The sequence below is a fragment of the Rhodococcus sp. F64268 genome (genome assembly GCF_023015605.1).
In the GTDB taxonomy this organism is placed as follows: domain Bacteria; phylum Actinomycetota; class Actinomycetes; order Mycobacteriales; family Mycobacteriaceae; genus Rhodococcus.
Genome location: NZ_JALKAI010000004.1, coordinates 340,853 through 455,861, shown reverse-complemented (window position 1 = coordinate 455,861; position 115,009 = coordinate 340,853). Strand labels below are relative to the sequence as shown.

General features: G+C 65.6%; 110 protein-coding genes (2 of these 110 cut by a window edge). 36 read left to right on the top strand and 74 right to left on the bottom strand.

The annotated features are described in order from the left end of the window. From MWU77_RS12465 to MWU77_RS12450, 4 genes are all read right to left on the bottom strand, one after another. A protein-coding gene (locus tag MWU77_RS12465; RefSeq protein ID WP_247273836.1) for a glutaminase crosses the window boundary here: on the bottom strand, positions 1–921 show its 5' portion. The gene continues 378 nt to the left of window position 1, outside the view; 921 of the gene's 1,299 nt are visible here — the first part of the coding sequence; the start codon lies at positions 919–921; its stop codon lies off the left edge, out of view. 67 nt (positions 922–988) lie between these two features. Continuing rightward, positions 989–4,243: an arabinosyltransferase domain-containing protein gene (locus tag MWU77_RS12460; RefSeq protein ID WP_374229859.1), complete on the bottom strand. Its 3,255-nt coding sequence runs from the start codon at positions 4,241–4,243 to the stop codon at positions 989–991. A gap of 52 nt (positions 4,244–4,295) precedes the next feature. Next, complete coding sequence (locus MWU77_RS12455) at positions 4,296–4,439, bottom strand: hypothetical protein (protein WP_206040140.1); 144 nt, start codon at positions 4,437–4,439, stop codon at positions 4,296–4,298. A gap of 69 nt (positions 4,440–4,508) precedes the next feature. Further along, positions 4,509–5,474, bottom strand: a complete 966-nt coding sequence (locus tag MWU77_RS12450; protein ID WP_169688965.1) for a pirin family protein — start codon at positions 5,472–5,474, stop codon at positions 4,509–4,511. Between the two features lie 250 nt (positions 5,475–5,724). On the opposite strand from MWU77_RS12450, the gene MWU77_RS12445 reads away from it, so the two are divergent. Further along, positions 5,725–7,287 (top strand): LVIVD repeat-containing protein, encoded by a 1,563-nt coding sequence (locus tag MWU77_RS12445; RefSeq protein ID WP_247273835.1) that lies wholly within the window; start codon positions 5,725–5,727, stop codon positions 7,285–7,287. Then, a complete protein-coding gene (locus MWU77_RS12440) occupies positions 7,287–7,898 on the top strand; it encodes a DUF305 domain-containing protein (protein ID WP_169688967.1) in 612 nt (203 codons plus the stop codon). The genes MWU77_RS12445 and MWU77_RS12440 overlap by 1 nt, the downstream gene beginning before the upstream one ends. Before the next feature lie 9 nt (positions 7,899–7,907). Here the strand turns inward: MWU77_RS12440 and MWU77_RS12435 are convergent, their stop codons facing one another. Together MWU77_RS12435 and MWU77_RS12430 are read right to left on the bottom strand one after the other, a co-directional pair. Continuing rightward, positions 7,908–8,906 (bottom strand): 2-dehydropantoate 2-reductase, encoded by a 999-nt coding sequence (locus MWU77_RS12435; RefSeq protein WP_247273834.1) that lies wholly within the window; start codon positions 8,904–8,906, stop codon positions 7,908–7,910. Between the two features lie 15 nt (positions 8,907–8,921). Then, positions 8,922–10,229, bottom strand: coding sequence for an alpha-hydroxy-acid oxidizing protein (locus tag MWU77_RS12430; protein WP_247273833.1), 1,308 nt, complete (start codon positions 10,227–10,229; stop codon positions 8,922–8,924). Between the two features lie 197 nt (positions 10,230–10,426). On the opposite strand from MWU77_RS12430, the gene MWU77_RS12425 reads away from it, so the two are divergent. Beyond that, positions 10,427–10,837: an SRPBCC family protein gene (locus MWU77_RS12425; RefSeq protein WP_247273832.1), complete on the top strand. Its 411-nt coding sequence runs from the start codon at positions 10,427–10,429 to the stop codon at positions 10,835–10,837. Positions 10,838–10,852: 15 nt separating this feature from the next. Here MWU77_RS12425 and MWU77_RS12420 read toward each other — a convergent pair whose 3' ends face one another. After that, entirely contained in the window at positions 10,853–12,064 is a 1,212-nt protein-coding gene (locus tag MWU77_RS12420; RefSeq protein ID WP_374229858.1) for a macrolide family glycosyltransferase, read from the bottom strand. Positions 12,065–12,145: 81 nt separating this feature from the next. Between MWU77_RS12420 and MWU77_RS12415 the strand changes: the two genes are divergently transcribed. Next, positions 12,146–13,087 (top strand): alpha/beta hydrolase, encoded by a 942-nt coding sequence (locus MWU77_RS12415; RefSeq protein WP_247273830.1) that lies wholly within the window; start codon positions 12,146–12,148, stop codon positions 13,085–13,087. A 33-nt stretch (positions 13,088–13,120) separates the two neighbouring features. Here the strand turns inward: MWU77_RS12415 and lipB are convergent, their stop codons facing one another. From lipB to MWU77_RS12400, 3 genes are all read right to left on the bottom strand, one after another. After that, positions 13,121–13,789: a lipoyl(octanoyl) transferase LipB gene (gene lipB / locus MWU77_RS12410; protein ID WP_169688972.1), complete on the bottom strand. Its 669-nt coding sequence runs from the start codon at positions 13,787–13,789 to the stop codon at positions 13,121–13,123. Positions 13,790–13,865: 76 nt separating this feature from the next. Then, positions 13,866–14,468, bottom strand: a complete 603-nt coding sequence (locus tag MWU77_RS12405) for a phosphoribosylanthranilate isomerase (RefSeq protein ID WP_169688973.1) — start codon at positions 14,466–14,468, stop codon at positions 13,866–13,868. A gap of 10 nt (positions 14,469–14,478) precedes the next feature. Next, positions 14,479–15,171 (bottom strand): TetR/AcrR family transcriptional regulator C-terminal domain-containing protein, encoded by a 693-nt coding sequence (locus tag MWU77_RS12400; protein WP_169688974.1) that lies wholly within the window; start codon positions 15,169–15,171, stop codon positions 14,479–14,481. Between the two features lie 250 nt (positions 15,172–15,421). Between MWU77_RS12400 and MWU77_RS12395 the strand changes: the two genes are divergently transcribed. Beyond that, complete coding sequence (locus MWU77_RS12395; RefSeq protein WP_247273829.1) at positions 15,422–16,690, top strand: cytochrome P450; 1,269 nt, start codon at positions 15,422–15,424, stop codon at positions 16,688–16,690. 82 nt (positions 16,691–16,772) lie between these two features. Continuing rightward, positions 16,773–16,967: a ferredoxin gene (locus MWU77_RS12390; protein WP_247273828.1), complete on the top strand. Its 195-nt coding sequence runs from the start codon at positions 16,773–16,775 to the stop codon at positions 16,965–16,967. A 15-nt stretch (positions 16,968–16,982) separates the two neighbouring features. Here MWU77_RS12390 and MWU77_RS12385 read toward each other — a convergent pair whose 3' ends face one another. The 8 genes from MWU77_RS12385 to MWU77_RS12350 form a co-directional block, all read right to left on the bottom strand. Then, a complete protein-coding gene (locus MWU77_RS12385) occupies positions 16,983–17,594 on the bottom strand; it encodes an AAA family ATPase (RefSeq protein ID WP_169688976.1) in 612 nt (203 codons plus the stop codon). A 147-nt stretch (positions 17,595–17,741) separates the two neighbouring features. Next, entirely contained in the window at positions 17,742–18,539 is a 798-nt protein-coding gene (locus tag MWU77_RS12380) for a TetR/AcrR family transcriptional regulator (RefSeq protein WP_247273827.1), read from the bottom strand. Positions 18,540–18,846: 307 nt separating this feature from the next. Next, positions 18,847–19,098 carry a hypothetical protein gene (locus tag MWU77_RS12375; RefSeq protein ID WP_247273826.1) on the bottom strand — a complete coding sequence of 84 codons (252 nt, stop codon included), beginning with the start codon at positions 19,096–19,098 and terminating at the stop codon, positions 18,847–18,849. Next, entirely contained in the window at positions 19,092–20,063 is a 972-nt protein-coding gene (locus MWU77_RS12370; RefSeq protein WP_247273825.1) for an LLM class flavin-dependent oxidoreductase, read from the bottom strand. Before MWU77_RS12370 ends, MWU77_RS12375 begins: the two co-directional genes overlap by 7 nt. Then, complete coding sequence (locus MWU77_RS12365; protein ID WP_247273824.1) at positions 20,060–20,599, bottom strand: hypothetical protein; 540 nt, start codon at positions 20,597–20,599, stop codon at positions 20,060–20,062. Before MWU77_RS12365 ends, MWU77_RS12370 begins: the two co-directional genes overlap by 4 nt. Continuing rightward, positions 20,596–20,793 (bottom strand): hypothetical protein, encoded by a 198-nt coding sequence (locus MWU77_RS12360; protein WP_247273823.1) that lies wholly within the window; start codon positions 20,791–20,793, stop codon positions 20,596–20,598. The genes MWU77_RS12365 and MWU77_RS12360 overlap by 4 nt, the downstream gene beginning before the upstream one ends. Before the next feature lie 34 nt (positions 20,794–20,827). Next, a complete protein-coding gene (locus MWU77_RS12355; protein ID WP_247273822.1) occupies positions 20,828–21,451 on the bottom strand; it encodes an HD domain-containing protein in 624 nt (207 codons plus the stop codon). Between the two features lie 48 nt (positions 21,452–21,499). Further along, a complete protein-coding gene (locus MWU77_RS12350) occupies positions 21,500–22,873 on the bottom strand; it encodes an MFS transporter (RefSeq protein ID WP_247273821.1) in 1,374 nt (457 codons plus the stop codon). A 428-nt stretch (positions 22,874–23,301) separates the two neighbouring features. On the opposite strand from MWU77_RS12350, the gene MWU77_RS12345 reads away from it, so the two are divergent. Beyond that, complete coding sequence (locus MWU77_RS12345; protein WP_247274115.1) at positions 23,302–24,045, top strand: class II aldolase/adducin family protein; 744 nt, start codon at positions 23,302–23,304, stop codon at positions 24,043–24,045. 86 nt (positions 24,046–24,131) lie between these two features. Further along, a complete protein-coding gene (locus MWU77_RS12340; RefSeq protein WP_247273820.1) occupies positions 24,132–25,382 on the top strand; it encodes an amidohydrolase family protein in 1,251 nt (416 codons plus the stop codon). A gap of 35 nt (positions 25,383–25,417) precedes the next feature. Here the strand turns inward: MWU77_RS12340 and MWU77_RS12335 are convergent, their stop codons facing one another. The 5 genes from MWU77_RS12335 to MWU77_RS12315 all read right to left on the bottom strand — a co-directional run bounded on the left by MWU77_RS12335 (position 25,418) and on the right by MWU77_RS12315 (position 30,891). Further along, a complete protein-coding gene (locus MWU77_RS12335) occupies positions 25,418–26,236 on the bottom strand; it encodes a FadR/GntR family transcriptional regulator (RefSeq protein ID WP_247273819.1) in 819 nt (272 codons plus the stop codon). A 278-nt stretch (positions 26,237–26,514) separates the two neighbouring features. Next, complete coding sequence (locus tag MWU77_RS12330) at positions 26,515–27,963, bottom strand: MFS transporter (RefSeq protein ID WP_247273818.1); 1,449 nt, start codon at positions 27,961–27,963, stop codon at positions 26,515–26,517. Continuing rightward, positions 27,960–28,841 (bottom strand): VOC family protein, encoded by an 882-nt coding sequence (locus MWU77_RS12325; RefSeq protein ID WP_247273817.1) that lies wholly within the window; start codon positions 28,839–28,841, stop codon positions 27,960–27,962. The genes MWU77_RS12330 and MWU77_RS12325 overlap by 4 nt, the downstream gene beginning before the upstream one ends. A 15-nt stretch (positions 28,842–28,856) precedes the next feature. Beyond that, positions 28,857–30,020, bottom strand: coding sequence for an acyl-CoA dehydrogenase family protein (locus tag MWU77_RS12320; RefSeq protein ID WP_247273816.1), 1,164 nt, complete (start codon positions 30,018–30,020; stop codon positions 28,857–28,859). A gap of 34 nt (positions 30,021–30,054) precedes the next feature. Then, the gene (locus tag MWU77_RS12315; protein ID WP_247273815.1) at positions 30,055–30,891 is read right to left on the bottom strand and encodes an alpha/beta fold hydrolase; all 837 of its coding nucleotides are present in this window, start codon (positions 30,889–30,891) and stop codon (positions 30,055–30,057) included. Positions 30,892–31,153: 262 nt separating this feature from the next. Between MWU77_RS12315 and MWU77_RS12310 the strand changes: the two genes are divergently transcribed. Both MWU77_RS12310 and MWU77_RS12305 read left to right on the top strand, forming a co-directional pair. Then, the gene (locus tag MWU77_RS12310; RefSeq protein ID WP_247273814.1) at positions 31,154–32,848 is read left to right on the top strand and encodes a class I adenylate-forming enzyme family protein; all 1,695 of its coding nucleotides are present in this window, start codon (positions 31,154–31,156) and stop codon (positions 32,846–32,848) included. Positions 32,849–32,960: 112 nt separating this feature from the next. After that, positions 32,961–33,548 carry an HD domain-containing protein gene (locus MWU77_RS12305; protein ID WP_247273813.1) on the top strand — a complete coding sequence of 196 codons (588 nt, stop codon included), beginning with the start codon at positions 32,961–32,963 and terminating at the stop codon, positions 33,546–33,548. A 190-nt stretch (positions 33,549–33,738) separates the two neighbouring features. Here the strand turns inward: MWU77_RS12305 and dnaB are convergent, their stop codons facing one another. The 5 genes from dnaB to rpsF form a co-directional block, all read right to left on the bottom strand. After that, complete coding sequence (gene dnaB / locus MWU77_RS12300; protein WP_281499316.1) at positions 33,739–36,921, bottom strand: replicative DNA helicase; 3,183 nt, start codon at positions 36,919–36,921, stop codon at positions 33,739–33,741. 521 nt (positions 36,922–37,442) lie between these two features. Beyond that, positions 37,443–37,898, bottom strand: coding sequence for a 50S ribosomal protein L9 (gene rplI, locus MWU77_RS12295; RefSeq protein WP_169688995.1), 456 nt, complete (start codon positions 37,896–37,898; stop codon positions 37,443–37,445). 15 nt (positions 37,899–37,913) lie between these two features. Beyond that, positions 37,914–38,156 (bottom strand): 30S ribosomal protein S18, encoded by a 243-nt coding sequence (rpsR, locus tag MWU77_RS12290; RefSeq protein ID WP_054806388.1) that lies wholly within the window; start codon positions 38,154–38,156, stop codon positions 37,914–37,916. Positions 38,157–38,196: 40 nt separating this feature from the next. Then, positions 38,197–38,715 (bottom strand): single-stranded DNA-binding protein, encoded by a 519-nt coding sequence (locus tag MWU77_RS12285; RefSeq protein WP_169688996.1) that lies wholly within the window; start codon positions 38,713–38,715, stop codon positions 38,197–38,199. A 64-nt stretch (positions 38,716–38,779) separates the two neighbouring features. Next, positions 38,780–39,067 (bottom strand): 30S ribosomal protein S6, encoded by a 288-nt coding sequence (rpsF, locus tag MWU77_RS12280; RefSeq protein ID WP_169688997.1) that lies wholly within the window; start codon positions 39,065–39,067, stop codon positions 38,780–38,782. Between the two features lie 129 nt (positions 39,068–39,196). Here rpsF and MWU77_RS12275 point away from each other — a divergent pair, with 129 nt between their 5' ends. From MWU77_RS12275 to MWU77_RS12265, 3 genes are read left to right on the top strand one after another with little or no spacing between them, the layout of a single operon-like run. Further along, a complete protein-coding gene (locus MWU77_RS12275) occupies positions 39,197–40,555 on the top strand; it encodes a glycosyltransferase 87 family protein (protein WP_247273812.1) in 1,359 nt (452 codons plus the stop codon). 52 nt (positions 40,556–40,607) lie between these two features. Continuing rightward, positions 40,608–40,940: a CD225/dispanin family protein gene (locus tag MWU77_RS12270; protein WP_169688999.1), complete on the top strand. Its 333-nt coding sequence runs from the start codon at positions 40,608–40,610 to the stop codon at positions 40,938–40,940. Positions 40,941–40,973: 33 nt separating this feature from the next. Continuing rightward, on the top strand, positions 40,974–41,387 hold the full coding sequence (locus tag MWU77_RS12265) for a DUF2752 domain-containing protein (RefSeq protein ID WP_247273811.1): 414 nt from the start codon (positions 40,974–40,976) through the stop codon (positions 41,385–41,387). A gap of 27 nt (positions 41,388–41,414) precedes the next feature. Here the strand turns inward: MWU77_RS12265 and MWU77_RS12260 are convergent, their stop codons facing one another. The 4 genes from MWU77_RS12260 to MWU77_RS12245 form a co-directional block, all read right to left on the bottom strand. Then, positions 41,415–41,879 carry an RNA polymerase subunit sigma-24 gene (locus tag MWU77_RS12260; RefSeq protein WP_169689001.1) on the bottom strand — a complete coding sequence of 155 codons (465 nt, stop codon included), beginning with the start codon at positions 41,877–41,879 and terminating at the stop codon, positions 41,415–41,417. 21 nt (positions 41,880–41,900) lie between these two features. Beyond that, positions 41,901–43,520, bottom strand: a complete 1,620-nt coding sequence (locus MWU77_RS12255; RefSeq protein ID WP_169689002.1) for a glycosyltransferase 87 family protein — start codon at positions 43,518–43,520, stop codon at positions 41,901–41,903. Positions 43,521–43,529: 9 nt separating this feature from the next. Further along, on the bottom strand, positions 43,530–45,782 hold the full coding sequence (locus tag MWU77_RS12250) for a transglycosylase domain-containing protein (RefSeq protein WP_247273810.1): 2,253 nt from the start codon (positions 45,780–45,782) through the stop codon (positions 43,530–43,532). Between the two features lie 798 nt (positions 45,783–46,580). Next, positions 46,581–47,003: a DUF5318 domain-containing protein gene (locus MWU77_RS12245; RefSeq protein ID WP_308198794.1), complete on the bottom strand. Its 423-nt coding sequence runs from the start codon at positions 47,001–47,003 to the stop codon at positions 46,581–46,583. A 96-nt stretch (positions 47,004–47,099) separates the two neighbouring features. On the opposite strand from MWU77_RS12245, the gene MWU77_RS12240 reads away from it, so the two are divergent. The 3 genes from MWU77_RS12240 to MWU77_RS12230 all read left to right on the top strand — a co-directional run bounded on the left by MWU77_RS12240 (position 47,100) and on the right by MWU77_RS12230 (position 49,157). Next, positions 47,100–47,333 carry a DUF1707 domain-containing protein gene (locus tag MWU77_RS12240; RefSeq protein WP_247273809.1) on the top strand — a complete coding sequence of 78 codons (234 nt, stop codon included), beginning with the start codon at positions 47,100–47,102 and terminating at the stop codon, positions 47,331–47,333. A gap of 170 nt (positions 47,334–47,503) precedes the next feature. Beyond that, the gene (locus MWU77_RS12235; protein ID WP_169689005.1) at positions 47,504–48,064 is read left to right on the top strand and encodes a PadR family transcriptional regulator; all 561 of its coding nucleotides are present in this window, start codon (positions 47,504–47,506) and stop codon (positions 48,062–48,064) included. Then, positions 48,057–49,157: an inositol-3-phosphate synthase gene (locus MWU77_RS12230; protein ID WP_169689006.1), complete on the top strand. Its 1,101-nt coding sequence runs from the start codon at positions 48,057–48,059 to the stop codon at positions 49,155–49,157. Before MWU77_RS12235 ends, MWU77_RS12230 begins: the two co-directional genes overlap by 8 nt. A 74-nt stretch (positions 49,158–49,231) precedes the next feature. Here MWU77_RS12230 and MWU77_RS12225 read toward each other — a convergent pair whose 3' ends face one another. From MWU77_RS12225 to MWU77_RS12215, 3 genes are read right to left on the bottom strand one after another with little or no spacing between them, the layout of a single operon-like run. Then, entirely contained in the window at positions 49,232–49,990 is a 759-nt protein-coding gene (locus MWU77_RS12225; RefSeq protein WP_247273808.1) for an SDR family oxidoreductase, read from the bottom strand. Beyond that, on the bottom strand, positions 49,987–51,060 hold the full coding sequence (locus MWU77_RS12220; RefSeq protein WP_169689008.1) for a phosphotransferase family protein: 1,074 nt from the start codon (positions 51,058–51,060) through the stop codon (positions 49,987–49,989). Before MWU77_RS12220 ends, MWU77_RS12225 begins: the two co-directional genes overlap by 4 nt. Positions 51,061–51,075: 15 nt before the next feature. After that, on the bottom strand, positions 51,076–52,302 hold the full coding sequence (locus MWU77_RS12215; RefSeq protein WP_247273807.1) for an acyl-CoA dehydrogenase family protein: 1,227 nt from the start codon (positions 52,300–52,302) through the stop codon (positions 51,076–51,078). A 45-nt stretch (positions 52,303–52,347) separates the two neighbouring features. Here MWU77_RS12215 and MWU77_RS12210 point away from each other — a divergent pair, with 45 nt between their 5' ends. Beyond that, positions 52,348–52,962, top strand: coding sequence for a TetR/AcrR family transcriptional regulator (locus MWU77_RS12210; protein WP_247273806.1), 615 nt, complete (start codon positions 52,348–52,350; stop codon positions 52,960–52,962). Here MWU77_RS12210 and MWU77_RS12205 read toward each other — a convergent pair. From MWU77_RS12205 to MWU77_RS12165, 9 genes are all read right to left on the bottom strand, one after another. Further along, positions 52,937–55,138: a transglycosylase domain-containing protein gene (locus MWU77_RS12205; RefSeq protein ID WP_281499315.1), complete on the bottom strand. Its 2,202-nt coding sequence runs from the start codon at positions 55,136–55,138 to the stop codon at positions 52,937–52,939. The two genes, MWU77_RS12210 and MWU77_RS12205, sit on opposite strands and share 26 nt — an antisense overlap. A 108-nt stretch (positions 55,139–55,246) precedes the next feature. Next, the gene (locus MWU77_RS12200; RefSeq protein WP_169688941.1) at positions 55,247–55,444 is read right to left on the bottom strand and encodes a hypothetical protein; all 198 of its coding nucleotides are present in this window, start codon (positions 55,442–55,444) and stop codon (positions 55,247–55,249) included. Next, entirely contained in the window at positions 55,441–56,262 is an 822-nt protein-coding gene (locus MWU77_RS12195; RefSeq protein WP_169689331.1) for a carbohydrate ABC transporter permease, read from the bottom strand. Before MWU77_RS12195 ends, MWU77_RS12200 begins: the two co-directional genes overlap by 4 nt. A 77-nt stretch (positions 56,263–56,339) precedes the next feature. Beyond that, a complete protein-coding gene (locus MWU77_RS12190) occupies positions 56,340–57,419 on the bottom strand; it encodes a carbohydrate ABC transporter permease (protein ID WP_169689012.1) in 1,080 nt (359 codons plus the stop codon). Between the two features lie 17 nt (positions 57,420–57,436). Beyond that, the gene (locus MWU77_RS12185) at positions 57,437–58,720 is read right to left on the bottom strand and encodes an ABC transporter substrate-binding protein (protein WP_169689013.1); all 1,284 of its coding nucleotides are present in this window, start codon (positions 58,718–58,720) and stop codon (positions 57,437–57,439) included. Between the two features lie 167 nt (positions 58,721–58,887). Then, positions 58,888–59,961 (bottom strand): ABC transporter ATP-binding protein, encoded by a 1,074-nt coding sequence (locus MWU77_RS12180; protein WP_169689014.1) that lies wholly within the window; start codon positions 59,959–59,961, stop codon positions 58,888–58,890. Positions 59,962–60,005: 44 nt separating this feature from the next. Beyond that, positions 60,006–61,454, bottom strand: coding sequence for a sodium:alanine symporter family protein (locus MWU77_RS12175; protein WP_247273804.1), 1,449 nt, complete (start codon positions 61,452–61,454; stop codon positions 60,006–60,008). Between the two features lie 61 nt (positions 61,455–61,515). Further along, complete coding sequence (locus tag MWU77_RS12170; RefSeq protein WP_169689016.1) at positions 61,516–63,549, bottom strand: NADPH-dependent 2,4-dienoyl-CoA reductase; 2,034 nt, start codon at positions 63,547–63,549, stop codon at positions 61,516–61,518. Continuing rightward, a complete protein-coding gene (locus MWU77_RS12165; RefSeq protein WP_247273803.1) occupies positions 63,546–64,100 on the bottom strand; it encodes a PadR family transcriptional regulator in 555 nt (184 codons plus the stop codon). The genes MWU77_RS12170 and MWU77_RS12165 overlap by 4 nt, the downstream gene beginning before the upstream one ends. Before the next feature lie 89 nt (positions 64,101–64,189). Between MWU77_RS12165 and MWU77_RS12160 the strand changes: the two genes are divergently transcribed. Together MWU77_RS12160 and MWU77_RS12155 are read left to right on the top strand one after the other, a co-directional pair. Beyond that, entirely contained in the window at positions 64,190–64,996 is an 807-nt protein-coding gene (locus tag MWU77_RS12160) for a DUF2786 domain-containing protein (RefSeq protein ID WP_169689018.1), read from the top strand. Beyond that, positions 64,993–65,508, top strand: a complete 516-nt coding sequence (locus MWU77_RS12155) for a TIGR04338 family metallohydrolase (protein ID WP_169689019.1) — start codon at positions 64,993–64,995, stop codon at positions 65,506–65,508. Before MWU77_RS12160 ends, MWU77_RS12155 begins: the two co-directional genes overlap by 4 nt. 7 nt (positions 65,509–65,515) lie before the next feature. On the opposite strand, the gene MWU77_RS12150 is transcribed toward MWU77_RS12155, so the two are convergent. Both MWU77_RS12150 and MWU77_RS12145 read right to left on the bottom strand, forming a co-directional pair. Further along, entirely contained in the window at positions 65,516–66,652 is a 1,137-nt protein-coding gene (locus tag MWU77_RS12150; RefSeq protein ID WP_169689020.1) for an acyl-CoA dehydrogenase family protein, read from the bottom strand. 10 nt (positions 66,653–66,662) lie between these two features. Further along, a complete protein-coding gene (locus MWU77_RS12145; protein ID WP_247273802.1) occupies positions 66,663–67,832 on the bottom strand; it encodes an acyl-CoA dehydrogenase family protein in 1,170 nt (389 codons plus the stop codon). A gap of 122 nt (positions 67,833–67,954) precedes the next feature. On the opposite strand from MWU77_RS12145, the gene MWU77_RS12140 reads away from it, so the two are divergent. Continuing rightward, positions 67,955–68,587, top strand: coding sequence for a TetR/AcrR family transcriptional regulator (locus tag MWU77_RS12140; protein ID WP_169689022.1), 633 nt, complete (start codon positions 67,955–67,957; stop codon positions 68,585–68,587). 6 nt (positions 68,588–68,593) lie between these two features. Here the strand turns inward: MWU77_RS12140 and MWU77_RS12135 are convergent, their stop codons facing one another. Then, positions 68,594–69,070 carry a nitroreductase family deazaflavin-dependent oxidoreductase gene (locus MWU77_RS12135; protein ID WP_169689023.1) on the bottom strand — a complete coding sequence of 159 codons (477 nt, stop codon included), beginning with the start codon at positions 69,068–69,070 and terminating at the stop codon, positions 68,594–68,596. Between the two features lie 93 nt (positions 69,071–69,163). Here MWU77_RS12135 and MWU77_RS12130 point away from each other — a divergent pair, with 93 nt between their 5' ends. From MWU77_RS12130 to MWU77_RS12115, 4 genes are all read left to right on the top strand, one after another. Then, positions 69,164–70,420, top strand: coding sequence for a glycosyltransferase 87 family protein (locus tag MWU77_RS12130; protein ID WP_169689024.1), 1,257 nt, complete (start codon positions 69,164–69,166; stop codon positions 70,418–70,420). Next, the gene (locus tag MWU77_RS12125; RefSeq protein ID WP_169689025.1) at positions 70,417–71,211 is read left to right on the top strand and encodes an LLM class F420-dependent oxidoreductase; all 795 of its coding nucleotides are present in this window, start codon (positions 70,417–70,419) and stop codon (positions 71,209–71,211) included. The genes MWU77_RS12130 and MWU77_RS12125 overlap by 4 nt, the downstream gene beginning before the upstream one ends. 106 nt (positions 71,212–71,317) lie before the next feature. Then, on the top strand, positions 71,318–72,505 hold the full coding sequence (locus MWU77_RS12120) for an alpha/beta fold hydrolase (protein WP_247273801.1): 1,188 nt from the start codon (positions 71,318–71,320) through the stop codon (positions 72,503–72,505). A gap of 102 nt (positions 72,506–72,607) precedes the next feature. Further along, positions 72,608–74,689, top strand: coding sequence for a PhoX family phosphatase (locus tag MWU77_RS12115; protein WP_247273800.1), 2,082 nt, complete (start codon positions 72,608–72,610; stop codon positions 74,687–74,689). Positions 74,690–74,774: 85 nt separating this feature from the next. Here the strand turns inward: MWU77_RS12115 and MWU77_RS12110 are convergent, their stop codons facing one another. Then, positions 74,775–76,112 carry an amylo-alpha-1,6-glucosidase gene (locus MWU77_RS12110; RefSeq protein ID WP_247273799.1) on the bottom strand — a complete coding sequence of 446 codons (1,338 nt, stop codon included), beginning with the start codon at positions 76,110–76,112 and terminating at the stop codon, positions 74,775–74,777. A 62-nt stretch (positions 76,113–76,174) separates the two neighbouring features. On the opposite strand from MWU77_RS12110, the gene MWU77_RS12105 reads away from it, so the two are divergent. Together MWU77_RS12105 and MWU77_RS12100 are read left to right on the top strand one after the other, a co-directional pair. After that, positions 76,175–77,059, top strand: coding sequence for a spermidine synthase (locus MWU77_RS12105; RefSeq protein WP_247273798.1), 885 nt, complete (start codon positions 76,175–76,177; stop codon positions 77,057–77,059). Positions 77,060–77,073: 14 nt separating this feature from the next. Further along, positions 77,074–78,099, top strand: a complete 1,026-nt coding sequence (locus tag MWU77_RS12100; RefSeq protein WP_247273797.1) for a pirin family protein — start codon at positions 77,074–77,076, stop codon at positions 78,097–78,099. Positions 78,100–78,117: 18 nt separating this feature from the next. On the opposite strand, the gene MWU77_RS12095 is transcribed toward MWU77_RS12100, so the two are convergent. Genes MWU77_RS12095 through MWU77_RS12060 form a run of 8 tightly spaced genes read right to left on the bottom strand, consistent with a single transcriptional unit; the run spans position 78,118 to position 87,111 of the window. After that, entirely contained in the window at positions 78,118–79,671 is a 1,554-nt protein-coding gene (locus MWU77_RS12095) for an NAD(P)/FAD-dependent oxidoreductase (RefSeq protein WP_247273796.1), read from the bottom strand. After that, on the bottom strand, positions 79,668–80,528 hold the full coding sequence (locus tag MWU77_RS12090) for an alpha/beta fold hydrolase (protein WP_247273795.1): 861 nt from the start codon (positions 80,526–80,528) through the stop codon (positions 79,668–79,670). Before MWU77_RS12090 ends, MWU77_RS12095 begins: the two co-directional genes overlap by 4 nt. Before the next feature lie 9 nt (positions 80,529–80,537). Beyond that, positions 80,538–81,293, bottom strand: coding sequence for an aspartate/glutamate racemase family protein (locus tag MWU77_RS12085; protein ID WP_169689032.1), 756 nt, complete (start codon positions 81,291–81,293; stop codon positions 80,538–80,540). Beyond that, positions 81,290–82,624 (bottom strand): M20 family metallopeptidase, encoded by a 1,335-nt coding sequence (locus MWU77_RS12080; protein ID WP_169689033.1) that lies wholly within the window; start codon positions 82,622–82,624, stop codon positions 81,290–81,292. Before MWU77_RS12080 ends, MWU77_RS12085 begins: the two co-directional genes overlap by 4 nt. Further along, positions 82,614–83,945, bottom strand: coding sequence for an amidase (locus tag MWU77_RS12075; RefSeq protein ID WP_169689333.1), 1,332 nt, complete (start codon positions 83,943–83,945; stop codon positions 82,614–82,616). The genes MWU77_RS12080 and MWU77_RS12075 overlap by 11 nt, the downstream gene beginning before the upstream one ends. A 5-nt stretch (positions 83,946–83,950) precedes the next feature. Continuing rightward, complete coding sequence (locus MWU77_RS12070) at positions 83,951–84,829, bottom strand: VOC family protein (protein WP_169689034.1); 879 nt, start codon at positions 84,827–84,829, stop codon at positions 83,951–83,953. Positions 84,830–84,857: 28 nt separating this feature from the next. After that, positions 84,858–85,913: a 2Fe-2S iron-sulfur cluster binding domain-containing protein gene (locus tag MWU77_RS12065; RefSeq protein ID WP_247273794.1), complete on the bottom strand. Its 1,056-nt coding sequence runs from the start codon at positions 85,911–85,913 to the stop codon at positions 84,858–84,860. 4 nt (positions 85,914–85,917) lie between these two features. Further along, positions 85,918–87,111 carry a Rieske 2Fe-2S domain-containing protein gene (locus MWU77_RS12060; protein ID WP_169689035.1) on the bottom strand — a complete coding sequence of 398 codons (1,194 nt, stop codon included), beginning with the start codon at positions 87,109–87,111 and terminating at the stop codon, positions 85,918–85,920. Positions 87,112–87,383: 272 nt separating this feature from the next. On the opposite strand from MWU77_RS12060, the gene MWU77_RS12055 reads away from it, so the two are divergent. From MWU77_RS12055 to MWU77_RS12045, 3 genes are all read left to right on the top strand, one after another. Next, a complete protein-coding gene (locus MWU77_RS12055; protein ID WP_169689036.1) occupies positions 87,384–88,028 on the top strand; it encodes a winged helix DNA-binding protein in 645 nt (214 codons plus the stop codon). A gap of 193 nt (positions 88,029–88,221) precedes the next feature. Next, positions 88,222–89,655, top strand: a complete 1,434-nt coding sequence (locus MWU77_RS12050) for an acyl-CoA synthetase (RefSeq protein ID WP_169689037.1) — start codon at positions 88,222–88,224, stop codon at positions 89,653–89,655. Next, the gene (locus MWU77_RS12045) at positions 89,652–90,458 is read left to right on the top strand and encodes an enoyl-CoA hydratase/isomerase family protein (RefSeq protein ID WP_247273793.1); all 807 of its coding nucleotides are present in this window, start codon (positions 89,652–89,654) and stop codon (positions 90,456–90,458) included. The genes MWU77_RS12050 and MWU77_RS12045 overlap by 4 nt, the downstream gene beginning before the upstream one ends. Positions 90,459–90,464: 6 nt before the next feature. On the opposite strand, the gene MWU77_RS12040 is transcribed toward MWU77_RS12045, so the two are convergent. Both MWU77_RS12040 and MWU77_RS12035 read right to left on the bottom strand, forming a co-directional pair. Continuing rightward, positions 90,465–91,898 (bottom strand): NAD(P)/FAD-dependent oxidoreductase, encoded by a 1,434-nt coding sequence (locus MWU77_RS12040; RefSeq protein WP_247273792.1) that lies wholly within the window; start codon positions 91,896–91,898, stop codon positions 90,465–90,467. A 7-nt stretch (positions 91,899–91,905) separates the two neighbouring features. After that, entirely contained in the window at positions 91,906–92,916 is a 1,011-nt protein-coding gene (locus MWU77_RS12035; RefSeq protein WP_247273791.1) for a PHP domain-containing protein, read from the bottom strand. 51 nt (positions 92,917–92,967) lie between these two features. On the opposite strand from MWU77_RS12035, the gene MWU77_RS12030 reads away from it, so the two are divergent. Together MWU77_RS12030 and MWU77_RS12025 are read left to right on the top strand one after the other, a co-directional pair. After that, positions 92,968–93,618, top strand: a complete 651-nt coding sequence (locus tag MWU77_RS12030) for a vancomycin high temperature exclusion protein (RefSeq protein WP_247273790.1) — start codon at positions 92,968–92,970, stop codon at positions 93,616–93,618. A 24-nt stretch (positions 93,619–93,642) separates the two neighbouring features. Next, a complete protein-coding gene (locus MWU77_RS12025; RefSeq protein ID WP_247273789.1) occupies positions 93,643–94,329 on the top strand; it encodes an SDR family oxidoreductase in 687 nt (228 codons plus the stop codon). Between the two features lie 24 nt (positions 94,330–94,353). On the opposite strand, the gene MWU77_RS24715 is transcribed toward MWU77_RS12025, so the two are convergent. The 3 genes from MWU77_RS24715 to MWU77_RS12010 are packed head-to-tail and all read right to left on the bottom strand — an operon-like array spanning position 94,354 to position 96,805. After that, positions 94,354–95,406: a DUF6777 domain-containing protein gene (locus MWU77_RS24715; RefSeq protein WP_308198793.1), complete on the bottom strand. Its 1,053-nt coding sequence runs from the start codon at positions 95,404–95,406 to the stop codon at positions 94,354–94,356. Between the two features lie 38 nt (positions 95,407–95,444). Continuing rightward, on the bottom strand, positions 95,445–96,422 hold the full coding sequence (locus MWU77_RS12015) for an alpha/beta fold hydrolase (protein WP_247273788.1): 978 nt from the start codon (positions 96,420–96,422) through the stop codon (positions 95,445–95,447). Continuing rightward, complete coding sequence (locus tag MWU77_RS12010; RefSeq protein WP_247273787.1) at positions 96,422–96,805, bottom strand: nuclear transport factor 2 family protein; 384 nt, start codon at positions 96,803–96,805, stop codon at positions 96,422–96,424. Before MWU77_RS12010 ends, MWU77_RS12015 begins: the two co-directional genes overlap by 1 nt. Positions 96,806–96,928: 123 nt before the next feature. Here MWU77_RS12010 and MWU77_RS12005 point away from each other — a divergent pair, with 123 nt between their 5' ends. Then, positions 96,929–97,735, top strand: a complete 807-nt coding sequence (locus tag MWU77_RS12005) for an alpha/beta hydrolase (RefSeq protein ID WP_247273786.1) — start codon at positions 96,929–96,931, stop codon at positions 97,733–97,735. Positions 97,736–97,739: 4 nt separating this feature from the next. On the opposite strand, the gene MWU77_RS12000 is transcribed toward MWU77_RS12005, so the two are convergent. From MWU77_RS12000 to leuS, 5 genes are all read right to left on the bottom strand, one after another. Beyond that, on the bottom strand, positions 97,740–98,156 hold the full coding sequence (locus MWU77_RS12000) for a VOC family protein (RefSeq protein WP_247273785.1): 417 nt from the start codon (positions 98,154–98,156) through the stop codon (positions 97,740–97,742). Between the two features lie 97 nt (positions 98,157–98,253). Then, positions 98,254–98,976, bottom strand: coding sequence for a hypothetical protein (locus MWU77_RS11995; RefSeq protein ID WP_247273784.1), 723 nt, complete (start codon positions 98,974–98,976; stop codon positions 98,254–98,256). Between the two features lie 436 nt (positions 98,977–99,412). Further along, on the bottom strand, positions 99,413–99,793 hold the full coding sequence (locus MWU77_RS11990; RefSeq protein WP_169689049.1) for a metalloregulator ArsR/SmtB family transcription factor: 381 nt from the start codon (positions 99,791–99,793) through the stop codon (positions 99,413–99,415). A gap of 6 nt (positions 99,794–99,799) precedes the next feature. Further along, positions 99,800–101,044 carry an MFS transporter gene (locus tag MWU77_RS11985; protein WP_247273783.1) on the bottom strand — a complete coding sequence of 415 codons (1,245 nt, stop codon included), beginning with the start codon at positions 101,042–101,044 and terminating at the stop codon, positions 99,800–99,802. Between the two features lie 422 nt (positions 101,045–101,466). Further along, positions 101,467–104,322, bottom strand: coding sequence for a leucine--tRNA ligase (gene leuS, locus MWU77_RS11980; RefSeq protein WP_247273782.1), 2,856 nt, complete (start codon positions 104,320–104,322; stop codon positions 101,467–101,469). Positions 104,323–104,425: 103 nt separating this feature from the next. Between leuS and MWU77_RS11975 the strand changes: the two genes are divergently transcribed. Together MWU77_RS11975 and MWU77_RS11970 are read left to right on the top strand one after the other, a co-directional pair. Further along, positions 104,426–104,827, top strand: coding sequence for an SdpI family protein (locus tag MWU77_RS11975; RefSeq protein ID WP_247273781.1), 402 nt, complete (start codon positions 104,426–104,428; stop codon positions 104,825–104,827). A 34-nt stretch (positions 104,828–104,861) separates the two neighbouring features. Beyond that, on the top strand, positions 104,862–105,827 hold the full coding sequence (locus MWU77_RS11970; protein WP_169689053.1) for a DUF1648 domain-containing protein: 966 nt from the start codon (positions 104,862–104,864) through the stop codon (positions 105,825–105,827). Positions 105,828–105,831: 4 nt separating this feature from the next. On the opposite strand, the gene MWU77_RS11965 is transcribed toward MWU77_RS11970, so the two are convergent. After that, complete coding sequence (locus MWU77_RS11965; RefSeq protein WP_247273780.1) at positions 105,832–106,440, bottom strand: YqgE/AlgH family protein; 609 nt, start codon at positions 106,438–106,440, stop codon at positions 105,832–105,834. 12 nt (positions 106,441–106,452) lie between these two features. After that, entirely contained in the window at positions 106,453–107,160 is a 708-nt protein-coding gene (locus MWU77_RS11960; RefSeq protein WP_169689055.1) for a TetR/AcrR family transcriptional regulator, read from the bottom strand. A 147-nt stretch (positions 107,161–107,307) separates the two neighbouring features. Here MWU77_RS11960 and MWU77_RS11955 point away from each other — a divergent pair, with 147 nt between their 5' ends. Further along, positions 107,308–108,255: an NAD-dependent epimerase/dehydratase family protein gene (locus MWU77_RS11955; protein WP_247273779.1), complete on the top strand. Its 948-nt coding sequence runs from the start codon at positions 107,308–107,310 to the stop codon at positions 108,253–108,255. A gap of 31 nt (positions 108,256–108,286) precedes the next feature. Then, on the top strand, positions 108,287–109,579 hold the full coding sequence (locus MWU77_RS11950) for an MFS transporter (RefSeq protein ID WP_247273778.1): 1,293 nt from the start codon (positions 108,287–108,289) through the stop codon (positions 109,577–109,579). Here the strand turns inward: MWU77_RS11950 and MWU77_RS11945 are convergent, their stop codons facing one another. From MWU77_RS11945 to glsA, 6 genes are all read right to left on the bottom strand, one after another. After that, positions 109,580–110,635 carry a sulfate/molybdate ABC transporter ATP-binding protein gene (locus tag MWU77_RS11945; protein WP_247273777.1) on the bottom strand — a complete coding sequence of 352 codons (1,056 nt, stop codon included), beginning with the start codon at positions 110,633–110,635 and terminating at the stop codon, positions 109,580–109,582. Beyond that, positions 110,632–111,393 carry an ABC transporter permease gene (locus MWU77_RS11940; protein ID WP_169689335.1) on the bottom strand — a complete coding sequence of 254 codons (762 nt, stop codon included), beginning with the start codon at positions 111,391–111,393 and terminating at the stop codon, positions 110,632–110,634. The genes MWU77_RS11945 and MWU77_RS11940 overlap by 4 nt, the downstream gene beginning before the upstream one ends. A 35-nt stretch (positions 111,394–111,428) precedes the next feature. Beyond that, entirely contained in the window at positions 111,429–112,196 is a 768-nt protein-coding gene (gene modA, locus MWU77_RS11935; RefSeq protein WP_247273776.1) for a molybdate ABC transporter substrate-binding protein, read from the bottom strand. Further along, positions 112,196–112,597, bottom strand: coding sequence for a molybdopterin-binding protein (locus MWU77_RS11930; protein ID WP_247273775.1), 402 nt, complete (start codon positions 112,595–112,597; stop codon positions 112,196–112,198). Before MWU77_RS11930 ends, modA begins: the two co-directional genes overlap by 1 nt. A 76-nt stretch (positions 112,598–112,673) precedes the next feature. After that, on the bottom strand, positions 112,674–114,296 hold the full coding sequence (locus MWU77_RS11925; RefSeq protein WP_206040152.1) for an MFS transporter: 1,623 nt from the start codon (positions 114,294–114,296) through the stop codon (positions 112,674–112,676). Next, positions 114,296–115,009, bottom strand: the 3' portion of a protein-coding gene (gene glsA / locus MWU77_RS11920; RefSeq protein ID WP_169689061.1) for a glutaminase A. 297 nt of this gene lie beyond the right edge of the window; 714 of the gene's 1,011 nt are visible here — the last part of the coding sequence; the start codon falls outside the window, past its right edge; it ends in the stop codon at positions 114,296–114,298. Before glsA ends, MWU77_RS11925 begins: the two co-directional genes overlap by 1 nt.

Below are 115,009 nucleotides of genomic sequence, written 5' to 3'. Positions count from 1 at the left end.
TGCGTCCATGAGATGCAGATTCATGTCTCGTGAAAGACGTTCGCAGACTTCGACTCCGCGAGCACTGGTACCGTGCGAATCGAGGCGCGGCGAGAAAACCGAAATCCCCAACTGTCCCGGGAGGATTCCGATGATCCCGCCGGATACACCGCTCTTGGCGGGGATCCCGATGTTCGTCAGCCAGTCCCCTGCCGCGTCGTACATTCCGCACGTTGCCATCACCGACAACACTTGACGCACCACAGGTCTGGAGAATATCTGCTCGCCCGTGCGCGGCTGAACTCCACCACTGGCAAGAGTTGCAGCCATCATCCCGAGATCGGCGGTCGTCACACGCACCGCGCACTGTCGTACATACCCTTCGACCACAGCGCGCGGATCACCGGTGAAGACGTCGTAACTGCGAAGAAGATTGGCCAGAGCGAGATTTCGGTAACCGTTGTCCAGCTCGGACCTGGCAACCTTCTCATCGATGTCGAGCTCGCGCCCTGCCAACGACGAGAGCAACTTCCGGATCCGCTCGACACCGGACTCGGCCGGCAGGGTGGACGCCACGAGGGCATGCGTCGCGAGCGCACCTGCATTGATCATCGGGTTGAGCGGACGACCGGTGTTCCGCTCGAGCGAGATCTCGCTGAACGCCTCACCGGACGGCTCCACACCGACATGGTCGAGGACGGCCTCGAACCCGAGGGTCTCGAGTGCGAGGCCGTACACGAACGGCTTGGAGATCGACTGGATCGTGAACGCGTCCTGGTGGTCGCCAACGGAGTACGCGTCGCCCTCCGCCGTCACCAAGGAGAGCGCGAACCGATTCGGGTCGACCGTCGCCAGCTCCGGGATGTATTCGGCGAGCTCACCGGAATCGGGTGCACATGCATCGAGTACCTGAGTCAGGTAGTCCGGGATCGGGGACCGCATGGCCCCATTCTGGCCTACCCGGCCGCTCGGGGCGAGCGAAGCGACGGGAGACTCCCCGCCCGCCGACTCAATACGAGGTCTCGATCGGTCCGGGCGTCCACCACCCGGTCCGGGTCCTCTCCTCCGTGTCGATGTGCGCCGGCTCGGCCGACGCGTCGAGCGGACGGTACTGCTCGACCGAACCCCAGTCGCGGTCCCAGTCGTTGTCGAGGTACGAGGAGATCGTGCGGCCACCGAGCAACATCTCGGTCCAGCCGAGCGGGCCGCCACCGTAGTGGTCCTGCCACAGGTTCGTCGAGATGGCGCCGACGCGGTCCGGGAGGACGCGGAACTCGGGGATCTCGGCGACACCGTTGCTGTGCAACATCTGATGCTGGCACGGGAAGTTCAGACCGACCGCCCAGTCCAGCAGGACCGGGGACTCGGTGCCGAGAACGGCCTGCGCCGTCTGTGTCTGCGGCACACGGGGTGGTGTGAACGCGAGCCACTGTTCCGGCGCCAGATCGTGGTCGTGCGCGACGATGCGCACCGTGTCGGTTTCCGCGGGAAGGGTGTCGAGCGGCACCCGCAGGTTCCTCCACGACGGCGCCGGTCCGATGTCGATCGGGAGGGTGGATCCGAGTGTGCGCACGGTGTCGCCCTCAGCGACACCGTATTCGAGTTCGATGCGCTGCCCGTAGGTTTCGGTGCCGTCGGCGTCGACCGAGAAAATGCGTCCGGCCGCCGATATCGACACGATGTCGCCGCGCGAGCCCGCCGCATCCGGTTCGGGCAGGCGGTACCAGTCGGTGGTGACGTTCCCGGTGTTGCCGCCGTAACTACCCAGGACCGGGGTCGTGGCGGGATCGAGTCCGAACGGCAGCGCGACGATGCTGCCGTTTGCACCGGCCTGACCGGTACCGCCCTGGGTACCTGCCGTGCCACCTGCCGTCTGGTCGTTGTCGGAGTCGACGGTGTTCGCGGTACCCGCGTCGGCGGATTCGTCGTCGGCGGTCAGGTCGTCGGCGACACCATTGGGGCTGAAACCATCGCCGCCGCCTGCCACCAGTGCGTTCGCGATGTCGCCACTGACCGGCGTCAGCACTCCCGCGTTGGGATCCATCTCGAGCAGGACGTCGTTCGCGAGGCCGCACGCCGAACCGGTGAGCGCATCGATGTTGGACCTGGCCACCGAGTAGCCCGGGTACTGCGACACCGCGCCCTTCGCGAGGGAGAGCACCTCGAACAGCACCATTGCGGCGGCCGCGACCGTGAGCGGCGGAATCGACCAGAGTCGTGAGGGTGTATCGGTGCGTCTGGAGGCGACGGGGTGGATGTGCCACCACGCCGCGAGCAGCAGTGCGAGCACTGTCAGGCCGAAGAACACGGTGGAGAACCCGAACCCTGCGATGGACGGCGGTTTGTCCCACCACGGCACGCCGTAGCTCGACACGTACCACCAGCCGTTGGGGCCGATGAACGACATCGTGAGCGTGAACAGCACCGCAGCGGCGAAGAGGGCACGATTGCGGCGCGACCGCAGCACCATCGGTCCCACGGCGACCGCCGCGACGATCGCCACCGAGGCGGCCAGGCCGGCATAGATCCCGAAGTGGTGCGTCCACTTCGTGGGGGCGAACATCATCAGCACCATCGCGCCGAGGGTGATGCCCACGATTCGCCGGGACGGCCCCTGCGCCGCGCCGGGTACCTTGCCACCGCGGCGCATCAGCGCCAGAATGACCGTGACCAGGCACAACACCATGGTGAATACCGCGAAACGCCGCGCGAGCGAGCCGTCGACGGTGATCTGCAGCAGATACTGATAGCGAAGGTATTCCTGGAACCAGGGCACACTCGGGCCGACGACATGCGCGGACTGCATCTCCAGCACCGCGGCGAGCGTCTGATCGGCGAACACGGCAGCGAGGATCACGACCCCCGCTGCGACGATCGGTGCGAGCACGACGAAGAAGCCGAACTCTCGACCCCGCGCCAGGATGATGCGGGCGATCGGCCGCGCGCCGGCGATCAGTGCCGCGAAACAGATGATGCCGGAGGGGCCCGCAGTGACCGTGACGGCGCCGATCAGGACAGCCACCGCGGCGGGGAACAGTCGCCGGGTGGCGATGGCGCGCTCGACCGAGCACCAGGTCAGCAGGACACCGGTCGCGACGATCGGCTCGGGACGCAGGCCGTTGTTGAACGGCAGCCAGAACGCCAGGAAGACGAAGGCGCCGGTCCACAGCGGTATCGAGTTCCGGCGGACCGCGGCGCCGATCCGCGGCGCGACCTCGCGACTGATCACCCACCACGCGAGCAGACCTGCGACGAGGCCGGGCAGTCGCATCCAGACGCTCGACGTGGACACGTGGGTCATGAGCGCGAGCACGTCGTAGAAGGGTGTGCCGAACGGCGACTCCGGTACGCCGAACCACCTGAAGTAGTTGGCCATGTAACCGGCTTCGCCTGCCGCCCGGGCCATACCCAGTTGGTAGCCGTCGTCTGCAGTGTTCGCGCCGATGATGTGCCAGAGCAGCAAAGTACCGACCACAACGCCGTCGACCGGGCGGAACGACCACCACGATGCGGGCAGGATGCGACGGGAACGTCGGCCGTCGGTGGTGTCGAGGCGGTGCAACGACCACAGCGACAGCGCCGTGGCGAGCACCGCGACGATCATCGCGATGAGCTTGAGGTAGGTCGGGGACGACGTGAAGCGGGTGTCGAGGGTCGCGTCGACCGAGAGTCCGGCGGGAAGCTCGCCCGTCAGGCCGGTGAACACTCCGACCATCTGCGGGCGGAGGTCACGATCGAACACCTGTTCCGTGTCGGAGCCGCCCGCGCCGGTCACCGAAGCAACCGTGCGGGTGGGGGTCGAGTTCACCGTGACCGCACAGCCGGTGCCCAGCTCGTCGACGGGCACCGAGAGCAGCATGGTGTTGCGTGCGATCACCTCGAGGGTGGCCGGGCGCGCGTCGGAACCGGTCGTGACCCGTGCAACGAGCCCGTACCGCTCGGCGTTGGGCGCACCCTGCGGGGAGGTCGAGACGATGGTCGCGCCTTCGGCGCCCCCCGCGACCGCGCAGGGGATGGTGATATCCAGTTCGACAGGCGCGTACGACACCAACGGCGCGGTGACACTCGCGCTGCCGTCCTGCGGCCAGCTCAGCGTCCCCTGCGTCTGAGTCACGGGAAGGAACGGAATCGCCAACGCGGCGACGATGCCCACCAGCGCACCCACCAGGGCGATGAGCCGGGCTCGCGTCACCTCGGATCGGGTCGCCGACGGCTCGACTGCCGGTGGTCGGACGGGGTCCTCGGTCGTACTGGCCTCACTCACGCCACGCGATGCTATCCGAGATGGGGGCCTGCCCCTATTTCACCGTGCCGTTTCACCGCGCCGAAGTCGTTTCGGTACGGGTCTCGGACGGCCGCACTTCGTCCGCAAGAAAGATCATCTGAGCCATCATCTTGTAACCCGACGTCTCCTCACGGAGCACTTCGATGGATTCGTCGGGATGCACCGAGTCGATCACAGCGTGCTCACCGATCGCACCGACGAAGCGTTCCGAGACGACGTCCTCACTCCGCTGCCTCAGTGGCGTTCAGTCCACTGTTTCACGGGCAGCGGGGATCGAACCGAGACGACCTGCCTGGAAGTCCTCGAAGGCCTGGATCACTTCCGCCCTCGTGTTCATGACGAACGGTCCGGCCATCGCGACCGGCTCACGGATCGGCTTGCCGCCCAGAATGAATACTTCGACCGACGCTGTACGCGAGTCCTGGGTATCGGCTGCGGCAATCGTGATCGTCTCACCACGCCCGAACACTGCCAGCTGACCTTCGCGCACAGGACGCCGCTCACTCCCGACCAGACCACTCCCGGCCAGAACGTAGGCGAGCGAATTGAATTCGGGATTCCACGGCAGCGTCACGCGTGCACCGGGCGCGATGGTGGCATGCAGCAACGTGATCGGAGTGTAGGTGGATCCGGGACCCTGGTGGCCGTCGAGTTCGCCCGCGATGACGCGGATCAGTGCGCCACCGTCCGGGGAAGAGAGCAGCGCTACCTTGCTACCGGCGATGTCCTGATAGCGAGGAGCCACCAGCTTGTCGCTCTTCGGCAGGTTCACCCACAGCTGCACGCCATGAAAGAGTCCGCCCGTCACGACGAGTTGCTCCGGCGGGGCTTCGATGTGCAGGACACCACCGCCGGCTGTCATCCACTGGGTGTCGCCGCCACTGATGACACCACCGCCCCCGTTCGAGTCCTGATGCTCCATCGTCCCGTCGATCATGTAGGTGACGGTCTCGAAGCCACGGTGCGGATGCCAGGGTGTGCCCTTGGGCTCTCCGGGTGCATAGTCGACCTCGCCCATCTGATCCATGTGGATGAACGGGTCGAGGTGCTCGAGGCCGACACCCGCGAATGCGCGGCGGACCGGGAAACCTTCGCCTTCGTAACCGGTGGGTGCGGTGGTCACCGACAGGACCGGTCGCGCGACGGCACCCTGTGCGGGTTCCGTGACGCGCGGTAGCGCAAGGACGTTGTCGACGCTCACGGCAGGCATTAGCTCTCCTCGGAGTCATATAGTTGATTTATCAACTATCTCAACACGGGTAGCCGAGAAGTATTCCCCACCCCAGGACCGTTACACCGGCGTGCCCCTGACCTTCCAGCTCGATTCCGTGCTCGGTGCCGGCACCGAAGACCAACCGGTCACCCCATAGGACATTTCGACCCACGCCGGTACATTCGGGCGGCGTGCCCGTGCCACTCCGCCCGGATGCCGGGGGACAGACGATTCGAAAAGAGAACACATGCGGACGAGAACACGCAGGCGATCGGCGTCTGCCGTCGCCTTAACGGTACTCGCCACCTGCCTCGGCGGTGTGGCCGCGGCCGGCCCTACGGTCGCACCGACGATGCCGGTACTCGAGAAGTACGACGTCCACGACGTCGCCGCCGGTCGTGCCGAGTGCGGATCGGGGTCACATCCGGAAACCGGTCTGCAAGGCGATGTTCCGGCGGACGACCGAGCAAGCGGCCGCAGCACCGAGGGGTACCGGTGCAACATGTCACAGATCGGCGGGTTCGATGGCGGTGGCTCCGGAATTGTCTCGGCGAGCTATGGCCACTGCGCCTACATGGGATCGGTGTTCCCGTCCGCATTGATCGGAGATTCGGCGGGGGTGCGCGTCGTCGATGTGTCCCACCCGGCCGCACCGACTCTCAGCGCGAATCTCACCGAGCCCGCGATGCTCGCCGGCACATGGGAGAGCCTCAAGGTCCACGAAGGACGGAAACTGCTGGTGGGAACCGGTGTTCCCGCGAACTTCGGAGCCGGGCTCCTGTCGGTATACGACATCACCGACTGCGCTCACCCTCGACTGCTCAACCCGGGGCCGGGAAGCAGCCTCCACATGCCACTGCCGATCACGGCCCACGAGGGCGGGTTCTCTCCGGACGGGATGACCTACTGGTCGACCGGAAACGAGGGTGTGGTCAGCGCCGTCGACCTCTCCGATCCCACGAACCCTCGAGTGGTGTGGCAGGGCTGGCCCGGGATCTCCGCGCACGGATTCGGATTCAGCCCCGACGGCAACCGGATGTACCTGGCGAACAACTTCGGCGGCCTCACGATCCTCGACACCAGTGCAGTACAGCGACGTGATCCCGAACCGACGGTGCCGCAGATATCGCAGATGTCGTGGACGGATGGCTGGGCCACCCAGCACAGCATTCCTGTCACCTACGACGGCCGGCCCTACCTCTTCACCATCGATGAAGGCGGTTCCGGCGGAGTCAAACTCATCGACATAGATGACGAGACATCCCCGGAGGTCGTGAACTCGATCAAACTCGAGATCAATCTGCCGGACAACATCGACAGCCAGGTCGCGTCCGCGATGGGCGGTTCGATCTTCTCGTACGAGGCGCATTACTGCAGCGCCGACCGCCCCGCGAATCCTACGGCTCTCGCGTGCGGGTGGTTCGGTTCGGGTATTCGTGTGTTCGATGTCAGCGATCCATTCGACGTGCGCGAGATCGCCTACTACAACCCGCCGGCGTTCACCGGCCGCGCCGACGAACGTCCCAACTCGTCGCACGCCCTGCTATCGATCATTGGGGTTCCCGTCCTCGGCCTGCCCGCGGTCGCGCAGTCCGCCGCGGCCGGGCAGTTCGATCCGGCCGAGGCACTGAGCGACCGGACCGGAATGGTCCTCGGCGGCGACCTGTCGTCCGACTGGTGCGTCTCGCCGCCCGCGTGGCGCGGCAACGAACTGTGGGTCACATGTGCCGACAACGGGTTCCTGACGCTGCAACTCGACCCGGCCGTCTACACGCCGCCCGCCGATCAGCAGACCACGATCGGATCCTGATGCGCAGGACGGTCCAGATCGCCGGATTCGGATCGCTGGCGTTGCTCCTGCTGGTCGTGGGGGCGGCGCTGCGTCCGTTGATCGTGCCCGAGGTGTCGCGGGTCAAACCGGTGCTCGATGCCGTGGAGATCGGGTTCGTACAGGACATGGCCGAACACCATCAGCAGGCCCTGGCCATGACGATGCGTCTGTCGCCGGATGTCGACCCGGCTGTCGCTGCACTCGCCCGGCAGATCGGCGACTCCCAGCGTACCGAGATCGGGATCCTCACCGGCTGGCTGCAGCTCGCCGACGCACCACCGACGAATCCCGAACCCATGTCGTGGCACGAAACGCCCGGACACACCCACGGCGGCGCCGTTCCCGACGAGTCGATGCCGGGAATGGCGACCACCGCCGAGCTCGACGCACTTTCGGCCGCGACCGGACGTGACGCCGAGGTGCTGTTCCTGCAGCTTATGCACCTCCACCACCTCGGCGGCATCGAGATGGCGCAGACCGCCGACGCCCTGCTCGCGAGCGGTCCCGTCGACCGTATGGCGCGCAGCATGGTGCAGGAACAGAGCCAAGAGGCCGGGCTCATCTCGATACTTCTCGCGGAACGGTCGTGATCCACGCGATCAGCAACCAGTGAGCACTGCCAGCAGTTCGGGACCCGACCAATTCCGGCGGCCACCGCGCTCCGCGTCGCGGATCAGTTCGACGAGCCGGTCGTTGACCGGTGTCGCGACGCCGTACTCACGGCCGAGCCGCACGACTTCGCCATTGATCCAGTCGACCTCGGTGACACGACCGGCCTCCAGGTCCTCCCACATCGACGATCGGGCGAGCGGATCGATCGCGAGCATCGACGACGCAACGTTGCGGAACACGATGTCCGGCACCGTCAGTAGACGCGGGATCCATGCCGGCGGCAGCGGCGTGAGGCGCGCCGCGATGCGTCCCGCAACCTTCCCTACGGCGAGGGCTTCGCGCTGCGCCGCAGCGAGACAACGACGGTAGGAACGCTGCGACAGTTCGGTCTTCAGGGGCAGACCCGACAGTGCGTTGATCGGGTTGTTCAGATTCAGGAGCAGCTTCGCCCACAGCACCGCGTCCATGTCGGATCTGACGGTCAGCGGTAGTCCGGCCACATCGAAAAGGCTCAGGTAGGGGGCGAGCAGGCCGCTGTCCTCGACCTCGATGCCACCCTCGGATCCCTGGTGGAACCACCCGTTGCCCTGTGCCACGACGTTGAACGGCACCATCCCCGCGAGCACCGGCCGGTCGATCTGCTCCCGCAACACCGACGCATTGGACAGCCCGTTCTGCAGGCCGACCACTACGGCGGCGTCGTTCAGCAGGGGAGCAATCGTTTCGGATACCTCCTCGGTTGCAGACGATTTCACCGTGACCAACACGAGTGTCGCGTCTGCGACGACGTCCGGCTCGGTCCGGTACTCCACTCGGTCGACGTGCATGTCGGCACCGTCGAGATCGGTCAGGCGCAGGCCGTGTTCACGCACCTCGTCGGCGAGCCGCTTCCGCCCCACGAACACGACCTCCGCACCGGCCGCTGCCAACCGTCCCCCGATATAACAGCCGATACTTCCCGCGCCGTACACCACAATGGTGGGCATCTACCGAAACTCCTGTCAGAAAGATGGATTGGGCCGTACGAAACGCTCGTCGAGATCCGCGATCGAACGCGCACCGGTCAGAGCCATCGTGAGATCGAACTCGGCGACCACGTTGCGGATCACCTCCTCGACACCGCGTTGCCCCGCGATCGCAAGCCCGTACATGTAGGGGCGGCCGAGCAGCACCGCGTCGGCACCGAGTGCGAGCGCGACGAATACATCCGCGCCGGTGCGTATTCCACTGTCCAAAAGCAGTGTCGGCTCACGGCCGATCGCCGCCCGGATCTCGAGGAGCGCATCGAGCGACGCGATCGAGCCGTCGATCTGACGTCCGCCGTGGTTCGACACGACGACCGCGTCAACCCCCAGGTCGACGGCCCGGCGCGCATCGTCCGGATGCAGAATCCCCTTGAGCACGATCGGCAGTCTCGTCCGGTCGCGGAGTGTCGCCAGGTGCTCCCAGCTCAGTCCCGGATTCGAGTAGATGTCGAGGAAGGTCTCGGCCGCAGCGCGCGGCACAGGGGAGCGCAGGTTGTCGAGGAACTTGCCCGGATAGTTGCGTGTCATCGATATCAGAGTGCGGATTGCACCGAGCGTGACGTCGGGTCGCTCGGTGACCATGTCCCGGGCCGCGACGATCCGCTGCCGCACGATGTCGCGGAAACACGGATCCGACGTGTACTGCGCGATGCCCTCGCCACGCGCGAACGGCAACGACCCCAGGTTCAGGTCCTGCGGACGCCACCCCAGCATCGTCGTGTCCAATGTGACGACGACCGCCTCGGCGCCGCTCGCCTCGGCCCGATGCAGCAGACTGTCGACGAGTTCTTCGTCGGAACTCCAGTAGAGCTGGAACCAGCGGGACGCGGAACCCATCGCAGCGGCACAGTCCTCCATCGGGTTGCAGCCCTGGTTGGAGAAGATGTACGGCACACCCGTCGCCGCCGCGGCCCGCGCGATCGCCAGATCACTGTCGGGGGCTATCAGCGCACCCGCACCCACCGGAGCCAACAGCAACGGCGACGACAACGATGTGTTCACGACGGTGGTGCTCAGATCTCGTTCGGTGACGCCGTGCGCCATGCGCGGAACGATCGCCCACCTGTCGAACGCGCGACGGTTGTTACGCATCGTGCGGCCCTCACCTGCACCACCCGCGACATACGCCCAGGCGCGCGTCGAGCTGGCGCGCTGTGCCGCGCGCTCGAGATCGCCGAATGCCGTGGGCACCGCAGGCCTACGGCCGAGCGCGCCGTCGCGGTAGACGGTGCCCTGACGGTCACGGCCGGGCCCGGCGGCTGCGGCAGCAGCGGTTTCGGTCACGAGTTCCCCTCTCTCGAGCACGGTGGTGCACCGAATCCTTCCCCACAACGGGGGATCAGGGAACCGGGATCCTCCGAATGTGGTGGCATGCACGTGGGAACGCCGGAGTAATTCTCCTGCTCTGCAACTGATCGTTCCGGACGGCTGCCTCGACCTGGGGGAAGACAACCGCCGTTCAGAGCAATAGCGTTTCGCTCATGAGCAACGATCCGAACACCCTCCGCAGCCGCCACGTCAGTCAGGTCATCGCATGTCCGCCCGCACAGGTATACGAGTTCGCTGCGAATCCCGACAACCTGCCCCGGTGGGCATCGGGCTTGGCGCAGAGTCACGTCGAGCGCGACGGCGGCACCCTCGTGGTGGACTCTCCCATGGGTCGTGTCACAGTGCGGTTCACACCGCACAACGACCTGGGTGTACTCGACCACGACGTCACATTGCCGTCGGGTACGACGGTGAACAACCCGGTGCGCGTACTCGCGCACCCGAACGGCTCCGAGATTCTCTTCACCGTTCGCCAGATCGACCTGTCGGACGAAGAGTTCGATAGGGACACCGCGACGGTCGCGAAGGATCTCGAACGCCTCCGCGACCTCCTGGAGCGGTAGGCGCACCGCGCCTGTTCAGGACAACATGTCTTCGATGAGGTCGGCGGCACGCGAGGTACCTCCTTCTGCCAGCGCGTCGGCACGCAGCTGCGCCGAACGTGTGCGCACCTCCGGATCATCGACCAGATCGACCAACGCGGCCCGCAGGTTCTCCGGCGTAGCTTCCTCCGTGTCGATGCGGCGGGCAACACCAAGCTCGACGAGCTTGTCGGCGTTCATGAATTGCTCGGCGGCCTGCGGCACCGCGATCATCGGCACACCCGCCAGCAGTCCTTCGCCGCAGCCGCCCATGCCGGCGTGGGTGACGAAGGCGTCCGCCTGCTCGAGAATGGCCCGCTGCGGAACCCAGGAGTGCACCTCGACGTTGGGTGGTATGTCGCCGAGTTCCCGCGCATCGGTGTACTTGCCGATCTGGAGTACGACGTGCCAGCCGGGCAGATTGCCGTAGGCCGCCAGACACTGCTGGTAGAACTCCGGCTGCCGGGTGTATGCCGAGCCGAGCGAGATCAGCAGCACGTTCGTCGCGTCGACCGGACGAGTCCAGGCGTCGGGCTCTGCGCGCAGGTCGAAGCAGGGGCCCACGAAGGTCACGGTGTCGGTGTCGACCCGGTCGGCGTGCGGCTGCATCGCCCGCGTGATCAACGCCAGAGCACGGGTGGGACGGTTGGGGAAGACATCCACGTCGGTAGTGGTTGCCCCGCACTCCGCGAGCCATCGTGAGAACTTCGACCGGTATGCGTCGGCGCCCGGCAGTTCCCACAGCTGGGCCGCGACCTCCTGGTCGTATCCCTCCCAGGAGACGAATGTCGGCGACAGCTGCACGAGGGGTCTATCCTGCGATTCGGCGAGGGCACGCGCAGCGTAGGCGCCGATGTCGTACAGGTACAGGTCCGCCTGATCATCGTCGTAGGCAGCATGCAATTGGGGGAGTGCCCGGATCGCATCGTCGAGGAACAGGGTCATCGCCGCGATGGGGTCGTCGGGCCAATCATTTTCGGCCACCGGCAATTCGGAGGACACGGGAACGAATTCTGCGCCGGCGCCCTCGATCAGCCCGGACACTGCCGAGTCGTTGGCGTATGTCACTCGGTGACCACGGGCAACCAATTCGCGGATGATCTCGAGACTCGGCAGGACGTGGCTGACGGCGGGGACACCGACCATTGCAATGTGAGCGCAACGAAGGGGCATGGACGCGAGGGTAACCCGCGCTCCGGGCTCACGCATCCGAATAAAATCACCGAGTTCGGGCCGGTCGATCGCCGCATACACTCGTCACACCCCATCACCGAGATGCAAGGAGACTGCATGCGGTTCGACCTGGAAGCCCTGTCTGCAGTCGTGCCCGTGGATCAGCTCGACGAAGCCCGGAACTTCTACGCCTCGAGACCTTCCGGGCATGGCCCCACCAGTTTCGACGAGTTGACGGAGATACGGGCGAGGACCCCTGCTCCGGCGCCGGCCGAACCACCGGCGCTCGAGGAGACGGTCGATCGCGACGACCTTCGCGTCCCGGTACGGATCACGCTTCCTGTCAGCGGTCGGATCCGCGGTGTCTATCTGAACATCCACGGCGGTGGCTTCTACATGGGTTCCGCGGCCAGAGATGATGTGTCCAACCGCGAACTCGCCGATGATCTCGAGATTGTCGTCGTCGGTGTCGGATATCGACTGTCACCCGAATACCCGTGGCCCGCCGCCCCCGACGACTGCGAAGCGGTCGCGGCATGGCTGGTCGAGAATGCAGCGTCCCACTTCGGGTCGTCACGGTTGATCATCGGGGGACGTTCGGCGGGCGCATCGCTCGCCCTCACCACCCTGATCCGGCTTCGAGACAAGGGAGTTGCCGATGGGTTTGCGGGTGCCGCCTTGCAGTTCGGTACCTACGACATGAGCGCGCAGACCCCCGCCGGGCGCCTGATCGCCGACGAGTACTTCCTCCGCGCCTACGTCGGTCACGTCGCCGACCGCACCGCCCCGGACATCTCCCCGATCTATGCAGACCTGCACGGCCTACCGCCGACCCTGATGGTGGTCGGGCGTGAGGACGTGCTCTTGGAAGACAACCTCGCGATGGCCGGCCGACTGTCCGCAGCAGGCAACGACATCGAGCTCCGGATCTATCCCGAGGCGCCACACGGGTTCACGTGCCATCCGCTCGCACTTGCCCGGACGGCGCGACGCGGTATCGATGCGTGGATGCTCGAACGGCTCGGAATCAGCGATGCGGAACAGCAGGTCCCCTCGTAATCCCTTGGAGCAGCGTGCGGTAACTCGCAGGTGTCAGGATGCGGCCTGGAACGCCGCCGCCAACGCGGCACGCGCCTTCTCGAGCCCCGGGGAGGCGAGCCCGATCTCGGCCAATTCGGTTTCGACGTTGGTCATCTCGACATCCGGAAGTCCGCATGCGACAGCTTGGTGCCACGGCTGCATGTCGCCTTCGACGTTGAGCGCGAACCCATGGGTGGTGATGCCGCGGCCGGACCGCATCCCGATGGACACGATCTTCCGGCCGGTCTTCTTCGTCCACACCCCGGTGAGCAGGTCGGCGCCCCGCGGGGTGTCGCGCCGCTCGGCAGGAACTCCCAACGCGTCGAGCGCGTCGACGAGGCGGTGCTCGACCTCGCGGACATAGTCCACGACGCCCTCACCCGCACGAAGCTCGACGATGAGGTATCCCACGATCTGGCCCGGACCGTGATAGGTCAACTGGCCGCCGCGACGTGTCTCCTTGACCGGAATGCTGCCGTCCAACGGGAGGTGTTCGGGCTTCGTCCGGGCTCCGACCGTGAAGATCGACGGGTGGCTGAGCAACCAGAGTGTGTCGGGTCGCTGCGACCCGCGGCGCTCCTCGTACATTTCCTGCATTCGCGCCATCGCCACGTCGTAGTCGACCGGGTCCTCGTCGACCACGAGATGAAGTGGACGATCGACCAACAGTTTCTCGCTCATGTTCCGCTCTCACTCGATCCGTGGGCCACCTCGACGGCCACACCCGGCCACTTTAGCGACCGCGCCGACGGTCCCGTTATTTCCCGGCACCTCGTACCGCATCGGCGAATGCTCTCATCATCTCCGGATCCTTGACACCCCGGCTCGACTCGATACCGCTGGACACATCCACACCCCAGGCACCTGAGGTCGCCAGTGCCCGCGCCACGTTGCCGGCGTTCAGGCCGCCCGCGAGCACCCACCGGCCCGACGGCAGAGCGCTGCGGTCCTGCCAGTCCCAGGTCTTCCCGGCTCCGGCGATCGCGCCGTCGACCAGCAACAGGTCGGCGCCGAAGTCGTCGGAGAGCGACTCCGCGCCACCCGAGTTGACCGCGCGAATCACCGTCAGCCCCGCGTCGTGCAGGACGCGCACGTCGTCGGCCGAACGGAGATCGTGCACCTGCACATGCTCGAGGTCTGCGGTCTTCGCCGTCGCGATGATCTCGTCGAGGGGGATCCGCACGTACACTCCGACCGCGAGTGTGCCCGCGGGCAACCGCGTCCGCAACCGACCGGCCTGCTCCGCCGACACTTTGCGAGGACTGTCGGCGAACACGAAACCGACTGCATCCACACCGAGTTCTACGGCAAGATCGACCGTCGACTCGTCCTGCAGCCCGCACATCTTGATGAACGTCATCCCACACCTTTCATCTCGCGCGCTCCTCGAGGCGCCTGTCCAACCCGTCGACGATGAGGTCCAGTTCGAACTCGAACTGTTCGACGGCGCGGGACTGCGCTTCACGGCTCAACGCGAACCTGTGAAGCAGCGGCAGGTCGCCGGTAGATCCGGCTTCCACCGTTCGTACGACATTGTCGACCTGCGGATCTGCGGCACCCGACGCCGCGGCGATGTCCTCTCGTGCCGACGCATGCGCGATCACGGCGAGGAGAGTGATCACACGTCCCGCCTCCTCGGCGTCGAATCCTGCGTGCACCAGGCGTTCCATGATTCGCTCCACAGTCGCGAGTGCGCCGAGATCCGTCATTCCATCGAATCTGACGTAGACGATGAGAACGCCTGCGGCCGTCAGCGCCTCCTTCATTGCTCGCGCACAGGATCGCAGCACCTGGCGCCAGTCCTGGCTTTCCGGTGTGTCGACGCTGCGGATCGCGGATTCGAAGACATCGAGCGCGACCAACTCGAGGAGGCCCTGCCGGTCGCTGACGTAGTAGTTGAGAGCCTTCCGGTCGACCCCCAGTTCGTCTGCCACGGCCTGCATCGTGAGCGTGTCGGGAGCAAGCGATCGTGCCGCGGAGACGATCCGCTCGCGGCTGATCTTGCTCGGACGGCCACGGCGCCGTCGCGTGCCCGCACTGCGGACGATCTCCTCGCTGCTCACCCGGCAAGCCTACGATCTCCGGCCACTCCGCAGGATCCCTCTCCTACCGTCACGCTGTTTCAGCTCCCTGACCTGTATGCCCGTTGTTGCGATGAACGCGGATAGTTATTCTTCCCATGCGGGAATTAATACCGTATTCTCTCAATCGGATATCCGGTTCCGCACGGCACAGCCCCGCCGTTCACCGCAGGCCGTGCTGAAGATCCCGTGTGCGACGACGCCGTTGCGCACCCCTGAAGAGGAGGCAGACTTGACCGGTTTCGACGAGATCGATTTCTTCACCGATGTATCCCTCGTGGAAGATCCCTACCCGTATTTCGAGCATCTGCGTTCGAAGTGCCCCGTGACCCACATGCCGCACCACGGGGTGGTGGCCGTGACCGGCTACGACGAAGCCCTCGAGGTGTACCGCAACCACGAGGTGTACTCCTCGGCCAACGCCTTCCTCGGGCCGTTCCCGCCACTGCCGTTCACCCCCGAGGGCGACGACATCACCGATCAACTCGCCGCACACCGCGACCAATTGCCGCTGAACGAGCACATGGTCACGATGGATCCGCCCGACCACACGGCCCAGCGCGCCCTCCTCAAACGACTCCTGACGCCGAAGCGGCTCAAGGAGAACGAAGAGTTCATGTGGCGACTCGCCGACAAGCAGATCGACACGTTCTTCGGCAGTGGCCGGATGGAGCTGCTCGACGACTACGCGAAACCTTTCGCGTTGATCGTGGTCGCCGACCTGCTCGGCGTTCCGGAGGAAGACCACGACCAGTTCCGCGACAAGCTGCTCTCCCAGACCGCCCGCACGCTCAACCAGGACGGAGAAGTCGAGGTCAATCCGCTCGAGTGGCTCGACGCCCAGTTCAGCGGCTACATCGAGGACCGCCGCAAGAATCCTCGCGCCGACGTCCTGACCGACCTCGCGACCGCCACCTACCCCGACGGCACCCTGCCCGAGGTCATCGATGTGGTGCGCTTGGCGACCTTCCTGTTCGCCGCCGGTCAGGAAACCACTGCCCGACTGCTCAGTTCGTCCATCCAGGTCCTCGCCGAGCGGCCCGACATCCAGAAGCAACTGCGCGACGACCGCGAACTCATCCCCGCGTTCATCGAGGAAACCCTCCGCGTGGAAAGCCCGGTGAAGACCGACTTCCGGCTGGTGCTCAAGAACACCACACTGCGCGGCATCGACCTTCCCGCAGGCACTCCGGTGGCCATCCTGCCAGGAGCGATCAACCGCGATCCGGATCGTTTCGAATGTCCCGCCGAGTTCCGCGTCGACCGCGAAAACCTGCGCGAGCACATCGCTTTCGGCCGCGGCGTGCACTCCTGCCCGGGCGGACCGTTGGCGCGCGTCGAAGCGAAGGTCAGCATCGAGCGGTTCCTCGACCGCATGGGCGACATCAAGCTCGACGAGACGGAACACGGCCCCGAATCGGACCGCAAGTTCACCTGGGAACCCACCTACCTCCTGCGTGGGTTGAACAACCTGCACCTGCAGTACGACCCGATCGGCTGATCACCGAAACTCGAGGAATGTCCGGCGCAGCAGCCCTCGGGGGGTCTGCGCCGGGCTCGACACCATCCACCTTGGAGAGCAGATGAAGGTCACACTGGACACGGATCTCTGTGAGGCACACGGCCTGTGCGAAGCGAGTGCCCCGGAGTTGTTTCAGCTCGGCGACGAGGACATCGTGACAATCCTCGACGACAATCCCGCACCGGAACATCACGACGCGGCGCGCAGGGCAGCGGGAAGTTGTCCACGGATCGCCATCCAGATCGCGGAAGACTGATACCAAGCCCCTTGCTCACACCCTGATGTGACGGACACCGACTGCCGCTCGCCGCAACTGATAGCGGACGGGCGGCAGTCGGTCGTGGATGAGATCCAGACCCGCGCGCGTCGCGATGTCTTCGACAACCTCGTCGATCGCGCGGCCATCGGTGTCGACGTGTTCAGTGAATCGTTCCGTGGCAAGCGCAGTGACACAGCGCGGGATCTGCTGCATGGCCCAGGTCTCGTCCCGTCCGACTACACGACCAAGCCAGTAACCGGTGCGGGTCTGCAGTCGGCTGCGGAGGGTCTCGGGTGATGCGACAAGGGAAAAATGCCGGACGTCGACCCTCTCGGTAGCCAGGCCTGCCATGATCTCGTCGAAATAGTCCGGTTCGACCAACGTCATGGGCACGATGACTGGGCCATCGTGGGCAGCGACCGCGTCGGCGAGCGTTGCGATGACAGCCGATCGCCATTGGGGGCGGTCCTGAAAATCGCCTCGCGCAGACGCGGGCAGCATTTTGTGGACCGCGAATCCGATGAGTTCGGGATCAGCGACGTGCGAACTCGGGGCGCGTCGATTCAGCTCGAACGCCGTCTGCGTCTTTCCCGCACCGAACGCCCCGTTGATCCAGATGAGCATTTCGCCGAGCATAGTGGTGCGCTGGCCGCGTCGTTGCTCCTGGAGTCACGTGTGGACTTTCCTCCGGTACCACGGGTTTCCGTTGCCGCACGACCAACGGAAACCCGCACAAGCGGAGGAGGTCTCGAGATCCCCGGTACCACGGCGTCAGCCTTCGGCTGCCGTACCGCCGTTCGCGATGTGCGACTTGGACAAGGACTCCATCAGACTGCGCATGGCACGCATGTCGGAGCGTAGTTCGTCCATCTCGGTGCGCAGGTCATCCAACTCGCCAGCGGACGAATCCGGTTCAGGCACCGCGACGGGTGCCGGTTCACGCGCCGGTTGAGTTCGGGTCGGTGCCGGCGTCGGATCGGCCGACCCTGTGCGTGCCGGGGCGAACCCGTCGAGGAAAACCGACGTGACGGTGGCAGTGATCGACTCGATATCGGCGGCGAGGGTGTCCCGATGCCATCGAACGGACTGGAACACGCACTCCCGCATCATTCGTTGGAACTCGAATGTGCTTATGCCGGAGTTGAATTCACCGCTCCGTACACCCTCGTCGACGACCTCGAGCCACGCCCGGTGCGACGACTCGACAGCACCGGCGATCTCCGCGTACTCCGGTAGCGCACCGAGATTCTCGAACTCGTTCTGATAGATCTCGGTGGCGTACGGATGCTTGTCCGCGACTTCGAGCGAGACCCGGACCATCAGCCCGACGCGATGGCGGGCTGTCCCGACTCCGGCCAGGACGTTCGCGTAACTGCCCACCAGATCGGCCAGGAAGTTCCTCAGGATCTCGGAGACGATCGCGTCCTTGGAATTGAAGTAGTGGTAAAGCGTCCCGGAGTTCAGACCCACAGCGTCGGCGATCTCGCGGATCGTGGTGGCCGACAAACCTCGTTCGGAGAAGAGCCGAGCCGATTCGGCCAGGATCATCTGACGCCGGCTGGCTGTCACTGTTCACCTCTCGTGTCCGGATTGACGATCTGGATCTGTACTGCACCCGAGGCTAACAGCAGGTCAGGGCCATTTACGTGAACGATGTCGAGGAAGTCATTGCTGTCTGTCGGGCCGGACAAGCATACGACCTCGGGTGAGGTCGGGCGATTCCCCTGTTCGGACGTATCGGCAGTGCGTCCGAACCGATCAGGCAGCGCGGGCTCACGTAGCCCTTGGCCGGCATGAAGGTGCCCATCGCCAGGCGGCGGCTGATCCGGATATCGGGTCGCCGTCCCTGGTGGAACGTCCGGACCGCGAGTTCCTGTCACTGGGCGAAACTCTCGTCGACCGGGTTCCGGAACCAGTAGCTGTTGGCGTAGTGCAGTCCGTCGAGTGCCGCGCAGGTCCGGGTGGATTCGGCGCAGACCGGGCTATGCACCCACCGTTCGCCGTGGACGACACCGCCCAGGGCGAGGTTCTCGGGCCGATGGTCGAGCTGGTACCAGGCGTTGCACTCCGCATGTGACGCCGGATCCGTCACATGGGTGAACGAGAGGAACACCTTGCGGGCTAGCACGGCGCCGCCTCGGCGAGTGCCGGCGCGACGCGGGTGAACAGGAGTTCCATGTGGCGATCGACCAGCGTGTCGGACATCCCGGGGAGTCCTGCCCACAGATAGGCGTGCTCGACGGGCATGTGCCGGGTTCGGGCCCGGATTTCACCGGCGGCGGCCTCGGCTGTGGCGACCGTCAGTCCGGGCACCGAACGGTTCCGATCGAACTCGGCAGTCAACTCGATCTCCAGGTCGGCGACGGTCCGCGTATCACCACGCCGGCCCAGGTAGGTGGCCTGTCGGTGCGCCAGATTCGGGATAAGCTGTCGTGCAGTCGATTCCGGGTCGTCTGCCACGATGATATCGATCACGCCGCCGCGTCGGGCCGCGCCCGCGGGGTGACCGCCTTCCTCGAGACCGGCGAGGTACGGTGCCGACAGCGCGGGATCGAGAGACAACAGTCCGGCCCCGAGTCGTCCGGCGCGGGCGGCACCGCGGGGCCCTTGATATCCGAGCCACATCGGGACCGGATCCTGAACCGGTCCCGGTGTGACACCACCCTGCGACAGCAGGTTCCGCACCGCCGTGAACACCGAGTCGGTGACGTCGTACCGGGCGCGAAAATCCGATCCGAATGCGTCGAACTCCTCCCGGGACCACCCGGCTCCGAGTCCGAGTTCGAGTCGGCCGCCCGAGACCAGGTCCACGAGGGCCGCTTCTTCCGCGATATGGACGGGATGCCGGTGGGGGGCGAGCAGCACGGCTGTACCGATCCTGACGCGTTCGGTCCGCGCGGCGATCGCGGCCGCGAGGGTCAGCGGTTGTGGCAGGTAGCCGTCCTCGAAGAAGTGATGTTCGGTCAGCCACACCGAGTTCGCGCCGAGTTCCTCGGCCCGGGTGACCCGATCGAGCATCACACCGTAATGCTCGGCGCCGGGACGCTCCCAGCGGGCCGGGTTGCGCATGTCGAGGAAGAGTCCGAGTTTCACGAAGGAAGCCGTGTCCTGTCGGTCGGTGCGGCCGGGTGAGTGGCGCGGACCGGAATGGCAGGCCCGGTAATGCGGAGGAGCAGCGCCGCCGGAGGTGCGACCCGCGCTACGCGGGTGTCGGTGCTGTCGTCCTCGTCGTGTGCATCCAGATCGGCACAGTCACGCGCGTCCTCGATGTCGGCTCCTCGGCCGATCTCGGTTTCGAAGGTGATGTTCCACTGGGTGAGCTGCTCTGCGGTCCAACCGAACTGGCTGCGCTCGTAGAGCAGCTGATCGGCGGTCCTCGCGACCGTCGCGACCCGGGTCGCGCGTTCCGACTCGACCTGCCCGAGGATGTCCGCGGGGGTCAGCGGACGTGTCTTCGTGCGATAGTGCGCCCAGGTGGCCTCGAGTGCGTCGGATTCGGAGCAGTCCCTGAGCAGTTCGGCCCAGTAGTACTCGCCGAATCCCTCCGCGGCCGTGTATTGTTCGACACCCGAACGGATCCGGAGGATCTCCCGGCACGTGAAGATGTCGACGGTCTTGACCCTGGTCATGATGCGACCGCATCCGACGACGCAACCGCAACGGATTCGATCGCCGGTATGCGGAGTCGAGCGCTGCCCTCGAGCGTGGCCGCCGCACCCGTCGGGCGCGCCCGGAGAGCACGCTGCGCACGACTCCCGTAACGCGCGGTGGAGACGGGCTGCTCGGGGGTCTGCAGCGCCGTTGCTTCATCGATCACACACATGAACAGGTTCCTCCTGTGCGGGGTGGGTATCGGATTACGCCGACTGCGGGTCCGCGGAGGTCTCCCTCGACCACACCAGGTCCTGGTCGCCCCACGAGCGCGGCGGGCGTGAGAAGACCTCTTCGAGCATCGGCATGAAGAACTCGAGGGGTTCGGTGTCGTAGCCGGGGTCGAAGGACTCCTGGTCCCAGGCTGCGCAGAAGTGTGCGCAGGTATCGAAAAACGGGGAGTCTCGATACCGGTCACGGCTGTCGGTGGGAATGCCGAGTTTCTCGCCGTAGTGGTAAGTCTGGAAGACGCCGTGGTGCTTGACGACCCACACCGCCTCTTCGTCGAGCACCGGCCGCAGGATCGCGGCGGCGACCTCGCTGTGATTGTCCGGGCAGAGATCGTCGCCGATGTCGTGCAGCAGTGCCGCGATGACCAGGTCGACGCGGGCGCCCTCCCGGTGCGCGCGGGTCGCGGACTGCAGCGAGTGCTCGTAGCGATCGACGCGATAGCCGAAGGTGTAGCCCTTCATCGACTCGAGCAGGCGCACGATCGTTTCGAGCCAGTGGTCGCGACGGTGGATCGCGGCCTCGTCTCGGATCAGTTCCATCTCGGCTGCGGTCGCTTCGTCCATGCGGGTGAAGTCGACGGTACGGGTGTTGTCGGCCATGTCAGCTTCTCTCGGTCTCGGTTGTTCCGGGTGCAGGGGCTTCGGTTGTCACGCCACGCCGGCGCGGACCTCTCGCGGAGTGTCCGTCTCCGAGGTCAGGGCGATACCCTTGGTCTCCTGCGTGAAGTAGGCGGCGGCGGCGACCGCGAGGGCGAGCACGATGACGTACCAGGTGAACAGGTCGGGCGTGCCGCGGGAGGTCAGCCACGAATTGAGGTACGGCGCGGTGCCTCCGAAGATAGCGGCCGCGAGCGATACGGCGATGCCCGTACCCGCAGCACGGGACTTCGTGGAGAACAGTTCGGCGAACCAGGCGACCTGGGTGCTCGCCGCGAGTGCCTGGACGACGAGCGCCAGGCACATCGTCACGGCCAGGGTGCGTGCCGAGCCGTCGAGCATCCCGGACAGGGGGAAGGCGAGCAGGGCCACCAGCAGTCCCCACGCGATGTTGTTGGGGCGACGTCCGAATCGGTCCGCGAGACGTGCCGCGAGCGGCAGCGCGGCGATGAAGACGATGTTGGCGACCACGCCGGCCCACATCGCAAGCTTGTCGTTCACGTGGTGGAAGCTGATCGCGTATGCGGGAGCATTCACGGACCAGGTGTACGAGAACACCGAGGTGCCGCCGACGAGGAGGACGACGCGCAGGATCGACGTGCGCTGTGCCCAGATGTCGCGGAGCGCCGATCGGGCCGAGGACGGTGTCTGGTCCTCGGAACGATTGGCGTGGTCGACGAAGGCGCCGGATTCTTCGAGGCCGCGGCGCAGGTAGAGCGCGAAGAATCCGAGCACGCCGCCGATCAGGAACGGAATGCGCCAGCCCCAGTCGGCCATCGCCTCTGAGTCGATGACGGAGCGCATCACCGCGCCGAGGAGCGTGGCGAGTACCGTTCCGCCGACGGTGGACATGATGACTGTGGAACCCCACAGTGCGCGGTTGTCGGGTCGCGCCACCTCAGCGATGTAGGTGTACGAGCCGCCCTGTTCACCGCCGTGCGCTACACCTTGGATGCATCGGACGACGAGCAACCACAACGACGCGAACACCCCGATGCGGTCGTACGTGGGAGCGATCGCGATGAGGACGCTCGATGCCGCCACCAGCGACATCGTCAGCACCATGACGAACTTTCGCCCACGGCGATCGGCGAGGAGTCCGAAGAGCAGGCCGCCGATCGGGCGCATCACGAACCCGACGGCGAACACCGCCATGGTCGAGAGCAGGTTCGACACCTCGTTGGTGGAGTGGAAGAACTGGTTGGAGAAGTAGACCGCGAAGATCGCGAAAACGGTCCAGTCGAACCACTCCAGCGTGTTGCCCATGTTGACGGCCAGGATCATCCGCGCTCGGCCGCGGACCTCGGATCGGGTCGAATGCTTCGGACTTTCCGCGGGACCGTTCTGTGTCGGTGCGTCGGTCATGCCGGTTCTCCTTGTCGGGAGGGATGCGGGAGAGCAGAGGGAACGGCGGGGCAGGCTCGGCGTTCGTGGGCGGGCCGAGGGGGAACTCGGTGCTGCCGTTGAGCTGCATCGGTCGTCTCCTCCTGTGTGTGGTCGGAGTCGGGGGACCGACGGGTCGCACGAGAACGCTGAGGATGCGCAAAGTATGTCGCGGGTCACAAATCTAGGTCGCTCTGCCCACTCTGTCAATCAAGCGTATGGCTGACCCTGGATTGCCGCGGCACTCCACAGAGGAAGGGGCGGCCCGGTTCGACTAGGGGGCTTACATCGGTATCTTTTGTAAGATAGAGTTTCGCCTCGTTCGACAATGTGACCCCAATCTCATCCCGCTCGGAGGCGCTGTGACCGTGTACGACGAATCGACGGCGATCGGAAGCGGCCCCGATCCGATGGACGGGTGGCGTCCGCGCGCCACGCCCCCGATCGGGGTCGACCTCACCGGTGAGCAGAAACTCGCGTGCGCGTTCCGGATCCTGGCGCACGCCGGATTCAGCGAGAACATGGCCGGCCACATCACCTGGGCCGACCGCGACGACGACAGCCTCCTGATCAACCCGTGGGGGCTGTGGTGGGACGAGGTCTCGGCGTCCGACGTGTGCCGAGTGGACTCGAACGGTGCTGTGATAGAAGGTAAATGGGACGTCACACCCGCCTATCACATCCACACCGAACTGCACCGGCGTCGTCCGGACGCCCGGGTGGTCGTTCACAACCACCCGTACTACGTGACCCTGTTGGCAGCCGTCGGCGTGCTGCCGATGATCGCGCACCAGACCGGGAGTCTGTACGACGACGACCTGTCCCTCGTAGAGGAGTACGGAGGTGAAGTCGACGACGCCGAACTCGGCAGGGATCTCGCCGACCGGATCGGCGACCGCAACAACGTGATCCTCGCCAGCCACGGCATCATCACCACCGCCGACACGATCGAGCTCGCGGTCTACCGTGCGGCGTCGATCGACAGGTTCTGCCGACTCGCGTACGACATCCTGCTGCTCGGAAAAGACCCCTTGCCGATCGAGAAGAGCGTCCGGGCTGCGATGCAGAAGGCGCTCGTCGAGCGCGCGGCCGGGGTCTACTGGGCCGGCGCGGTCCGCAAGCTGCTCAGGACCGATCCCGGCGTTCTCGACTGAGTCCGTTCACCCCCCAACCCTTCCCGGCTTACGCATGTAGCGCCGCCGGTATTCACCGACCCACCGATACTCGAGGAGTGTGCGAGATGGCCGATCTCGACGAACTGATCCACAACACCGACTTCACCCGGAACGTCAAGGGAAAGGTCACCTTCCTGCCCGAGCCGGAAAAGGCGCACCGGCCCTTCCCCTTCATCTCGGTCGACGATCACATCGTCGAGCCGAAGGACACCTTCGAAGGCCGTCTGCCGGCGAAACTCGCCGACCGGGCGCCCAGGGTCATCCACCGCGACGGCGCGGACATCTGGGTGTACGACGGCAAGGAGATCCCGAACGTCGGCTTCAATGCGGTCGTCGGGCGTCCCGTGGACGAGTGGGGTTTCGACCCGCAGCGCTTCGAGGACATGCGCCGCGGTTCGTGGGACATCCACCACCGGGTCAAGGACATGAACCTGTCAGGTGTGTATGCGTCCCTGAATTTCCCGTCCTTCCTCCCCGGGTTCGCAGGTCAGCGTCTACAGCTGAGCACGAACGATCAAGAGCTGGCGCTCGCCGCGACCCGCGCCTACAACGACTGGCACCTGGAGGAGTGGGCGGGCCCGTACCCGGACCGCATCATCCCCTGCCAGATCCCGTACTTCCTCGACCCTGAGATCGGTGCGCAGGAGATCTACCGCAACGCCGAGCGTGGATTCAAGGCGGTGACCTTCTCCGAGGGGCCCCACGCCCTGGGTCTGCCGTCCGTGCATTCGGGCCACTGGGATCCGATCATGCGGGCCTGTGAGGAAACCGAGACCGTCATCAACCTGCACATCGGTTCGTCCAGCACGTCGCCGAGCACGTCGGAGGACGCCCCGCCGGACGTGTCCGGAACGCTGTTCTTCGGCTACGCCATGTTCGCGACCGTCGACTGGCTGTTCTCGAAGATCCCGGTGCGCTTCCCGAACATCAAGATCGTGATGTCGGAAGGCGGAATCGGCTGGGTTCCCGCGCTTCTCGACCGGCTCGACCACATGACCACCTACTCGTCGATGTACGGCACGTGGGACGGTATCGACATCACCCCTGCGGACGTGCTCAAACGGAACTTCTGGTTCTGTGCTGTGGAGGACCCGTCGACGATGGTCCTGCGTGACCGGATCGGGATCGACCACATCCTGCTCGAAGAGGACTACCCGCACAGTGACAGCCTGTGGCCACGGACGATGGAGGTCGTCAACGAGTCCATGAAGGGACTGTCGGCCGACGAGCTACGGAAGATCACCTGGGAGAATGCCTCCATGCTGTACCGGCATCCCGTGCCGCAGAGTGTGATCGACGATCCGAACAGTTTCTGACCGAGGGCTGAGCGGACCCGGCCCGCCCGGCCCGCTCAGCCGAAGAACAGGCGGTCCCGCGCGACCGCGGGATCGAGGGGGACGGCGGCTCTCGCCGGGTCGTGGGGGTAGGTCTGCACATCCCGGAGATGCCGGGCGGCAATCACCCGCGCCGATGCGGCGTCGCCGTCCTCGATGCACTGCAGGATCTGTCCGTGCACGGCCAGCGCCTGGGCCCGTTCGGCCGGCGGAATCCGCTCCGGGTCCGCCCGCTCGCTCGCCCAGTCCGTGACATGGCTCGACCACAGCGCCTCGAGTGCTCCCGCCAGCACGATCAGCGATCTGTTTCCGCACAGTTCCACGACCGATTCGTGGAATCGGCGCGAAAGCGTGGTCGCCGCAACAAGATCGTCGATCTTGGACAGTGATTCTTCGTGCAGGGCACGCAGGGCCGGGACTACTTCGGTCGCGCGGTCTTCGCGCTCCGCGCACAGGGCGGCGCACATCGGTTCGACCTCGTGCAGGGCACGGCCGACGTCGTCGATGTCCGTACCCGACATCGCGAGCACCATCGAGAGACTGTAGGCGACGTTCCCCGGGGTGGGCCGGTGCACGACGGCGCCACCCCGATTGCCGCGGCGGACACGGACGAGGCCCTCGGCCTCGAGGATGCGGAGCGCCTCGCGCAGGGACTGGACGTTCACCGGGTATTGCTCGCGGAGTTCGGCCTCCTTCGGCAGGATCTCACCCTCGCCGAGGTCGCCGCGAAGGATGCGCTCGCGGATCTGGTCGGCCACCATCTCGGCCAGTCGCCGCCAGCGCAGGCTGCCCGGATCCGGGGCGTGCGACTTCCGGTCCTGTCCCTGTGCGGGCACTGCCGTCACATCCTTCCGTCCACGGACATCATGATGTGCAAAGTTACCAAACTTACCGAAATTGGCCCCGGACCGTCCGTGCAGGATCGACTCCTGCGGCCATCGTCCGGCACGCATCTCGGCGTCGGCCCACCCGATCGAGCGGCACAGATTCGCGGTGGCCGCGACCGCCCACTCCGCGACCGACGCAGCATGGCCACCGGGCGTATTGGCAACCGGTACACCGACTTCGGACCAGGAACGGACGCGGTATCACCGACGGCGGAGTGATGCCGTGGTCATGCCACGACGGGCTCACCGGCTCTGGCGGGCAGCCGGGTCGCCGCCAGGCCCCCGATCACCGCGCACACGGCGACCAGCGCGTACGCCCACTGGAATCCCATGCCCTCGTACACCGGCCGTCCGGCGACGATCGTCTGGATGTTCGCGTTGAGGACCACGAACACCACGGTCGTGCCCACGCCGGCCATCAGGGTGCGACTGACCTCCGTCATGCTGGCGCTGACCACCTGATTGTCGGGTGGCACCGCCGCGATGACGAGATTCGGGATGGCGGCCCCGCCGAGCCCCACACCGAGGTGGACCAGGCCAGTCGCGGCGAGCACGATCAGTTCGTCGCCGCGGCCGATTCCCATCGTCAGCGCGCCCACCGCGACGGTGACGGCGGCCGCGATCATGTGTGTCCTCGCTCCCAGCCGACGCACAGTGAGTCCGACGATCAGGCCACCGGCCACGATGCCGATCCCGTTGACGACGCCGAAGACCGCGTACTCGCTGGCGGTCATCCCGAACCCGTAGTCGCCGCCCGCCTCCCGCGGAGTCATCGCCATGAGCGCGAGGATCGAGCTGGTCGTGGTTCCGACACCGTAGACCAGGCCGGACGCGAGCACCGTGTACAGCAGTGCCGGACGCCGCAATTGGTGCAGATCGACCAGTGGTTCACGAACCTTGCCCGCCTGTACGATCCAGGCCGCGAACAGTGCGCACCCCACCGCCAGCAGGCCGAGGGTTCCCGTGCTGGTCCAACCCCATTGCGGCGCCGAGCTCACCGCGACCAGGACGGCCGCGACCGAGCTGCCCAGCAGGAACGCGCCGACCAGATCGGGACGTGAATCCGCGGACCGCACCGGGGATTCCGGGACCACGAGCAGTGCGGCCACGGCCAGCACGGCGGTGAGCACGGTGACGAACCAGAAGGCGCCCGCGACACCGTGATTGTCGATGAGCCAGCCCGCGAGGAACGGTTGCAGCACGACGACGATGCCGGTACCGGTCACCGTGACACTGACCGCGAACGGCACGATCTTCTCCGGGAAGATGTCGCGGATGAGCGAATAGCAGAGGAACGCGACCGAGAAGATCGCGCCCTGCAGCGCCCTGCCGAGCAGGAACACCGGGAAGCTCGATGCGATCGCGGAGAGCACGGAGCCGAGGGTGGTGACGGCGAGCACGACCATCAGCAGGCGTTTCTTGCCGTACATGTCCGCAAGCTTGCCCACCAACGGCATTGCGATGCTCGCGGTGAGGAACGCGATCGTCATGGTCCAGCCGGCCTGAGTGGTCGCGTACTCGGCCGCGATGGTCGGCAGGGCGGTGCCCGCGAGGACAGCGGAGACCGGGATGATCTCGCTGACGAGGATCAGGATGATCAGGATTGCGATCAGCCGGGGGGTCCACTGGTGGGTGCCCGCGGTATCGGCCGCGGCACGGTCGACCGTGCCCGTCACTGGGGAAGTCCTTTCGCTCCGGCCGGAGGCGGTGTGTATCGGTGACCCCACACCGCACCCTCGGTGATCCGGTAGGTCGGCATCGAGTCCTCGATCCGCTCCCCACCCCACCCGATCTCGGTGGCGTGCCCCTCGGGGGAGTAGGTGTAGAACGAGAGCATGCGGTCGTTGGTGTGCTTGCCAAGCGACTGCATCATCGGGACATCGAGATCGTGGGCGCGATCGAGGGCCTTGCCGACGTCGTCGATCTCGGTGGTCTCCACCATGAAGTGGAGCAGTGCGGGACCCGAGGCAGGACTGAGCCCGAGCGTGTGCTGGCGGGCGTTGCAGCCGAGGAAGTAGCTCGTTCCACCGGGCAGTTCGAGTGAGTTGCGTTCCGTGAATCCCAGTACACCCACATAGAATTCGTAGGCGGCTTCGGTGTCAACGCAGTTGAGCAGGATATGCCCCATCCCCTGATCGCCCGTGACGAAGCCGGACAGATGCGGAAGTTCGACACGCCGGTGGCTCAGGACCGGTCCGTAGAACAGTTCCACCCGGTTCCCGGACGGGTCGTTGAACGCGGCGAACCCCGTCACCTGGCGCAGGGCGCACTCCTCGGCGGTGCCGGCGTGGGTCGGGATGCCCGCGGCCTCCACGCGGGACACGAGATCCTTCAGATCGGAACGGTTGAGGACCTCGAAGCCGGCGGCTTCCAGCCTTGGGGTGGGCGATTCGGTGACGACCAGGCGGGGCGGATAGTCGTCCATGCGGTAGTGCAGTGCATCCGGCGAGGGGCCCTCGACCGGCATCATGCCGATGAAGTCGCGGACGAAGGGATCCCATCGGTCCGCCGACTCGACCGCGAGGCGTAGATATCCCAGTGAGAGAACAGGCATTGCGTACTCCTCAGGTCAGTAGAGGTTGCCGGGCTCGCCGGTGAGCAGGTACCGGCCGTATTCGAAGTTGATGATGTCGGGCAGGTTGATGGCATGATGCTGGCCGGCGTGGACGTCCCGCCACACCGATTGCAGGGCACTCGACAACGCGATCGACCTCGGCCCGCCCACCTGATAGGCCTTGTCCGCGGCGGAAACCGCCAGTCCCACGGCGGCGATGTGGTCGCGTTTGGTTCGCTGGCGCATCGCCATCGAAACCGGCACGCCGCGGTCGGCGGCTCCGACGGCGTCCGCGAGGTCCGACTGCAGGATCCGGTACGCGGTGTCGACCTCGAAATCGGCCTCGGCCAGCCGTGCCAGGGTGGCCGCGTGCGGCATCTTCGACGCATCGATCGCCAAGCGGGATTTGTGGATCGAGATCGCTTCGTCGATCACCCGGCGGGCCATGCCGATCAACGGCACCGAGACGGCGTTGACGAACAGGGTGTACCAGGGCAGCCGGAACAGGCCGGCGGTGTTCACCTCGTTGCCGGGATAGCGCTCCGCGTACAGGTCGAGGACGTCGTGCACGCGATGTTCGGGCACGAACGCGCCATCGACGACGATGTCGTTGCTGCCGGTGCCCGCAAGCCCGGACATGAACCACACGTCGTCGATCGTGTAATCGGCGCGGGGGAGCAGAAGGTGGACCTGCCGGCCCGTTCGCTGTCCGTGCTCGTCGGTGACCATCGCACCCACGAAGACCCAGTCGCAGTGGTCGCTGCCCGACGAGAATCCCCACCGGCCGGTCAGTTCGTAGCCGCCGGGTACGATCTTGGCCGTGCCGGCGGGACTGTAGGACGAGCTGATCCACGCGTCCGGGTTTTCTCCCCACACGTCCTTCTGAGCCCGGTCGGGGTACAGGCCGAGGTGCCAGGAATGGACGCCGACGACACCGGTGACCCAGCCCGCCGAACTCGACCGCCGCGCGATCTCGTACATCGCGGTGTTGAAGACACCCGGATCCGCTTCGTAGCCGCCGTACCGCTTGGGCTGGATCAGTCGCATGACACCCGCGTCACGCAGGATCTTCGCGGTGTCCGCCGAAAGTCGGCGCTCTTCGTTGCAGTCGGACTCCAGTGCCTCGAGCCGGTCGCTCGCGGCGAGGACGACATCCAGTGCTTCGTGCCGGAATTCCATGTGGGAAAACTCCTTCGGTGTCGATCGGGTCAATTCAGCGGGTGAGGAAGTCGGTGGTGAGCGACTCGAAATCGTGTTTGCGCTCGACCTGCGCCCAGTGTCCGCATTCGCCGAGAATGTGCAGGTCGGCGCGGGGCATGCGGCGCAGCGCGAACAGGGCGCCGTCCGGTGGCAGCATGCGATCGTCGCGACCCCAGGTGACCAGGGTCCGATGGGGGATCTCGTCGGTGCGCGCCCACAGCGGAGCTTTGCCCGGCAGTGCGAGCGACGCCATCACCGCACGCATGCGTTCGACGGCCCGCGGTGCGGTGGCGTTGTTCCAGCGCTCGTCGAGCAGCTGCGGCGTGATCGTCACCGGGTCGTAGACCATGGAATCGACCCATGCTTCGAGGGCCTCGCGGGTCGGGTCGACGAGAAAACCGTTCAGGCGCCGGGCACCCTCGCTCATCATCGGCCCGAGCAGCGGCGCGTACAGACCCCCTGGGCCCATCAGCACCATGCGCTCGACCCGGCCGGGTGCGATCGCCGCCGTCTCGAGGGCGACCCATCCGCCCATCGAATTTCCGAGCAGGTGGGCCTTGTCGATACCGAGGTCGTCGAGCAGCGTGACGATGGACTCAGCGGCAACCTCCGGGTACGGGCGGTCGTACGTGAAATCCGGGCTGGCACCGAAACCGGGCATGTCGACGACGATGGTGCGGAAGTTGCGCGCGAAGACCGGCAGATTCTTCGAGAAGTTGGACCAGCCGGAGACACCCGGACCCGACCCGTGCAGCAGGACGAGGGGGTGACCCTCACCTGCTTCGTGGTAGTGGAGCTTGTCGGTGGCCGACGGCCCGCGGGTCGTGGCGTCGTAGTCGAGGGTCTCCATGCGATCCGATCTCTCTCGTGGCGAATGTGTTTCGTCCGCCGAATCCGGGACCGCGCAGTGCACGGACCGGGCTCGGTGAACCTCGGGCGTGTGAGGTGAGTCACGAATGACGCTTACGGTAGCGGCTGCGGCCGTGTCGATCAAGCAGTCGATTGGGACTCCCAATCAAGCGGTTGGCTATCTCGCCGGGTTGGCGCTACCGTGGCGTCGGGCCATCGTGTGATGGCGGACACGATCAGTGAGTTCGGCCAGGGAGGCAGTGATGGACAACGCGGCGGTTGCGCGTTACAGACAAGCCGGCTGGTGGGGAACGCGGTCACTCGGCCAGCTCGTCGCTGACCACGCGACGAGGATTCCCACGGCCACGGCCTTCGTCGCGGGTGCAGACCGGATGAGCTGGCGCAGCTACTCCTCGTACGCCGACGAGATCGCGGCCGTGCTGGTGGCTGCCGGAGTAGAACCCGGCGACCGCGTCGGGGTGCTCCTGCCGGACACCGCCGATGTGCACGCGGCGCTGGTGGGAACCGAACGCGCCGGTCTCGTCGCGATGGGCATCGGCGCACGCGCCGGCGACGCCGAGATCACGCACCTGCTGGGCCGCTCCGGGGCGGTCGCGCTGATCACCCGGGCAGAGGACCGCGGACGCGACGCCGAGCAACTGGGGCGGCTCGTCGTGGCCGCCGAATTGCCGGTACGCCTGCATCTCGTCGTCGGTGCCGGCCGGGTGCAGTCGCTCCGCCGGCTCGACGCCGGGCGCTGGCGTGAGATCCCGGTCGAATGTGCCCCGCCCGAACTGGTGCGTCCGCGCGCCCTCGGACCGGACGACGTCTCGATGCTGAACTCCACGTCCGGGACCACCGGACTGCCGAAGTGCGTGGTGCAGTTCCAGAACCGATGGATGCACTTCTCCCAGCTGGCGGTCGAGGCCGGGGAACTCGGTGACGACGAGGTGTTCCTCGCCGCGGTCCCCGCACCCTTCGGCTTCGGGTTGTGGACAAGCCACTTCGCGCCGGCCATGCTCGGGGCGCCGGCAGTGTTGCTGCCGAGGTTCGACGCCGACGAGATGGCACGGAAGATCGCGGAGGAACGCGCGACCGTACTGTGCTGTGTCAGTACGCAATTCCGAATGCTTCTCGCGTCCGATGTCGCCGACCGGGTCGACCTGTCGTCCTTGAAGGTCATGTTCACCGGAGGGGAGGCGGTGCCCTATCCCGACGCGGCACGGTTCGAGGACCGGACCGGCGCCACCGTCCTGCAATTCTTCGGATCGAACGAGAGCGGTGCGTTCAGCTACACGACGACGAGGGACCCACGGGAGAAGCGGCTGACGACCGCGGGCCGGATGGTGCCGTCGATGACGGTTCGGCTGTACGACGACGAGGGACGGGACATCACCGCGAGCGGCGGGCCGGGCCAGCCGGGCGGCACGGGGCCGCTCCTGAGTATGGGGTACTACGACGACCCGGCGGCCAACGACGAGCTCTACGCTCCGGACGGCGCGCTGCTCATGGGCGATCTGGTCACCATCGACGACAGCGGCTATCTCACCGTCGTGGGACGCAAGGCCGAGATCATCATCCGAGGCGGGAAGAACATCTCGGCGGCCCACGTGGAGCGTGAGGTGGAGGCCCACCCGGATGTCGAGATGGCGGTGGCCGTGGGGCTTCCGGACGAGGTCTTCGGCGAGCGGGTCTGCGTCGTGGTCAGCGGCAGTTCTGCCGGCGGGCTGACGTTGCCCGACCTGACCGCGTTTCTGGCCGGGCACGGCATGACCAAGGAATACCTGCCCGAGTTTCTGCTCGTGGTCGACGCATTGCCCCGGTCGTCGGGAGGGAAGCTGGCGAAGGGGCAGGTTCGGGACCTGGCTCTGGCCGCGCTCGCCGCCGGTGAACTCGATGCTTCGGCGGGTCCGGCAGTGTGTCCGCGACCGAGTTCGTTCCCGGTAGGGCAGCCGTGAAGATTCGGCCCGGTGAGAGAGACGACCGATTGCCGTGTCGCGGTCACGCCGGTAGGAAGGCAACACACCCCGCGGGTCCCGATTCCGTATCCGTGAAGGACAGGAGATCCATGTGACCGAGATCGATCAACCGAACCGCATGGTCGGCTTCACCAGAATGGACGAATCGACGAAGGAGGACATCGCACTCATTTTCACCGAGTCGAAGAAGTTCCTGAACGACCGCCTCGTCGACACGATGATCGACCTGCTCGACTCGCTCAAGGGGCCGACGCTCGGTTACCAGGTCGACCGCTACGAGCACTCGCTGCAGACTGCGTCGAGGGCATATCGAGAAGGTGCCCGAACTGATCTCGTCGTCGCGGCTCTGCTGCACGATGTGGGCGACGCGATGGCACCAGCCAACCACGCGGAACTGGCGGCGTCGATCGTCCGTCCGTACCTCGACGCGGAATCGACCTGGGTCGTGCAGCACCACGGGATCTTCCAGGGCTACCACTACTGGGACCGGCTCGGCCTCGACACCAATGCGCGTGAAAAGTTCCGAGGTTCACCGTATTTCGATACATGCGCCCACTTCTGTGCGGAATGGGACCAGGTTTCCTTCGACCCGGCGTACCCGACCCTGCCGGTCGACCACTTCGTGCCGATGCTGCGTGAGGTGTTCACCCGACCGTCATCGGGATTCGGGACCGACTGATCCGCCACTGGCGGCCGGTCCGCTCGCGGCAACCTGTTCTCGGCGAGTTCGGTGCCACGAGCATCGCCTGGCGATGCCGGACCTCACCGTGCACTGTTTGACCTGATCGGAGCGTTTTTTCGCCGTGTCCAGGCTTGTTGAGCAAGCTGTGCGACCTTCGTGATCTGCGCTGCAACTCGACAACAAAACGTCAGCCGCGCGCCATGTCCACGAAACGCGACAGATGGAGCTGGTGCGCCACTGTGATCGTGGCCGTCGGGCCGTTACGGTGCTTACCTACGATCAAGTCTGCCTCGCCGCCACGCGGGTCGTCGCGTTCGAAGGCGTCGGGACGGTGCAGCAGGATCACCATGTCGGCGTCCTGCTCGAGGCTGTTGTGCACCGAGACGCCGTCGGCGACGAAATTGTGTGTGCCCGGGACGGTTCCGTCGAATACGTCCTGTTCACCGAGACTGACGATGGAGACGATCTCGTCCCAGTACACGTTGTTCGTGGCGACCATGTCGATATCGGCTTCGCCCAGTACACCGGCCACCTCGGCCAGGCTGGAACGTGGGGCCCCAGCACCGACGAGCTCGCTCGGCGTGAACCGCTCGACAGCGAGGAGCCGGCCCAGTGACTCTTCGAGTTCGGGGGTGACGCCGTCGACGCTGCGACGTGTGAGCGTGGGCCCGAGTTGTGTCAGCACCCACTGCGCTGCCGTGCCGTGGGCGCCGACGTCGTGCAGGAACACCGCCTGTCCGTCCGGGTCGGTCACGCGCAGGTCGTAGCCCGACGCGGTTTCCGTGATCTGCGAGAACACACCGATCCGCAGCAACAGGACGGCCAGATCATCGATGAATCGCCGGTCGGCGGTCGAGTACCGGATCATCGCCTGCTGCGCGTCGACGTCCCAGGCGAGCAGGCCGCTGTCTTCCCACACGTGGCAGAGCAGCGCCGCAACCTGGTCCTTGGGCAACGCAAACGCACGCGCAGGCACGGCAGCATCGGCGACGGCCTGGAGGGCGAGTTCGACGATCTCGTCTTCGGAGGAGGTCACCATGTCGATCGGTGCAGGCAGTGCACGCGGCACCGCGACACGTCCGCCGACCATCAACTCACCGAGGGGCATCCAGCCGTCGACGGTCAGGAACGGATGGTTCGCCGTCGCTTCCACCTGGCGGCCGGACGCGAGCCGCAGCCGGAACACTTCCTTGCGCCCGCTGGGAAAGACCTTCGTCATCGGCCGCGCGACCATGCGCATCCGCTCGTCGAGCGACCACACGAGCGGCTGCTCACCCGTCGCGAGAAGTTCCCCGAGAGTGATCTCCGCGCCGTTATCCGCGCGCAGGATCCGGGTGGACGCAGGCAGGCAACCCGACTCACGGAGGTCGGAGACCTGCGGCTTCTTGTCGGTTCGCTGTTCGGGACCACGGTTGAGCTGACAGACTGCGATGACGGGAACTTCGAGTTCCTTCGCGAGAAGCTTGAGGCTTCGCGAGAACTCCGAGACTTCCTGCTGGCGCGACTCGACCTTCTTGCCGGACGTCATGAGCTGCAGGTAGTCGATGACGATGAGACGGATGTCGTGCTTCTGCTTGAGACGCCGCGCTTTCGCACGAATCTCCATCATCGTCAGGTTCGGTGAATCGTCGATGAACAGCGGTGCCTCGCTGATCTCGCTCATGCGACGCGCGAGCCGGGTCCAGTCGTCATCGGTCATGCGACCGGACCGCATGTCGCCGAGTTTGATCTTCGCTTCCGCGGAAAGCAGGCGCATGACGATCTCGGTGCGCCCCATCTCCAGGGAGAAGATGACGGAGCCCATGCCGTGCTTGATCGAGCACGACCGCATGAAATCCATGCTGAGCGTCGAGTTGTGGGTAGGCACCATCGCGCGACCCGCAAGGTACATGTGCTCGCCGTCGACCTCGACGCAGCGCACCGGCACCGGCTCCACCGGCCGCACCGCGACGATGCGACGCTCGACCGGCACCGGGCGGCGGCATTCCTTGTGCAGAAGGGCCTTGCTGGGTAGGACGAAGACGTCGTCGCCGGTCTCGAACGCCACCGCGTCGCCATCGACGGTGCAGGCGTGCCCCAGACCGGAGAGCAGTTCGGCGACGTCCTCGACCAGGCGTGCGCAGTCCGACGCGAATCGGATGGTGCCGTCGCCGTCGACGGTGCCGCCTGCGTCGAGGAGTCCGGCCAGCAGATCGCGGCGCTGTTCCTGTGAGGCACGCAGATACGCAGTGGGGATGTGCGCACCGAGCGCCATCAGGGCCTCGGTGCACCCTCCCTCACCTTCGACGCGCATGTGGACGTGCGGATCGGCCGACGGACCACCGAGCCAGGCGCCGAGCGTGAACGGTGGAACAGGCAGGTCTGCTGCAGGCGTCCGGAGTGGAGCGGCGTTGGTGACGGCGTGGTCGGCATCGACGGTGGCAGCAAGCTCGGCGGTGGTGCGAACGGCGCCGTCGGAGGTACGCCACTGGTGCTGAGCGTCGGCGACGAGCACGGTGCCGTCGGAGAACACGACGTCGAAGCACGGCCGGCCATGCATGATCTCGGTGGCCGCGACGACGCGCGTCGGCTCGCCGTGGGCGTCGAACAGGACGTCGCCGACGGAGACCTCGCCCATGGTGGTCCACCCGTTCGGGGTGGGCAGGACAGTGTCGAGCGCGAGGGCTTTACCGACACCCGGGCGGGCGGCGATGATGATCATCTGCCCGGCGTGCAGGCCGTTGGTGAGTTCGTCGAGCTCGGCGAACCCGGTGGGGACTCCGACCGAGATGCCGCCACGGCTGGCGATGGAATCGATCTCGTCCATCGTGGGCTGCAGCAGTTCTTCGAGTGGAACGAAATCCTCGCTGGTGCGGCGTTCGGAGACGTCGAAGATCTCGGCCTGGGCGCGGTCGACGACCTCGGCGACATCCTGCCCTTCGGAGCCGGCGTATCCGTACTGGACGATGCGTGTGCCCGCTTCGACGAGGCGACGCAGGATGGCCTTCTCGGAGACGATCTCGGCGTAATAACCGGCGTTCGCGGCAGTGGGGACCGTCTGGGTGAGCGTCACGAGGTAGGCGGGCCCACCGATGCGTTTGAGTTCGCCCTTGCGATCGAGTTCGGCCGATACCGTGACGGGGTCCGCCGGCTCGCCCCGGCTGTAGAGATCGAGGATCGAGTCGTAGACGAACTGGTGCGCGGGCTTGTAGAAGTCGCCCGGGTGAAGCACCTCGAGGACATCGGCGATGGCGTCCTTGCTCAGCAGCATGCCGCCGAGCACGGACTGCTCCGCCACGTAGTCGTGGGGAGGCTGACGCCCGAAATCGGTCTCGGGTTCATCGGGCGGTCCGGAATATTCGGAGTGGCCTCGATCGTCCACCACTGCCAACGCGCTTCCACCCTTCCGATTCCCGAACCAAGCACGGTCATGCCCGGCCTACGGGCTTTCCGCAGACGGATCCGGGCCCTTGCGACCCGAACTCACAATCCACGTTCTACCCGTGCCCACCGACATATTTCCGACCCATACCGAACCCATGGGGGAGAGTCGTGCGCACGACGTTAGGGACCGAAAAGCCGCTCACCAAATCGGGTTGTGCACACATCTGTGGATGAACTGTGGAATCCCGTGGACTACGTTGTGCACCCTCTGTGGACAACCTGGGGAGAACACATCTCACATCACGCATTTGTCCAGTTCAGAGCGCAAAAATTGTTCCTCACACCTGTGGAGAAAAAGAATTTCGGCGTGTCGTGGCCATATCGACAGCCGGGCGTGTCCGAAAGTTTCGTTCGAGAAAGATATGTTGTGGATCACATGAGAGCTGAATCCCACAGGGATTATCCACAGGTTGTACACAGACAGCGAGGAGCCCCGCGCGATGTGCGCGGGGCTCCTCGAAAACCGGATCAGGCAGCGACGACGTTCAGCGTGAACTTCGCGGTGACATCCGGATGCAGCTTCACAACGACCTCGTGCTTGCCGGTCGCCTTGATGTGCGCCTTGGGCAGCACAACAATGCGCTTGTCGACAACCGGGCCACCGGCAGCCTTGAGCGCGCCGGCAACGTCGGCAGCGGTGACCGAGCCGAACAACTTGCCCGAGTCTGCAGCGGTCTTGACTGCCAGCGAGACGCTGTCGAGGCCCTCGATGGCGGCCTTGAGCTCCTGTGCGTGCTCGAGGCCGCGCACTGCACGGGCCTCCTGTGCACGGCGGATGCCCGCGACCTGCTTCTCGGCGCCACGGGTGGCAACAATTGCCAGTCCGCGGGGCAGCAGGTAGTTGCGACCGTAACCGTCCTTGACCTCAACGGTGTCGCCAGGCGCACCGAGGTTGTCCACGTCGGCGGTGAGGATGAGCTTCATCGTGTTCCCCTTTCCTTAGCGAGTCGTCGAGACGTAAGGAAGCAGAGCAACCTCACGGGAGTTCTTCACAGCAACAGCGATATCGCGCTGGTGCTGCACGCAGTTGCCGGTGACGCGGCGAGCGCGGATCTTGCCGCGATCGCTGACGTACTTACGCAGCAGCGTGGTGTCCTTGTAGTTGATCTGCACATTCTTTTCCTTGCAGAAGGCGCAGACCTTCTTCTTCAAAACCTTCTCGCGCGCGGGCGACTTAGGCATGGTCTTTCTCCGTACTTAGATGTTCCGATCGAAGGTCGGATCAGAACGGGGGCTCGTCGTCCCCGCCGCCGCCGAAGGAACCACCCGCGGGAGCGTTGCTCCACGGGTCGTCGCCACCGGTATTGGCGTTGGAACTGGGGCGCCCACCGCCCGATCCACCGGAGGAACCACCGAAGCCGCCTCCGCCACCGCCGCGACCGGCCTTGGTGACCTTGGCCGTGGCGTAACGGAGCGAGGGGCCGATCTCGTCGACCTCGAGCTCCACGACAGTGCGCTTCTCGCCTTCACGCGTTTCGTAGCTGCGCTGCTTGAGCCGGCCCTGCACGATCACGCGGGATCCTCGAGTCAAGCTCTCGGCCACGTTCTCGGCTGCCTCGCGCCAGATGTTGCAGCGCAGGAACAGAGCCTCGCCGTCCTTCCATTCATTGGACTGACGGTCGAACATGCGGGGCGTGGACGCGACGGTGAAGTTCGCGACCGCGGCACCCGACGGGGTGAAACGCAGTTCTGGATCGGCGGTCAGATTGCCGACCACGGTGATGACGGTGTCGCCTGCCATGTGGTTCCTCCTGCAGTGTGTGGAGTCCTGATGCGCCAGAGCCTACGGCCAAGCGCCGACAGGCTCACTTTCCGAGGCGCAGAACCTTGGTGCGAAGCACCGACTCGTTCAGGCCGAGCTGACGATCCAGCTCTGCAACCGCAGCAGGCGTCGCGCTGATGTCGACGACCGCGTAGATGCCTTCGGCATTCTTCTCGATCTCGTACGCGAGACGACGCTTACCCCACACGTCGACCTTGTCGACCTTGCCGCCTTCTTGGCGGATCACGTTGAGGAACGTCTCCAGCGAGGGAGCGACAGTGCGCTCATCCAGGCTGGGGTCCAGGATGATCATCAATTCGTAATGACGCATAAGACCTCATCACCTCCCATGGACTGTGAACGGTCACGGACGATCCGTGACAGGAGGGTCGTTGCGTCAGCAACCCAAGAAGGGTACATGACCGCCGCTCGACCAGCGAAACTGACTTAGGGTGAGAACATGCGCACGAGCCGATCCCTTCCCGCGCTCGTCGCCGTCGTCACCTGTGCGCTGACGCTGCTGCTCGGCTACCTCAACAAGGCCCGTTGCGCAGGACCGCCCTTCGATCTGTTCGGTCGCTCGATGCAATTCGACGAACTCAAGGACGCCACCGTCTGCTATTCCGATATCCAGCAATTGTGGCTCGGGCGGGGAATCAACCTCCACCAGTTCCCCTTCGTGGACGGCGGCATCACCACTGCCGGGAACCTCACCGGCGGCACCGTCGAATACCCGGTGCTGGGCGGCGTTCTCATGTGGGTCGGGGCATTGTTCGCGGAGACCGACGCCGATTTCCTGCTGCACTCCGCGCTGCTCCTGACGCCGTTCGGGTTGCTCACCGCGTGGATCCTCGGGCGGATCGCCGGATGGCATGCCCTCTGGTGGTCGGCCACACCACCGCTCGTGATGTATGCGTTCTTGAACTGGGACCTGCCTGTGGTCGCGGTGACCGTCCTCGCCATCGCAGTCGTCGGCACCCGGCGCTGGTCGCTTCGTACCCGCGGGATGATCGCCGCGGCACTTCTCGCCGTCGGGTTCTGCCTCAAGCTCTATCCGGGGCTCTTCGTCCTGCCGCTGATCGCCTATGTCTTCGTCGGCGGCACAGCCGAGCGCGACGACAACGCGCCGATCGGACGCCGCGACTTCCGCGGTGCACTGGCCGTGGCCGGAACGGCCATCGCGACCGTCGTCGCGGTGAACCTGCCGTTCGCGATCCTCGGTTTCGACGGGTGGCGTGCGTCGTTCACGTTCCAGCAGAACCGAGAGGCGGACGCGACCAGCAACTCGATCTGGTACTGGGGTCTGCGTCCACTGATGGGCAACTACCAAGGGCACGAGGTCACCTCCGAGTACAACGACGTGGTCGCCCTCGTTTCACCGGTGCTCATGCTCGCGGTGTTCGCGACCGCGCTGTGGCTCGGATGGCGCCGCTGTCTCCGCGAAGGCGTCTACCCGTGGCTCCCTGTTGCCGCCGCGATCCTGTGCGGGTTCCTCCTTCTGCACAAGGTGCATTCCCCGCAGTACACACTGTGGCTGTTGCCCCTGTTCCTGTTGCTGCGCATCCCGTGGCAGCTCATCGCGACGTATCTGCTGGTCGACCTGTCGATGGGGATCGGGATCTTCCTCTGGTTCGACTCGACCGCGGGGAACAGCGACCAGGCGCTTCCTCTCATGCTCGTCCACATCGGGGTCTGGGGCCGGGCACTACTGTTGGTCGTGTTGTTCTTCGTCTTCCTCAACTCTTCCGAACGACGTTCGACTAAGAGGCGCACGCACGGCCACCACGATCGGTCACTCGAGAGCCCGGCAAACGCGTGATGACGGGCGACGAACCCACCGCACACACGCAACCAGAGGAGCGCGCCGGCGAATGAATGCGTATCGACAGTTCCCACCACCCGGCCCGCAGCCCGGTGCCTACGGTTCACCGTTCCATCCGTATGGTCGGCCGCCGGAGAACAACATGGTCTGGGGCATCGTCGCGACCGTGGTGTTCTGCATGCCGCTCGGGATCGTCTCGCTGGTCAAGGCGGCGCGGGTCAACAATCTGTGGGCACAGGGACGTTTCGACGAAGCGCACCGGGCCGCGCGCTCGGCGAAGACCTGGGCGATCTGGTCAGCGGTGATCTGGGTTGTCGGGCTGATCGCGCTCGTCGTGGCTTATTTCGCGTTCTGGGCCGCTGTCGTGGCCACGACTCACTGAGCGCTGTCGTGGCCACGACTCACTGAGGACCTCATGGAACGCACCCTCGCACGCCTGAAAGCGCCCGCCGCGGTCGCGGCAGGTGCGGTGTGCGCGTGCGCGTTCGTGGCGTGGGCCGACCCGACCACCCCGGGCGGAATCATCCCGCCGTGCCCCACCTACGCGATCTTCGGGATCCTCTGCCCCGGGTGCGGTGCGTCGAGAATGTTGTATTCACTTGTGCACCTTGATATTCCGTCAGCAGTTCGGTTCAATGCATTGGGCGTCGCCGTGACGGTCGGGCTGCTCGCAATGTTCTTGCTGTGGACCGTGAATCGCGCTCGCGGCACATCGATGCCCCGATGGGGCGGGTACCGGTGGGCCCCGCACATCGCGCTCGCGGTGATCGCCGTGTGGTTCGTGGTGCGCAACCTCCCGATCGAGCCGTTCACGGCACTTCGAATCTGAGGCAGCTCGCCGCCGACCCCGAGGATCTCAGGCCGCGCGGAGCGACCTCAACGCTATGTGCTGCTCGGCGCGCACCCGCCGCGGACTGATGCCCAATGCGATTGCAGTCAGTTCCAGGTCCAGACCGACGATGGTGCGCAGAATGAGGATCTCCCGTTGCATCCGGGTACCGGCATGGTCTCCCGAACGAGCAAACCGGGCGTCGGCGGCGTCCACGGCGGTCGCATAGGCAAGGCGGACGAACGGTTGCTGGGCGCCCACCACCGACGACACCGCGGCGAGGATCTCGTGGCACACCTCGAGAGCCAGACGATCGGCTTCGGTGAAGGAAACGCCGGTGTCGCGAGCACGCGCCCGGCAGTACGCGGAGACCTGAGGATACAACTGCCGAAGGAGCGCAGGCATCGCAGCCGCGTCACCTGCGGCCACCGACCAGGCGAGTTCGCACATCGTGAAATGTCCGAGTACTCCGCCACCACGCACAGTGCTCATGTCCCCTCCCTTCGCACAAGCCTAGGACGACGTGCGGGCCTTCGCTGTCCTCCGATCGAACGAAACCGAATCGAAAGAAACCGGTCGGGACACCTTCGACGGCGCGCGGCCGTGTGCCGGTTTCAACCATCCCGGTAGCCACCGTGGGTACGCATCGGGCGCCTGGTCCAGAACACCACCGACGGGGTCGTCGATGAATCCGTACCGGACGGGATCGTCGACCGGATGCCGGATCTGCCACAACACCACCGCGCACAGCGCCAGGACGGCGAGGTCCCGGATCGCCACCGTCGCGGTGAACCACTGCTCCGGTACGCCCTTGTTGTCAGGACCGAGGTAATAGAACATGCGCGGAACCCACACGAGGGCATCGACCGTCATCCACGCGAGGAGAGCCCTGCGGTGCGGTATCGCGAGTACCGCGAGCGGGACCAGCCACAGTGAGTACTGCGGACTCCAGACCTTGTTGGTGAACAGGAATGCCGCCACGAGCAGGAAACACAGCTGGGCCAGTCGCGGGCGCCGAGGTGCGGTCAGCGCAAGCCATCCGATCCCGACGCATGCGATCGCGAACAGCAGCAGCGACACGTAGTTCAGCGTCGAGGGGGACCAGTTCGGCCATCCGACGAACGACCGCACCACGTTGTAGATCGAATCAGGGTCGGCGCCGCGATCGGAATTCAAGCGGAAGAATTCGTACCATCCCCGCGGATACAACAGCAGGATCGGCAGATTGACCGCCAGCCACGCACCTGCCGCGGCACCGAAGGTTCGGAAGAACGCGGGCATCTTCCCGGTACGCAGACACAACACCAGCAGTGGGCCGAGCAGCAGCAGCGGGTACAGCTTCGTCGCGGCACCGATCCCCAGCAGCACCCCCGCAAGCACGGGGCGGCGGCGAGCCCACGCGAGCAGACCGCCCGCCGCGAATGCCGCAGCCAAGGCATCGAAGTTCGTGAACGCATGCACCATCACGAGCGGCGACGCAGCGACGAGCGCGGCATCCCACACTCGCCGTCCGGCCGACCTGGCGGTGGCCCACAACGTCGCGAGCCACGCGAACGCGAGCCCCAAGGCAACGACATTGAAATAGATCGCGACCTGGAGTCCACCGGGCAACCACGACACCGAATCCCATGCCTTCGCGACACGCATCGACACGTACTGGTAGAGGCCCGAAACTACGGGGTACTCCATATACCGGGTCTGCGTCTGCCCGTCCGCCCCCGGCTCCTCCCACGACGTCGCGTACGGAAATGCGCCCTCGTTGAGCCGCTCCGCACCGTAGAGCGGAACGATGTCGGAATAACACATCGCCACGTACTGCCGGTTGTCGCTCCAGTCCAACCCGAGTCCACCGTCGGGGCCGACCGGCGCCTGCTGGATGCACGCGGCCTTGCCGAACCATCCCAACGCCAAGAACACCACCGCGAGCAACAGCATCGCCCGCAGCGGCGTGAAGAAGCGGGTGCGGCCCAGCAGTGCGTGCCTGCCGACAGGTCCCCCGACAAGTGCGGAAAGGCGCGACACCATCGGGTCGGTTCGACCCGGGGTGTCGCGCCAGTCCACGGAACGACGATCGTCGGCGAGGGGCTCAGGAGAGACGTGTCCCCTGTGCGCGGCCTCCCCGTCGACGGTCACGCCGAGAGGCTACCCGGCAGGCTGGAGCTCATCGTAATCTCGACCGTTCGCCGCGTCCGGAAACTGGTTGAACTGGGGGACCCGATTGGTGGTGGTGGGTGCCGACGGCACGGTGGGGTCGCTGCCGTCCGAGCCGTCACTTCCGGTTTCCTCCTCTTCGGAGGTCGAAGTGTCGTTCGACGGCCCACGCGGCGGAGTCGTGGTGACCGGCGCCTGCGCCACGCCCGGAATCGGAATCGTCACACCCGGGAAGATCTCCACGTTCTGCGTCGTGATCTCGGGAACCTCCGGCAACGTCGGAATCGTTCGGGACGTCGACGGCTTGTCACTGGTCGGTGGGGCCGTCGTCTTCGCGGACCAGCTCGGCACACCGGACTCACCGGCGATCTTGCCCGGCTTGGGGAAGGACTCGACATCGGTGCCCTCCAGGGCTCCGTCCATCGTGTCCTTCCAGATGTCCGACGGCAGGCCGGACCCGTAGATCATGCCGCCCCAGCTGTTCTCGAGTGGCAGTCCCTGCTCGGTACCGACCCACACCGCGGTGGCCAGCGACGGGGTGTAGCCGACCATCCACGCGTCCTTGTTCGACCCGGTGTCGCCGAGCTGGGCGGTTCCGGTCTTCGCAGCCGACGGACGACCGCCCGCGAGGGCATGCCCGTTGGAGTAGGCAGCGATCGGCGTCATGGCCGCGGTGGTGTTGTCGGCCACGGCCTCGTCGACCACCTGTTCACCGCTCGGCGCGCCACGGTCGAGGAGCACCTCCCCGTCGGAGGTGACGACCTTCTGCACGAAGTGCGGGTCGTAGTGCATACCCGACGCCGCGAGCGTCGCATAGGCCGACGCCATGTCGAGGACTCGCGACTGGTACTGACCGAGGACGATGCCGTAGTTCGGTCCCACGCCACCCGGTTCGGTGAGGGTCTCGCCGATACCGGGGAGTTCCTTCGCGACACCGAGCTTGTGAGCCATATCGGCGATGGCCTGCGGGCCGTCCTCCATGTCGAGCATCATCCGATAGAAACTCGTGTTCAGCGAACGCTTGAGCGCCTCGGCGATCGTGCATTCACCGCACTGTTCACCTTCGACATTGCCGATCTTGATGCCGTTGATGGTGAGCGGACCGCTGTCGTACGTCGTCGACAACGGATTGCCCTGATCGAGGTTCGCAGCCAGACCGAACACCTTGAACGACGAGCCTGTCTGCAGCCCTGCCTGCGCGAAGTCGTAACCGACGCCGCTGTCGCCGCCGTAGTACGCCCGCACCGCGCCGCTGTGTGGGTCGACGGACACCACCGCGGTACGCAGGTTCTCGTCCTCTCCCTCGAGGTTCGACTGCGCAGCGTCGACCGCGGCGGCCTGCGCGGTGGTGTCGATCGTCGTGGTGATCTCGAGACCGGCGGTGTTGAGCAGGTTCTCGTCGATCCCTTCGGCGGAGAGTTCTGCCAGAACCTGGTTCTTGATCAGCCCTTCCGGGCCCATCGACTGGTCGCCGAAGTCGAGCTCGGCGAGCGGAACGTACGCCGGGTACTGCTTCGTCGCACGGTCTTGCGCGTTGAGCGTGCCCGCGGACACCATGCCGTCGAGCACATAGTTCCAGCGGGCCTCGGCGCCCTCGGGGTTCTGTTCCGGGTCCAGCAGCGACGGCAGCTGGATCGACGACGCGAGGACCGCGCCTTCCTCGACTGTCAGATCGCTGACGGGTTTACCGAAGTACGCGGTCGCGGCCGCCGAGATGCCGTACGCACCACGGCCGAAGTAGATGGTGTTCAGGTAGGCGGACAGGATCTCGTCCTTCGACCACTGGTTGGCCATCTTCACCGACAGGACCAGCTCCTTGGCCTTACGCGTGAGGCTCCGCTCGTCGCCGACCAGCGCCTTCTTGACGTACTGCTGCGTGATCGTCGAACCACCGCCCGCGCTCTCACGCCCGAGAATGTTGTCGCGGGCGGCACGCGCGAAGCCTGAGATCGAGAACCCGGAGTTGCTGTAGAAATCACGGTCCTCGGCCGCGAGCACGGCGTTGCGGACATGCTCGGGGATCTCCTGGAGATCCACCTCGTTGCGGTTGCCTTCAGGCGGAATGACCTTGGTGATGACGCTCGAGCCGTCGGCGTTGTAGATCGTCGACACCTGGTTGGTGACGAGTTCACCGGGCTTCGGCACGTCCTGCGCAATGTAGGCGAGCATGAACGTGAGGATGGGAACGAGGATGCCCGCAGCAACCACCACGTAACCGATGCGCCGGATCGTGCGCCACGGCATACGCCGCTTCCGGCCATCGCCTCCGGCTCCATCGCCGGGGCCACCCGTGGGAGGTGTCCCCGCGGGCGGGCCACCAGCGGAACCGGGAGCGGAGGCAGCTGCCCGCGGCGGGGGCTGCCTGACTGCCGCTTGCTCCTGACTGTTCGGCGCACCGGACTGCATCCGGCGGGTGGGATCGGCAGCGGGGGCACCCCGTCCGGCGGGGCTTCCCGGTGCACGATCGGTAGGCCCGCCGGGGAACTGCTGCGGTGGGCGCTGCTGCTGAGGGACAGGACCCGTGCCCGGGCGCATCGGCTGCCCCGGCCCCTGGGGTGGAAGTCTCCGCCCCTGCTGGGGCGGCGGCCCACCGCGGCCGGGCAGCGGACCCTGCGGTCCTTGCTGCTGGGGGCCGGCCGGACGAGGGCCCGGCTGCTGCGGCGGAAGCCCGCCACGCCCGGGTGGTTGCTGCTGCGGACGCCCATGAGGGGGGAGCGGCGGCCGTGGACCTGGACCCGGAGGTTGCCCCGACCCCTGCTGACGCGGTGGAGGCGGCAGCGGACGCCCCGGAGCGGAGGCACCATCCGGTGTCGGCCGCTGCGGCGGAATACCGCCGGGACCGTTCGGCTGGGGCGGAACCGCCCGGTTGTCCTCGGGTTCGTTGTCGGTGGAACTCACGTACGTTTCTCCAAATGTCGGCGCGACGCGTTACGCCCGATCCTCGAATCCGTCCTCGGACAGGGGGTCGACGACTCGGTCGTTCGGTCTTGTGCAGCTGTGTACACCGTCGGGCACGTCGATGTCACGTCGTCCGGCGACCGTTCACTCGCTCGCGGTGCGTCGATTTGCACCCGTCGATCGACGACGGGGCCGCTTCGGCGCGGGTTGCGCACCGAGAACGTACGACTGCACCAGGTGGTTCCAACTGCAGGTTCGGCAAACTTCGACCACGTGGACGGAGAATTCCTCCTGGCTGGAGGCCAGGCGGGTCAACTCTTCGGGAGTGCGCGCGGAACCGGAAACCGCTCCGAGCTTGTCGCCGAAGACCCACGAGACGATGGTCAACTGCTCCCTGCGGCAGATAGGGCACACGATCTCGCTGCCCGTGCCGTGGAACTTTGCGGCTCGCAGCAGGTAAGGGCTTGCATCGCAGACCTCGGCCACGCCGCGTCTCCCCGAGTAGACCTCGGCGAGCAGCGACCGCCGCTGCAACGCGTAGTCCACCACCTGCCGCTGAGTTTGCACGGGCTCCAGAGTACGTGCGGCCCAAGTGCAAGTGGGCGCGGAGTGTGCTCGGTCCTGTACGCGGCAGACCCATTCCGGACGAACTACGCTTCTGCCGTGATTCGCCGACGATCGCCGCAGACCCGAGTTCGCGACAGCGACCGTCTTCGCGCACGCACCCGTCTCGACGCTGCCTACGACGAAGGGCAGTTGACGGCAGAACAACGGCGCGACCTCGTCGCACGCACCGAAACAGCGACAACACTGCCGGAACTCGCCGACCTCGTTCGCGACCTGGAACCGCCGGTCGAATCCGAGGGTGACGGGGCCGAAAGCCCGCCGGGCGACTGATCGCCCCGATGATCGCCGGTGTGGCGGTCGTCGCTGTCGCTGTCGTTCTGTGGGGTGCACTTCTCTGAGGGGCGAGTTGGGGACAGGCGTATGGTTCTATATATCGGTGCGATATAGTTTTGCATCGCATCAGTCGGTCAGGTTCGAACGGACGTAGGAGGTGGCCCCCTTTGCTCGAACTGGCAATCCTCGGGCTGCTTCTCGAATCGCCCATGCACGGTTACGAGCTCCGCAAGCGATTGACCGGGCTTCTGGGCGCCTTCCGCGCCTTCTCGTACGGGTCGCTGTATCCGACATTGCGCCGGATGCAGGCCGATGGCCTCATCGCCGAGCAGGATGCCGGAGTCCCCGGGCCGGTGAAGCGGCGCGCTCGTCGCGTCTACCAGCTGACCCCGGTAGGCCGGGAACGGTTCACCGAGCTGGTGGCCGACACGGGTCCACAGAACTACACCGATGACGGATTCGGCGTTCACCTCGCTTTCTTCAGCCGGACTCCCGCGGAAGCGCGGATGCGGATTCTGGAAGGCAGGCGACGCCAGGTCGAGGAGCGCCGGGAAGGCCTCCGCGACGCCATCGGGCGGGCGAGCGGCACATTGGATCGCTACACCCGTCAACTACACCAACTCGGCCTCGAGTCCAGCGAACGTGAAGTCCGCTGGCTCAACGAACTCATCGCCGCCGAGCAGTCGTCAGCAGCAAGCAGAAAAGAAGGAGAACCCGACCATGGGTGAGAACAGCACCTCGGTGCGCGTGGCCATTGTGGGCGTGGGGAACTGTGCCTCGTCTCTGGTTCAGGGCGTCGAGTACTACAAGGACGCCGACGCCACCTCGACCGTCCCCGGTCTGATGCACGTCGCGTTCGGCAAGTACCACGTGCGCGACGTCAAGTTCGTCGCCGCGTTCGACGTCGATGCCAAGAAGGTCGGGTTCGATCTCTCCGAGGCGATCAACGCCAGCGAGAACAACACCATCAAGATCACGGACGTGCCGCCGACGGGCGTCTCCGTCCAGCGCGGCCACACCCTCGACGGCATCGGCAAGTACTACTCCGAGACCATCGAACTCTCCGACGCCGAGCCCGTCGACGTCGTCCAGGCACTCAAGGACGCCGAGGTCGACGTTCTCGTGTCGTACCTGCCCGTCGGGTCCGACGAGGCCGACAAGTTCTACGCCCAGTGCTGCATCGACGCCGGCGTGGCGTTCGTCAACGCGCTCCCGGTGTTCATCGCCTCCGACCCGGTGTGGGCCAAGAAGTTCACCGACGCCGGTGTCCCGATCGTCGGCGACGACATCAAGTCGCAGGTCGGCGCTACCATCACCCACCGCGTGATGGCGAAGCTGTTCGAGGATCGCGGTGTCGTGCTCGACCGCACCTACCAGCTCAACGTCGGCGGCAACATGGACTTCAAGAACATGCTCGAGCGTGAGCGTCTCGAGTCCAAGAAGGTTTCAAAGACCCAGGCCGTCACGTCGAACCTCAACGGCCCGCTGGCAGGCAAGGTCCACGACCGCGACGTCCACATCGGCCCGTCCGACTACGTTCAGTGGCTCGACGACCGCAAGTGGGCATACGTCCGCCTCGAGGGCCGTGCCTTCGGCGACGCCCCCCTGAACCTCGAGTACAAGCTCGAGGTGTGGGACTCGCCGAACTCCGCAGGCATCATCATCGACGCGATCCGCGCCGCGAAGATCGCCAAGGACCGCGGCCTCGGTGGCCCGATCCTCCCGGCATCTGCCTACCTGATGAAGTCCCCGCCGGTCCAGATGGCCGACGACAAGGCTCGTACCGAGCTCGAGGCCTTCATCATCGGCGCCGAGGACTGATCCCCCTTCATGACCGAATGTCACCTTCGTACACTTCAACTGTATGAAGGTGACATTCGGCCATTTCGGGGCGGTTATGACATTCGCCGTACCACCGACAACGGCAACACCTTCGTTGCGTAGGCCAGCGGGATCCACGGCCACCCCGGCACGTATGCCTTGGCCGGCTCCTTCTCGATCGCCGCAGCCAGTGCACGACAACCGGTTTCGGTGTCGACGATGAACGGGACCTTCTTCACCTTCTCATTGATCTCCGAGCGGATGTAGCCGGGAAAGATGGTGCTGACGTCGATCCCGGTGCCCGCCAGGTCCGATCGCATCCCCTCTCCGAGGGCCGCGACCCCCGCTTTCGACGCGCCGTAGGTCGTCATGTTGCGCGGCATTCCGCGCAGTGCGCTCATCGACGAGATCAGGACGACGTGCCCCGCATTGCGCGGGCGCATGAGCTCGAGCGCTGCCTCGCTCTGGGCGAGCGCCCCGAGGAAATTGGTCTGAGCAGTCTGCGCGTTCGCACGGAAGTAGCCCGTGCCCAACGGCTGCCCTTTGCCGAGACCGGCATTGACGATCACCCGGTCGAGGCCACCGAGTTCCTCGTCGAGCTCCCGGAAGACGGTGAAGACGTCGTCGTGCCGGTTGACGTCCAGCGCCCGCACCGCGACGGTGATATGCGGATGCTCGGCGAGCAGTTCCGACCGCAGTGCGTCGAGGCGATCCACCCTGCGGGCGGCGAGCGCGAGATTGCGTCCCCGCGCGGCGAATTCGCGGGCCATTCCCGCACCGAGTCCGGAACTCGCTCCGGTGATGAGGATGTTACGTCGCTGTGGCCGACTCATCGGCCCTCCTTCTCGAGTTGGTCGATGAGTTCGTTGCACCGGGAGTCGAGGTAGCCGACGACAACCCAGAAGTCCTTGAACGCGGGGTTGGTGGTGTGCCCGTGGTGGTAGCGGTAGTAGATCTGCTGGGCGATCACGGCGAGCCGGAACAGGCCGAAGACCTCGTAGAATCGCCAGTTGTCCACCGGCAGTCCGGATTTCCTGGAGTAGTACTCGACTATCTCACGGCGGGTGAGCATACCGGGCAGATCCGACGGCTGCCGCTTGGTGGCGAGCAGCATCGGGTCGTCGTCGGCCTGCACCCAGTACGCGAGCGACGAGCCCAGATCCATGAGCGGGTCGCCGATCGTCGCAAGTTCCCAGTCGAGCACAGCGACCGGCCGCAGCGGATCGTCCGCGTCGAGCACCACATTGTCGAGCCGGAAATCTCCGTGCACGACAGTCGACGCGACGTCGGCGGGTTGGGTCTCGTCGAGCCAGCGGGTGACGCGTGCGAAATCGGGGACGTTGTCGGTCCGAGCCTTCTCGTAGCGCGCGGTCCAGCCCGCGACCTGCCGCGCGACGTACCCGGTGCCGCGGCTGAATTCGTTCAGCCCGGAGGTCCCGGGGTCGACACCGTGAAGTTCGACGAGCAGGTCGACGATCCGCAGGCACAAGGCACGGGTCTGTTCCGGCGTCAGGTCCAGGGTGGTCTGCGGGTCGGCCCGCAGGATCGTGCCGGGCACGCGTTCCATCACGTAGAAATCGCTGCCGAGCACCCCATGGTCGGTGCACATGCCGACCATGGCAGGCACGTGCGGGTAGACCGGTGCGAGCAGCGACTGGATGCGGTACTCGCGCGCCATGTCGTGTCCGGACGACGGCTTCGCCCCGGCCGGCGGACGACGCAGCACGAGATCTCGATCCGGATAGCGCAGCAGGTAGGTCAGATTGGACGCGCCACCCGAGAATTGACGCACCTCCGGAAGTCCCGGAATGCCTGCGTGTTCGTCGAGCCATGCCGCAACGGCCCGGACGTCGAATGCGTCCTCGTCGCGGACCGCTCGCGCGTTGTCAGGAAGTTCACTCACTCCTGTATCCCCATCTCAGTTGTATTTGCCGAGTTCGAATCGTGCCACGAGGCCTTGATGCACCTCGTCGGGTCCGTCCGCAAGGCGCAGTGCCCTCGCTGCCGTCCAGGCACCGGCGAGCGGGAAGTCGTCGGACAGCCCTGCGCCACCGTGGATCTGGATCGCGAAATCGATGATCTGTTGCGCGACCCGCGGCGCGGCGACCTTGATCTCGGAAACCGCGGATCGGGCACCCGCCAGACCCTGGGTGTCGAGCAGCCATGCGGCGTGCAGGACGAGCAGCCGGAGCTGGTTGATGGCGATGCGGGCGTCGGCGATGCGTTCGCGGTTGCCGCCGAGGTTGACGACCGGTCTGCCGAAGGCCGTCCGGTCGAGTCCGCGGCGGCACGCGAGTTCGAGCGTGTGCTCGGCCAGCCCGACCAGACGCATGCAGTGATGGATGCGCCCCGGGCCGAGACGGCCCTGGGCGATCTCGAAACCGCGTCCGGGACCGGCGATCACCGCATCGGTGGGCAGCCGGACGTCGGTGAACGACACCTCGCCGTGCCCACCGGGTTCGTCGAAGTATCCCATCGTCGGAAGCATGCGCTCGATCGTCACCCCCGGTGTGTCGATCGGGACGAGAACCATCGAATGTTGCTGGTACTTGTGCGCGTTCGGGTCGGTCAGGCCCATGAAGATGAGCACCCTGCAGTCGGGGTGCCCGATACCTGTGCTCCACCACTTTCGTCCGTTCAAGACCACCTCGTCGCCGTCGATGACGGCGGTCGCGGCCATGTTGGTGGCATCCGACGAGGCGACGTCGGGTTCGGTCATGCAGAACGCCGACCGGATCTCACCGTCGAGCAGGGGACGCAGCCAGCGCTCCTTCTGTTCGGCGCTGCCGTAGTGGTAGAGCACCTCCATGTTCCCGGTGTCGGGCGCATCGCAATTGAACACGGCCGACGCGAAGATCGACCGGCCCATCTCCTCGGCGAGCGGGGCGTACTCGACGTTGGACAGGCCCGCACCCAGGTCCGGATCGGGGAGGAAGAGATTCCACAGTCCTGCCTCGCGGGCCTTGCGCTGCAGTTCGCGGAATTCCGGTGCGACGGACCAGCTTCCGGTGGCGTCGCGACGCTGGGCGAGCCCCTCGCTCCGCCCGGCACGGACCTGCCGTTCGACGGGTTCGACCTCGGTGGCGATGAAGGTGCGCAGACGCTCGAGATAGTCGAGGCTCCGCGCGGACTGTCCGAAATCCATGAAGGCTCCGTCCTCAATTGAGCAATGCTCAGTTAGGCTAGCGGGGTGAGCACTCCCCGACAAGTCCCGGATGTCAGACGCCGGCTGCCACCCGAAGAGCGCCGACGCCAGCTCGTCGCGGTGGGCCTTCAAGAGTTGTCGAACCGCCCGATCCACGCGCTGTCGATCGACCGCGTCGCCGAGATCGCCGGTATCTCACGCGGCCTGCTCTTCCGGTACTTCCCCACGAAGCAGGACTTCTACGTGGCGGTCGTGGGCGCCGCGTCCCGCCGTATGCTGCGCGCGGCCACGCCGGACCCGGACGACCCCGACCCGCTTCGGGCGTGCCTGAACGCATTCGTCTCGTTCGTCGACCGGCACAGCGACAACTACCAGGCCTTCTTCCACGGCGGATTCGGTGCCGACCCGCAGATCCGTGAGATCCACGACGAGGTCAGGAACACGATGGTCGGGCGAATTCTGACCGCAACGAGCGCAGCGCCGAATCCGCTCACCACCATGAGACTGCGGGGCTGGTGGTCGATGGTCGAATCACTTGCGGTCGACCGCACCGCCGCCCCGGACACCTCGGTCGACGATGTTGTCGACTACAGCATCACCGTGCTGCGGGCCGTCGTTCTCGACGACCCCGGCGTCACATCCCCGGGATCTGGATCGTGACGCCTGGGAAGACCTCGATCTGCGGCGGTAACTGAACCTCCGGCGGGATCTCGACCGGCGGCGCCGGGATCGTGATCGGCGGCAGGTCGCTCAGATCGGGGAGTTCGAACCCGGGTACCGGACGCCCGGTGGTCGTCGGGGTGCTGATACCCGCGTCGGCGGGCACTCCCGCCTGTCCACCGATCGGGTCGGGCCACGGGAAGCTCTCCACATCGGTGCCCTCGAGCGCGGTGTCCATCGTGTCCTTCCAGATGTCGGAAGGCAGACTGGAGCCGTAGATGGAGCCACCCCACAGATTGGTGATCGGCCCCGCGTCGGCGGTGCCGATCCACACGGCGGTCGACAGCGACGGGGTGTACCCGACCATCCACGCGTCCTTGTTCATGCCTGTGTCACCGAGCTGGGTGGTGCCGGTCTTCGCAGCCGACGGTCGCCCGCCGGCAAGCGCGTGGCCACGCGAGTACGCCGCGACGGGCAGCAGCGCTTGGCTGACGTTGTCGGCCACGGCCGGGTCGATGCGATCCTCCGCGGGGGACGCAGGCCGGTCGAGGAGCACCTCACCGTCGGACGTGGTGACCTTCTGCACGAAATACGGCTGATGGAAGGTGCCCGACGCCGCGAGCGTGGCATACGCCGACGCCATGTCGATCACGCGGGACTGATATTGGCCGAGCACGATGCCCCCTTCCGGGATGCCGTTCGCCTCGGTGAGCGAAGTACCCTCCACCCCGGGGATCTCCATCGGGATACCGGCGTCGTGCGCCGCGTCGGCGATCTTCTGCGGACCGTTCTCCATGGACATCATCAGCCGATAGAAGCTGGTGTTCAGCGATCGTTTCGTCGCCTCCGCGATCGTGCACTTACCGCACGACTCGCCTTCGACGTTGTTGATCTCGATGCTGCCGACGGTCAGCGGGGTGCTGTCGTAGCGCGCGCCGAGGCCGATGCCCTCACGCAGAGCCGCGACCAGACCGAACACCTTGAACGACGAACCGGTCTGGAGCGGCGCCTGCGCATAGTCGTAACCCGCGCCTTCCTCGCCGCCGTAGTACGCCCGCACCGCGCCCGAGCGCGGGTCGACGGACACCACGGCAGTGCGCAGGTCCTCGGGTTCGCCCTCGAGGTTGCCCCGCGCCGCGTCGACCGCCGCCTGCTGGGCCACCGGATCGATCGTGGTGACGATGCGCAGCCCCTCGGTGTTGAGCACCTGTTCGCTGATCCCCGCTGCAGAAAGCTCACGCAGCACCTGGGTGCGGATCAGTCCTTCGGGGCCGGGCGCCTCGTTGGCGCGCGCCAGCTGATCGGACGGGACGGTCTCCGGGAAGGCGGCTTCGGCGCGGTCACCGGGATCGAGCACGCCCATATCGACCATGCCGTCGAGGACGTAGTTCCAGCGCGCCTCGATCGCGGGACGATTGAACTCGGGATCGAGCGACGACGGTGTCTGGATCACGCCCGCGAGGACCGCGCCCTCGGAAACCGTCAGGTCGCCGACCGCCTTCCCGAAGTACGCCTGCGACGCCGCGGCGATGCCGTAGGCGCCGCGGCCGAAGTAGATGGTGTTCAGGTACGCCTCGAGGATCTCGTCCTTCGACCATTCGCGGGCCATCTTCGACGAGATGACCAGCTCCTTCATCTTGCGCGTGAGGGTGCGGTCGGCGCCGACCAGCACGTTCTTGACGTACTGCTGGGTGATCGTGGAGCCGCCGCCGGCGGTGTCCTTGCCCATGACGTTGTCGCGGGCCGCGCGAGCGAATCCGGAGATCGAGAAACCGGGGTTGCTGTAGAAGTCGCGGTCCTCGGCCGAGAGCACGGCGTTGCGCACGTGCGCGGGGACCTCGTCGATGCCGACTTCGACGCGATTGCCCTCCGGTGGCACCACTCGGCTGATCTCGGTGGTGTCATCGGCAGCATAGATGCGAGCGATCTGGTTGGTCGTCATGTCGGAGGGGCGGGGTACCTCTGCCGAGACGTACGCGCCAGCGAACACTCCGATCGGCACGAGAACCAGCAGCGCAACCACCACGAGTACGACATACCGGACAATTCGCCACCGCCGTGACTTCGAACCAGCGGAAGCGCGTCCGCTGCTGGACGTCGACGGATTCGGGGGACTCACACGTACCACTTTCTCCAGAATGGGCCTCGGCAGATTCTTCCATCCTGCCGACAGCATGGTGCGAAGTCACGCGCATAAGTGACGTACGCAGCACTGTGCCGAATGTGTGCGCAGCACGACGCCGAATGTGTGCGCAGCACTACGCAGATTGTGTGCGCAGCACTACTACGGCTCTGTGCGACGCCACGCACGGTATGTGAACCACCACGCAAGCGCGAACCCTGCCAGCACCAATGACGGCACGATACCCGGCTCCGGTGACAACATTTCCGCGACAGCCCCCACCACCGCCATCACGGCAAAGACCGTGATGACACCGAGCAGCATCTCGAGTCGCTGACGGCGGGGGAGGCGACGACTCACGACTTCACGCCACCCGCCGTCAGGCCCGAGATGATCCGACGCTGGAAGATCAGCACCATCACGACCAGCGGCACCATCACCAACGTGCCACCGGCCATGATCGACGCATACGGCGTCACATAAGGGTCGGTGCCCGTGAACCGCGCCATCGCCACCGTCACCGGGGCCGTCCGTTCACTCGAGAGCTGCGACATGAGCAGATATTCGTTGACCGTCGCGATGAACGCGAGGATCGCAGTGGTGAACAACGCGGGCGCCGCGAGCGGCAGCATGATCAAGCGGAATGCCTGCCCGCGCGTCGCCCCGTCCATGCGCGCGGCCTCCTCGAGTTCCCACGGCAACTCCGAGAAGAACGACGTGAGGGTGTAGACCGTCAGCGGAAGCACGAACGAAATATTCGGGATGATCAGCGCCTGATAGCTGCCGATCCAGCCGATGTCGGTGAACAACTGGAACAACGGGGTCACGAGCGCGACAACGGGGAACATCGAAGCACCGAGGATGATGCCGGTGACGAAGTACTTGCCCCGGAACTCGAAACGCGAAAGCGCGTACGCGGTGAACACACCGATGAGCAGTGCGATCAGCGTGGTTGCCCCGGCGATGATGACGCTGTTCATCAGCGCGCGGGAGAAGTTGACCTTGGCGTCCGGGTCGAGCGCATCGGCGAAGTTCTGCAGGGTCGGATTCGTCGGCCACAGACTCGTACTGAACGTGTCGGCAGGATCGCGCAATGCGGTGACGATCATCCAGTAGCACGGAGCGAGCCCCCAGACGACGATGAGCGCCACCCCGATATAGGTGCCGATCGTTCCCATCCGGAACCTGCCCGCCCGCTTGGGGCCGGGCGGCGGAGTCTCGTCGGCAGACGTCTCGGAGGCAGTGATCGTGCCGGTCATGCCATGTCTCCCTTCCGCTGCTTCTCCTGGGTACTGACCGCATTGGCGCCGAGGAACCGCACCAGGATGAAGGCGACCGCGAAGATGATGAGGAATGTGATCGTCGACAACGCGGACGCCGAGTTGGCGCCCTGGCGCATCTGGTCGACCACCAGCACGGAAATCGTCGAGGTCGCGGGGTTGGAGCCCATCATGATGGCCGGCAGGTCGTACATGCGCAGCGCGTCCATCGTGCGAAACAGGATCGCCACCATGAGCGCGGGCTTGACGAGTGGCAACGTGATCTGAGTGAAGCGCTGCCAGGCGTTCGCGCCGTCGACCTTCGCAGCCTCGTACACATCCGACGGAATCATCTGCAGGCCCGCGAGGATGAGCAACGCCATGAACGGCGCGGTCTTCCACACGTCGGCGACGATGATCGCGAATCGGGCGGGCCACGGATCGGCGGTCCACAGGATGTCTGTGCCGAGCATCTTGTTGGCGATACCGTCGTTGGCGAAGATGAAGAACCACAGCTTGGCGGTCACTGCGGTGGGGATGGCCCACGGCACCAGAACCGACGCACGCAGCAGACCGCGGCCCCGGAACGACTTGGCCATCACGAGCGCCATCGCGAAACCGATCACTGTCTCGATCGACACCGTCACGACAGTGAAGAAGAAGGTGTTGAAGATCGACTGCCAGAACTGAGAACCGAGGGTTCCCGGCGGGCAGGGGATCGAACCGGTGGCAGTACCGCAGGTCTGGGTGATCCAGCGGGTGTAGTTCTCGATACCCACGAACCCGCCCGTGACGAACCGGCCCGTATCGGGGTCGAGCGTCTTCGCGTCGCCGTGCAGCGACATCCAGATCGCTCTGCCGAGCGGGTACAGGATGATCACTGCGAGGACGATCATCGACGGCGCGATGAACATCCACACCGGCACCTTCCGCCGGGCCTTGGCCGGCGGAGCGGTCATCGGCGGCGGCGCGGGCGCACGGTGCCGACCGGCCACACGTCCGCGGCCGGGACCATCGGTCCCGACCGCGGTGTCATGTGGCGGATCCGCCGGCTTTCCGACCTGCGGTTCTGCCATCTACTGCTCCTAGTGGATCAGTTGCCGGCGGTTTCGATGCCGGCCTGCGTGTCGTCCAGGGCCTGCTGGACGGGCTTCTCTCCCCGGATCGCAGCGTAGGCGTTGTCGGAGATCGCCTTCGACACGGCCGAGTAGTACGGCGACGACGGACGCGGCTTCGCGCTCTCGAGCGCTTCCTTCAGCGTCGAGAAGTACGGGTACTGCTCGAGAATCTCCGGGTCGTCGTAGACCTCGGCGAGGACCGGTGCGCCGCCGACCTCGGCGTAGTACTCCTGCGACTGACGGGTCTGCATGAACTCGAGGAAGTCGCGGGCTGTGGCCGGAGCATCCGTGAACGCGCTGATGCCGACGTTGTAGCCACCGAGGGTGGACACACCCGGGCCGTCGACACCCGGGAGAACGGCGATACCGTACTTACCGGCGACCGACGACTGCTCACCGTCGGTGTAGAAGCCGGGCCACGTACGCATGAACATGGCCTCACCGTTGCCGAATGCGGTCTGCGACTCGCCCTCGGTGTAGGTCTGCGCGGCTGCCGGGATGGTGCCGTCCTCGAACGAGTCGACGATGAACTGCAGGCCCTCGGCCGTCTTGTCGTCGATCGCGGGAGTGAGGCCGTCCTCGGCGACGAAGCTGCCGCCGAAGGCGTTGACGATCTCGGTGACGTTGACCGTCAGGCCCTCGTAGTTGCTGAACTGACCGATGTAGCAGGCGATACCCGCTTCCTCTGCCTTCGGGCACTCGGCCTTCAGGTCGTCCCACGTGGCGGGTGCCTGATCGACGAGGTCGGTGCGGTAGTAGAGGAACGCACCGTTGGTGTTCTTCGGAGCCGCGTAGAGCGTGCCGTTGTAGGTGCCCGATTCGACGGTCGCGGGCAGCAGCCCGTCGGTGTCGATCGCGTTGTCGCCCTCGAGCGGCAGCAGCCAGCCGTTGGCGGCGAACTCGGCGGTGTTCGTGACGTCGACGGCGACGAGGTCGTACTCGTCGCTCTGCGCCTGCATGCGCTGCGCGATATCGGCGTACTGGTCGTTGGCCTCGCGTGCGAGCGGCTTGAAGGTGACCTGCTCGTCGGGGTTCTCGGCGTTCCAGTCGGCGATGATGTTCTCGAGCGCCGCGTTCAAGGGGTCCTGGCCCTCGACGATGGTGATCGGACCGCGGCCCTCACCGGATGCGGCGGCGCCCGTGTCGGTCGAGCCGGTGTCGCTGCCACCGTCGTCGGAACCACACGCCGTCAGAACCAGCAGCGCCGCCGAGGAGGCGGCGATGGCAGCTCTGCGCATCGCCTTCTTGTTCAAAGCCATGTACATCTCCCGTGTGAGATCGGAAAAACAACTCGCCGGTAACCCCTGAGGCACCGACACCGGCCACTACTGTGGCACGGGCCACCTCGAAAAGTCGGCATTCCACCCATCCTTGATCGGTTCTGTGTCGGCGATCCCAATGGCCGAATACGCCGGAACCGACCGATTCAGCCGATGCGACAACCGTCCGAGGTCTTGAACACGTGCACGTGGTTGGGGTCGAACCGCAGGTGAACGCGGTCCCCCTTCTGCGGTGGAGTTCGCCAGTCGCTACGAGCCACGATCTCCTGGCGGATCCCACCGATCGTGGCGTTGCCGTACACGTAGGCGTCGGATCCCAATTCCTCGAGGACGTCCACATCGACGGGGAGCCCGTCGGAGGCGATCTCGAGGTGCTCCGGACGGATGCCGATCGTCACCTCGGTCTCGGTCACCTGCCCGAGGATGTCGCGGGGCACCTGGACGTGGACGTCGCCCACCATGACTCCGCGTTCGACGACGGGGAGGGTGAACAGATTCATTGCGGGTGAGCCCATGAAACCGGCGACGAACACGTTGGCCGGCTGGTTGTAGAGCACGCGCGGCGACGCGCACTGCTGGAGGATGCCCTTCTCCAGCACAGCGACGCGGTCGCCCATCGTCATGGCTTCCACCTGGTCGTGTGTGACGTAGACGGTGGTGGTGTTGAGCCTGCGCTGCAGCTGGGCGATCTGGGTGCGGGTCTGGACGCGCAGCTTCGCGTCGAGGTTGGACAACGGCTCGTCCATGAGGAACACCTGCGGTTCCCGCACGATCGCACGCCCCATTGCGACGCGCTGCCGCTGGCCACCGGAGAGGGCCTTCGGTTTGCGGTCGAGGTACTGCTCGAGATCGAGCATCTTGGCGACCTCGGTGACCCGCTCACGGATCTGGGATTTCGGGGTCTTCGCGAGCTTGAGCGCGAATCCCATGTTCTCGGCCACCGACATGTGCGGGTACAGCGCATAGTTCTGGAACACCATCGCGATGTCGCGTTCCTTCGGATCCTGCGCGGTGACGTCGTTGTCTCCGATGAGGATGCGGCCACTGTGCACCTGTTCGAGTCCTGCCAGCATCCGCAGCGACGTCGACTTACCGCAACCGGAGGGCCCGACCAGGACAAGGAACTCGCCGTCCTCGATCTCGAGATCCAGTGCGTCGACCGCAGGTGTACTCGAGCCGGGGAACAGACACGTCGTCTTGTCGAAGGTCACCGAGGCCATCGCAGATCCTTTCCGAAGCGGACACGCTCGTGCGCTACCGGAATCTACCGTGCGTCTTCGCGGTCCACCGCCACCGGCGCGTCGTCGTCGCCCCACACCTGGATCCCACGGACCCCCGGCACATCGCCACGATGGAAGACCGGGTCGCGTCCCTGCTTGCGTTGCGCGCTGTAGTTGTGGAACAGCGCGTACGCGATACCCGACAGCGGGATCAGCGCGATGAGGTTGACCGTCGCCATCACGCCCATCGCCAGATCAGCGAGCGCCCACACCAGCGGCACCGACCCGATCGCGCCGAGGAACACGCACACCACCACAGCCGAACGCAGATAGGGCAGGGCCTTCCGCGAACCGGTGAGGAACTCGATGTTCGATTCGCTGTAGTAGTAGTTGCCGATGACGGAGGTGAATGCGAGGAAGAAGATGAGGACGGCGAGGAAGTGCACGGTCCAGTCGCCGAGCTGCAAGGCCATCGCGTTCTGCGTCAGCGCGGCGCCTTCGAGGCCGGACCCGAACTCCGGCTCGGACAGCAGGATGATGAACCCGGTGATCGAGCACACCAGCCAGGTGTCGAAGTAGACGCCGAGGCTCTGCACGAGGCCCTGCTTGACCGGATGCGACACCGATGCGGTCGCGCCGGCGTTCGGCGCCGACCCCATGCCGGCCTCGTTCGAGAACAGGCCGCGCCGGATGCCGTACATGAACGCGGCTCCGAACCCGCCTCCCGCGACCTCGCGGATGCCGAAGGCGTTCTCGAACACCAACTGGAACATCCCGGGGACCTCACCGAGGTTGAGGACCACCACGATGATTCCGATGATCAGGTAGGCGATGGCCATGAGCGGAACCACCACCTGCGACACACTCGAGATCCGCCGCACCCCACCGAAGATGACCAGGGCGACGAGGATCGCCACCGCGATGCCGATACCGACCTGCAGACCCGTCGTCTTCTCACCCACCGAGCTCGACACGGCGTCGACGATCGAGTTGGTCTGCACGGCGTTGAACACGAATCCGTAGGTGATCGTGATGATCACCGCGAAGATCATGCCCATCCACCGTTTACCGAGCCCGTATTGCATGTAGTAGGCGGGGCCGCCCCGGAACGCACCCTTGTCGCGCACCTTGTACAGCTGCGCGAGAGTCGACTCGACGAATGCGGTGGAGGCGCCGATCAGCGCCATCGCCCACATCCAGAACAGTGCGCCGGGTCCGCCGATACTGATCGCGATCGCGACGCCCGCGATGTTGCCCGTTCCTACCCGCGACGCTGCGGAAATGGAGAATGCCCGGAACGCCGAGATCCCTTTCTCCCCGTCGGGGAGGTCCTCGGCCTTCTCCACGATGGACCGCAGCATGTCGGGAATCAGCCGAATCTGGATGAACCTGGACCGGAACGAGTAATACAGTCCGGATCCGACGAGTAGCGCGATGACCGCATACCAGTACCAGTCGTTGATGTCGGTGACGAATTCGACCGCGGTGTCCATTCCACCGATCTTCGCGGTCGCGGAACGATTCCGTCAGCGTTTTCGGCCCCGCGATTCGCTCTCAGATCCGGTCGGCGAGCCGGGTGCCCTGCTCGATCGCGCGCTTGGCGTCGAGCTCCGCTGCGACGTCGGCGCCGCCGATCACATGCGTCGTGATGCCGGCGAGAGTGAGCCCGTCCACGAGGTCGCGCACCGATTCCTGTCCGGCGCACACGATGATGGTGTCGACGGCGAGCACCCGGCGCTCGCTGCCGTCCTTGCCGAGACTGATGTGCAGGCCGTCGTCGTCGATGCGTTCGTAACCCACTCCCGAGAGCTCGTGGACACCCTTGTGTTTCAGCGCCGCCCGATGCACCCAGCCGCTGGTCTTGCCCAGTTTCGCTCCGATGCGCCCGGGAGTGCGCTGCAGTAGATAGACCTCGCGAGGCGACGGCGAGGGATGCGGGGTGGCCAACGAACCGGGCGCATCCTCATCGTCGCTGACACCCCACTCACGCTTCCACTCGGCGAGATCCGTCGCCGGGGAGGTGTCATGGGTGAGAAATTCGGAAACGTCCACGCCGATTCCGCCCGCGCCGATCACCGCGACGCGCTCACCGATCGGCGCACCGCCGCGCACGGCCTGCGCATAGGTCAGCACGCTGGGATGATCGATGCCGTCGATGGCCGGAACTCGCGGCGTGACACCGGTCGCGACGACAACCTCGTCGAATCCGTCGGTCAGATCGGCGACCGTTGCGCGCGTATTCAACCTGACGTCGACACCGGTGAGCTCGAGTTGCCGCGTGTAGTACCGCAAGGTTTCGGCGAACTCCTCCTTCCCCGGGATGAGCCGCGCGATACCGAATTGACCACCGATCTGCGCATCTGCTTCGAACAGGCTGACGCGATGCCCGCGGCGCGCAAGGTTGACCGCAGCCGACAGGCCCGCGGGGCCTGCTCCGACGACCGCGACCGACTTGCTGCGACGCGTGGGCGAGAGCAGCAGTTCGGTCTCACGGCCCGCCCGCGGGTTGAGCAGGCACGAAACTTGCTTGTTCACGAAGGCGTGGTCGAGACAGGCCTGATTGCAGGCAATACAGGTATTGATCTCGTCGGGTGTGCCTGCTGCGGCCTTCCGCACCCAGTCGGGATCGGCGAGCATGGGCCGTGCGAGCGACACCAGGTGTGCGCGACCGTCGGCGAGGATTTCCTCTGCGGTCTCGGGCATGTTGATACGGTTGGACGCCGCGACCGGGATGCTCACGTGCTTTGCGAGCCTGGCCGTGAAGTCGACGAAGGCGGCGCGGGGCACAGAGGTGACTATCGTCGGTACCCGCGATTCGTGCCAGCCGATGTCGGTGTTCAGCAGGGTTGCACCTACCGACTCGACTTCTTGTGCAAGAGCGACGATTTCGTCCCAGCTCTGGCCGCGGTCGACGAGATCCGCCATCGACAGCCGGAAGGAGATCACGAAGTCGGGGCCTACGGCCTCGCGGACACCGCGAACGATTTCCACCGCAAGGCGGCGACGCTTCTCGGGGCTGCCGCCCCACTCGTCGGTGCGCCGATTGGTCCGCTCCGCGAGGAATTGGTTGATGAAATACCCTTCGCCACCCATGATTTCGACTCCGTCGTAGCCGGCCTGCTGCGCGAGCCTGGCGCACCGGACGAATGCGCGGATCTGTCTGCGCACACCCCACGAGGTGAGTCGCCGCGGCCGGAACGGGTTGATGGGTGCCTTGATCGACGATGCCGACACACTCAGCGGCCAATAGCTGTACCGGCCCGCGTGCAGGATCTGCAACACGATTCGGCCGCCTTCGGCGTGCACGGCGTCGGTGATCGTGCGGTGTCGCCGGGCCTCGATCCGGTTGGTGAGCTTGGCTCCGAACGGCAACAGCCATCCGGTCCGGGTCGGTGCGTAACCGCCGGTCACGATGAGCGAAACACCACCGCGGGCGCGTTCTGCGAAGTAGGCGGCGAGTCGGCCGGTGTTCTTGGCGCGGTCCTCGAGCCCGGTGTGCATCGAGCCCATGATCACACGATTGGGCAGGGTGATCGGCCCGAGGTCGAGCGGCGACAGCAAGGTCGGGTAGGAGTCGGCAGTTGTCACGGTTGTTCCTGTTCAGAAGGGGGCGTGAGGGCGTCGAGCATGTCCTGGCACCAGTCGCGGAAACCTTCCTCGACACGGATGCCACCGCGCAGCACCAGGTACTGGTGCAACGCCGGGCCACTGAGGGAGGCCTGCGCCGGGAAGTCCCGTTTCTCGATGAGTCGATAGACGTCGAGGCGAGCGTCGTGAGCGTCGCGGTGGCGGGTGATCTCCGCAAGCAACTCGGGCAGGGTGCCGGGACGGGCGGCCCGGATCTTGACGGCCAGCTCGCTGCGCAGGTGGTCGGGTTCCGACGGCTGCGCGATCCAGCGATCGAGTTCGGCATGACCGGCTACGGCCACCGTGTAGATCTTCTTGTCGGGGCGGCCGTCCTGCGGCACGGCCTCGCAAGTGACCCACTCGCGTTCCTCCATCCGTCGCAGGACCCGGTAGATCTGCTGATGGGTCGCGCTGTGGAAGAACCCGATGGATTTGTCGAAACGACGAGCCAGCTCGTAGCCGGATCCGGCGCGCTCGTCGAGTGAGACGAGCAGCGCGTGTTCGAGTGCCATGCGGACATTATGCAACCAGGTGCATATGCAATCAAGTGCAGTACATCGGTGACCGGTTCCTCGAGGGCGCGACCCTCTACGCTCGACGCGTGAGTTCGGACAAGATGCTGACCCGCATCGGCGGCCTGTTGCGGCAGGCGGAGTCGACCGACAATCCGCACGAGGCCGACGCCTTCCTCGCCGCCGCCCAGCGGCTTGCGACATCCGCCTCGGTCGATCTCGCAGTGGCCCGCGCCCACACGACCGCCAGGCAGCGCCGTGCGGCGCCCGTCCAGCGACTCGTCACCATCGGGGAGGCCGGGAAGAAGGGACTGCGGACGTATGCGCAGCTGTTCCTGGCGATCGCCGCGGCCAACGACGTCCAGTGCGACATCACCGCGACCTCCACGGTGATCTACGCGTACGGTTTCGCCGCCGACATCGACGTCTGCGAGGCCCTCTACTCGTCGCTGCTGGTGCAGATGGTGCGCGCCTCCGACGCATACCTGCGCTCGGGCACCTACAAGGACGAGACGACGGTGCGGACGGCGATCGAACGCCGCGGAGGCCGACAGGTCCGCACAAAGGTGCGCAAACCCGTCGCGGGCGTCACCGCACGCCTGAACTTCCAGTCGGCGTTCGCCGCGCGAATCGGTGCGCGCCTCGCCGAAGCGAAACAGGACACCGAGCGCGAAGCCGAGGAATCGACGCCCGGCACCGCCCTCGTCCTTCGCGGCAAGGAACTCGAGTTGCGCGATTTCTACCGCACGACCTCGCAGGCGCGAGGAAGCTGGCGGGGGAACCGTGTGGCGACACGATCCGCCGACGCGCAACGCGCCGGCGACCGCGCTGGGCGCACGGCGCGACTCGGCGGCTCACCCGAACTACCACCTGCCGCGAGGAGGCTGGAATCGTGACCAAGGTGCGCGATACACAGAGAACGTCTGTGTACGAGGCAGAGTCGCTCGTCCGGCGCATGTTCGATCTCGCGGACGAGCGCGGCCTGCGCGCCGTCGAAGTGGCCGGGTCCCACGTCACCTTGCCGATCGAACGGCGTTTCGCATCGCTCGAGTCCGCGCAGCAGTACGTCGACAAGGTGCTTGCCCTGAACTGGGTGCGTGCGCGTTGGTCGCGCGCAGCACTGCCTGTGCGAGTCCGTGCGCGGTCGGGAAACACCGCGGCGCACTACGAGAGCGACTGCGCAACCATCGCTCTCCCAGTACATCGCGGCAATCAGGCATGGGCGTTCCGCGAACTCGTCGTGTTGCACGAACTCGCACATCACCTCGACCCGCAGGACCCGGATGATCCGACCGAAGCGGCCCACGGGCCCGCGTTCGTCGACCGGTTCCTGACATTGGTCGACGAGATCATCGGGCCCGAGGCCGCATTCGTGTTGCGCGCGTCGGGGATCGCGGTTCGCGAGTGAGCTCGCGTCACATACCGGCGATCTCCACACGCTCGTAGTCGCCGACACCTGCGGCAAGCACCCGCAAGTGGTCGTCCATGGTGCCGAGAGTGTGCTCGATCGCGGTGAGCCGGCTCAGGTAGTGCCCGATGGAGTGTTCTGCGGTGACACCGATACCGCCGTGCATCTGCACCGCCTCCTGCCCGATCTTGCGTGCCGACCGGCCGACCTGCAGTTTCGCACGCGAAGCGATCACCGGGTCGACGATGCCGTCGGCCAGCGCCATGGTCGCGTACAGGCTCATGCTCGCCGCCAGTTCGTACTGCACGTACATGTCGGCGGCGCGGTGTGTCAGGGCCTGGAACGTCGCGAGCGGAACACCGAACTGCTTGCGCTGCTTCAGGTAATCCGCCGTGGCGCGCACTGCTCGATCGATCGCGCCGGTCGCCTCGGCGCACAGCACCGCCTGCGCTCGGACCTGTGCCGCGACGATCGCGGCCGACGCGTCGGTGGCCTCACCGAGCGCGACAGCAGCAACGCCGTCGAGCACGATCTGCGCAGCGCGGCGCTCGTCGTTCGTTCGGTACGACGTGCGGGTGAGCCCGTCGGCGTCGGCGGAAACGATGAACAGACCCACGCCGCCGTCGGGCAGCTGCGCTGAGACGATCAGCGTCTCGGCGCAATCACCGTGGAGCACAGGGTTCTTGCGTCCGGTCAGAGTCCATGAATCGCCGCTACGCACAGCGGTGGTGGTGACGGACATGGACGGCCAGCGGGTTCCGGGTTCGTCGTGCGCGAACGCCATCAACAGCGTTCCTTCGGACAGCCGCGGCAGGAAGTCGCCCCGCTGGTCGTCGCTGCCGACCTCCGCGACGAGCCCGCCGGGCAGGTACACGGCAGCGAGCACCGGTTCGGGAGCGAGGGCCGCGCCGAGTTCGGTCGCGACGGCCATCACCTCGACGGGCCCGGCACCCATTCCGCCGTGCTTCTCGGGAAACGGCAGGCCGAGCACACCGAGTTCGGCGAGCTGTTGCCACAATTCGCGGCTCCAGCCGAGATCGCCTTCTGCCACGCGGTTGCGGGTCTCCACGTCGTACGCATCGGCGAGCAGGTCGCGGACGGTCTTGCGGAGCAGGTCCTGTTCGGTATCGAGATCGAAGTTCATGTCCTTGGCCTCACAGTCCGAGAATCGAGGAAGCAATGATCGAACGCTGCACTTCGCTCGACCCGCCGTAGATGGTCACCTTGCGGTTGTTGAGGTAGGTCCCGGTGGTGAGCTGGGCCCACTCCGGCGAATCGATGTCGTCCGCGCCGGCGGGGAGCGAATCCGGGCCTGCGATGTCGACGAAGAGTTCGGTGGCGGCCTGCTGAAGTTCCGAACCGCGCATCTTGAGCAGCGAGGATGCGGGGTTCGGCTTGCCGTCGGACGAGCTGGCCACGACCCGCAGCTGAGTCAGCTCGAGAGCGATGAGTTCGTTCTCGAGTTCGGCGAGGCGGGCGGCGAACAGTGGGTCCTCGAGGAGCGTGCCCTCGCCGAGCCGGGTTTGCGCAGCGAAACTCTTGGCACGCGCCAGCTTCACCTTGGTGGCTCCGACACGGGTGATGCCGATACGTTCGTTGCCGAGCAGGAACTTCGCGTAGGTCCAGCCTGCATTCTCCTCACCGACGAGGTTCTCGGCCGGCACCCGCACGTCCTCGAAGAAGACCTCGTTGACCTCGTAGCTGCCGTCGATCAATTTGATCGGGCGCACGGTGATACCGGGGGTCTTCATGTCGATCAGCAGCATCGAGATGCCCGCCTGCTTCTTGACATCGGGATTGGTGCGGACCAGGCAGAAGATCCAGTCGGCGTGCTGGCCGAGCGTCGTCCAGGTCTTCTGACCGTTGACGATGTAGTCGGCACCGTCGCGCACCGCGCGGGTCTTGAGCGAGGCGAGGTCGGAGCCGGCCTCGGGCTCGGAGAATCCCTGGCACCACCAGATATCGAGGTTCGCCGTGGCCGGAAGGAAGCGCTCCTTCATCTCCTGCGACGCGAACTGCGCGAGCACCGGGCCGATCATGGAGGCGTTGAAGGGCAGCGGCTCGGGCACCGACGCGAGCTGCATCTCAGTGAGCCAGATGTTCCGCTGCACCGGAGTCCAGTCCTTACCGCCCCACTCGACGGGCCAATTCGGGACCGCCAGGCCGCGTGCATTGAGGATCTGTTGGGCCCGGACGAATTCGTCCTTGCCCAGAGACTTACCGGCCGCGACCTTCTCGCGCAGCTCGGCTGGGAATTCGGTGGTGTAGAAGGTGCGCAGTTCGTCGCGGAACGCGAGCTCCTCGGCGGTGAGTTTCAGATTCATGGGTGGCCCTCTGTCGCGGTTGTGCGGTGGGGAGACCAGCGGAAAGGCTGCTGATCTGTACTCCCGAACCGTAACCTGACACTGTAAGGTTGTCCAGTACGACGACAGGAAAGGAGACGCACATGGCGCGGCCACGCACCCCGATACTGAGCCGGGAGCTCATTCGTGAGACGACACTGCGCCTGGTCGACGAACACGGCCTCGATGCCGTGTCGATGCGCAAGATCGCGAACGAACTCGGCGTCCGCGCACCCTCGCTGTACAGCCACTACGCCAACAAGGACGAACTGCTCGACGACATCGCCCGCACCGTCGCCGAGAACGTCGACGTGAGCGGATTCGACGACGACGATTGGCAGAACGCCCTGCGTAGCTGGGCACGCTCGTACCGCAACGCCCTTGCCGCGCATCCCAACATGGTGCCGTTCCTCGCCTACGGCCCGAGCGACCGACCCGTCGCACTCGACCGCGCCGACGCCGTGCACGGCGGACTCACTCGCGCAGGTTGGCCACCACGGACCGCGACGATGATCGGGGCATCGATCAAGTACATCGTCGTCGGCTCCGCGATCACGTCGTTCGCCGGTGGGTTCATCGACGACATCGACACCTACAACGAACGCTATCCGCACCTGTCTCAGGCGCACCGGCTCCGCGAGTACGCCGCCGAGATCGACGAGGACAGTTTCGAGCTGGTCCTCGGCACGTTCTTGTCGGGGCTCGCCGCGCAATACGCGGCGCTCGACAAAAGCTGACGACGGTCAGGTACGCCGCAACCGCACGAACCTGATCCGACTCCCGGCTTCACGGAAGTCACTGTCACTGCCGTCGACCTCGAATCCCATGGTCGCGGACAGCTTGACGGCAAGCTTCCGGTGGCGGCGCGCATAATGCGCGAAAAAGTGCGCACCCTCGTCCGGCTCGAGAAACTCCGCCGTGACCGCGACCCGCTCTCGCCGCGACTCGACGCGTGCGTGCGGATCGGCTCGCAGATTGCGATACCAGTCCGACGTGGCTCCGAAACCGACCGCGACGACGAAACCGTCGTGCGTGTCGTCGTAATTGACGACCTCGAGCACCACATACCGAGGTTTCCCGGTCTTGCGACCTCGGTGCTCGAGGAGAAGGAAGTGGCGCCCCAGCAGGAACCCGAGGTGCCATCGATACAACCGGATCGGCGAGCGGAAGAGCCGACGCCGGATACCGGTCGGCGGTACAGCGGGTTCCGTGACGCGCATGTCTTCCACCATGCACCGCCGCGTCGCTCATGTCGACACGCCGACCCATGTCCTCCGGGTCGAGCGCCATAATCACGCATAACTTCGATAGGTATGCAGCACAACGGCGCGTCTCGTCGGGCTCGCAACCACCCCCGGTGGTGGCTGGCCGTGCTGGGCCTCGCCGCGGCCGTCGCGTTCGTCGCGCACGATCGGCTTCTCGGCTTCGACACCTTCTACGGGCTGTTCGGCAACACCGTCGACGCCGAGGTCTACCGGTACGGCGGCACAACCGTCCGGACGTCCGAGCCGCTGTACGACTTCGTCCTGCACGACGCGCTCCCGTTCACGTATCCGCCGTTCGCGGCCCTGACATTCCTGCCGCTGTCGGTCCTGTCGATCCACGGCACGGAACTCGCGCTCAACCTGGCCAATCTCGTGCTCGTGTATCTCGCGGTGTGGTTGTGCTGGCGGCAACTCGGCTACCGGGATTCTGCGCGCACCAGGCTGATCAGTATCTTTCTCGCGGTTCTGTTCACGTGGATCGAACCCGTCCGCATGACGATCTGGCTCGGACAGGTCAATCTCATCCTGCTGGTTCTGGTGCTGTGGGACCTCGGGAGGCCCGAACACTCCCGGCTACGGGGGATCGGGGTCGGGATCGCGGCGGGCCTCAAGCTCACCCCGCTGTTCTTCATCGCCTATCTCGCCGCGCTGCGACAGTGGCGCGCCGCGGTCGTGGCCACCGCGACGTTCGTCGCGACCGTGCTCCTCGGCTTCGTCGTGATCTTCTCGGACTCCTGGCGATTCTGGACCAGCACCATCATCCGGTCGGAGCGGATCGGGCTGATCTCTTCACCCGCGAACCAGTCGATTCGCGGGATCCTCGCCCGCACCCTGCATACCGAAGATCCCCCCATGTGGTTGTGGCTGCTGTGCGCCGGGGCGGTCGGAGTCCTCGGGTTGTGGGCGGCATACCTCGCGCATCGCAACGGCAAACGTCTCCTGAGCCTGACCGTCGCAGGACTCACTGCCCCGATGGTGGCGCCGTTCTCGTGGGGACACCATTGGGTGTGGGTGATCCCGCTGCTCGTCCTGTGCCTGGATCAGGCACTGCGCTGGCGGCGATGGTGGGGATACCTTCTGCCGTTCGCCGCGGCCGTGCCGCTGCTCGCCTGGTACCGGTCGTATCCCGACGGTGTCGTGGCGATCGGGATATTCATGACGCCCGGCTCACCCGTGGTGCAAAGCATGCTCCAAGCCACGTACCCGATCGTCTACACGGTGCTGCTCGTCGTCGTGCTTGCGACGAACCGTCCCACCGGAATCACGCTGCATCGTGAAGCCGATCCGCCTACCGTGGACGCATGACACGCCCCGTTCGCATCGGTCTCCAACTCCAGCCCCAACACCAACCGGATTACCAAGTCATCCGCGACACCGTGCTCCGAGCTGAGGACGCAGGCGCAGACATCGTTTTCAACTGGGATCACTTCTATCCGCTCACCGGCGATCCCGACGGCGCCCACTTCGAATGCTGGACCATGCTCGGCGCGTGGGCCGAGCAGACCGAACGGGTCGAGATCGGTGCGCTCGTCACAGGAGGCGGATACCGCAACCCCGAGCTACTCGCCGACATGGCCCGCACCGTCGACCACATCAGCGGTGGTCGTCTGATCCTCGGCATCGGCTCCGGCTGGTTCGAGAAGGACTACGACGAATACGGCTACGAGTTCGGCACCAAGGGGTCGCGCCTCGACCTACTCGCCGAATATCTGCCGCGCATCACCTCCCGGCTCGGCAAGCTCAACCCACAGCCCACCCGGCACATTCCGCTGCTCATCGGTGGTGGCGGACCGAAGAAGACGCTGCCGCTGGTCGCCAAGTACGCCGATATCTGGCACAGCTTCGGCGAATTCGACACCCACACGGAGAAATCGAAGATCCTCGAAGCCCGATGCGCGGATGTCGGCCGATCGCCTTCGGAGATCGAACGGTCGGCGCCATGGCCAGGCCTCGAGCACGCCGCGGCATACGCCGAGGCGGGCATCACGTTGTTCACCGTGGGTGTCGGGGGCCCCGACTACGACCTGGCCCAGCTGGTCGAAGCAATCGAGTGGCGCGACGAGAATTCACCGCCCCCCGTGACAGGTCTGGCGTAATCGGACGGCGTGGCACTTGCGACAGCTCGCCGAGCCGAGACGCTGAGGCGCGCCGGCGCCGCGCCGCTTCGCAGCATCGCCGATACGTCTCTACGATCGAACGTGCATGCCCGATGTACCGACGCTTCCACCGTGCACCGCCGGCGACTGGGACGACGCCCGCCGGAGGCGGCGCCTGCGTGACAGCCGCACCGGCCACAGTTGGGTTCGATTCGGCAGGCTGCGCCGCTTCGTCGCTCGCACTGCGATTGCGATCGTGCCGTTCGTCGCCCTCTACACGCAATACTGGCATTTCGACGTTGCGCCGATGCGCGAACAACTCGCCGACACGCAGCCGCGCATCCATCAGATCTACGAGGCACGCGACCGGGACGACCGCGACACCGCCGTGGTCGACCTCGTCGGCCTCGGTAATCTCGACGCCACGGACACCGCATCCCACCTGCCTGCCCTGAGCGGCCTCGGCGAAGTGTGGGCAGTCGAGTACGACAACTCCGGTCTCGACACCGCCGTGGTGAGCCGCCTGATAGCGGCACGCGCCGAGACCCTCGGTATCGACTCGGTGATCCTCACCGGCCACAGCATGGGTGGCATCATCGCGCTCGAGGTCGCGCAGCACCTGTATCAGGACACACCTCTCGACGTCCTCGGAGTGATCCTCGACTGCACACCGATAGATCTGCACGCCGTACGTGCCGACAGTCGCGATGCGGGGGAGGACCTGCTGCGCTGGATCGGTTGGATCCCCGGAGCCCGCGAGAGCCGAATCATGCGGATGACCGTCGAGATCGCGGCACGCCAGCACCGGTTCGTGCTTCCGTCGGATCGTTGGTACAGGCGCATCGACGGTTCCGAACTCATCGACGTCGTCGAGGAGGTGCTGAACGACAAGATTCTGTCGACCGACGCCGCGAGCAACGGTCTGATCGAATCCCAGTTCCAGGCGATCGTCGCCTCCGGCGCTTCCGACAGCCTGCGTGCACTCGCCGCCGAACAGGACGACAAGGTGCGTCCTGCAATCGTGTTCGTGCGGCCACGGAATGCGTCGAACGATCATGTCGTGGACGTCGAGTACACACAGCAGGCCCTCGTCGACCACTCCGGCGGGGTCGACGGCACACTGCTCGTCGCGAAGCTCGATCACACCGGGCACGCCAATCCGATCCAGGCGCCCGAGGCCTACAACGACGCGATCATCAAGCGAATCGAACCGTTCATCGACCTGCGACCCGGCGAGAACGACGAGGACGACACCGGGAGCGTGCCGCCATCCGGCCCGTCGGCCGGTCCGTGATCTTCGAAACACTCACCCTGCGTTCACCTTCTCGTTGCCTTCGACACGCTTCCGGCTTCTACGGTCCCTCGGTTGTACCTAGAAGATGAGGGAGACAGCCCCGTGGCCCGCAAAGATTTACCTCTGATCGTCATGCACGACGGCAAGTCGTCACGTTCGAACATCACCTGCAAGTACAAGTGCGGCGACGCGTGCTCGCACAACGTGCCCAACACCTCCGGCGGCGCCTATTTCGGAGACCTCGTGCGTCACGCGGTGTCTCGGCGTGGAGTGCTGCGTGGCGGCGCGATGGCCGTACTCGCCGTGGGCGCCGGAGGCGCGCTCGTCGCATGCTCCGACGATTCCGCTGCCGCACCGGCAGAGGGCGGCGCCCAGGGTGCTGCCGATCTCGGCCCCAGCCCCGCCGGCACCGACTTCGTCGCCGTCGCTCCCAACACCGACGATGCGGTGACCGTGCCCGAGGGCTACGAGCAGGAAGTCGTGATCCGCTGGGGCGACAAGGTCCTCCCGGACGCCCCCGACTTCGATATCGACAATCAGACTGCAGCGGCGCAGGAGAAACAGTTCGGATTCAACAACGATTTTGCGGGCCTGCTGCCCGTCGACGGTGTCCCGAACACGTACCTGCTCGTCGTCAACCACGAATACAGCACCGAACCGTTCATGTTCGCCGGGTACGACGAGGAGAACCCGACCGAGGAGCAGGTCCGCATCGGCATCGCGAACCACGGGATGTCGGTCGTCCAGGTCAAGGGCGAGTCCGGATCCGGGCGTCTCACACCGGAGTTCGGAGAGTACAACCGGCGCATCACCGGCACCACCGAGTTCCTGGTCACAGGCCCGGCAGCGGGCAGCGACCTGCTGAAGACCACCGCCGACCCCACCGGTACGCGGGTGGCCGGAACACTCAACAACTGTGCGGGTGGCGTCACCCCGTGGGGTACCGTGCTTTCCGGCGAGGAGAACTTCAACCAGTACTTCGCGAACGCCGAGACGGTCACCGACCCCGCCGGCGCCGAACGCCTCGCCCGGTACGGACTCGAAGGTGGCGCATCCGGCCGCAAATGGGAGCGCTTCGACCGCCGGTTCGATATTGCAGCAGAACCCAACGAGGTCAACCGGTTCGGCTGGGTCGTCGAAATCGATCCTTTCGACGCCACGTCGACGCCTGTCAAGCACACAGCACTCGGCCGTTTCAAGCACGAAGCAGCCAACATCCACGTCACCGGTGACGGAACGGTCGTCGCGTACAGCGGCGACGACGAGCGCTTCGACTACATGTACAAGTTCGTCTCGTCCCGCAAGATGCAGGATGGAAACTCCCGCGCCGCGACGGCTCACAACATGACACTGCTCGACGCGGGCACGCTGTACGTCGCGGTGCTCGAGGGCGACAACCCGGATGCCGTCGACGGCTCGGGAGATCTACCCGAGAGCGGAGCATTCACAGGTACCGGAACGTGGATTCCCCTGCTGCGCGCCAACGAGGACGGTACGAGCGAATCCCTCGTCGACGGGATGAGTGCCGAAGAAGTCGCGGTGTTCACCCGCTTGGCGGGCGACAGGGTCGGTGCCACCAAGATGGACCGGCCCGAGGACTTCGAGGCCAACCCCGTCACCGGCAAGGTCTACGTCGCGCTGACCAACAACACCAAGCGCGGTGTCGACGGTGGCGCTGCCGCCGACGAAGCCAACCCGCGCAACAACAACAAGAACGGACAGGTCCTCGAGATCGACGACGACCACGCCGGTACGTCGTTCACGTGGAACCTCCTGTTGGTGTGCGGTGACCCGGCCGCCGCCGACACCTACTTCGGCGGATTCGACAAGTCCCAGGTCAGTCCGATTTCGTGTCCCGACAACCTCGCGTTCGATCCACACGGCAACCTGTGGATCTCCACCGACGGAAACGCGCTCGGTTCCAACGACGGCCTGTTCGCCGTGGTCCTCGATGGGCCGCGCCGCGGTGAGACGAAGCAGTTCCTCACTGTGCCGGTCGGCGCCGAGACATGCGGGCCGATCATTCAGGACGGCCGCGTCGTCGTGTGCGTCCAGCATCCGGGCGAGACCGACGACGCATCGTGGGACAGCCCGGGGTCGCACTGGCCCGACGGCGGTGACTCGCAGCCGCGCCCGTCGGTGGTCGCGGCATGGAAGAGTGGGGGCGGCCGGATCGGCATCTGACCACCTATCACCCCTATGACCGAATGTCACCTTCGTACATTCCAACTTGCCGAAGGTGACATTCGGCCATCTCGCGGCGAAGCCGCTAACCCAACCAATCCAGAACCGCTGCGGCAGTCCAGGATTGCTGCATGCTTCCCAGAGGCTCGCCGGTGAACGGCTCGTAGTACTCGGCGAACGAGCCGCCACTGGCCTGCCGCAGCCCTTCTGCTCGCAGGGTGTTCGCGCGCTCGATCCAGCCGCGGCGCGCGAACACCCACGAGAACAACCACGTCATGACGGGCCACACCGGGCCCCGCCAGTACTCCCGCGACCGGAAGTCCAGCGACACCGGCGACGTGGACGGTGGCACCGCGTAGCGCAGATCGGGGTGGCCGCAGAACTTCGGGCCTTCGAAGGTGCGCAGCAACGACCGCTCGACGGGCCGATCCAGCCCTCCGCTGAGCAGCGGCGCGAACATCGCGAGGGTGTCTGTGGCCACCCACTTCCCGGTTCTGAGGTCGAAGTCCTTCGCTGCGCCCGTCCGCGCATCGGCCGAGTCGACGATGCCGCGGCGGAACCGGTCGGCCCACTCGCGCAGTTCCCGTACGTCGGCGTGGGGGCGCGACTCTTCCTCGCCGATCTCGGCGAGTACCTCGCACGACAACGCGAACACAGCACTGACGAAAACGTCCTCCACTGCGAAACCCATTGTCTCGGCGAGCACGTCGTCCTCGTACCGCGCGGCCTTCATCGCCTCGAGTAGGTACAGGTAACGGGTGTACTCCACATCGCTGGGTCGCTCACCCGGATCGGCGACATGGGCGAGGTCCTCGCGTCGGAATTCGGGGACGGCGTCGACGACGACGTTCGCGTAGGCGGCGTCCCACCGGGGCGAATTGTCCATACCGGACTCCCATCCGTGGAAGATCGCAATGCGTCCGTTGCCTGCGATGTCCCGAGCCTCCGCGAGCCAGCGATGCCAGCGCATCAGATCGGGCCAGCGCCGATCGAGGAACGCATCGGCGACCGCGCGGGTGCTGCGACCGTGTCGGCGAGCGTGGTCGAGGATGCGCTGGACAGCGATCGCGTGCACCGGCGGCTGAGTGATCCCGGAGGTCTGTACCCCTTTCGGTGCGTGGGCCGCGAGCCGGTTGCATTCCCACCGCGACGGCCCGGGAAAGTATCCGTCGACACCGCCCGCGAACACGATGTGCGGGATCATGCCGTTCGACCATTGCGCCGACAGGAGAGTGTCGAGCTCGACTACGGCGCGCTCCACACTCAGCGGAGCCAGTCCGATCGACACGAACGCCGCGTCCCAGCTCCACATGTGCGGGTACAGCTTGGGCGCAGCGCTGGTCATGGTGCCCAGGTCGTTGCCGCGAAGTAGATACGCAGCGCGTGCGGCGAGCTGGGTGGGGGTGAATCCGCGGTCCGGCATCGTCCCATTCTCCGGCTTTCGGTCGAATACGCACCTCGGGCGTCTCGTACTAGGCTCGTCACATGGGCAGACGCAGGGCTGGCCGGGCCAAGCCGACTGTGTCGAGCCATGTACCGGTCGCAGGGTTGTACGACACCGATACGGGTACGTGTGAGCTGATCAAGGACCCGTACCGCGACTCGGGATGGATTCTCGAGGTCAACGGCGTGCCGAGTTCCCACATCGACCCGGACGATCCGACGCTTCTCGAGTTCGAGTACATGCGCTGGATCACGATGCTGGTGCACAGTCACTTCTCACGCGACACGCGGTTGCGTGTCCTGCACCTCGGCGGCGGTGCGTGCACCATGGCGCGGTACCTCGCCGCGACGTATCCCGAGGCCCGGCAGGTCGTCGTCGAGATCGACGGGCGTCTCGCCGAGCTGGTGCGCGAGTGGTTCGATCTACCTCGCGCACCGCTGCTTCGGATCCGGGTGGGCGAGGCCAGGTCGGTTCTCACCTCACTCACCGACGCAACGCGGGATGTCATCGTCCGCGATGTGTTCGCGATCGACCGGACACCGGTGGCGCTGACGACCGTCGAGTTCACGCGACAGGCGAGACGCGTGCTGGCGCCCGGTGGTCTCTACGTCGTGAACTGCGGCGATACCCGCGACCTGACCACCGCCCGACGCGAGGCCGCGACCATCGGCTCGGTGTTCGAGCACACCGTGATGATCGCGGATCCGGCAATGTTCAAAGGCCGGCGCTACGGCAATCTCATCATCGCGGGCAGCGACCGGCCGCTCGGAGAGTCCGACGCCCTGATTCGCGACCTGCTCGGTGGTGCCGTGCCCGCACAGATCAAACACACGGAGCAAACACGCACGTTCGCGGCCGGCTCGAAGGTCCTCGACGACAGCGAGGCACCCCGGCGGCCCGGGCCGGGAACACCCCGGCCCTCCTAGTTGTTGAAGCCTGCATGACTTCGACACATTCGCCCGTACTGCAGGTTTTCGAACTGGGTTCGCCCTGGCAGACGATCGACCCGTTCCTGTTCGTCGCCCACCACGTCGATGCGTATCCCGCGGGCAATGCGGATCTCGGACCGGATGCATCGCTCGACGGGCGGCCGCTCGGGCAGGATTTCGGCAACCCTTCGGGGTGGAACATGTATCACGGCACCACCGTCCCCGGTTTCCCCGGCCATCCGCACCGCGGGTTCGAAACAGTCACGTTCGTGCGCTCGGGTTTCATCGACCACTCCGACTCCGTCGGTGCATCCGCCCGATTCGGCGGCGGCGACACCCAATGGCTCACCGCAGGACACGGCGTCGTGCACAGCGAGATGTTTCCGCTGTTGAATCAAGAGGACGAGAATCCGCTCGAGCTGTTCCAGATCTGGCTCAATCTGCCCGCCGAGTCGAAGACCGCCGACCCGCACTTCGCGATGCTGTGGAACGAGGACACACCGACGGTGACATTCACCGACGACACCGATCGGACCGTCGCCGTCCGAGTCCTTGCAGGAAAGCTGGACGACGCGACCGCTCCGGCGCCCCCGCCGCACTCGTGGGCGTCACGCCCCGACACCGACGTGGCGATCTGGAACATCGACCTGTCTACCGGCGCACAGTGGGCTCTGCCCCCTGCTGCCGGATCAGAAACTCAGCGTGTTCTCTACGTCTACAACGGTTCTCCGGTGACGATCGGAGACCGGCAAGTGAATTCAGGGCACGGTGTCGTCGTCGACGCCTCCGTACCCATCACGCTCCGCTGTGGCGACGACACCACCCAAATCCTGATGCTGCAGGGACGCCCGATCGGCGAGCCCGTCGCACAGTACGGTCCGTTCGTACTCAACGACGAGGCCGGCATCCAGCAGGCGTTCGACGACTACCGCCGCACCGGATTCGGTGGCTGGCCCTGGGAGAGCAACGATCCCGTTCATCCGGCGGACACCGGACGTTTCGCGCGGTATCCCGACCGACGGGTCGAACGCCCCTGACCGTTTCGCGGGTGCATCTCAGCGTGCCGACGACACGCCGTCCACGCCGTGTCTCGCCAGCAATGCCTTCGTCGATCGGCGGTACGACGAGGGTCGCGCCGGCAGAATCCACTGCGAGAATCTGATCAGGGGACTCACGTTGGCGTCGATCTCGTCGAGGATCTCATCGACGTGCCTCAGCGAGAACGGGATGATGTTGGTGCCGCGGGCGGGTTTACCCTCGGTACGTTCGACCATCCAGTCCAGGCGCGCCCGAACAAACTCGCGGCGTTGCTCGAGCGGCGGCAGCACGGCACCACCGAGCATGTGGTTCGCGGTCCAGAGCGCGGCGGCCTCTGCGGCGAGCGGACTGAACAGCGACGACCCGTAGCCGACGAAATACAGATGGGACACATCCAGGGGCAGGATCTGACGGTAGAGCTGGAAATTGCCGTCCTCATCGAGGAGGCTCCGCTGGACCTCGTCGTCCAGGAACGGTACCCGCTGCTCGTATCCTGTTGCGCACACAATGACGTCGGCCGACACTATGCTGCCGTCGGACAGTTCTGCGACTGCGCGACTGTCCTTCTCATGCAGGGCGGTAATGACGGTGCCGCGACGCACCTCGATCATGCCGGACTCCACCTTGTCGTAGAATCCCTCGGTCACCAGACTCACCGCGTGGCGCACGAGACGCTCGAAGGGCCCCTCGGGCAGCAAGCCGACCCGATCGAGCGGCAGCTGCCGCCGCACGATCTGCTGGATAGTTCCCAACATTCCGTTGCGCAGGAACTTGCCGGGGCCGGTGAGGAACCGTGCGAATCCGCGTTGTTCGATGTGCTCGAACAAGCCCTCGCTGAGCCGTGTCAGGAGAATGTACTTGTAATTGAGTATATTTCCGAGTTTGCGCGGCATCTTCCAGGTCACCTCGCGGGCAACGACCGTCATCGTCGCGGTGACCTCGCTCAGAGCCTCTGCGACATCGCACGCGGACTTTCCGTAACCGACCACCAGTACGTGCTTGCCTGCCGCGTCGGCAAGATCATGGAAGTCCGATGCCGGACACAGTCGACCGCCTGCGTTCTCGAATTCGTCGACGCCCGGATATGCCGGCACGAACGGGTCGCAGAAGATGCCGTTGGCGATCACAAGGTCGTCGTACCAGCGGTCCTCGACCTCTCCGGTGTCGATGTCACGGGTCGAGACCGACCAACGTCCGGTGTTCTCATCCTGGCACGCGGAGGTCACTTCGGTACCGAGCTTCAGGTGCCGGTCCACTCCGAAGTGCTCGGCGTAGCCGGCCAGATAGCTCTGCACCTGGGCACCCGACGGCCATTCCGGATAGGACCGCGGCATCGGAAAATCCGAGAATGCGTAGGTGCCCTTGTTGTTCTGGGTCATCACACCCGGATAACGACGGGTCTCGCTCCACACTCCGCCCACATCGGGAGTCCGGTCGTACACGACGACGTCGAAGCCGAACTGCTTCAGCACCTTTGCGGTGCACAGTCCAGAGATACCGGCGCCGATGATCGCGACCTTCTTCGAGCCCGGGCCGCGGCTCTCCCGAATCGACGCCCCTGACTCGTTCACTGGACTGTCTCCGGTACCCGGGCTTCACCGAGGAAACTGTCGACCAACTGCTGGAATCGGGCCGCATGCTCGATCTGTGTCCAGTGCCCGCACTTGCCGAACACATGCAGCTGGGAGTTCGGGATGACGTCGAACAGGTGCTGTGAGGCCTCGAGCGGCACGACACGATCTTCTCGGCCGTGCAGGATCAGCACCTCGTGTTCGATCTTCGCAAGATCCTCGTCCGCCACGATCTGCGCATCGAGCCAACGCTGCCGCGGCTCCGGGAACACCTGCTCGAAGGCTTCCTGAGCACCCGGCCTGATGGTGGCGCGGTAGCGCAGTTCGGCCAGTTCATCGGTGACGAGCGACCTGTCGTACGCCATGATGTCCATGATGGTCTTCATGTTCTCCACCGAAGGCGTGTATCCCCACAGTGCGTCGAGTTCGGGGGTAAAATCGATCTTGACGCCGCCCGAGCCCATGAGCACAATGCGGTCGAGCCGCTCAGGGAATCGGGTTGCGAGGTGAAGCGCGAGCCCACCGCCGAACGAGTTCCCGACGACATGCACCTTCTCTATGCCCAATTCGTCGAGCACAGCGAGGATCTGGTCGATCCAGGTATCGAAGATCTCGAATCGGACAGGGTCGGGTAGCGTGGTGTATCCGAATCCCACCAGGTCCGGCGCGATCACCCGGAAGTTCTCCGCCAGAACAGGAATCAACCCACGCCAGTTCGCCCACGCGGACACACCGGCGCCCGAACCATGCAGCAGCAGCACGGGGGATCCCGGTCCGCTGCCCACATCGTGGTAGTTGGTTTCGAACCCTGCTGTGCGGAGGGTTTTCCCGATTTCAGGATTGGTTGCGTGTGTCATGTTGGATTCCTAGCTCTGGAAGACCGAGGCGACCGACAACAGGAGGTCGTCCTGGGGGTGCTCGGGCGAAGGGTATGCGCGTTTGCTGTGCGACAATCCGGTCTGCACGAGCGTTTCGCACATCTTGTAGGCGACCACTCCGGGGTTGAGAACGGGTACATCGAGCACCGACGACAGATGCGCGTGACTCTGGTGCATGGTGGTGGATCCGAGCACGATGACATCGGCCCCGTCCTCATCCACGGCCGCACGCGCCTGACGCTCGAGTTCGGCGAACACGAACTCCTCCTTCCCTGCGAGGAGTTCGGCCGTATCGGGGCGGACTCCGATGTCCCGCACCGATGCGAGGCGTCCGCTGATCCCGTTCTCCCGAGCCGCCTTGTGATACAACTCGTGCCACTGGGGCCACATAGTGACGACCGAGAAGCGTTTCCCCAGCAGGCATGCGAGCAACATGGTTGCCTGACTCGGCGCGACCACCGGAATCGTCAATCGTGAACGGAGCGCAGCGAGTGCGGAGTCGCTCATCGAATTGACACAGACGCCCACATAACCTTCCTCCTCCGCCCGACACCCCGCATCGAGCACAAAGGCGTCGGCCAGGGTGGTCTCGTAGGCGCTGTCGAGCGTCGCGCCGCCGGCCTTGGCCGAGACGAACACGTTCTCGAAGGTCGGGTGGACGAAATCGCCACCGAGTTGAGCAGCAAAGGCATCCAATGCTTCCGGAGGTACGGGGACGGGGACGATGTTGAGTACACGGTTCACAGCTCGAGGTCCTCTCTGGTGCGGGTGAGGGTGTCGACGACGGCATAGGCTATCGCCTTGGTCGCCATCATCACGTCGCTCACCGAGGCGACGCCCATCCCTCCCAATCCGTCTTTCAGCTCGTCGGGGGTTGTGGCCGGTGGCCATGGGTATCCGATACGCGCGCAGGGAATTCCGAGACGTCGGATGAGGGTGCCGTCGGTCTGCCCACCGAGGAGCGGTGTCGTGGAGTACGGACGGCCCTCGACTTCCTCCCATCCGCGCCGGCACGACTGGATGATCCAATTGTTCGGATCGGTCATGCCACCGGGTAGCGAGCCGTACATTTCCCAATCCAGATCGAGATCGGGATGGCGTTTGCACATGCCGTCGATCATCTGCGCGAACTGGTGTCGAACATCGCCCGGGGTCACGCGGGGGTTGACCCGGACGTCGAGACAGATCTCCGTGGTCGCGGACGGGAAGGCGGGTTTGTCCGGGCTTCCCGACCGAACGGCCGAGATCCAACCCTCAGGGATGGTCGAACCGGAGGTGTTGCGCGCGGTGTACTCGGGGAGCCACTCCTCGATCGCTTGGATCACCGTCGCCGCCGGCACGATCGAAGATCGGAATCCTTCTGTGCCCCTTGAAATTCCAGCGTATCCGAAGGTGCCACGTACCGACACCTTGAACCAGCACATACCCGGCTCTTCCGGATATACCGCCCACCACGGCTTGAGTACGACGGCATGGTCCGGTGCCATCCCGTGGGTGAGCAGGTGGAAGACACCGCTGCTCATTCCGACGTTGTCGCGTTTGCTCATCGTCACAGGCATTCCGCCACCTGCGAATCCGATTGCGAGATCGCCGATCAGCGGTATCTCGGCGTCGACGACAGCGTGCATGACCTCGGTGAGCCCGGCCACCATGCATTTCGGGTTCGAGGCACCCAGGCCGACGACGAGATCTCCGTGCACACTCGCCTCGGGAAGCATGTCGGGCCGCAGGTCTTTTCCGACCCAGGGAACATCCGATTCCGGGTCGATGTGCGTGTCGATGGGGGCGTAGAGCAACAGCCTGCTTCCACCACCAGATCCGCGCAACTCTCCGATCGCGTTGCCGGTGTTCTCGGAGATCGGCTGGTATCGGGCATCGATACCGACCCGATCACGCAGGTGGGTCGCCATGAACTCGGACGCGGCGCGTTCCTGGCCGGTAGGGCTGTGAATGCCGATCAGGTCGACTAGCAGGTCCCGGAATCGATCCGCGTCGAGCCGGGCGCATACGGCCTCGTACAGCTCACGGCGATGACCGTCGAGCAGGAGCACTTCGGTCGGCGAGCTATCGGTCATCTTTGTCTCCTTCCTGGACGCCGAGCTTCGCCGTCAGACCGGCACGATCCGTCAGACAGGTCGCTATGCGTACGAGTGACTGGTCGGCGTGTGGCGGTGCCACCAGTTGGATTCCGAGCGGCATACCGTGTTCTCCTCGTCCGGCCGGAAGGCCCACGGCGGGGCATCCGCTTACGCTTGCGAACTTGTTGAACACAGGATCCCCTGTCCCGGAGCCGATCTCGGGTGCTTCGCCGGACGCAGCGAGCGTCACCAACAGGTCCACATCGTCGAACGCGCGATCAGTGACGCTGCGCGATCGCCTGAGTACTGTCCTGGCGTGCTGGATCGAGCTTGCAGGCGCTTCCCGTCCGGACTCCAGGAAGCTCGTCAGTTGGGCGCTGGGGCTTCCCTCAGGCCGTCCGCGGAGGCGTCCAGCGAGCGCGGCGGATGCCTCGGCCGCCATGAGCAGGGTGTGTGCATCGTCGAGATCGGCGAGGTCGGCCGGGACGTGCACATCGATCGTGTCGGATACGAACCCTGCAAGGCCGGCGACGAACTCTTCCAACAGGGCAGCAGCCGCCGGGGTCGCACGGTCGGCCCACGGAGGCCTCAGCACCCCGACACGCAACGTGTTCAGTGCGGGAAGCACGGTTGTCACAGGTGGGAAGTCTCCTGCGGTGGAGAGCGATTCGTCGATCGCGCCGAGCCAGGCCGGATGCCGCGCGAAGGCTCCGACCGTGTCGAAGGTCAGTGCGACGGGGAGTACACCGTCGAACGGCCAGCGCCCGTATGTCGGCTTGAGAGTGAACACACCGCAGAAGGAACCCGGCCGCAGCACTGATCCCGCGGTCTGGGTTCCCAGCGCCAAGGGAACCTGTCCGTCGGCCACCGCGGCGGCGGATCCACTCGAGGAACCGCCGGGCGTGTGATCGGTGTTGTGCGGATTGCGGGTCTCGGCAGGCCGGTAGGTGGCGAACTCGGTGGTGGTGGTCTTACCCATGATTACCGCACCGTCCCGCCGCAGCCGCCGAACCACCTCGGCGTCCGCGGCCGGCCGGTGGCCTTCCCACAGGTCGGATCCGTAGGCGGTGGGCTGGTCTCCGGTTTCGATTATGTCCTTGAGACCGAAGGGAATTCCATGCAGAGGCGAACGGCGTCGCTCCGAGTCACGGGCCGCCGCCTGGGCCAGCGCGAGCTCGGGGTCGAGGTACGCCCAAGCCTTGATCGTATCGTCGCGCTCGTCGATCCTCGCCAGACAATGTTCGACCGCGTCGACACTGCGGCTCTCGTCGGCGAGGATATCTGCCATGGGGGACGTGGACGTCGCAGCGCCGCGCATCGAGGTCACCCGGCCTTCTGGGGTTCATGCCCCCACCGCGAGGGCGATCGGAAGGTCTTGACCTCCCACTCGTCCTGATCGATGATCTCCCCGCCGTAGCCGATCTCGATCGCGAATCCCGACGGAGTGCGCATGTAGAAGGACGTCACGCCGTCGTTCGTGTGACGACCGAAAGTCATCTGGAGATCGATACCTGCTGCAGTGACGATGTCGTATGCGCGGCCCACATCGTCCAGCGACGCCGTCTCGATCATCAGGTGATTGAAATCGCCGCCTGTGAAGGAGAAGCATTCGTTCATCAAGGCGAGGCTGTGATGTCGCGGATTGCAACGCAGGAACGTCGCGTCGGCACCATCCCACACGATGTAGTCGGTGAGCGCGAAGCCGAGGACTCGGGTGTAGAAGTCGACGGCGGCCGGGTAGTCCCGGCACATCAGTACCACATGCCCGAGCCCGAGGCCGCCGGTGACGAATCCACTGATCACATCGCCGTGGGCGAGCGGAGTGTGATCGATGGTGGGTCCGAAGCAGATCTCGTTGGGGAAACCCTCGGAATCGACGAAACGGAAGGCCTCGACGGCAAGCCGTTCTTCCGCGGGCCCGGCCGGAACCCACTCGATCTCGATACCCTCGGCCGCGACCCGGTCTGCGAGAGTCCGCAGCATGTCGGGGTTGTCGACCTCCCAGGTGATCGACCGGATACGGTCCCGCTCCGCGGGATACAGCGCGATGCGGTGGTGGTGGTCGTCGATTCGGATCAGCAACGGATCCTGGTCGGTTTCGCGGGGGCGGGCGTGCAGCCCCAGCAGATCCACCAGCACGTGACGCCAGGCATCGAGGTCGGCGACCTCGACACTCAAGGCGCCCAGACGGGAAACGCTCATTCGCTTGCCTTTGTTCGGAAGTTGAGAGTCAGCTGGGTAGGAATTGTTCGGCGTGGATCCGCTCGGCGGGCATCCCGAGTTCGAGCAGCCGCTCCTCCGCGGCTTTCAACATGGCGGGCGGACCGCACAGGTAGGCGGAGGTCAGAGGATCGTCGACGTCCTCCACGCTCAGGGCGCTGACCGGATTACCCTCCAGCACCCCGGCGACCGCGGTCGGCTCATCGACAACCACGCGCACATCCAGCGTGCGCATGAACTCCGTACGGGCCTCCAACTCATCGAGATAGAACAGGTCGGCCTCACGGCTACAACCGAAAACCAGTCGGATCGGATGCTCGCCGCGTGCGGTCTGCAGGTTCTCGAGCATCGACAGCATCGGCGCCAGTCCTGTGCCGCCAGCGATCATCAGTGCCGGACCCAGATCGTCAGAGAGACCGAATCTGCCGGTGGGGCCCTCGATCTCGATCCGGTCTCCTACCGTCGCATGGTTGCGGAGATAGTCCGACATGGCACCTGTGGGGAGCACCCGGATTATGAAGGTGAGTTTCTTACGGTCTCGTTCGCCGGAGGCCATCGAGTAGGAGCGCCACTCGTCGGTTCCGGGTACCTTCATGCGTACGTACTGTCCCGCTCGAAATGCGAAGCGCACCGACTTGGGCAGTTTGAGTTGCAGTTCCACCGCGGTGTCACCGATCCAGGTGACCACCCCGACCTTCGCGGTCGTCGTGATCACGGGGTATTCGTCGAGCATCGATGCCGGGTAGTCGAGATCGATCTCCGAGTCACCGAATACGTGTGATTGACAAAGCAATCGCTCACCGGACTCGATCTCGTCCTGCTTGATCGAGTACACACGACCCTCCGGCATCACAACGTCACCTCGGGTGACCCGTCCCACGCAGGTTCCACAGGTACCGACCGTGCATTGGCTGACCAGCCGGACGCCGGCATCGTTTGCGGCCTCGAGCACGGTTTTACCTGCCGGCACCGTTACCGTCTTGGTTCCGTCCGTGAAGTTGAGACTGACATTGCTTTGTGCGGCCATTGCACGCTCCGCAAGTACATCGGTCGGGGCGATCGACACGGTCCTAGTCCTCGTCCTCGTAGGGCGACTCGAAGAAGCCGCGCGGGTGGCGGGACGCCATCTTGCGCCAGGCGACGATGGAATAGTCCATATCGCAGAGCATTTCGTTGTTCCACCCGTCGAATCGGGTGTAATGCTCCTCGGTGGCTTCGCGTGCGAAGACGTCACTGTTGTTGAAGCCCTCGAGTGCGAGCGGGAGCATGAAGTTGTCGTACTTGAAGTTGAATTCTGCGATGTCCTCGTCCGTGCTCGCACGGGTGGCGATGATCTCCCAGTATTCGTGGTGGTGATCGTCGATCGGGACGTAGAACTCGTACTGCACGTGATCGGTGATCGGCCAGTGCTCGACCATCAGCACACCCGGAACCCACAGTGACGTGCGGAAATAGTGCGGGACCGTACCGCGGGCCTTCATGTTGACCTTGGGGTTGTCCAGTACCGGCTCGTAGAGGTCGGGACGGTCGTAGCGGTTCATCACGCCTTTGGGACCGTCGGGAATATCGATCTCTTCGGTTGCGGTGTCGGTCAGGGCGTTGACGCCGAGCGGAAGTGCCCGATCCAGCGCCACCAGGATCTGGTTGTCCCAGTGCACGAGCAGATGGCCGGGGTCGAGGCCGTTCTCCGCGGCAAGTCGCCAGTTACCCACCAGTTTGCGGTGGATGCCACGGATGACGATTCCCTCGTCGAGCAGGTGTGGAACAGGGGAATCGTTGGGGTCGTTGGTGACCGGAGCTGGTAGATCGGCGCTGAGCGGAGGCGGAGTGCCGTAATCCTCGTCTCCGACGAACACGTAGATGATCCCGTTGACCTCCTCGACGGGGTAGGTGCGGATGCCCGCCTTCCCGATCAGAGAATCGTTGGGGTTACCCACAATCGTGGTGAGGGTGCCGTCCTCGAGTCCATAAGTGAACCCGTGATACCAGCAGGTGATGGTGCCTTCCGACAAGCACATCGGCTTGGCCGAGAGCTTGACGCCCCGGTGAATGCAGCGGTCGGACACCGCATAGGACTTGCCTGCGGAACGACGTATGGCGATGTCATGCCCACCGATGGTGACACCTTTGGCGGTGCCGTCTTCGAGTTCGTGGGTCAGCAAGGCGGGGTACCAGTGATTGGCGTAGCCCCAGTCGGCCTTGACGTACGGCGCGTACTGGCGAGTGGCTCCGGCGGACGAGCCGCTGTGAGAGGTAGCAGTCATCGAAGTGACCTCCGGATGATGTGGTCGCAATGGGGTTTTCCGTCCGCATCGATGTGCGGAGCGGAGTCGAAGGGCCCGGGCTGATGAGCCCATCGACTCGGAGTCTGAACACTTTGGAGTGTTGCAGACCACAATATCCAGGTTTCATGGAAAGTCAATCAATTTTTTATTGAATATCGGACAACGGCCCGGCGGGGACCTCCGGTAGCATCTGCCTTCAGCACGCCACGCACACAGCGCAGCCCCTCGACGATCAGCCAGCGGAAGAGACGATGAGCAGCACCGAACCCCGGCCATCCGGCAAACCCGAACCACTGGCACCGGGGCGGCGCTGGCACCTCGCCGAAACCGCATACGAGGAAGGGCTGACCGCCTTCGAGTTCGCGCTTCTGCAGGTGGAGGGCGGATTCCAACGGTTCGCGGTCCAGGCAATCCGAGTCGCCGCCGACATCGATCTGGCGTTCAACGAGGTCGTTGCCCTCCACGTCGTTCGCATGCAGGAACGGTCGAAGGACACGGCGACGATCGCCCAGTTGACCAATCGAGACGATCTGCCGAATCTGCAGTACAACCTCCGGAAACTTGTGAGTCTCGGGCTGCTGGAGCGCACCAAATCAGGAACGTCGTCGGTCTTCACCGTGACTCCGACCGGCCGGGAGATCTCGGATCGGTACGCCCAGCTACGCAGGCAAACCCTCGGGGCCAACCTCGAAGAACTCAACGACATCGTCACGAAGATGCAGCACGCGGTTCGCTCGATGCAGATCCTCACCGGCCTGTACGAAGCGGCGAGCCGCGACCTTGCAACGATCAACACGGCCGCATTCTTCGATCCCCTCCCCAGCGAAGCCGACACCGAGCCCCCCACGAAACCGACCGGTCGAGTCCGCTCACGAACCAAGCGCGCACAGTCCTGACCGCCCGTGTGACCATCACACCGACACCGGTCGGTAACGAACGTCCCCTCGCTTCGAAAGCAGCGTTGATGCAATCTATTTCGATGTCGATGGTTGACGGGATGTGCAGGCCCTCATAAGCTGGGCCGGCCCACAGGTAGCACCCCGCTCCGATTGTGTACGGCCACCCCCTCTGCCTCCCGAAAGGGATCCCATGTCAGCTCTCGCACCACTGCCACTACTGACCGCGCTCCAAGACACCGGCCGCGGAGACGACGGCCGCGACGCAGTCCGCGTCGGCAACCGCACTCTCACCCGGACCGAACTGATCGACGCAGCAACGGCCGTGGCCGACAGGATCGCCGGCGCGTCCAGCGCGGCGATCGACGCCACCGCGAGCATCGAGACCGTCATCGCAGTCACCGGGTGCCTCATCGCCGGTGTCCCAGCCGTTCCCGTGCCTCCGGACTCCGGTCCGGCCGAACGCGGTCACATCCTGAAGGACTCCGCCGCACAGATCTGGCTCGGATCCGCGCGCGAGGATGTTGCACTTCCCACCGTCCCGGTCGATGCACAGGCCAGGTCGTCCGCGACATATCACGAGCCCGACCCGGCCACCACTGCGATGATCATGTACACCTCCGGCACCACCGGCGCCCCGAAGGGTGTCGTGCTCTCGCGCTCCGCGATTGCAGCCGGATTGGATGGGCTGGCCGAGGCGTGGCAATGGACTTCGAAGGACACTCTCGTACACGGACTTCCCCTGTTCCACGTGCACGGTCTCATCCTCGGTGCCGTGGGAGCCCTGCGGCAGGGCTCACCGCTCGTGCACACCGTCCGACCCACTCCCGACGCATATGCCGCCGCTTCGGGTTCGCTGTACTTCGGTGTTCCCACCGTGTGGTCGCGGATATGCGCGAACCCCGCGGCTGCCCGGGCACTCGCATCCGCACGGCTCCTCGTCTCCGGCAGTGCCCCGCTCCCGGTACCCTTGTTCGAACGCATCGTCGAGCTCACCGGCCACGCGCCGATCGAGCGATACGGGATGAGCGAAACCCTCATCACTGTCAGCACCCGGTCCGACGGCGAACGCAGGCCCGGATGGGTGGGCGGGGCCATCGCCGGGGTACGGACGCGCCTGGTCGATCAGGCGGGCGAGCCGATCCCCCACGACGGGGAGACCGTGGGCCGACTCGAAGTCACGGGCGACACCTTGTTCGACGGGTATCTCGGAAACCCTGCCAAGACCGCAGAGTCCATGACCGAGGACGGCTGGTTCAAGACCGGTGACATCGCCGTGATCGACGAGCACGGATTCCACCGGATCGTCGGACGCGAATCGGTCGACATGATCAAGTCCGGTGGATACCGGATCGGGGCAGGAGAAGTGGAGCAGGCTCTACTGAACCATCCCGATGTTCGCGAAGCCGCAGTGATCGGTGTTCCCGATGACGATCTGGGTCAGCGGATCGTCGCTTACGTGGTGGGCGACTGCCACGACAACGGTGCGTTGCCCGATTTCGTCGCGAACACCCTCTCGATCCACAAACGTCCACGCGAGATCCGGTTCGTCGACACCCTCCCGCGCAACGCGATGGGTAAGGTCCAGAAGAAGATCCTGATCGACGAGCACTCGGCGCAGCGATGAGTACCGAGCGTGCAGAAATACGTACGGACCTCCAGCGCGACATCGCTGTACTCACCATCGATCACCCGCGCCGCCACAATTCGCTCACCGGTGAGATGATCGACGAGTTCATCTCTGTACTGGGCGAACTCGCGGACGATCCCACCGTGTCGGTGGTCGTGCTCACCGGCGCGGGAGCCCACTTCTGTGCCGGTATGGACATTCGTGAACTCAGTTCGGCACGCGCAGAAGGTATCCGCATGGAGGAGCGAGTCACCGACGCGGAGGAAGCACTCGCGGACTTCCCCAAACCCACCATCGCGGCCATCCGCGGATACTGCATCGGTGGAGGAGCACAGCTCGCTTTGGCATGCGATGTGCGGGTCGCGGCGAGGAGTTCCGAGTTCGCTTTTACCCCAGCAAAACTCGGTGTGATCTATCCGGCGCGGACGATCCGTCGAATGGTGCGCATCCTGGGCCCGGCCACGACGAAGCGCCTGGTGATCACGGGCAACCACATAGACAGTTCCCTTGCCGAACGACTCGGTGTCGTCACGGAGGTCGTCCCGGAAGATACACTCGTCTCCCATATCACGGCCTTGACGGACTCCATCGTCGCGCGCTCCTCGATCACACAGCGCGCCGCCAAGGAGATGATCGACGCTGCCGCCTGTGGACAACTGAACGAGGAGGTGGAGCGCCGGTGGATCGACACCCACAACCCAGATCTCGAGATCGGACTCGAGGCATTCCTCTCCGGCCGGTCGCCCCAGTTCCGCCGACCGCACGGTGGTGACCTCGACGAATGGAACTCGGTCTTGTGAGCTGACTCAGGCGAAGTCCATCGACTCGTCGATCCGGCCGAATCGCATCGCGGGGAGATCGAGCAGATAGTTCTGTCGCATCAACCACGGGCTACGTGAACCCTGTTTCGGCAGAATACTTTCCGAACGGGTGACGTAGCCCGACGTCAAACCGAGCAGCGGCCGAGGCGAGGCGTCGTGATGCGATTCGGGGCGCGCAACGCGATACCCGCCCGCCCGCATGTGATTGAGCAGACGGCACACGTACAGCGATGCGAGGTCAGCGCGCAGCGTCCACGACGCGTTCGTGTAACCCAGACACAGCGCGAGATTGGGTACGCCGCTGAGCATCATCCCGCGATAGGTGTAGTGGTCGGCGAGATCCACCTTCTGGTCGTCGATCGTGAAGTCGAGACCGCCGGCCGGGACGAGGCGCAGCCCGGTCGCGGTCACGAGAATGTCGGCATCGAGATGGTCGCCCGACCTCAGCTGCACACCCTTCTCGGTGACCGTGTCGATGTGGTCTGTCACGATGTCCGCAGCACCCGAGTTGAGGGCCTTGAACAGATCGGCATCGGGTACAAGGCACATGCGCTGATCCCACGGCCGGTAACTCGGGGTGAAGTGCGGTTCCACCGCCGAACCGTCGCGCAGATGACGCTGCGCAAGCCGGCGCAGCACCGGTTTCGCCACTCCGGGAAGACGCTGGCACAGTTGGTAGAAACCGAGATTGGTCGCCGTGTTCTTCGCGCGAATGATCCGATGGGATATCTTGTCGGGCAGGTATTTCCGAATGCGTCTCGCGATCGGATCGCGCGACGGCAACGACATCACGTACGACGGCGAGCGCTGCAGCATTGTCACGTGCTCGGCTCTGTCCGCGAGCGACGGCACAAGCGTCATCGCGGTGGCGCCGCTGCCGATCACCACGACTCTCTTGCCCTCGTAGTCGAGATCATCAGGCCAGAACTGGGGATGCACGAGGGTTCCGGCGAAATCACCGAGGCCGCGAATGTCGGGCAGATAGCCGGATTCGTAGCTGTAGTACCCACTGCACAAATACAGGAAAGCGCAGCTCAGTTCGATCTCCGTACCCGCCGACTCCACTCGAACCGTCCAGCGCGCGGCGGCGGTCGACCATGACGCCGAGACGACGCGATGCCCGAATCGGATCTTGTCGTCGATGCCGTACTCGGCGGCGGTGTCGCGCACGTACTGCAGAATGCTCGCGCCGTCGGCGATCGACTTCTCTCCGCGCCACGGACGGAACGGGAATCCGAGCGTGTACATATCGCTGTCGGACCGAATCCCCGGGTACCGAAACAGATCCCAGGTGCCACCGATACTCTCGCGCGCCTCGAGGATCGCGTAGGTGCGGTCGGGACACTGCGTCTGCAGCCGGTATCCGGCACCGATGCCGGACAGCCCTGCGCCGACGACAAGCACATCGAGATGTTCCACGCCGCTCCTACCGCCTCGTCCACGTCAACAGATCATCCATCGGCCACGCATTGATCACGACGTCGGGTTCGACACCACGCTCGGCCGCTCGTTCGCAGCCGAAACCGAGCCAATCGAGCTGCCCAGGAGCGTGCGCATCGGTGTCAATCGAGAACAGGCACCCGATATCCAGGGCAAGATCGATCAGCCTCGACGGTGGATCACGACGCTCGGGGCGCGAATTGATCTCCACCGCCGTGTCGTAGTCACGGCACGCCGTGAACACCGCTTCCGCGTCGAACGTCGACTCCGGGCGCTGCCCGCGACCACCCGTGACGAGCCGGCCGGTGCAGTGCCCGAGGACTTCCACATTCGGATTCTGCACGGCCCGCAGCATCCGCTTGGTCATCGTCGCCCGGTCGTCTCGCAGCTTCGAGTGCACGCTCGCGACGACGATGTCGAGCTCGGCGAGGAGTCCTTCATCCTGGTCCAGCGACCCGTCGTCGAGGATATCCACCTCGATGCCCGTGAGGATCCTGGTGCCCTCGGCGCTCTCGTTCAGTTTCGCGACGACGGCCAGCTGTGTGTGCAGTCGTTCGGCACTGAGCCCATTCGCGACCGTCAGACGGGGGGAGTGGTCGGTCAGGGCCATGTACTCGTGGCCGATCATCGTCGTTGCGGTCCGCTGCATCTCGTCGATAGGGCTACCGCCGTCGGACCAGTCGGAATGCGTATGCAGATCGCCCTTCAACGCGTCGTGGAGTTCTCGCCCGCCGACGCCGATCGGTTCGGCGTCGGCGCGCACACTTCGCAGGTATTCGGGTACGCCGTCGAACGCCTCCCGAATCACGGTGGCCGTCTTCGGACCGATGCCGGCGAGTTCGGTCCAATCGTCGGCGCGGCGATGCTTCTGCCGTGCGACGTCGGACAGTCCCGCAACCACGTCGGCCGCGTTCCGATATGCCTGCACACGGTAGGTCGACGCGTGCTGACGCTCGAGCCAGAACGCGACCTCGCGAAGAGCGGCCACCGGGTCCATCACCCCATTGTGGACGTGTCCGCACAGGTTGCGCTCCGTAATGTGGGTTGCATGTCGAGACGTCGCACAGTGCTGCTTTCCGGATGCGTCGCGACCGTGTCGGCATTGCTGTGGGTATCGTCGCAGGTCGCGTCCTCTGCTCGCGGCAGGATGTACAGTCTCGCCGACGCACCACCTGCCGCCGTGGTCATCGTGCCCGGCGCGCGGGTACGAGACGGCAAACCTGGCGGATTCCTGCGCGGACGTCTCGATGTCGCGGTGTCGCTCGTCCGGGACGGACGCGCCCGGGCAGTTCTTGTCTCCGGTGACGCCGCGGGACGCTCCGGCGACGAGATCACCGCGATGATCGACTACCTCACCTCACGCGGCGTGGATCGCGACCGCATCGTCGCCGACCCGTACGGCCTCGACACCTTCGACACTGCGCAGCGGGCCGTGCGCACGTTCGGGGTAAGACAGGCGAACATCGCTACGCAACGGTTCCATGTGGCGCGCGCTGTCGCATTGTGCCTGCGCGCGGGCATCGACGCGACCGGCGTCGTAGCGGACGGGCAGGTGCGGTACCGGTCGCAGGTGCGTAGTCACCTGCGTGAATGGGTTCTGTCGCGCCCGAAGGCGTTCCTGGAGCTCCGCTTTCCCCGCGACCCGGCGATATCGACGCCTCCCGACGACACACTCGCCGAGATTCTCGCTGCCCACTGAAGTCGCCCGTCCTAGTGTGATCGGATGCGACCTTCAGCTCTCATCACCGGAGCGAGCCGCGGCCTCGGCGCCGCGATCGCCCGCGAACTCGCTCCCACCCACAACCTCCTCCTCGGCGGCCGCAGGCCCGATTCACTCACCGCGATCACCGACGAACTCCCCGGCGCCACTCCGTGGCCCGTCGACCTGCTCGATCACGCCGCACTGACTGCTGCGACGGCCGGGATCGAGCGGCTCGACGTCCTCGTCCACAATGCGGGCGCGGCCGAACTCGGAACCATCGCCGACAGTTCGGTCGAACAGTGGCGACACATGATGGACGCGAACCTTCTCTCCGTGGTTGCACTGACTCGACTGCTGCTCCCGGCATTGCGGTCCGCACGCGGGCATGTCGTACTGATCAATTCGGGAGCCGGTATCCGTGCGAACCCCGGGTGGGGCGCGTATGCCGCGAGCAAGTTCGCGCTGCGTGCCTTCGGTGACGCGCTTCGTCTCGAAGAACCTGCGTTGCGGGTGACGTCGGTGCACCCAGGTCGCATCGACACCGACATGCAACGTGCCATCGTCGCGAGCGAGGGGAACGACTACGAGCCTTCGCGGTTTCTGAAGGCATCGACGGTGGCGCGTGCCGTCCGAAACGCCATCGATACTCCCGCCGATGCGCATCCGGCCGAAATCATACTGCGGCCGTGGTCGCCGCCCGAGTCCTGAGCACGCACTGTCCTGGTCACATACTCAGAACGGTAGGGGAATGACCACCGGAGGTGCGCCCGGAACATTGATCCGGATCTGCGGCGGCGGCGGTGGAGCTGGCGCGGGTGCGGGTGCGGGTGGCGGCGGGATCTGCGGCGCAGGTTCGGGTGCCGGGGGCGGGGGAGGTGGCGGCTCGGGCGCCGGAGGGGGCGGTGGCGGTGGCGCTTGCGGCGGAGGTACTGCCTCTGCCTGAGGTCTCGGCACCGGGACCGGTGCAGGGGCCGGGTTCTGCTCGACGGCATCGGGGGTCTGCGGAGACTCCGGTGTCTCGGAAGGGGCCGGTGGCGGCGCACTCGGAGCGAGCGGGCCCGCACCGATCGGCACCGCAAGCAGGTCACCGGTCGTGATGTCGACGACCTTCAACTCATTCACCGCATCCGCTGCCGCCTGGACGACGAGCAGTCGTTCGGGATCGAACCCCGTCCACTGGGTGCCTTCGATGTCGGTGTCACTTGCGAGTACGGGTGGAGAAAGTGGGTTTCCGCGTGCGCATCGCACGCGCGGCATTCCGTGGTCGTCGACGAGCACGACGGTCCCCGTTTCCAGTACCGCTTGGACGGGGCGTGCCGTGCCGTCCATGTAGTCGTAGCGGGTGACGCGGGTATCCGCGCGGAGCAGCACCGGGGTCAGGGCGCTCGTGTACTCGAGGATGTCGTCGGCGCCGACCTTGGCCTTCCAGGCGGCAGCCTTGGCCGAATCGCTGGTAAGGGTCGCGACCAGTTCGTTCCGGTCGCACAGTTCCCGGTCGAGGCTTCCCCCGTAGAGCGCGACACGGTCACCTGCGACCGCGGGCGTTCCGTCCTGCGACACCGGATCTCCGGACTCTGCGAGCGCGTCGTCCGGCGGTGGCGGGACCGCCACAGGAACCTGGGCCGGAAGCAGAAGTCCGGTCCAGGGGTGGTCGCTCTGCGCGGTCGCGATGTCGAGTCGCACGGGATCCGGAGAACCGGAACCGCCGGACGAACACGCGCCTACCACGAGCGCGGTCAGGGCGAGCACCAGTCCGCATCCGCGTACTGCGGTGTCGGGGGCCACGTTCGTCAGCCTAGGTCGACGAGACCGGCCGCGCCGGGTTATTCGGTTCGTTCACGCGGATACAAGTCCGCAAGGAAACCGAGCAACAGGTCGTCGACCTCGCGCCGGCGCTCCATTTGCACGAAATGTCCGGCACCGTCGAGCAGATGGATCCCGCGAAGGTCTGGCACGGTCTGCCGCATGCGGTCGAGCGCGTGCGGTCCAGACATCGTGATCACGGGATCCGATGCCCCGGCGACGAACAATGTCGGCACTGTGAGGTGCGCACCGTCGTATTGTGCGGATGCCTCCCAGTTCGCGTCGTAGGCGCGGTACCACGAGAGGCCACCGCCGAATCCGCTACGGGAGAACTCGCTCGCGTAATGCTCGAGTTCCGCTGCGCTGAGCCAGTCCCACGGAAGTTCCGGCGCGGCGGGCAGCACGTCGAGGTATCCGCGCCCCTCCGACGGATGGTCCCAGACATCGAGGTACCGATATCCACCCGAAAGCGCGAAGAACAGTCGCTGAAGAAACTCCGCAGCGCGCGGATCCAGTTCGGCTTCGGCGACACCATGCTGCTGGAAGTAGTGCAGGTGCAGAAAGTGCTTGCGCGCCATCGCCGCGTACAACTCCGTTGGGCGCGAAGGCAGGCGATCCGGCGAGTACGGCACCGAGAGCAGAACCAGCCCGGCTACCCGCCCCGGGTGCCGCAGTGCTGTCGTCCACGCGGCGGGCGCACCGAAGTCGTGTCCGACGAACACGGCTCGTTCGATGCCGAGTGCATCGAGGAGCCTCGTCAACCGATCCGCGACCGCGACGTTGGTGTAGTCCTCGACGGACTCCGGACGGTCGGTGCCTCCATAACCCGGCATGTCGGGAGCAACCGCGCGGTAGCCCGCCGCGGAAAGTGTCTCCACCTGATGCCGGTAGCTGTAGCCGAGGCCGGGGAATCCGTGGCACAGCACGACCGTGGGTCCTCTGCCCTCGTCGTGAATGTTCCACGTGAAACCATCGATTTCGACCGAGCGGACAGGCATCAGGTCGCGGGCACCGTCTGCATGTCGTCCTGACTCCAATACGCCCGCATGCCGGTGATCTTCGCGTCGTCGTCGAAGGTCATGACGTCGACGACCTCCATCACCATGTCCTGCTCACCCAGGTGCGTGACCAGGCGGAAGAGGAAAGCGGCATTGTTCTCGGCGATCTTGAGGGTGAGCACTTCACCGGTTTGGTCCAGCGGTTCGATCACGCTGTAGAACTCGCGGATCTCCGTTTCCGTGGTGCGGGCGGGAGTGCCGACGGGATCTTCGACGGTCGCACCCGGCGCGTAGAGCGCGAGGACATCGTCGACGGTGCCCTTCGCCACTGCGCGGACGTAGTCCTCGACGGTGTCGCGGATTGCTTCACGAGTCGGTGCCATGATGCCCCTTCGATGTTAGAACGTGTTCTATTTTGCAGAGTAGTGCACGATCGCATACTCGGCCAGGGTCCGAACATGCAATCCTGTGCGCAACATTCATTCCCACCGACAGGAATGCCATCGATGAGCGCAGACACCGCCTTCACCCTCACCGGTCACACGACCACGCTCGCCGCACGACGCTGGGAACCGGAGTCCCGCCGCTACATCGCGCTGCTGTGCCACGGGTACGGAGAACACTCGGGCCGATACCACTACGTCGCGACGCGCTTGATTGCCGACGGCGCCGCCGTGTACGCGGTCGACCACATCGGGCACGGCCTCAGCGACGGCGAACGGGTACTCGTCGAGAACTTCGAGGACGTCGTCCATGACTTCCGACTTCTCGATCTCACCGCACGACGCGAACATCCAGATCTCCCCGTCGTTCTCATCGGCCATTCGATGGGCGGGATGATCGCCGCGCGCTACACCCAACTCCACGGCGACGAACTCGCCGCGGTCGTCCTCTCCGGCCCGGTGCTCGGCACGTGGGCAGTCGTCGACACACTTCTCGCCGCAGACGAGATCCCCGACGCTCCTGTCGATCCGTCGACCCTGTCGCGCGACCCGGAGGTGGGTCGCGCCTATGTCGACGATCCGCTCGTGTGGCACGGTCCGTTCAAGCGACGCACTCTCGAAGCGCTGAAGGACTGTCTCGGCACCATCACTGCGGCAGGTGCCGTCGACACCGTGCCGGTGCTCTGGCTGCACGGCAGCGACGACGCACTGGTCCCGGTGGACGGCACCGCCACCGGCTGGGCGACATTCGCCGGCCGCGGTTCGTCATCGAAGCAGTACCCCGGGGCACGACACGAAATCTTCAACGAGACGAACCGCGACGAGGTGCTCGACGACGTCCTGGATTTCGTGCACGACCAGCTTCGATAGTGCGCTATCCGCCCGAACCGTATGACCGGGTGATGATTTCGAGATAGTGACCTGACGGATCGAGAAAGTAGGTTCCGCGTCCACCGTCGTTGTGGTTGATCCCGTGCGCGGATTGCTGGGGATCGGCCCAGTGTTCGAGCTTCTGTTCGAGGATGCGCCCGTAGATCCGGTCGAAATCCTCCTCCGACACCAGGAACGCGTAGTGCTGGGGCGAGAACTCGACGTGAGGCGGCGGCTCGGCGAAGTCGAGGGTGACGCCGTTGGCGAGCTGGACGGCCAGGAATCGCCCGGCCGGGACCGGATCGGGGAGACCGAACAGAGTCGTCAGGAAATACGCCGAGTGCTGTTTGTCCTTGGCAGCGATAATTGTGTGATCGAGAGAGATGGTCAAGAGGAATCCCTTGGGGTTCGACGCCTCCATGCCTGACGCAGTCCGTCATCGACACGCGACGCTGTTTCCAGAATTACCATCTCCGGGCGGAGTTGTCGATACTGCTCGTCGCGCCCGTTCCGCACTGTCAAGCTCCGGCGATCTTACCGATCTGCCTTTCCGCCAGGTCGACGACCAGCTGATCGCCGACGGGCCCGGTCGCGTTGATCTGGAAGTAGACACCGTCGACGGTTCCCGCGACGACGGTGGTGGACTCTGCTGCCCCGCCCTGGTCCGCCTCCGCGCGAGCCGCCGTGAGACTGTCGGCACCTTCCACGTCGAGTTCCAGTGGGGAGACCCGGTAGGTGACGGACGCTTCGGCGTCACCGGATGAACTCGTCCGAGTGAAACTTGCGCACTCGTCGAGGTTCTCGACCACCCGACTACCGGTGTCACCGGTGGTGACCATGACGGTGACAGAACTGTCGGTTCCCTGGCTGCCGTCGGACGCGTATTCCGAGACAGCCGTGCCTGCACGATCCCGGTTCAGTCTCAGCACGGTGTCCACCGCGGTGGGCACGAGTGCGCCGCACGATTCGGGATCGGTGACCGTGCTGCCGCTGATCTCCTCGAACATCGCGATCACCTCGTCGTTGCTCACCTCACCCATATCCGAGTCGAGCGTGTCGGCCACATCAGTGTGGATGTATCCCGCCGGGGCATCGACGTCGGAGAGAACCACCTCCGACGGAACGACTGCAGTCGCTGGAGTGGACACCGCGTCGGTCCCGGTACTGCTGGAATCGGTGCCGCAGGAGGTCAGGACACACATGGCGAGACATACGAAACCGGCGACCAGGGGCTTGTTCACAGCGCGAAAGTTACTTTCTCCTAAGGGGAACCGAGTTACCCGGCTGTACAACTCCATCAGCCAAGCTACCAAACACAGAAAACATCCCTCGCTACTCCGATCGGAAACCAGAACATACATTCGTACGTTACTCGATAATCGAACATTCGTTCTGAAGCATCCGAGTCTCCTGCGCCAGACTCTCTGGCAGGGTCCCGGAGATTACGATCAAGGCACGGTCAGGAGGCGCGGACGGCGAGGTGTCGGCGGACGACGATCCCGGTTGAAGTGAAGGCGCGGGTCGTGCTGGCGGCGTTGGCCGAGGAGATGTCCGGCGCGTCGGCACGGGGTGTCGGATTCGACAGCACCATCCGCCCTCACCAGGCGATCGCGAACCGGGTACCGCGCGACGCATATCGGGACGGAGGGGATGAGTGAATCGGGTTGGAGTGTACGGCTATTCGTGCGGAGGCTCGCCGGTGACGACGTGGTCGGCGTGGTTCATGCCTTCCCTCACGAGGCGGGTGAGGTGGCCGTCGCGGATACTGTAGATGATGCGGCGGCCCTCTCGTCGCGTGTCGACGTGTCCGGTGAAGCGGAGTTTGGCCAGGTGCTGGCTGACCGCCGTGCGGGAGGCGCCGCAGGCTTCGGTCAGCGCCGTCACGTCCGCTTCGCCGTGGGTGAGGATCCACAGTATGTGCAGGCGGGTCGGGTCGGCGAGCATGCGGAAGGTGTTGGTGGCGGCATCGAGGCGCGGCTGATCGGGTGCGACGGGATGGAGGAGGCTGGCAGGTGCGGATGCCGGTGCGGTGCCGGTGGACGTGCGATCCGCGGCCATCGTCGGTCACCTCCCGGTTGCCACCATCTCGGTATCAGCGGACCTGATGCTTTTCGGCCAGGCCCGGACAGCGGTTGTGGTAGCGAGTGTAGCGAGTGCGGCCAGAATCGCTGCCGCGGCGACCTGACCGACCGCGGCACCCACCCAGCCCGCAATCGGATAGGTGAGCAGGAAACACGCGTGTGACAGCGAGAACTGGGCCGCGAACACGTAAGCCCGGTTCTCGGCGGTCGATTCGGCTCGCAGCAACCGCGAAGACGGGGTGTTGATCATCGACGTCCCGGCGCCGAGCGCGACCCAGAGCGCCGCGAACGCCGCCCACCCGACCGCGGCGGAAGGGCCGGCCGCGAGGACGGCGGTGACCACGGCGAGACCGATCGGGAGGACGGTGGCGCCGGTCAGCATCACCGCGCGGTCGTTGTTGTGGGTGAGCAGGCGGGGGATGAGGAGTGCGACGAGCATCGACCCGCCCCCATAGCATCCGAGTGCGAGCGCGACGCCGGGGTCGGCGCCGCCGAGGAGATCTCGAACGTAGACGACGGTGTTGACGAGCACGAGTGCGGTTGCTGCCGCGACCGCGAGGTTCATCGCCAGCAGACCGCGCAGGACCGGCCGGCCCAGCATCACTCGCGCGCCGCTGGTGATGCGCCGCACAAGTGGGACGGACCGGTCGGCAGGCATCAGCTTCGGCAGCTGCGTCGAGGCGACCAGCGCGGCAGAGGCGACGAATCCGGCGACGGTCCCGACGAACAGCAGGTTGTATGAGATCACCATCAGCAGCGCCGCCGCCAGCACCGGACTCAGCAGCGCCTCGAGGTCGTACGCGAGACGCGAGAGGGACAGGCCACGGGTGTAGTCGTCCTCGTCCTCGAGGACCGAGGGGATCATCGACTGGAAGGTCGGGGTGAACGTCGCCGATGCTGCCTGCAACAGGAAGATCAGCACGTAGATCTGCCACTCCTGCCCGACGAACGGCAGGAGCAGGGCGATCACTGCGCGCACCGCGTCCGCGGACACGAGGAGAACCTTCCGTGGCACCCGGTCGGTGACCGCGGTGATCACCGGCGCCACCGCCACGTAGGCGACCATCTTGATCGCCAGCGCCGTCCCGAGCACCGCACCAGCCCGGGCGCCGGCGAGGTCGTAGGCCAGTAGGCCGAGCGCAACCGTCAGTAGGCCGGTGCCCACCAATGCCACCACCTGCGCAATGAACAAGCGCCTGAAGGTGGGGTTGTGCAGGATGTCGAGCATTGGCTGAGCCTTCTGAATCGCGTGGGGTTCATCGCCACCATATCAATATGAGTGCGCACTCGCGCACATGATGACGGATCAGCGACAGGAGCGACAATGACGTCATGGCGGTTCTCGCTCGGTTCCCGACCGACTCAGTGTGGGCTTGGGCAGGCGTGCGAGACCACCCCGCCACGCCACGGTGCCCTACCAGGACAAACCGCCAGACCCTGTCAGGTTCTCGACGCAAGGCACAAGCATGGTGGGGACCTCTGGAAACTCGGCCGCAGTTCATTCCGCCCGCGAGTGCGGGCTTGTTCTGCACACCGATACCCGGGAACCACCCCGATCCGGTCGCATATTTCCACCCCAGAACACAAGCCAGCCACCGTCACCAGGGCACCGATGTGCCCCGGCGACGGTGGCTGCGCTGTCCCTGCGCCCTACTTGACGATGTTGACCATCTTCCCGGGCACCACGATCACCTTGCGCGGCGCAGCGCCGGCGAGCAACTCCACGATCTTCGCGTCGGCCAGTGCCGCCGTCTCGATCGCATCCGCCTTTGCGTCAGCGGGAACAGTGATCCGGCTACGAACCTTGCCGTTGACCTGGATCGGGTACTCGACGGTGTCCTCGACCAGCCACTTCTCATCAGCGGCCGGGAAGGGCCCGTGCGCAAGCGGTTCGGAGTGCCCGAGCCGCGACCACAGCTCCTCGGCAAGGTGCGGCGCGACCGGAGCCGTCATCAGTACCAGTGGCTCGACCGCAGTACGCGGAGCACCCGAAGGAAATTGCTTGGTCAGGTGGTTCGTGTACTCGATCAGCTTCGCGATCGCGGTGTTGTCGCGCAGATGGGCATAATCATCGGTCACGCCTGCGACGGCCTTGTTCAGCGCGCGCAGCGTGTCCTCGCCCGGCTCGTCCTCGGTGACCCGGACAGCGCCACTCTCCTCGTCGACGACGAGGCGCCACGCACGCTGCAGGAACCGTGACGCACCCACGACATCCTTCGTCGCCCACGGACGCGACTGGTCGAGGGGGCCCATCGACATCTCGTACACGCGCAGGGTGTCGGCACCGTAATCGTTGCAGATCTCGTCGGGCGCAACGGAATTCTTGAGCGACTTGCCCATCTTTCCGTATTCGCGGGCGACTTCCTGCTCACCTTCGGGACCAGTCCAGAAGAACTTGCCGTCACGCTCGACCACCTCGTCGGCGGGAACGTACACGCCACGCGCATCCGTGTAGGCGTAGGCCTGGATGTAGCCCTGGTTGAACAGGCGGCGGTACGGCTCGGACGACGTGACGTAGCCGAGGTCGAAGAGCACCTTGTGCCAGAAGCGCGCGTAGAGCAGGTGCAGCACCGCATGCTCGACACCGCCCACGTACAGATCGACGCCACCCGGATCGTTCGGACCGTGCAGTTCGGGACGCGGACCCGTCCAGTACGCCTCGTTCTCCTTGGCACAGAATTCTTCCGAATTCGTCGGGTCGATGTACCGCAGCTGGTACCACGAACTGCCCGCCCACTGCGGCATCACGTTGGTGTCGCGGGTATAGCGCTGCAGCCCGTCGCCCAGATCGAGTTCGACGTTCACCCAGTCGGTGGCCTTCGCGAGCGGAGGCGACGGCTCGGAGTCGGCGTCGTCCGGATCGAACGATACCGGAGCGTAGTCCTCGACCTCCGGAAGTTCCACGGGCAGCATCGAATCGGGCAATGCATGAGCTTCACCCTGATCGTCGTACACGATCGGGAAAGGCTCGCCCCAATAGCGCTGCCGGGCGAAGAGCCAGTCGCGCAGCTTGTACTGCACAGTGCCGGTTCCGGTGCCGTCTTCCTCGAGCTTCGCGATGATGGTTTTCTTCGCGTCGGCGATGCTCAATCCGTCGAGCAACCCGGAGTTCACGAGTGCGCCCTCGCCGGTGTAGGCCTCGGCTCCGATGTCGCCTCCCGAGATGACCTCCCGGATGGGCAGCCCGAATGCGGTCGCGAATTCCCAGTCGCGCTGGTCGTGACCCGGAACGGCCATGATCGCACCGGTGCCGTAACCGGTGAGTACGTAGTCGGCGATGAAGATCGGGAGTTTCTCGCCATTGACGGGGTTCACGGCGTACGCGCCGAGGAACACACCGGTCTTCTCCTTCGACTCCTGCCGCTCCAGATCGGATTTCGCGGCGATCGCAGCACGGTAGGCCGCAACGGCGTCGGCCGGGGAGGCAGCGCCACCCGTCCACTTCACGTCGACGCCGGCCGGCCACGCCGATCCGACGATCGCGTCGACGAGTTCGTGCTCGGGAGCGAGGGTGACGTAGCTGGCGCCGAAGAGCGTGTCGGGGCGGGTCGTGAAGACTTCGACCTCGGCGTCCGCACCGTCGACCGCGAACGCCACCTGGGCACCGTGCGAGCGACCGATCCAGTTGCGCTGCATGGACTTGACCTTCTCGGGCCAGTCCAAGTACTCGAGGTCGTCGATGAGGCGGTCGGAGTATGCGGTGATTCGCATCATCCACTGGCGCAAGTTCTTCCGGAAGACGGGGAAGTTACCGCGCTCCGAACGACCGTCGGCCGTGACCTCTTCGTTGGCCAGGACGGTACCCAGTCCGGGGCACCAGTTGACGAGCGAATTCGACTGGTAGACGAGACGGTACGAGTCGAGGACCGCGCCACGCTCACCCGACGACAACGATGCCCAGTCACGTCCGTCGTCGAGGGTGCGCGTGCCATCGGCGAATTCGTCCTCGAGCTCGCTGATCCGACGCGCCTTTCCGGCTGCGGCGTCGTACCACGCGTTGTAGATCGTCAAGAAGATCCACTGGGTCCAGTGGTAGAAGTCGACGTCGGTGGTCGCGACCGAGCGTCGGTCGTCGTGACCGAGACCCAGACGGCCGAGCTGCCGCTTCATGTTGACGATGTTGGCGTCGGTCGTGGTGCGGGGGTGGGTGCCCGTCTGCACCGCGTACTGCTCGGCGGGCAGGCCGAAAGCGTCGTAGCCGAGCGTGTGCAGCACGTTGCGTCCCTGCATCCGGTGGAACCGGGCGTAGACGTCGGTCGCGATGTAGCCGAGGGGGTGCCCGACGTGCAGGCCCGAGCCCGATGGGTACGGGAACATGTCCTGCACGAACAACTTGTCGGCGGGCACGTCACCGGCGAGATCGCCCACCGGATTCGGTGCGTGGAAGGTGCCTCGCTCGCGCCACAGCTCCTGCCAGCGCTGCTCGATCTGCCCCGCGAGTTCGGCGGTGTACCGGTGCTGGGGGGTGGCGTCGGACGGTGGAGAGGACTGAGGGGGACGGGTCACGGTGATCGCTATCTACTCGGCCGGCGTTTGTGGGCTGCAACCAGGGTAGAACGTGCCCCGACCCGAGGAGTGGGGCGGCTACACGCGGCGGTATCCTGGTCCGGTGCTGATCGTCGCCATCCTGCTTTTTCTTATCGCCCTCGCCATCGGCGCGGTCGGTGTCGCGGCGCTGACCGGCAAGCTTCCGCGCAACCGCTGGGCGGGTGTGCGCACGCCGGAGTCCCTCCGCGATGAAGAAACCTTCGCCATGGCCAACAAGGTCGCTGCACCCAGCATGCTCGGTGCAGGTGCGTTGTGCGTCTTCGGTGGTGTCGCGGCGCTCACCCTGCCCACGATCGGCGGTGTGATCGCGGTCGTCGTCACGGTTGTCGCAGCGCTGCTCACGGCGGGTGCCGGTGGTTCGATCGCGGCCCGGGTCGCGGAGGCGACGAAGCCCGCGGACGAAGGTTGCGGAACGTCGTGTGGTGCGTGCAGCCTGCGCGGAATGTGCGAGCCGACCACCTGATCTTCACTCCTGCGGCTGTCCATACCATGTGGCCATGACCAGTCGCCGCATCATCGACCCCGCCGGCGCCGTGTTCGGGCTGGCGATCCCACTGCTGTGTGCTCTCGCCGTTCTGATTCTCACCGCCGCATGGGAGCCGAGGCTGCCCGCTGAGGTCGCATCCCATTGGTCGGGCTCGACTCCCGACTCGTTCACCGCTCCGATGACCGGCGCGTGGACGATGGCGCTGCTGATCGCACTGGTCGGGGGCGGATGCTGCGCGATCGCGGTACTCGCCCAGGCACAGCTGATGATGCGGCGGTACATGCTGGTGATCGGGCTTGCGGTGACCTTCCTGATGGCGACGCTGTACGTCGCGACTCTGGCCGCACAGCTGGATGTGTCCGACCCGTCGGACACGCCGTTCCCCGCGTGGTCACTCGGACTGGGCATATGTATCGGTGTCGTGGTCGGATGGCTCGGCGCGAGCCTGCTCCGCGATTACCGGGAGCGGCCGATCGCGACGACAAAGCCCGACCCGTCGCTGCCGCGCGGCCCCGTCGAGTTGCCCATCGTCGATCAGGTCGGTACCGGCAGGCTCACCACCGTCGTGCTCGCACTTCTCGTACTGGTCCCCGTGATCATCGTGTGCCTGGTGATAGGGAGCTGGTGGCCCATGGCCATCGCGATCCCGGCGGGCTTCCTGGTCCTGAGCCTGCTCCGGTTCACGGTGCGCGTCGACGAGCGCGGTGTCTCGGTGCGCAACCTCGGCTCCTCCGCGCTCGACTACGACCTCGACGAGATCATCGGCGCGAAGGTCATCGAGACACGCCCGTTCCAGGACTGGGGCGGATGGGGGATGCGGATCAAGCGACCCCACCGGTACGGGCTTGTCACGAACACCGGCCCCGCGCTGGTGATCACCACCGAATCGGGTCACGAACTCACGATTACGACCGACCGTGCCGAGGAGATGGCGGGCGCGATCAACACCCTCGCCGACCGGCGGAACACCGTGTGATCTGTCAGTTCCGCTCGATCTCGATGGGGTGGGTTGCCAGGAGCGCCATCGGGAGCGGCTGGCGGCGCAGCACACTGGCCCACATGTCGGTGCCGGCCGGGGCCAGGATGTCGCGGGGGTGGGCGGAAACGACCATCCAGTCGTCGTTGTTGAGCTCACCGTCGAGCTGACCGGCACTCCACCCTGCATATCCTGCGAAGATCCGTACTCCCTCGATGTGTGGGGCGAGGGTTTGGGGGTCGGTGTCGAGGTCGACCAGCACGACCCGGCCCGCGAGCCTGCGGACACCCTTGATGCCGTCGACCGAAGCGCCCTGCCGCGCGACGCCGAGGCACAGCGCGGAGTTTCGGTGGACCGGCCCGCCGACGTACAGGGCACCCGGCGAGGCCGACAGGGGAGCCCAGTGGGGGAGCATCGCGCCCACGGCGGTGTCGCTGATTCGATTGAGTACGACACCGAAACTGCCCGAGGCGTTGTGCTCGACGACGTAGATCACGGTGCGCCGGAACGTGGCTTCGGAGAGCGCGGTGCCTGCGACGAGCAGATTCCCTGCACGGACCTTGGGGGTCGACGGTGCGGTGCGGTCCTCGGGGTCGTCCTGGTGCTGCGCCACGTCGTCATTGTCTCACCGCGGCTGTGCGTTTGTGGTTACGAATCCTGCAGTGTCGGCCAGAACCCCGAGATGGTGTTCGAACAGCGCCGACACGTCGGTGAAGGTGTCGCGGCCGTATTGACCGAAGACCTCGAAGCCGACCGCGCCGAACAGTCCGGTCCACACCAGGATCCCGCGGGCGAGAACCGTGTCGGGTAGCTCTGCGTCGAACTCACTCCTGATCCGCGAGAGATCCGACGAGAGCGAGTCGGGGACCGGAACGGTCTCGATCGCCCGCAACCCGCCCACGGCATACGCGTCCGCCAGAATCCCGACGAGACGGACCACGACCCGGATTCCGGGCTGTGTCGTGCGTTCGGCAGGCGCCTGGTAGCCGGGGACCGGGCTTCCGAACAGCAGCGCGTATCGCGCCGGTTCGCGCAGGCCCCATTCGCGCACGGCACGGCCGAGCGCGCGGAACCGGTCGTGCGGGTCGTCCACCCCGGTTACTGCGGCGTCGACCGTGTCGCCGAGTTCGTCGTACGCATCGACCACCAGAAGAGTGAGCAGTTCGTCGCGACTCGCAACATAGCGGTACACCGCGGACGAGACCACGCCGAGATCACGTGCGACGGCTCGCAATGAGAGTGCGGCGGCGCCTTCTGTCGCCAGGTGGTCTCGACCGATACGGAGGATGTCGGCCATCGTGCGGGCGCGCGCCCGTGCGCGGGGGGTGGTCATGTTCCCAGCCTGACCACAACAGCGAGCACTGTCAACAAATGTGAGCACTGCTCTTGACATGGGACCACTCGCGGTGCAGTCTGAGTTCAGAAACAGAGAGCAGTGCTCACATTTGTTGGACAAGGTCTCGAGAAAAGGACGGACACCATGTCGAAACTCCACGTAGTCGCCGGCGCCGGGCCTGTAGGCGCCACTGTCGCGGAACGACTCGCAGCGCAGGGCCACCGAGTCCGCGTCCTCACCCGCTCGGGAAGCGGACCGGAGGGCCCCGGAATCGAACGCCTGCGCATCGACGTCAACGACCCCCGCGCTCTCGACCAGGCACTGATCGGCCCCGACGGCGACAGCGCCGTTGCCTTCTACATGTGCATCCACGGCTCGGCCTACTCCGCGGAAGTCTGGGAAAAGGAACTCCCCAGCGCCGAGCAGGTCGTGCTCGACGCTGCCGGCCGCATCGGCGCGGTCGTCGTGTTCCCCGAGAGCCTCTACTCCTACAGCTCACCGCATGAGGTCATGACCGAGAACTCGCCCCGCAAGGCGACCCGCGGCAAACTCGGTGTGCGCACTCGACTGCTCGCAGCCCGTGACGCACATTCCACACCGACCGTAAGCGTTGTGGCATCGGACTTCTTCGGCCCCCACGTCCTCGAAGCCCATGCAGGTGAACGCATGGTCCCCACCGTCCTCGCCGGAAAGACCTCCCGGGTCCTCGGATCAGCGGACACACCGCACTCGTTCACCTATGTGCCCGATCTCGCAGCCGCGATGATCGCCGCCGCGGGCAACGAGGAAGTGTGGAACCGCGTCCTGCACGCGCCCACGGCGCCCGCGGTGACGCAACGCGAGATGGCCACTGCTTTCGCGGCCGCCGCGGGAATGCCCGCTCCGAAGGTAGGGACCGTCCCCGCATGGGTACTCCACGCAGGCGGGCTCATGAGCCGCGATCTTCGCGAACTCGCGGAAACCGTCTACATGTTCACCGATCCGTTCGTGATGGACTCGAGCCGCACCGAGGCAGATCTCGGGTTGGCGCCCACACCGCTCACCGAAGCAGCGGCAGCAACCGTGCGCTGGTGGCAGGACCGCGACCGGTAGACCGCACCGACGGCGGATAGTCTCGAAACTTGTGCAGGACTCGAAGCGGCAGGCGTGGCAGTCGACGGTTTCCGCTCTCCGCGGATCACCGGGACTCCCGCGCCTGACGCTCGTGCGCTTCGCGAGCCAGTTCGGCGACGGCATGTTCCAGGCCGCACTCGGCGGAGCGATCCTGTTCAATCCCGAACGGCACGCAGACCCCGTGGCGATCGCTGCGGGGTTCGCGGTTCTGCTGCTTCCGTACTCCGTGATCGGCCCCTTCGCAGGCGCGCTTCTCGATCGCTGGGACCGCCGTTCGGTTCTGTTGTGGGCCAATGCGCTGCGCGGAGTATTCATTCTCGCTGTCGCCACAGTGCTCATCACCGGCGGAGCGCAGACACCATTGATGGTGCTCGCCCTCGCCGCCGTGGGGGTGAGCCGGTTCGTTCTCGCGGGGGTGTCGGCTTCCCTGCCGCACGTGGTGAACCAATCCTGGCTCGTCCCTGTCAATTCCGTTCTCGCCACGGCAGGCTCGGCCGTATCGGCTGCCGGCGCCGGCGCCGCTGTCACCACGATTGCGCTGGTCGGTGCAGGCGACCTCGGTTCCGGTATCGCTGTCGCGCTGGGGGCGTCCGGTTCGGTGATCGGCGCGGTCGCCGCGGGCGGCTTCGCACGTCACGCGCTGGGACCCGACGGCGCGCGGCCTCGGGCGGTGGTGCACACCATCGTCGCCGGGCTGCGGACCGGAGCAACAGCGGTCTGGGAAGCCCCCGGTGTCGCCGCCGCCATGATCGGAATCGGCACGCACCGCATCGTCTTCGGTATCGACACACTGATCATGGTGCTCGTGCTTCGCAACACCGAACACGAAACGTCGCTGCCCGGCGGATTCGCAGGATTCGGTGTCGCGGTGGCCGCCACCGCAGTCGGCATGCTCATCGCCGCGATCGTCGCACCGTTCCTCATCCCACGACTCGGCCGGCCGCGCACAGTCACCCTCGGGTTGATCGTCGCAGCGGTGGTTCAGCTCTTGTTCGTCACAGCGGTCGCCCAGGGACCTCTGCTCATCGCGGCGTTCCTCCTCGGACTCGCAGGACAGACGATCAAGCTCACCGGTGACGCCGCCATGCAGATGGACATCGACGACGCCCGTCGCGGACAGGTATTCGCGTTGCAGGACACCGTGTTCAACATCGCGTTCCTCGCAGCACTCGCAATCGCTGCATTCGTCATCGCGCCGGACGGCCGATCACCCGCACTTGCGGTCGCCGGTGCGGCGATCTACGTGCTCGGTGTGATCGGGGTGCTTGCGATCAGGCGCTATCGGATCGACAGCGGAAGTTGATCACACGACGCGGTGGATCCGGATCTCAGTGGCCTTGACCACGAACCACACGGTTACTCCGGGTTCGAGTGTCAGGTCGACGGCCGCGGCCGTCGTGATTTCGGCCGACAATCCGCTCGACGCACGCACCAGCACCGTCGCACCCCTCGCCTCGATTTCACCGACCGTGACACGCAGCGTATTCCGCGGGCTTCCATGCGGTGGTTCGGTGTAGACGGCCACCGCGGACGGTGGAAACACTGCTGCCGCCGCAGCGCCGGAGGGGCAGTCGTCGTCGACGAGGCCGTGCACGAGGCCCACTTCCGTGGCAAGACCGTCGGCTTCGAGGGCCCCGCCCAGCAGGTTCGTTCCAGCGATGCGCGCGGCAAATGCACTGCGCGGGCGCGTCAGGACCCGTTGCACAGTGTCGTCTTCGACGATCCGCCCACCGTCGACGACTACCACCCGATCCGCCAGTGCCAGGACATCGAGGGGATCATGGGTCACGATCAGCGCTGTACGACGGTCTTCACGCAGCACCCTGCGCAACAGTGAGCGCACGGCAGGGGCCGTTGCGACATCGAGTGCAGCCATCGGCTCGTCGAGTAGGAGCAGTTCCGGATCTGCCGCCAATGCCCTCGCGACCGCGATACGCTGAGCCTGCCCACCTGAAAGCTGATGCGGTGTGCGATCAGCGAATTCGACGGCGTCGACATCCTTCAACCAGCGCATGGCGACCTCGCGTGCAGCACTGCGCCCCCGGCCCGCACTGCGGGGTGCGAACGCCACATTGTCGAGTGCGGTCAAGTGCGGAAACAGCAGTGCCTGCTGGGCGAGCAGAGCGACCGAACGTTTATGAGGTGGCACCGCTGCACGCGCCTCTGTATCGGTGAGAACGCGATCGCCCAATTCCACTCGGCCCCGGTCCGGTCGGATCAATCCGGCGATCACCCCGAGAAGCGTGGATTTGCCGGCTCCGTTCGGCCCGAGCACCGCGACAGTGCTGCCCGCGTCCACGTCGAGCTCGACCTCGAAATCGCGCTCGTCGACACTCGCGTGCACGCGCAGCCGGCTCATTCCGGTCCTCCCTTCGAGTGTCGCGAGTGCACGGCGACGACGATCACGAGTGCAACGACGATGAGCAGCAGCGACAGGGCCACCGCTGCGTCCGGATCTGTCTCACGTCGCAGATAGATCTCGAGTGGCAGCGTCCGGGTAGTGCCCTGGAGACTGCCCGCGAAGGTGAGGGTCGCGCCGAATTCTCCGAGTGCACGGGCGAATGCGAGCACCGCACCCGATGCGAGCCCCGGTAGCACGAGCGGAAGTGTGACGCGACGGAAGACGGTGGTGGGCCTCGCACCGAGTGTGGCAGCGACGTTTTCGTACCTGTTGCCCGCTGTGCGCAGAGCACCTTCGAGGCTCATCACGAGGAACGGTAGTGCCACGAACGTCTGCGCCACTACCACTGCGGTGGTGGAGAAGGCGATGCTGATCCCGAACACTTCGAGTTGCTCACCGATCAGCCCCCGTCGCCCGTAGGTGTAGAGAAGCGCGATACCCCCGACGACGGGGGGCAGGACCAGCGGCAGCAATACCAGCGCGCGGAGCACCCGCAGACCGGGAATACTGCTGCGCGCCAATACAAGCGCCATGGGTATTCCCAGGATCATGCACAGCACAGTGCTCGACGTTGCGGTCACGAGACTGAGTTCGAGCGCCTCGAGTGACGCCTCCGATGTGATCAGCTCTGGGTAGTTCGCCCAGTCGACCGTGAGGAGCATCGCGGCCAGCGGCACCGCGATGAAGAGCAATCCCACCGCGGCAGGCGCGTACATCCACGAAGGTATCCCCGTGGACGCGCGCGGGGGGCTCACGGTGCGCCGAATCCTGCGTTTCCGAGAACGGCACGCCCTTGTTCACCGGTGACGAAGTCGACGAATTCCGCTGCCAATTCGGCATTGTCGGCTGCCGCGAGCTCGGCAATCGGATAGGTGTTGACGGCTCCGGACGACTCCGGGAACGCAACCGCGATCACCGATTCGCCTGCGCCGGTCGCATCGGTGACGTACACGAGACCCGCGTCCGCCTGACCGGAAGTGACCTTACCGAGGACATCGGTCACCGAGGATTCCTCCGAAACCGGAGTGAGAGTCACTCCCGAGGCCTCCTCGACCCGCTCGGTCGCGGCCCCGCACGGCACCTGCGGTGCACACACGACGACCGAGAGCCCTTCCCGGGAGAGATCGGCGAACGAGGCAATGTTCTCCGGGTTTCCCGGCTCGGTGACGATGGTCAGGACGTTGGTCGCGAACTCTACGGGCTCACCCGCAACCAGTCCGGCGTCGACGGCATCACCCATGGTCTTCGTGTCGGCCGATGCAAACACGTCGGCAGGTGCGCCCTCTTCGAGCTGCGTGACGAGAGACGACGATCCGGCGAAGGAGAACTCCACGGTCACCCCGGGGTTTGCGTCTTCGAAGAGATCGCCGAGCTCGGTGAATGTCGACTGCAGTGATGCTGCTGCAAACACCGTCAGGGTCTCGGACTCCTCTTTGCCGGCATCACTGTTCGCACAGGACGTCAGGACGAGAGCGGCGGCGATTCCCGCCGACGCTGCGACGACAGCGCGGATCTTCATCAGTTCTCCCCGGGGGTTTCGACGATGACGTTGGTGGATTTGACGACGGCGACCGAGATGCTGCCCGGTACGAGACCGAGTTCTTCCACGGCCTCGGTACTCATGAGCGAGACGATCCGGTGCGGGCCGCATTGCATCTCCACCTGCGACATCACCGTGTCGGACACGACGCGCGTGACGAGTCCGACCAGCCGGTTGCGCGCGGAGCTTCCGACACCCAGCAGGTCGGGTACCTCGGTGGCCTGTGCCCGGGCAAAGGCTGCGAGTTCACCACCTTCGACGACCTTGCGTCCCGAGTCGTCCTTGGTCGCCGAGAGCAGACCTTGATCGACCCAGCGACGCACGGTGTCGTCGCTGACTCCAAGGAGAGCCGCGGCGTCTCTTATCCGCACATTCGTCATGAACTGGACGATACTTCCGCGTTTGCGTATGAACAAGCGCGGATTACTTTACAACGCGTGGCCGCAGCCGCGGCCGCTATTCGGGGCTCGGGTCGGGGATCTCGTCCGGCTTGTATGCGGGAAGACGCGAAGCCGGGAGGATAGCGATAACGCTGATCCCCGCGAGGATCAGCAATCCGGTCTTCAGGGCCCTCAGTCTGGCATCGGTGTTGATCTGCACGGCCGCATCGACCACCTCCGGCGAGGCACTCGTCTCGCTGAGCACTTCGCGAAGCTGGTCGTTGCTCACGAAGTTGATGTCGTCGAGGTCGATCTCCGCAACGATGGACTCCGGGATCTCGACATCGTTGGCCACCGACTGAGCGACGTTCAGTCCGAGAAGCGTCACGAGCATCGCCCCCGCCACTGCGGTCCCGACAGCGGAGGCGAGATTCTGGGTCGTGCCTCGAACCGATCCCACATCCCCGGCCAGCTCTTTCGGCGCCGAGGTCACGAGCACGTTGAACACCAATGTGACCAACGCGCCCTGGCCCATGCCGAAGACGATCAGACCCACGATCGTCGGCAGGGTTTCCCAGTCGTTCGTCACGACGAAGGCAAGCCATACCAGCGCAACCGTGGTCAGGACGAACGAGAACATCCCGATGGCCCTTGGGCTGAACCGCTTGTAGAAGCGGATGATCAAGGTGGCCGTGACGAACACCGTCAGATTGAACGGCATCATTGCCAGTGAGGTGTCGAACGGCGAGCGTCCCTGAACGATCTGGATGTACAGCGGAACAGTGAAGTTCAACGCAGCTTCGAGCGCGACAACCACGAACATTGCGTAGAGGGCCGCTCGCTCACGCGACGAGCCGAGCACCGACAGACTGACCAGCGGGACCTTGCCGACCCGCACCCTGCGCCTGGTCCACAACAAGAATGCCTGGCCGAGAACGACACCGAGGACGATGAGGATCGGCGCCGGCGACAATCCGACGACATCGAACGGCGCTCCCTCACGGGCAATGAGCAGGCCCCAACCGTTGAGATTGTTGAATCCCAAGGTCAATACCACGATCGCGACACCGATCAGAGTCGCAGCGACGACATCGATCTCGACCGACGAGTTACCCCGATCCGAGCGGAGAGTGAAACTGAAGACGAACACCGCGACCGCAATGGCCAGCACGATCGCGAACACCGGCCGCCACCCCACGGTCGCGCCGAGCGCGCCGCCGATCAGGAACGCGCTCATCCCGGAGAACGCGCGGGCCGAGCCGAGTGAGCCGATGGCGGTCGCCTGCTGGGTGCCGTGATAGTTCTCCGCGATCAACGCGACGAGCGCAGGCACGATGATGGCTGCAGAAACCCCCGCGAGCGTCTGCGCGGCAATGACGAACTCCACCGTCGGCGCGAGGATCATCATCAACGACGAACCGCCGAATACGACAACCACGATGCGGAACACCAGGACCCACCCGAAACGCTGACCGAGTTTCGCGCCGAGCATCACCAGCGCGGCCACGCCGATCCCGTACATGACGATGGCGGTGCTCACCGCGGTCGGCGGCGCGCCGAATTCGTCGACCATGCCTCCGATCGACACAGGTAGCGCAGCGACGTTGAACGACATCAGGATCTGGCCGAGGAACAAACCGATCATCGGCAGCCACGAGTTGCGCTCTTCGACGCTCACGGTGTCCTGTCCGGTACTCATCACAAGAGCCCCTTCCGTGGAGAATGTGCGGCGGAAGCAAAGATGTTCAATCCCAGCACCCTCGACAGATAGCCGGTGGCCCGCTGCCCTCGAACACTGTTGCCCGCGGAGTCCAGGCGCGGTGAGAACACCCCGATTCCGCACTTGCCGGGCGCAATCGACACGATGCCGCCCGCGACGCCGGACTTGGCAGGCAATCCGATCTCGAAAAGCCACTCGCCGGAACGCTCGTACAGGCCCGTTGCAGACAGAACCGCGAGCGTGTCACGACACACGCCGGGCGGCACCACTCGTCTACCGGTAAGAGGATTGACGCCCCCGTCCGCGAGGGTTGCGCCCATGACAGCGAGGTCGCGAGCATCAACGTTCAATGAACACTGCTTCGTGTACACGTCGACCACCTCGTCGGGATCGAGCTCGACACGTCCGTAGCTCGCGAGCAACTGCGCAATGGCGCGGTTGCGCTGATTCGACTCGGCTTCGGACCTGTAGACGACCTCGTCCAGTTCCAATCGGCGCCCCGCGAACTCGGACAACCCCGTCAGGACGGCTTCCCATCGTTCATCCGCGCAAGCACCGGGCACGAGCGCTGTCGTTGCTATGGCCCCCGCATTGACCATGGGGTTCATCGGGTGCCCGTCGTTGAGCTCGATCGCGATAACCGAGTTGAAGGCGGCCCCGGAGTTGTTCACCCCGACGCGTTCGCGAACGAG

What these genes read in the sequence shown, in the direction of transcription:
- MWU77_RS12390 (WP_247273828.1), top strand. Translation starts at nt 16,773, where the DNA reads ATGAAGGTCACACTGGACACGGATCTCTGTGAGGCACACGGCCTGTGC.
- MWU77_RS12140 (WP_169689022.1), top strand. Translation starts at nt 67,955, where the DNA reads ATGGCGCGGCCACGCACCCCGATACTGAGCCGGGAGCTCATTCGTGAG.
- MWU77_RS12110 (WP_247273799.1), bottom strand. Translation starts at nt 76,112, where the DNA reads ATGCCGGACCGCGGATTCACCCCCACCCAGCTCGCCGCACGCGCTGCG.
- MWU77_RS12135 (WP_169689023.1), bottom strand. Translation starts at nt 69,070, where the DNA reads ATGCGCGTCACGGAACCCGCTGTACCGCCGACCGGTATCCGGCGTCGG.
- MWU77_RS12195 (WP_169689331.1), bottom strand. Translation starts at nt 56,262, where the DNA reads ATGGGAACGATCGGCACCTATATCGGGGTGGCGCTCATCGTCGTCTGG.
- MWU77_RS12100 (WP_247273797.1), top strand. Translation starts at nt 77,074, where the DNA reads ATGACTTCGACACATTCGCCCGTACTGCAGGTTTTCGAACTGGGTTCG.
- MWU77_RS12365 (WP_247273824.1), bottom strand. Translation starts at nt 20,599, where the DNA reads ATGACCAGGGTCAAGACCGTCGACATCTTCACGTGCCGGGAGATCCTC.
- MWU77_RS12125 (WP_169689025.1), top strand. Translation starts at nt 70,417, where the DNA reads ATGACACGCCCCGTTCGCATCGGTCTCCAACTCCAGCCCCAACACCAA.
- MWU77_RS12120 (WP_247273801.1), top strand. Translation starts at nt 71,318, where the DNA reads ATGCCCGATGTACCGACGCTTCCACCGTGCACCGCCGGCGACTGGGAC.
- MWU77_RS12250 (WP_247273810.1), bottom strand. Translation starts at nt 45,782, where the DNA reads ATGCCGTGGCGCACGATCCGGCGCATCGGTTACGTGGTGGTTGCTGCG.
- MWU77_RS12030 (WP_247273790.1), top strand. Translation starts at nt 92,968, where the DNA reads ATGTCGAGACGTCGCACAGTGCTGCTTTCCGGATGCGTCGCGACCGTG.
- MWU77_RS12275 (WP_247273812.1), top strand. Translation starts at nt 39,197, where the DNA reads ATGCGCACGAGCCGATCCCTTCCCGCGCTCGTCGCCGTCGTCACCTGT.
- rpsR (WP_054806388.1), bottom strand. Translation starts at nt 38,156, where the DNA reads ATGCCTAAGTCGCCCGCGCGCGAGAAGGTTTTGAAGAAGAAGGTCTGC.
- MWU77_RS11960 (WP_169689055.1), bottom strand. Translation starts at nt 107,160, where the DNA reads ATGACCACCCCCCGCGCACGGGCGCGCGCCCGCACGATGGCCGACATC.
- MWU77_RS12385 (WP_169688976.1), bottom strand. Translation starts at nt 17,594, where the DNA reads ATGCTCATCTGGATCAACGGGGCGTTCGGTGCGGGAAAGACGCAGACG.
- MWU77_RS12000 (WP_247273785.1), bottom strand. Translation starts at nt 98,156, where the DNA reads ATGGAGGCGTCGAACCCCAAGGGATTCCTCTTGACCATCTCTCTCGAT.
- MWU77_RS12425 (WP_247273832.1), top strand. Translation starts at nt 10,427, where the DNA reads ATGAGCAACGATCCGAACACCCTCCGCAGCCGCCACGTCAGTCAGGTC.
- MWU77_RS12355 (WP_247273822.1), bottom strand. Translation starts at nt 21,451, where the DNA reads ATGGCCGACAACACCCGTACCGTCGACTTCACCCGCATGGACGAAGCG.
- MWU77_RS12090 (WP_247273795.1), bottom strand. Translation starts at nt 80,528, where the DNA reads ATGACACACGCAACCAATCCTGAAATCGGGAAAACCCTCCGCACAGCA.
- MWU77_RS12260 (WP_169689001.1), bottom strand. Translation starts at nt 41,879, where the DNA reads ATGAGCACTGTGCGTGGTGGCGGAGTACTCGGACATTTCACGATGTGC.
- modA (WP_247273776.1), bottom strand. Translation starts at nt 112,196, where the DNA reads ATGAAGATCCGCGCTGTCGTCGCAGCGTCGGCGGGAATCGCCGCCGCT.
- MWU77_RS12045 (WP_247273793.1), top strand. Translation starts at nt 89,652, where the DNA reads ATGAGTACCGAGCGTGCAGAAATACGTACGGACCTCCAGCGCGACATC.
- MWU77_RS12010 (WP_247273787.1), bottom strand. Translation starts at nt 96,805, where the DNA reads ATGGCACCGACTCGTGAAGCAATCCGCGACACCGTCGAGGACTACGTC.
- MWU77_RS12230 (WP_169689006.1), top strand. Translation starts at nt 48,057, where the DNA reads ATGGGTGAGAACAGCACCTCGGTGCGCGTGGCCATTGTGGGCGTGGGG.
- rpsF (WP_169688997.1), bottom strand. Translation starts at nt 39,067, where the DNA reads ATGCGTCATTACGAATTGATGATCATCCTGGACCCCAGCCTGGATGAG.
- MWU77_RS12285 (WP_169688996.1), bottom strand. Translation starts at nt 38,715, where the DNA reads ATGGCAGGCGACACCGTCATCACCGTGGTCGGCAATCTGACCGCCGAT.
- MWU77_RS12310 (WP_247273814.1), top strand. Translation starts at nt 31,154, where the DNA reads ATGGACAACGCGGCGGTTGCGCGTTACAGACAAGCCGGCTGGTGGGGA.
- MWU77_RS12150 (WP_169689020.1), bottom strand. Translation starts at nt 66,652, where the DNA reads ATGAACTTCGATCTCGATACCGAACAGGACCTGCTCCGCAAGACCGTC.
- MWU77_RS12325 (WP_247273817.1), bottom strand. Translation starts at nt 28,841, where the DNA reads ATGCCTGTTCTCTCACTGGGATATCTACGCCTCGCGGTCGAGTCGGCG.
- MWU77_RS11925 (WP_206040152.1), bottom strand. Translation starts at nt 114,296, where the DNA reads ATGAGTACCGGACAGGACACCGTGAGCGTCGAAGAGCGCAACTCGTGG.
- MWU77_RS11985 (WP_247273783.1), bottom strand. Translation starts at nt 101,044, where the DNA reads ATGCTCGACATCCTGCACAACCCCACCTTCAGGCGCTTGTTCATTGCG.
- MWU77_RS12005 (WP_247273786.1), top strand. Translation starts at nt 96,929, where the DNA reads ATGAGCGCAGACACCGCCTTCACCCTCACCGGTCACACGACCACGCTC.
- MWU77_RS11970 (WP_169689053.1), top strand. Translation starts at nt 104,862, where the DNA reads ATGACCAGTCGCCGCATCATCGACCCCGCCGGCGCCGTGTTCGGGCTG.
- MWU77_RS12190 (WP_169689012.1), bottom strand. Translation starts at nt 57,419, where the DNA reads ATGGCAGAACCGCAGGTCGGAAAGCCGGCGGATCCGCCACATGACACC.
- MWU77_RS11955 (WP_247273779.1), top strand. Translation starts at nt 107,308, where the DNA reads ATGTCGAAACTCCACGTAGTCGCCGGCGCCGGGCCTGTAGGCGCCACT.
- MWU77_RS12165 (WP_247273803.1), bottom strand. Translation starts at nt 64,100, where the DNA reads ATGGCACTCGAACACGCGCTGCTCGTCTCACTCGACGAGCGCGCCGGA.
- MWU77_RS12175 (WP_247273804.1), bottom strand. Translation starts at nt 61,454, where the DNA reads ATGGACACCGCGGTCGAATTCGTCACCGACATCAACGACTGGTACTGG.
- MWU77_RS12440 (WP_169688967.1), top strand. Translation starts at nt 7,287, where the DNA reads ATGCGCAGGACGGTCCAGATCGCCGGATTCGGATCGCTGGCGTTGCTC.
- MWU77_RS12415 (WP_247273830.1), top strand. Translation starts at nt 12,146, where the DNA reads ATGCGGTTCGACCTGGAAGCCCTGTCTGCAGTCGTGCCCGTGGATCAG.
- MWU77_RS12215 (WP_247273807.1), bottom strand. Translation starts at nt 52,302, where the DNA reads ATGGATTTCGGACAGTCCGCGCGGAGCCTCGACTATCTCGAGCGTCTG.
- MWU77_RS12340 (WP_247273820.1), top strand. Translation starts at nt 24,132, where the DNA reads ATGGCCGATCTCGACGAACTGATCCACAACACCGACTTCACCCGGAAC.
- MWU77_RS11940 (WP_169689335.1), bottom strand. Translation starts at nt 111,393, where the DNA reads ATGTACGCGCCTGCCGCGGTGGGATTGCTCTTCATCGCGGTGCCGCTG.
- MWU77_RS12405 (WP_169688973.1), bottom strand. Translation starts at nt 14,468, where the DNA reads ATGACGTTCATCAAGATGTGCGGGCTGCAGGACGAGTCGACGGTCGAT.
- MWU77_RS11930 (WP_247273775.1), bottom strand. Translation starts at nt 112,597, where the DNA reads ATGACGAATGTGCGGATAAGAGACGCCGCGGCTCTCCTTGGAGTCAGC.
- MWU77_RS11945 (WP_247273777.1), bottom strand. Translation starts at nt 110,635, where the DNA reads ATGAGCCGGCTGCGCGTGCACGCGAGTGTCGACGAGCGCGATTTCGAG.
- MWU77_RS12225 (WP_247273808.1), bottom strand. Translation starts at nt 49,990, where the DNA reads ATGAGTCGGCCACAGCGACGTAACATCCTCATCACCGGAGCGAGTTCC.
- MWU77_RS12060 (WP_169689035.1), bottom strand. Translation starts at nt 87,111, where the DNA reads ATGACTGCTACCTCTCACAGCGGCTCGTCCGCCGGAGCCACTCGCCAG.
- MWU77_RS12075 (WP_169689333.1), bottom strand. Translation starts at nt 83,945, where the DNA reads ATGCGCGGCGCTGCGACGTCCACGTCCCCCATGGCAGATATCCTCGCC.
- MWU77_RS12130 (WP_169689024.1), top strand. Translation starts at nt 69,164, where the DNA reads ATGCAGCACAACGGCGCGTCTCGTCGGGCTCGCAACCACCCCCGGTGG.
- MWU77_RS12265 (WP_247273811.1), top strand. Translation starts at nt 40,974, where the DNA reads ATGGAACGCACCCTCGCACGCCTGAAAGCGCCCGCCGCGGTCGCGGCA.
- MWU77_RS12345 (WP_247274115.1), top strand. Translation starts at nt 23,302, where the DNA reads ATGGACGGGTGGCGTCCGCGCGCCACGCCCCCGATCGGGGTCGACCTC.
- MWU77_RS12445 (WP_247273835.1), top strand. Translation starts at nt 5,725, where the DNA reads ATGCGGACGAGAACACGCAGGCGATCGGCGTCTGCCGTCGCCTTAACG.
- MWU77_RS12435 (WP_247273834.1), bottom strand. Translation starts at nt 8,906, where the DNA reads ATGCCCACCATTGTGGTGTACGGCGCGGGAAGTATCGGCTGTTATATC.
- MWU77_RS12025 (WP_247273789.1), top strand. Translation starts at nt 93,643, where the DNA reads ATGCGACCTTCAGCTCTCATCACCGGAGCGAGCCGCGGCCTCGGCGCC.
- MWU77_RS12080 (WP_169689033.1), bottom strand. Translation starts at nt 82,624, where the DNA reads ATGACCGATAGCTCGCCGACCGAAGTGCTCCTGCTCGACGGTCATCGC.
- rplI (WP_169688995.1), bottom strand. Translation starts at nt 37,898, where the DNA reads ATGAAGCTCATCCTCACCGCCGACGTGGACAACCTCGGTGCGCCTGGC.
- MWU77_RS12205 (WP_281499315.1), bottom strand. Translation starts at nt 55,138, where the DNA reads ATGCTGTCGGCAGGATGGAAGAATCTGCCGAGGCCCATTCTGGAGAAA.
- MWU77_RS12360 (WP_247273823.1), bottom strand. Translation starts at nt 20,793, where the DNA reads ATGTGTGTGATCGATGAAGCAACGGCGCTGCAGACCCCCGAGCAGCCC.
- MWU77_RS12015 (WP_247273788.1), bottom strand. Translation starts at nt 96,422, where the DNA reads ATGCCTGTCCGCTCGGTCGAAATCGATGGTTTCACGTGGAACATTCAC.
- MWU77_RS12035 (WP_247273791.1), bottom strand. Translation starts at nt 92,916, where the DNA reads ATGGACCCGGTGGCCGCTCTTCGCGAGGTCGCGTTCTGGCTCGAGCGT.
- MWU77_RS12315 (WP_247273815.1), bottom strand. Translation starts at nt 30,891, where the DNA reads ATGGAGACCCTCGACTACGACGCCACGACCCGCGGGCCGTCGGCCACC.
- MWU77_RS12105 (WP_247273798.1), top strand. Translation starts at nt 76,175, where the DNA reads ATGGGCAGACGCAGGGCTGGCCGGGCCAAGCCGACTGTGTCGAGCCAT.
- lipB (WP_169688972.1), bottom strand. Translation starts at nt 13,789, where the DNA reads ATGAGCGAGAAACTGTTGGTCGATCGTCCACTTCATCTCGTGGTCGAC.
- MWU77_RS12420 (WP_374229858.1), bottom strand. Translation starts at nt 12,064, where the DNA reads ATGCGTGAGCCCGGAGCGCGGGTTACCCTCGCGTCCATGCCCCTTCGT.
- MWU77_RS12450 (WP_169688965.1), bottom strand. Translation starts at nt 5,474, where the DNA reads ATGCCTGCCGTGAGCGTCGACAACGTCCTTGCGCTACCGCGCGTCACG.
- MWU77_RS12350 (WP_247273821.1), bottom strand. Translation starts at nt 22,873, where the DNA reads ATGACCGACGCACCGACACAGAACGGTCCCGCGGAAAGTCCGAAGCAT.
- MWU77_RS12185 (WP_169689013.1), bottom strand. Translation starts at nt 58,720, where the DNA reads ATGGCTTTGAACAAGAAGGCGATGCGCAGAGCTGCCATCGCCGCCTCC.
- MWU77_RS12070 (WP_169689034.1), bottom strand. Translation starts at nt 84,829, where the DNA reads ATGAGCGTTTCCCGTCTGGGCGCCTTGAGTGTCGAGGTCGCCGACCTC.
- MWU77_RS12145 (WP_247273802.1), bottom strand. Translation starts at nt 67,832, where the DNA reads ATGAATCTGAAACTCACCGCCGAGGAGCTCGCGTTCCGCGACGAACTG.
- MWU77_RS12050 (WP_169689037.1), top strand. Translation starts at nt 88,222, where the DNA reads ATGTCAGCTCTCGCACCACTGCCACTACTGACCGCGCTCCAAGACACC.
- MWU77_RS11990 (WP_169689049.1), bottom strand. Translation starts at nt 99,793, where the DNA reads ATGGCCGCGGATCGCACGTCCACCGGCACCGCACCGGCATCCGCACCT.
- MWU77_RS12180 (WP_169689014.1), bottom strand. Translation starts at nt 59,961, where the DNA reads ATGGCCTCGGTGACCTTCGACAAGACGACGTGTCTGTTCCCCGGCTCG.
- MWU77_RS12320 (WP_247273816.1), bottom strand. Translation starts at nt 30,020, where the DNA reads ATGGAATTCCGGCACGAAGCACTGGATGTCGTCCTCGCCGCGAGCGAC.
- MWU77_RS12270 (WP_169688999.1), top strand. Translation starts at nt 40,608, where the DNA reads ATGAATGCGTATCGACAGTTCCCACCACCCGGCCCGCAGCCCGGTGCC.
- MWU77_RS12055 (WP_169689036.1), top strand. Translation starts at nt 87,384, where the DNA reads ATGAGCAGCACCGAACCCCGGCCATCCGGCAAACCCGAACCACTGGCA.